Annotated in this window: 93 protein-coding genes, 1 tRNA gene and 1 other RNA gene (2 of these 95 cut by a window edge); 52 read left to right on the plus strand and 43 right to left on the minus strand. The window is 55.0% G+C overall.

What is annotated here, in order from left to right; translation table 11 throughout:
• Positions 1 to 244: the 3' portion of a TerC family protein gene (locus EU557_RS00870; RefSeq protein WP_135528537.1), read on the plus strand. Its footprint begins 548 nt before the window's first position; the window shows 244 of its 792 coding nt (coding positions 549–792); its start codon lies off the left edge, out of view; the stop codon is at positions 242 to 244.
• Between the two features lie 99 nt (positions 245 to 343).
• On the opposite strand, the gene EU557_RS00875 is transcribed toward EU557_RS00870, so the two are convergent.
• Positions 344 to 1,570 (minus strand): S8 family serine peptidase, encoded by a 1,227-nt coding sequence (locus EU557_RS00875; protein ID WP_135528538.1) that lies wholly within the window; start codon positions 1,568 to 1,570, stop codon positions 344 to 346.
• 431 nt (positions 1,571 to 2,001) lie between these two features.
• On the opposite strand from EU557_RS00875, the gene rnpB reads away from it, so the two are divergent.
• The 3 genes from rnpB to EU557_RS00890 all read left to right on the plus strand — a co-directional run bounded on the left by rnpB (position 2,002) and on the right by EU557_RS00890 (position 6,489).
• An RNA gene (gene rnpB / locus EU557_RS00880) (RNase P RNA component class A) lies at positions 2,002 to 2,454 on the plus strand.
• 82 nt (positions 2,455 to 2,536) lie between these two features.
• A complete protein-coding gene (locus tag EU557_RS00885) occupies positions 2,537 to 5,191 on the plus strand; it encodes a cellulase family glycosylhydrolase (RefSeq protein ID WP_135528539.1) in 2,655 nt (884 codons plus the stop codon).
• 140 nt (positions 5,192 to 5,331) lie between these two features.
• On the plus strand, positions 5,332 to 6,489 hold the full coding sequence (locus tag EU557_RS00890; protein WP_135528540.1) for a sigma-54-dependent transcriptional regulator: 1,158 nt from the start codon (positions 5,332 to 5,334) through the stop codon (positions 6,487 to 6,489).
• Positions 6,490 to 8,208: 1,719 nt separating this feature from the next.
• On the opposite strand, the gene EU557_RS00900 is transcribed toward EU557_RS00890, so the two are convergent.
• Entirely contained in the window at positions 8,209 to 9,210 is a 1,002-nt protein-coding gene (locus EU557_RS00900) for a long-chain-fatty-acid--protein ligase (protein ID WP_135528542.1), read from the minus strand.
• 117 nt (positions 9,211 to 9,327) lie between these two features.
• On the opposite strand from EU557_RS00900, the gene EU557_RS00905 reads away from it, so the two are divergent.
• Positions 9,328 to 9,876: a hypothetical protein gene (locus EU557_RS00905; protein WP_135528543.1), complete on the plus strand. Its 549-nt coding sequence runs from the start codon at positions 9,328 to 9,330 to the stop codon at positions 9,874 to 9,876.
• A gap of 68 nt (positions 9,877 to 9,944) precedes the next feature.
• On the opposite strand, the gene EU557_RS00910 is transcribed toward EU557_RS00905, so the two are convergent.
• Positions 9,945 to 12,365 carry an alpha-ketoacid dehydrogenase subunit alpha/beta gene (locus EU557_RS00910; protein ID WP_135528544.1) on the minus strand — a complete coding sequence of 807 codons (2,421 nt, stop codon included), beginning with the start codon at positions 12,363 to 12,365 and terminating at the stop codon, positions 9,945 to 9,947.
• A 305-nt stretch (positions 12,366 to 12,670) separates the two neighbouring features.
• Here EU557_RS00910 and EU557_RS00915 point away from each other — a divergent pair, with 305 nt between their 5' ends.
• The 4 genes from EU557_RS00915 to EU557_RS00930 all read left to right on the plus strand — a co-directional run bounded on the left by EU557_RS00915 (position 12,671) and on the right by EU557_RS00930 (position 17,485).
• A complete protein-coding gene (locus EU557_RS00915; RefSeq protein WP_135528545.1) occupies positions 12,671 to 13,444 on the plus strand; it encodes a DUF1573 domain-containing protein in 774 nt (257 codons plus the stop codon).
• A 222-nt stretch (positions 13,445 to 13,666) separates the two neighbouring features.
• The gene (ald, locus tag EU557_RS00920; protein ID WP_135528546.1) at positions 13,667 to 14,794 is read left to right on the plus strand and encodes an alanine dehydrogenase; all 1,128 of its coding nucleotides are present in this window, start codon (positions 13,667 to 13,669) and stop codon (positions 14,792 to 14,794) included.
• A gap of 174 nt (positions 14,795 to 14,968) precedes the next feature.
• The gene (locus EU557_RS00925; protein WP_135528547.1) at positions 14,969 to 15,571 is read left to right on the plus strand and encodes an SMI1/KNR4 family protein; all 603 of its coding nucleotides are present in this window, start codon (positions 14,969 to 14,971) and stop codon (positions 15,569 to 15,571) included.
• A gap of 15 nt (positions 15,572 to 15,586) precedes the next feature.
• Positions 15,587 to 17,485, plus strand: coding sequence for an LTA synthase family protein (locus EU557_RS00930; RefSeq protein WP_135528548.1), 1,899 nt, complete (start codon positions 15,587 to 15,589; stop codon positions 17,483 to 17,485).
• A 23-nt stretch (positions 17,486 to 17,508) separates the two neighbouring features.
• On the opposite strand, the gene EU557_RS00935 is transcribed toward EU557_RS00930, so the two are convergent.
• Positions 17,509 to 17,967 carry a type I restriction enzyme HsdR N-terminal domain-containing protein gene (locus EU557_RS00935; RefSeq protein WP_135528549.1) on the minus strand — a complete coding sequence of 153 codons (459 nt, stop codon included), beginning with the start codon at positions 17,965 to 17,967 and terminating at the stop codon, positions 17,509 to 17,511.
• 180 nt (positions 17,968 to 18,147) lie between these two features.
• Between EU557_RS00935 and EU557_RS00940 the strand changes: the two genes are divergently transcribed.
• From EU557_RS00940 to EU557_RS00950, 3 genes are all read left to right on the plus strand, one after another.
• On the plus strand, positions 18,148 to 18,921 hold the full coding sequence (locus tag EU557_RS00940; protein WP_135434453.1) for an AMP nucleosidase: 774 nt from the start codon (positions 18,148 to 18,150) through the stop codon (positions 18,919 to 18,921).
• A 317-nt stretch (positions 18,922 to 19,238) separates the two neighbouring features.
• Complete coding sequence (locus EU557_RS00945) at positions 19,239 to 19,673, plus strand: hypothetical protein (protein WP_135528550.1); 435 nt, start codon at positions 19,239 to 19,241, stop codon at positions 19,671 to 19,673.
• A gap of 43 nt (positions 19,674 to 19,716) precedes the next feature.
• Positions 19,717 to 21,369, plus strand: coding sequence for an amidohydrolase (locus tag EU557_RS00950; protein WP_135528551.1), 1,653 nt, complete (start codon positions 19,717 to 19,719; stop codon positions 21,367 to 21,369).
• 72 nt (positions 21,370 to 21,441) lie between these two features.
• Here the strand turns inward: EU557_RS00950 and EU557_RS00955 are convergent, their stop codons facing one another.
• From EU557_RS00955 to EU557_RS00990, 8 genes are all read right to left on the minus strand, one after another.
• Positions 21,442 to 21,957 carry a DinB family protein gene (locus EU557_RS00955; RefSeq protein ID WP_135528552.1) on the minus strand — a complete coding sequence of 172 codons (516 nt, stop codon included), beginning with the start codon at positions 21,955 to 21,957 and terminating at the stop codon, positions 21,442 to 21,444.
• Positions 21,958 to 22,098: 141 nt separating this feature from the next.
• A complete protein-coding gene (locus EU557_RS00960; protein ID WP_135528553.1) occupies positions 22,099 to 23,550 on the minus strand; it encodes an MFS transporter in 1,452 nt (483 codons plus the stop codon).
• A gap of 141 nt (positions 23,551 to 23,691) precedes the next feature.
• Positions 23,692 to 24,303: a nucleotidyltransferase family protein gene (locus tag EU557_RS00965; RefSeq protein ID WP_135528554.1), complete on the minus strand. Its 612-nt coding sequence runs from the start codon at positions 24,301 to 24,303 to the stop codon at positions 23,692 to 23,694.
• A gap of 165 nt (positions 24,304 to 24,468) precedes the next feature.
• Positions 24,469 to 25,656 (minus strand): XdhC family protein, encoded by a 1,188-nt coding sequence (locus tag EU557_RS00970; RefSeq protein ID WP_135528555.1) that lies wholly within the window; start codon positions 25,654 to 25,656, stop codon positions 24,469 to 24,471.
• A 323-nt stretch (positions 25,657 to 25,979) separates the two neighbouring features.
• Positions 25,980 to 28,319: a xanthine dehydrogenase family protein molybdopterin-binding subunit gene (locus EU557_RS00975; protein ID WP_135528556.1), complete on the minus strand. Its 2,340-nt coding sequence runs from the start codon at positions 28,317 to 28,319 to the stop codon at positions 25,980 to 25,982.
• A 102-nt stretch (positions 28,320 to 28,421) separates the two neighbouring features.
• Positions 28,422 to 29,405: an FAD binding domain-containing protein gene (locus EU557_RS00980; RefSeq protein ID WP_135528557.1), complete on the minus strand. Its 984-nt coding sequence runs from the start codon at positions 29,403 to 29,405 to the stop codon at positions 28,422 to 28,424.
• 94 nt (positions 29,406 to 29,499) lie between these two features.
• Complete coding sequence (locus EU557_RS00985; RefSeq protein ID WP_135528558.1) at positions 29,500 to 30,138, minus strand: (2Fe-2S)-binding protein; 639 nt, start codon at positions 30,136 to 30,138, stop codon at positions 29,500 to 29,502.
• A 425-nt stretch (positions 30,139 to 30,563) separates the two neighbouring features.
• A complete protein-coding gene (locus EU557_RS00990) occupies positions 30,564 to 31,097 on the minus strand; it encodes a TetR/AcrR family transcriptional regulator (RefSeq protein ID WP_135528559.1) in 534 nt (177 codons plus the stop codon).
• 707 nt (positions 31,098 to 31,804) lie between these two features.
• Between EU557_RS00990 and EU557_RS00995 the strand changes: the two genes are divergently transcribed.
• From EU557_RS00995 to EU557_RS01060, 14 genes are all read left to right on the plus strand, one after another.
• Entirely contained in the window at positions 31,805 to 33,148 is a 1,344-nt protein-coding gene (locus tag EU557_RS00995; protein WP_135528560.1) for a phenylacetate--CoA ligase, read from the plus strand.
• Between the two features lie 98 nt (positions 33,149 to 33,246).
• On the plus strand, positions 33,247 to 33,882 hold the full coding sequence (locus EU557_RS01000) for a TetR/AcrR family transcriptional regulator (RefSeq protein WP_135528561.1): 636 nt from the start codon (positions 33,247 to 33,249) through the stop codon (positions 33,880 to 33,882).
• Positions 33,883 to 33,925: 43 nt separating this feature from the next.
• Complete coding sequence (paaE, locus tag EU557_RS01005) at positions 33,926 to 35,005, plus strand: 1,2-phenylacetyl-CoA epoxidase subunit PaaE (protein WP_135528562.1); 1,080 nt, start codon at positions 33,926 to 33,928, stop codon at positions 35,003 to 35,005.
• Positions 35,006 to 35,168: 163 nt separating this feature from the next.
• Positions 35,169 to 36,137, plus strand: a complete 969-nt coding sequence (paaA, locus tag EU557_RS01010) for a 1,2-phenylacetyl-CoA epoxidase subunit PaaA (protein WP_135528563.1) — start codon at positions 35,169 to 35,171, stop codon at positions 36,135 to 36,137.
• Positions 36,138 to 36,357: 220 nt separating this feature from the next.
• Entirely contained in the window at positions 36,358 to 36,645 is a 288-nt protein-coding gene (gene paaB, locus EU557_RS01015; RefSeq protein ID WP_135528564.1) for a 1,2-phenylacetyl-CoA epoxidase subunit PaaB, read from the plus strand.
• 11 nt (positions 36,646 to 36,656) lie between these two features.
• Positions 36,657 to 37,460 (plus strand): 1,2-phenylacetyl-CoA epoxidase subunit PaaC, encoded by an 804-nt coding sequence (paaC, locus tag EU557_RS01020; RefSeq protein WP_135528565.1) that lies wholly within the window; start codon positions 36,657 to 36,659, stop codon positions 37,458 to 37,460.
• 11 nt (positions 37,461 to 37,471) lie between these two features.
• Positions 37,472 to 37,963, plus strand: a complete 492-nt coding sequence (gene paaD, locus EU557_RS01025) for a 1,2-phenylacetyl-CoA epoxidase subunit PaaD (RefSeq protein WP_135528566.1) — start codon at positions 37,472 to 37,474, stop codon at positions 37,961 to 37,963.
• A gap of 88 nt (positions 37,964 to 38,051) precedes the next feature.
• Entirely contained in the window at positions 38,052 to 38,837 is a 786-nt protein-coding gene (locus EU557_RS01030) for an enoyl-CoA hydratase-related protein (RefSeq protein WP_135528567.1), read from the plus strand.
• Positions 38,834 to 40,015, plus strand: a complete 1,182-nt coding sequence (locus EU557_RS01035; protein ID WP_135528568.1) for a 3-hydroxyacyl-CoA dehydrogenase NAD-binding domain-containing protein — start codon at positions 38,834 to 38,836, stop codon at positions 40,013 to 40,015. The genes EU557_RS01030 and EU557_RS01035 overlap by 4 nt, the downstream gene beginning before the upstream one ends.
• Positions 39,990 to 40,424 carry a hydroxyphenylacetyl-CoA thioesterase PaaI gene (gene paaI / locus EU557_RS01040; protein WP_135528569.1) on the plus strand — a complete coding sequence of 145 codons (435 nt, stop codon included), beginning with the start codon at positions 39,990 to 39,992 and terminating at the stop codon, positions 40,422 to 40,424. Before EU557_RS01035 ends, paaI begins: the two co-directional genes overlap by 26 nt.
• Positions 40,425 to 40,604: 180 nt before the next feature.
• A complete protein-coding gene (pcaF, locus tag EU557_RS01045; RefSeq protein WP_135528570.1) occupies positions 40,605 to 41,813 on the plus strand; it encodes a 3-oxoadipyl-CoA thiolase in 1,209 nt (402 codons plus the stop codon).
• On the plus strand, positions 41,810 to 42,409 hold the full coding sequence (locus EU557_RS01050) for an acyltransferase (RefSeq protein WP_135528571.1): 600 nt from the start codon (positions 41,810 to 41,812) through the stop codon (positions 42,407 to 42,409). The genes pcaF and EU557_RS01050 overlap by 4 nt, the downstream gene beginning before the upstream one ends.
• Positions 42,410 to 42,654: 245 nt before the next feature.
• Positions 42,655 to 44,706 (plus strand): phenylacetic acid degradation bifunctional protein PaaZ, encoded by a 2,052-nt coding sequence (paaZ, locus tag EU557_RS01055; protein WP_135528572.1) that lies wholly within the window; start codon positions 42,655 to 42,657, stop codon positions 44,704 to 44,706.
• Between the two features lie 69 nt (positions 44,707 to 44,775).
• A complete protein-coding gene (locus EU557_RS01060) occupies positions 44,776 to 45,552 on the plus strand; it encodes an enoyl-CoA hydratase/isomerase family protein (protein ID WP_135528573.1) in 777 nt (258 codons plus the stop codon).
• A 65-nt stretch (positions 45,553 to 45,617) separates the two neighbouring features.
• Here EU557_RS01060 and EU557_RS25655 read toward each other — a convergent pair whose 3' ends face one another.
• From EU557_RS25655 to EU557_RS01075, 3 genes are all read right to left on the minus strand, one after another.
• Positions 45,618 to 45,938 carry a hypothetical protein gene (locus EU557_RS25655; protein WP_210115957.1) on the minus strand — a complete coding sequence of 107 codons (321 nt, stop codon included), beginning with the start codon at positions 45,936 to 45,938 and terminating at the stop codon, positions 45,618 to 45,620.
• 290 nt (positions 45,939 to 46,228) lie between these two features.
• Positions 46,229 to 46,522 (minus strand): hypothetical protein, encoded by a 294-nt coding sequence (locus EU557_RS01070; RefSeq protein WP_135528574.1) that lies wholly within the window; start codon positions 46,520 to 46,522, stop codon positions 46,229 to 46,231.
• Between the two features lie 115 nt (positions 46,523 to 46,637).
• Entirely contained in the window at positions 46,638 to 47,357 is a 720-nt protein-coding gene (locus EU557_RS01075; protein WP_135528575.1) for an SGNH/GDSL hydrolase family protein, read from the minus strand.
• Positions 47,358 to 47,985: 628 nt separating this feature from the next.
• Here EU557_RS01075 and EU557_RS01080 point away from each other — a divergent pair.
• The 10 genes from EU557_RS01080 (at position 47,986) to EU557_RS01125 (ending at position 58,488) form a co-directional block, all read left to right on the plus strand.
• A complete protein-coding gene (locus EU557_RS01080; protein ID WP_135528576.1) occupies positions 47,986 to 48,870 on the plus strand; it encodes a sugar phosphate isomerase/epimerase family protein in 885 nt (294 codons plus the stop codon).
• A gap of 52 nt (positions 48,871 to 48,922) precedes the next feature.
• Complete coding sequence (locus EU557_RS01085) at positions 48,923 to 50,599, plus strand: GMC oxidoreductase (protein ID WP_135528577.1); 1,677 nt, start codon at positions 48,923 to 48,925, stop codon at positions 50,597 to 50,599.
• Positions 50,600 to 50,616: 17 nt separating this feature from the next.
• Positions 50,617 to 51,219 (plus strand): gluconate 2-dehydrogenase subunit 3 family protein, encoded by a 603-nt coding sequence (locus EU557_RS01090; protein ID WP_135528578.1) that lies wholly within the window; start codon positions 50,617 to 50,619, stop codon positions 51,217 to 51,219.
• A gap of 122 nt (positions 51,220 to 51,341) precedes the next feature.
• Positions 51,342 to 52,493, plus strand: a complete 1,152-nt coding sequence (locus tag EU557_RS01095; protein ID WP_167855042.1) for a Gfo/Idh/MocA family protein — start codon at positions 51,342 to 51,344, stop codon at positions 52,491 to 52,493.
• Positions 52,494 to 52,499: 6 nt separating this feature from the next.
• Positions 52,500 to 53,552, plus strand: coding sequence for a sugar phosphate isomerase/epimerase family protein (locus EU557_RS01100; protein ID WP_135528579.1), 1,053 nt, complete (start codon positions 52,500 to 52,502; stop codon positions 53,550 to 53,552).
• Positions 53,553 to 53,572: 20 nt separating this feature from the next.
• Entirely contained in the window at positions 53,573 to 54,049 is a 477-nt protein-coding gene (locus EU557_RS01105) for a c-type cytochrome (RefSeq protein WP_135528580.1), read from the plus strand.
• A 207-nt stretch (positions 54,050 to 54,256) separates the two neighbouring features.
• Positions 54,257 to 55,510 (plus strand): nucleoside permease, encoded by a 1,254-nt coding sequence (locus EU557_RS01110; RefSeq protein ID WP_135528581.1) that lies wholly within the window; start codon positions 54,257 to 54,259, stop codon positions 55,508 to 55,510.
• 3 nt (positions 55,511 to 55,513) lie between these two features.
• Positions 55,514 to 56,407, plus strand: coding sequence for a hydroxypyruvate isomerase family protein (locus tag EU557_RS01115; RefSeq protein ID WP_135528582.1), 894 nt, complete (start codon positions 55,514 to 55,516; stop codon positions 56,405 to 56,407).
• A 50-nt stretch (positions 56,408 to 56,457) separates the two neighbouring features.
• Positions 56,458 to 57,231, plus strand: a complete 774-nt coding sequence (locus EU557_RS01120) for a 3-keto-disaccharide hydrolase (RefSeq protein WP_135528583.1) — start codon at positions 56,458 to 56,460, stop codon at positions 57,229 to 57,231.
• A 228-nt stretch (positions 57,232 to 57,459) separates the two neighbouring features.
• A complete protein-coding gene (locus EU557_RS01125; protein WP_167855043.1) occupies positions 57,460 to 58,488 on the plus strand; it encodes an Lnb N-terminal periplasmic domain-containing protein in 1,029 nt (342 codons plus the stop codon).
• Positions 58,489 to 58,646: 158 nt separating this feature from the next.
• Here the strand turns inward: EU557_RS01125 and EU557_RS01130 are convergent, their stop codons facing one another.
• From EU557_RS01130 to EU557_RS01150, 5 genes are all read right to left on the minus strand, one after another.
• Positions 58,647 to 61,514 (minus strand): TIM-barrel domain-containing protein, encoded by a 2,868-nt coding sequence (locus EU557_RS01130; protein ID WP_135528585.1) that lies wholly within the window; start codon positions 61,512 to 61,514, stop codon positions 58,647 to 58,649.
• A 120-nt stretch (positions 61,515 to 61,634) separates the two neighbouring features.
• Positions 61,635 to 63,914 (minus strand): glycoside hydrolase family 3 C-terminal domain-containing protein, encoded by a 2,280-nt coding sequence (locus tag EU557_RS01135; protein ID WP_210115958.1) that lies wholly within the window; start codon positions 63,912 to 63,914, stop codon positions 61,635 to 61,637.
• 142 nt (positions 63,915 to 64,056) lie between these two features.
• Positions 64,057 to 65,700, minus strand: a complete 1,644-nt coding sequence (locus EU557_RS01140; protein WP_135528586.1) for a carboxylesterase/lipase family protein — start codon at positions 65,698 to 65,700, stop codon at positions 64,057 to 64,059.
• Positions 65,701 to 65,891: 191 nt separating this feature from the next.
• Positions 65,892 to 67,376, minus strand: coding sequence for a RagB/SusD family nutrient uptake outer membrane protein (locus EU557_RS01145; RefSeq protein WP_135528587.1), 1,485 nt, complete (start codon positions 67,374 to 67,376; stop codon positions 65,892 to 65,894).
• 61 nt (positions 67,377 to 67,437) lie between these two features.
• A complete protein-coding gene (locus EU557_RS01150; protein WP_135528588.1) occupies positions 67,438 to 70,602 on the minus strand; it encodes a SusC/RagA family TonB-linked outer membrane protein in 3,165 nt (1,054 codons plus the stop codon).
• Positions 70,603 to 71,221: 619 nt separating this feature from the next.
• On the opposite strand from EU557_RS01150, the gene EU557_RS01155 reads away from it, so the two are divergent.
• The gene (locus tag EU557_RS01155; RefSeq protein ID WP_135528589.1) at positions 71,222 to 72,010 is read left to right on the plus strand and encodes an NUDIX hydrolase; all 789 of its coding nucleotides are present in this window, start codon (positions 71,222 to 71,224) and stop codon (positions 72,008 to 72,010) included.
• A gap of 49 nt (positions 72,011 to 72,059) precedes the next feature.
• On the opposite strand, the gene EU557_RS01160 is transcribed toward EU557_RS01155, so the two are convergent.
• The 3 genes from EU557_RS01160 to EU557_RS01170 form a co-directional block, all read right to left on the minus strand.
• The gene (locus EU557_RS01160; protein WP_135528590.1) at positions 72,060 to 73,388 is read right to left on the minus strand and encodes a gluconate:H+ symporter; all 1,329 of its coding nucleotides are present in this window, start codon (positions 73,386 to 73,388) and stop codon (positions 72,060 to 72,062) included.
• Positions 73,385 to 73,900, minus strand: a complete 516-nt coding sequence (locus tag EU557_RS01165; RefSeq protein WP_135528591.1) for a gluconokinase — start codon at positions 73,898 to 73,900, stop codon at positions 73,385 to 73,387. The genes EU557_RS01160 and EU557_RS01165 overlap by 4 nt, the downstream gene beginning before the upstream one ends.
• A 513-nt stretch (positions 73,901 to 74,413) precedes the next feature.
• Positions 74,414 to 75,745 carry a Gfo/Idh/MocA family protein gene (locus EU557_RS01170; protein WP_135528592.1) on the minus strand — a complete coding sequence of 444 codons (1,332 nt, stop codon included), beginning with the start codon at positions 75,743 to 75,745 and terminating at the stop codon, positions 74,414 to 74,416.
• Between the two features lie 405 nt (positions 75,746 to 76,150).
• Between EU557_RS01170 and EU557_RS01175 the strand changes: the two genes are divergently transcribed.
• Complete coding sequence (locus tag EU557_RS01175; RefSeq protein WP_135528593.1) at positions 76,151 to 77,668, plus strand: TolB family protein; 1,518 nt, start codon at positions 76,151 to 76,153, stop codon at positions 77,666 to 77,668.
• A gap of 279 nt (positions 77,669 to 77,947) precedes the next feature.
• Positions 77,948 to 78,406 (plus strand): VOC family protein, encoded by a 459-nt coding sequence (locus EU557_RS01180; RefSeq protein WP_135528594.1) that lies wholly within the window; start codon positions 77,948 to 77,950, stop codon positions 78,404 to 78,406.
• A 386-nt stretch (positions 78,407 to 78,792) separates the two neighbouring features.
• On the opposite strand, the gene EU557_RS01185 is transcribed toward EU557_RS01180, so the two are convergent.
• A complete protein-coding gene (locus tag EU557_RS01185) occupies positions 78,793 to 79,692 on the minus strand; it encodes a 3-keto-disaccharide hydrolase (RefSeq protein WP_135528595.1) in 900 nt (299 codons plus the stop codon).
• Positions 79,693 to 80,722: 1,030 nt separating this feature from the next.
• Between EU557_RS01185 and EU557_RS01190 the strand changes: the two genes are divergently transcribed.
• From EU557_RS01190 to EU557_RS01225, 8 genes are all read left to right on the plus strand, one after another.
• Positions 80,723 to 82,939 (plus strand): right-handed parallel beta-helix repeat-containing protein, encoded by a 2,217-nt coding sequence (locus EU557_RS01190; protein ID WP_135528596.1) that lies wholly within the window; start codon positions 80,723 to 80,725, stop codon positions 82,937 to 82,939.
• A gap of 333 nt (positions 82,940 to 83,272) precedes the next feature.
• The gene (gene nhaA, locus EU557_RS01195) at positions 83,273 to 84,637 is read left to right on the plus strand and encodes a Na+/H+ antiporter NhaA (protein ID WP_210115959.1); all 1,365 of its coding nucleotides are present in this window, start codon (positions 83,273 to 83,275) and stop codon (positions 84,635 to 84,637) included.
• 113 nt (positions 84,638 to 84,750) lie between these two features.
• Positions 84,751 to 85,308: a fasciclin domain-containing protein gene (locus EU557_RS01200; RefSeq protein ID WP_135528597.1), complete on the plus strand. Its 558-nt coding sequence runs from the start codon at positions 84,751 to 84,753 to the stop codon at positions 85,306 to 85,308.
• Between the two features lie 188 nt (positions 85,309 to 85,496).
• Positions 85,497 to 85,865: a spore germination protein GerW family protein gene (locus tag EU557_RS01205; protein WP_135528598.1), complete on the plus strand. Its 369-nt coding sequence runs from the start codon at positions 85,497 to 85,499 to the stop codon at positions 85,863 to 85,865.
• A gap of 380 nt (positions 85,866 to 86,245) precedes the next feature.
• On the plus strand, positions 86,246 to 88,288 hold the full coding sequence (locus EU557_RS01210) for a right-handed parallel beta-helix repeat-containing protein (RefSeq protein WP_135528599.1): 2,043 nt from the start codon (positions 86,246 to 86,248) through the stop codon (positions 88,286 to 88,288).
• A 354-nt stretch (positions 88,289 to 88,642) separates the two neighbouring features.
• Entirely contained in the window at positions 88,643 to 89,059 is a 417-nt protein-coding gene (locus EU557_RS01215; RefSeq protein ID WP_135528600.1) for a hypothetical protein, read from the plus strand.
• Positions 89,060 to 89,372: 313 nt separating this feature from the next.
• On the plus strand, positions 89,373 to 89,840 hold the full coding sequence (locus EU557_RS01220; RefSeq protein ID WP_135528601.1) for a hypothetical protein: 468 nt from the start codon (positions 89,373 to 89,375) through the stop codon (positions 89,838 to 89,840).
• Positions 89,841 to 89,908: 68 nt separating this feature from the next.
• On the plus strand, positions 89,909 to 92,104 hold the full coding sequence (locus tag EU557_RS01225; protein ID WP_167855044.1) for a tetratricopeptide repeat protein: 2,196 nt from the start codon (positions 89,909 to 89,911) through the stop codon (positions 92,102 to 92,104).
• A gap of 643 nt (positions 92,105 to 92,747) precedes the next feature.
• Here EU557_RS01225 and EU557_RS01230 read toward each other — a convergent pair.
• From EU557_RS01230 to EU557_RS01270, 9 genes are all read right to left on the minus strand, one after another.
• The gene (locus EU557_RS01230; protein WP_135528603.1) at positions 92,748 to 93,143 is read right to left on the minus strand and encodes a hypothetical protein; all 396 of its coding nucleotides are present in this window, start codon (positions 93,141 to 93,143) and stop codon (positions 92,748 to 92,750) included.
• A gap of 675 nt (positions 93,144 to 93,818) precedes the next feature.
• Positions 93,819 to 93,906: transfer RNA gene (locus EU557_RS01235), tRNA-Ser, on the minus strand.
• Positions 93,907 to 93,975: 69 nt separating this feature from the next.
• On the minus strand, positions 93,976 to 95,025 hold the full coding sequence (locus tag EU557_RS01240; RefSeq protein WP_245326137.1) for an asparaginase: 1,050 nt from the start codon (positions 95,023 to 95,025) through the stop codon (positions 93,976 to 93,978).
• 294 nt (positions 95,026 to 95,319) lie between these two features.
• A complete protein-coding gene (locus EU557_RS01245; RefSeq protein ID WP_135528604.1) occupies positions 95,320 to 96,117 on the minus strand; it encodes a TatD family hydrolase in 798 nt (265 codons plus the stop codon).
• Between the two features lie 61 nt (positions 96,118 to 96,178).
• On the minus strand, positions 96,179 to 97,396 hold the full coding sequence (locus EU557_RS01250) for a glycosyltransferase (protein ID WP_135528605.1): 1,218 nt from the start codon (positions 97,394 to 97,396) through the stop codon (positions 96,179 to 96,181).
• Between the two features lie 72 nt (positions 97,397 to 97,468).
• The gene (locus EU557_RS01255; protein WP_245326138.1) at positions 97,469 to 98,038 is read right to left on the minus strand and encodes a polysaccharide deacetylase family protein; all 570 of its coding nucleotides are present in this window, start codon (positions 98,036 to 98,038) and stop codon (positions 97,469 to 97,471) included.
• 184 nt (positions 98,039 to 98,222) lie between these two features.
• Entirely contained in the window at positions 98,223 to 99,362 is a 1,140-nt protein-coding gene (locus tag EU557_RS01260; RefSeq protein WP_135528606.1) for a glycosyltransferase family 4 protein, read from the minus strand.
• 147 nt (positions 99,363 to 99,509) lie between these two features.
• Positions 99,510 to 100,418, minus strand: coding sequence for an FkbM family methyltransferase (locus EU557_RS01265; RefSeq protein ID WP_135528607.1), 909 nt, complete (start codon positions 100,416 to 100,418; stop codon positions 99,510 to 99,512).
• 72 nt (positions 100,419 to 100,490) lie between these two features.
• Positions 100,491 to 101,924, minus strand: a complete 1,434-nt coding sequence (locus EU557_RS01270) for an oligosaccharide flippase family protein (protein ID WP_342588221.1) — start codon at positions 101,922 to 101,924, stop codon at positions 100,491 to 100,493.
• Positions 101,925 to 102,124: 200 nt separating this feature from the next.
• On the opposite strand from EU557_RS01270, the gene EU557_RS01275 reads away from it, so the two are divergent.
• Together EU557_RS01275 and EU557_RS01280 are read left to right on the plus strand one after the other, a co-directional pair.
• A complete protein-coding gene (locus EU557_RS01275; protein WP_135528609.1) occupies positions 102,125 to 103,324 on the plus strand; it encodes a GumC domain-containing protein in 1,200 nt (399 codons plus the stop codon).
• Positions 103,321 to 104,811, plus strand: coding sequence for an O-antigen ligase family protein (locus tag EU557_RS01280; protein ID WP_135528610.1), 1,491 nt, complete (start codon positions 103,321 to 103,323; stop codon positions 104,809 to 104,811). The genes EU557_RS01275 and EU557_RS01280 overlap by 4 nt, the downstream gene beginning before the upstream one ends.
• On the opposite strand, the gene EU557_RS01285 is transcribed toward EU557_RS01280, so the two are convergent.
• The 8 genes from EU557_RS01285 to EU557_RS01315 all read right to left on the minus strand — a co-directional run bounded on the left by EU557_RS01285 (position 104,808) and on the right by EU557_RS01315 (position 111,258).
• Positions 104,808 to 105,149 (minus strand): DinB family protein, encoded by a 342-nt coding sequence (locus tag EU557_RS01285; RefSeq protein ID WP_135528611.1) that lies wholly within the window; start codon positions 105,147 to 105,149, stop codon positions 104,808 to 104,810. The two genes, EU557_RS01280 and EU557_RS01285, sit on opposite strands and share 4 nt — an antisense overlap.
• A gap of 60 nt (positions 105,150 to 105,209) precedes the next feature.
• Positions 105,210 to 105,362 carry a hypothetical protein gene (locus EU557_RS25360; protein WP_167855046.1) on the minus strand — a complete coding sequence of 51 codons (153 nt, stop codon included), beginning with the start codon at positions 105,360 to 105,362 and terminating at the stop codon, positions 105,210 to 105,212.
• A 15-nt stretch (positions 105,363 to 105,377) separates the two neighbouring features.
• Positions 105,378 to 106,616 (minus strand): PP2C family protein-serine/threonine phosphatase, encoded by a 1,239-nt coding sequence (locus EU557_RS01290; RefSeq protein WP_135528612.1) that lies wholly within the window; start codon positions 106,614 to 106,616, stop codon positions 105,378 to 105,380.
• 135 nt (positions 106,617 to 106,751) lie between these two features.
• Complete coding sequence (locus EU557_RS01295; protein WP_245326139.1) at positions 106,752 to 107,954, minus strand: ABC transporter permease; 1,203 nt, start codon at positions 107,952 to 107,954, stop codon at positions 106,752 to 106,754.
• 2 nt (positions 107,955 to 107,956) lie between these two features.
• Positions 107,957 to 108,214 carry a hypothetical protein gene (locus EU557_RS01300; protein ID WP_135528613.1) on the minus strand — a complete coding sequence of 86 codons (258 nt, stop codon included), beginning with the start codon at positions 108,212 to 108,214 and terminating at the stop codon, positions 107,957 to 107,959.
• A 150-nt stretch (positions 108,215 to 108,364) separates the two neighbouring features.
• On the minus strand, positions 108,365 to 108,901 hold the full coding sequence (locus tag EU557_RS25760; protein ID WP_245326140.1) for a cytochrome c: 537 nt from the start codon (positions 108,899 to 108,901) through the stop codon (positions 108,365 to 108,367).
• A 121-nt stretch (positions 108,902 to 109,022) separates the two neighbouring features.
• On the minus strand, positions 109,023 to 110,219 hold the full coding sequence (locus EU557_RS01310) for a glycosyltransferase (RefSeq protein WP_135528614.1): 1,197 nt from the start codon (positions 110,217 to 110,219) through the stop codon (positions 109,023 to 109,025).
• The gene (locus EU557_RS01315) at positions 110,212 to 111,258 is read right to left on the minus strand and encodes a lysylphosphatidylglycerol synthase transmembrane domain-containing protein (protein WP_135528615.1); all 1,047 of its coding nucleotides are present in this window, start codon (positions 111,256 to 111,258) and stop codon (positions 110,212 to 110,214) included. The genes EU557_RS01310 and EU557_RS01315 overlap by 8 nt, the downstream gene beginning before the upstream one ends.
• A gap of 93 nt (positions 111,259 to 111,351) precedes the next feature.
• Between EU557_RS01315 and ruvC the strand changes: the two genes are divergently transcribed.
• Positions 111,352 to 111,987, plus strand: a complete 636-nt coding sequence (gene ruvC, locus EU557_RS01320) for a crossover junction endodeoxyribonuclease RuvC (RefSeq protein ID WP_135528616.1) — start codon at positions 111,352 to 111,354, stop codon at positions 111,985 to 111,987.
• 89 nt (positions 111,988 to 112,076) lie between these two features.
• Here ruvC and EU557_RS25365 read toward each other — a convergent pair whose 3' ends face one another.
• Both EU557_RS25365 and EU557_RS01330 read right to left on the minus strand, forming a co-directional pair.
• Positions 112,077 to 112,661 carry a hypothetical protein gene (locus EU557_RS25365; RefSeq protein WP_167855047.1) on the minus strand — a complete coding sequence of 195 codons (585 nt, stop codon included), beginning with the start codon at positions 112,659 to 112,661 and terminating at the stop codon, positions 112,077 to 112,079.
• Between the two features lie 949 nt (positions 112,662 to 113,610).
• Positions 113,611 to 114,411: a PhzF family phenazine biosynthesis protein gene (locus EU557_RS01330; RefSeq protein ID WP_135528618.1), complete on the minus strand. Its 801-nt coding sequence runs from the start codon at positions 114,409 to 114,411 to the stop codon at positions 113,611 to 113,613.
• A 92-nt stretch (positions 114,412 to 114,503) separates the two neighbouring features.
• Here EU557_RS01330 and EU557_RS01335 point away from each other — a divergent pair, with 92 nt between their 5' ends.
• Together EU557_RS01335 and EU557_RS01340 are read left to right on the plus strand one after the other, a co-directional pair.
• Positions 114,504 to 115,136: a hypothetical protein gene (locus EU557_RS01335; RefSeq protein ID WP_135528619.1), complete on the plus strand. Its 633-nt coding sequence runs from the start codon at positions 114,504 to 114,506 to the stop codon at positions 115,134 to 115,136.
• Positions 115,137 to 115,248: 112 nt separating this feature from the next.
• Positions 115,249 to 115,343 carry the 5' end (the start) of an RNA polymerase sigma factor gene (locus EU557_RS01340; RefSeq protein ID WP_135528620.1) on the plus strand. It continues 460 nt past the right edge of the window, so only the first 95 of its 555 coding nucleotides appear in the window; its start codon is at positions 115,249 to 115,251; the stop codon falls past the right edge of the window.

A 115,343-nucleotide genomic window follows, 5' to 3' on the forward strand; every position in this document is an offset into this window, starting at 1 on the left:
GTTTCTGGAAACGGCTGCCTTCGTTGTCATCGGCTTATTAGGGCTGAAGCTGGTGTTATCATTAGTTAGTCACTTCTTGCCGGGCCACCCGCTTAGCATCGCGCTGGAAAGTGAAGCCGCCGATGTAGCCATGACGGTGCTAACCGCCGCGGCTTTCTTAGTGCCGTGGGCTACGTCTCTGCTCTTCAATGTACCCCAGCGCCCCGGCGGCAGCCAAGTGGAAGTACTGGAAGCTGCTGAATAAAACTGCCGCGCCTCCGCTAGGCGACAGAAGCAACATAAACATAAAAAAGGCCAGCCTGTGATAGGCTGGCCTTTTTTATGTCGGCTGTAGTGACTCAGCTTACAGGTGAGCAATGGGGTCGGCGTTGCCGTCTGGGTCGTTTTTCACGGTGCCACTGGTGGTAAAGCTTTTGCCCTTCAGGAGCAGTACACCCGCCATGTGCGGAGTAGCCATAGAGGTGCCACTGATAGTATTGTAGCCTCCATTCAGCCACGTAGACTGGATGTTTACGCCGGGCATGCAGTAATCAACTGGTGGGTTGCCGAAGTTAGAGAACGAAGCCCAGCTATCGGTGCTGTTCATGGCCGAGATAGTGAAGATGTTGGCCCCATTCACGCGAGCTGGCGAGTGATTGTTGGCGTCATCTGTCTCGTTGCCGGCAGCCAGCGCGAAGAGCACACCACCCGCTGAAGCGCGCAGCACAGCATCATCCAAGGCCTGAGAAACACCGCCACCAAGGCTCATGTTGGCGACATCACCTGCTTTGCCATTGGCACCTACATAGTCAACGCCAGCAATAACGCCGGAGTTAGAGCCGCTACCACGCGCATCGAGCACACGCACGGCTACTACTGTAGCATTGGCGGCTACTCCCACAACGCCAATAGTATTGTTTTTAGCGGCGATGGTGCCCGACACGTGGGTGCCGTGGCCATTTCCATCATCAGGCGAGGCATAGTTGGCGCCGCTGGTCAGGAACGATTTGCTGCGGGTGACGTCGACGTTCAGGTCGGGGTGGTCGAGGTCAATGCCTGTGTCGATAATCCAAGCAGTTTTACCGGTGCCATCGGCAGTACCAACGCGGGCAATGCCATAAGGCGTAACCTGGGCAGGCTGGGTAGTGCCACCACCGGAAGATGGCTTACCAAGTGAAATAACACGGTCGGCTTCTACGTAGGCCACTCGAGCGTCTTCGCGCAGGGCTTTAGCTTCTTGAGCACTCAGCCGCGCCGAGAACCCCTTCAGTGCGTGGCCATAGGCAAATCCGAGCGCATCGGCGCTGGCACCGCGTGCTTTCAAGATTCCTTGCCCTACCTCTTTAACTTTTTTGACTTTCTCATTATACGGCTCGCTGCCGCTCAACTCCACTGCACCATCTTTAAGCACTACAATGTACTGACCGGAAATTACATCGGCAGCATCAGCTTTTGCATCGCTGCTTTGAGCCACACCAGCGGTGGAGGGCTGAACTGCGTCTTCAGAGCAAGCAGTAAATGTGGCGCTGGCTGCAACTGCGGAGGCACTCAAGAGCCAAGCGAGACGGGCATTGCGTTGTTTCTTATGCATTCTACGAGGGTGAAAGGGTGGAAAGAAAGGGCAGTTTTGGTAACCACTATTTCGGAGAAAGCAAGGCTCTTTCCCTTGACAAATCCTAGTCTGGTTGAGCTACCAATTTTTACTGATGATGAGCCCAAAGTAGAAATTCCTCCAAATAAAAAGCTCACAAGCCTATAACCCCCTCTAATCAAAGACCACTTTTACAACGAATATTGCATCAAATACACCGTTTTATTAACACAAACCCTTGTTTTAACTTATTTAAATAAAATTATGTTAATAATGTTAAATCTATATAGCAAAGGACTAACGGGTGTTAGATTAAGAATACTCGTTATCAATATAGTTATATAAGTAATTAAGCATTTGAATTCTGAATTAGCCTCTCATCATCTATCATTCTTTAGTCTCCCCGAGAATTAGCACTTACCTTTGCCCAAGTGATGAGTCGCCCCACCGCGGCGCCGAAAGGTGACGAGGAAAGTCCGGGCAACACAGAGCACCCTGCTTCCTAACGGGAAGGACTGGTGCGCGTAAAGCAATCCAGGACAGCCAGTGCCACAGAAAACTACCGCCAGGCGGTGAGTGTGTGATGGATGGATGAGCGAGTTACATCACTCATTCATTATTTCGCTCAGTCACTTCTGGTAAGGGTGAAAAGGTGCGGTAAGAGCGCACCAGCGGCTGGGCAACCATGCCGGCTGGGTAAACCTCAGGGGTTGAAAGACCAAATAAGCTGGCACGCGGGTCTTTTGGGGCCCGCACCGGGCGGCTCGTTCGGCGTCAGCGGGTAGGTTGATGGAGCCTTTCCGTGAGGACTGGCCTAGATAAATGGTGGGGCCGTTTCTGCTTGCAGAAGCGGACAAAACCCGGCTTATAGACTCATCACCTGACAGCACCGGCTGTTCTGGTTTCGGCCAGAACAGCCGTTTTTGTTGCTGTACTAGTTTACTCGCGGCTTACTTTTTCGTGCTTATGCGTCACCTGTTGCTTCAATCGCACCCCTTCTCTTCCTTTCTCGTTCGGCTGAGTGGCCTAGGCCAGCAGCGGTTTAGCTTAGCCTTGAGCCTATTATCGTTTCTGCTGGTAGGCCAGCTACAGGCTCAGGAAGTACCTCCCACTGGCAAAAACGTCTATGCAGACGCTGCAGGAGTGTTGCGCTGGGAAGGCAGCCGCCAAGAAGTAGCGCTGTTTGGCGTGAATTACACTGCGCCGTTTGCCTATTCCTATAGAGCCCATCAAAAACTCGGAGTAAAGCTGGAGCAAGCCATTGACCAAGATGTGTACCACTTAGCTCGCTTGGGGGTAAATGCATTTCGGGTGCACGTGTGGGATGTGGAGATTACCGATACCCTGGGCAACCTGCTGGAGAATGAGCATCTGCGCCTACTCGACTACCTAATTCAGCGGCTCAAAGAGCGGCAAATCAAAATTGTACTGACGCCAATTGCCTACTGGGGCAACGGCTACCCTGAGCCAGACACGGCCATGACGGGGTTTTCCTCAATCTACCCCAAAGGCAAGGCTTATAATACCCCACGCGCGGTTGCAGCTCAGGAAAACTACCTGAAGCAGTTTCTGAACCACCGCAATAAATACACAGGGCAGCTGAACCGCGAAGACCCCGATATCATTGCCTATGAAGTCTGCAACGAGCCACACTACCGCCAGCCAGAGTCGGAAGTAACCACTTTTGTGCAGCGCATGGTGCAGGCTATGCGGGCTACCGGCTACCGCAAGCCCATTTTCTACAACATTGCGGAAAGCCCAGTCGTGTCGAATGCTATTCTTAGCAGCCCCGTAGATGGCTTCACCTTTCAATGGTATCCATCGGGGCTGGTGAACGGCCATACCCTACGGGGCAACCCACTACCGTTTGTAGATCAATACCCCATCCCGTACCAGCAAGACCCGCGCTTCACGAAGAAGCCGCGGCTGGTGTACGAGTTCGAATCGGGTGACATTTTGCAGCCGGTGATGTACCCAGCTATGGCCCGTAGCTTCCGGGCAGCGGGGTTCCAGTGGGCCACCCAGTTTGCGTATGACCCTATGGCCCTGGCCTACGCCAATACTGAATACCAGACGCATTATCTCAACCTGGCCTACACACCGGCCAAAGCCATCAGCTTACTGATTGCGGGCAAAGTGTTCCGTCAGGTAAAGCGTGGCCAACAGTTTCCGGCTTACCCGGCTGACACCGTATTTGCTGACTTCCGCGTGAGCTACCGCAATGGCTTAAGCGAGCTTAACTCGCCAGAGGAGTTTTACTACACAAACACCACAGCCACTAAGCCGCGTAAGGCAGCCGCATTGCGCCATGTGGCAGGTACGGGTTCTTCATCAGTGGCTACCTATGAGGGCACTGGGGCCTATTTTATCGACCGTGTAGCACCGGGCGTTTGGCGTCTCGAAGTAATGCCCGATGCCAACTCCGTGCGCGACCCATTTGCTACCACCTCACTCCGCCAGCCCGTTACCCGCATCGACTGGAACACTCAGCCGTTGCGCCTCAACCTACCTGGCCTAGGCCTCGATTATACCGCACGGGGCATCAACCACAACAATACTTTCCAGGCAGTAGCTACCAATGGGCTGGTTCGGGTGCAACCCGGAGTGTACTTACTAGCGGCGCGGGGTAAAGCTACGAGTGCGTATGCTGCTCAGACAGCCTTTGGCTCCATAAAACTGGGCGAGTTTGTGGCTCCCGCGGCATCGGAGCAACCACTCCAGGTAGTACATACGCCTCAGGTGCAAGTAGCAGCAGGCCGCCCGGCTTCTATTCGAGCTACGGTATTGGGAGCTAGCCCCACCGACTCGGTGCTGCTCATTGCCCAACACTTTTATGGCCAGACCCGCAAGCTGCCCATGCGCCGTCCGACGCTGACTACCGCCGAGGCCACAGTGCCAACTGAGCTACTCTACTCAGGCCTTTTACGCTACTGGATTGTGGTGCAGCACAACGGGCGGAATACGACCTTCCCTGGCAGCTTTGCGGGTAGCCCCCGCGACTGGGACTACGCTCCCAAGGAGCACTGGGAAACGCCCATTGTAGCGGCAAGTGCGCCCCTGCCCTTGTTTCGTGCTAGCCAGGATCAGCAGCAGGTAGAAGCCGGCGGCATTAGTGGCGGCGGGTGGGCCGACTACGTAACCACGGGGGCTGGCCAATTGGCGTTGCGCTTATTGCAGGCGCCTCCTACCGGTGCTACAACACCTGCCAGCCCGGCGGCGCCCATAGCCTTCCTTCGAGCGTATTTCGGTGACCGACTTGCTACCCGTGCTTCAGATACTAACAACTTCAAGGAGCTAGTAATTCGGGGGCGCCGTAGTGCCGGAGCAGGTTCAGTGCAGTTGGTTATCACTACTACAGACGCCACTGCTTATGTAGCGGCGGTTGAGTTAGGGCCAGAAGTGCAGGAAATACGGGTACCGCTTGCAGCATTCAAGCTGGGTGCGCAAGTGCTACTACCGCGAGCCTATCCAGGATTTTTGCCGCTCTCGTTCCGGGCTCCGGGCCCCGTTGCGTTGCCCATAGCGCAGGCCGAAGTGTTACAAGTACTGCTGTCTTCGGGCGCGGCGCAGGATGGGCAAGAGCGGCCTCACCTAGACATAGAATCTATTTCACTCCAATAAAAACCAGGCAATAAAAAGTCAGACAGTACTCCTCCGGAAGGTTCTGTTAACAACATCAGCACCTTCCGGAATCTAGTTCGTACTACATCAACCGGAAGTGCGTTTTCGTTACTTTCGCTGCCCAACCCCCTTTCCTCTTTATGCCTCGCATCTTAATTATTGACGACGAAAAGGCCATTCGGCACACGCTGAAGGAAATTCTCGAATACGAAAGCTACCAGGTAGATCAGGCCGAGGATGGTCCGACTGGCCTAGACATGCTCATCCGCGACAAATATGACGTGGTGCTCTGCGACATCAAGATGCCCAAGATGGATGGCATTGAAGTACTGGAGCGGGCACGCATTGTGGCTCCCGATGCCGCCTTTATTATGGTTTCGGCCCACGGCAACGTAGAAATGGCCGTGGATGCCACCAAAAAAGGGGCCTACGACTTCCTACAGAAGCCACCAGACTTGAACCGCTTGCTCGTGACGGTGCGTAACGCCCTTGACCGCACCAAGCTGGTAACGGAAACGAAGACGCTGAAGAAGAAGATTGCCAAAAGCTCCGAGATGGTTGGCGACTCGCCCGCGCTAGGTGCTGTGCGCAAGGCCATTGAGAAGGTAGCCCCTACCGATGCGCGAGTACTCATTACTGGTCCTAACGGAGCGGGGAAAGAGATGGTAGCCCGGCAGCTACATGAGCAGAGCAACCGTGCCAGTGGCCCCATGATTGAGGTTAACTGCGCTGCTATTCCCTCTGAGCTAATAGAATCAGAGTTGTTTGGTCACGAGAAGGGGTCATTTACCTCAGCCGTGAAGCAACGAATTGGCAAGTTTGAGCAGGCTGATGGTGGCACCCTGTTTCTGGACGAAATTGGCGATATGAGCCTTTCGGCCCAGGCTAAGGTGCTGCGGGCCTTGCAGGAAAATAAGATTACCCGGGTGGGTGGCGAAAAGGAAATCTCGGTGAACGTGCGCGTCTTGGCCGCTACCAATAAGGACCTGCTCCAGGAAATTGCCGACAAGAACTTCCGCGAGGACCTTTACCACCGCCTCTCTGTGATTCTGATTCAGGTACCAGCTCTGAATGACCGCCGGGAGGACATTCCGGCTCTTATTGAGAAGTTCTTGCAGGATATTGCCAACGATTACGGCAACAAGCCCAAGAGAATAGATGCCGACGCCCTCAAATACTTACAAGGCCTCGACTGGCGTGGCAACATCCGGGAGCTGCGCAATGTGGTAGAACGCCTCGTAATCATGAGCGACGCTACCATCTCAGAAGCTGATGCCCGCGCCTTTGCCGGCAAGTAAACCAATCCCCTGGCCTAGACACAAGCCGCTGTTCACAAGAACAGCGGCTTTTTCCTGCGCGTAAGGTTATTTCAATCAATGATGAAATATTCCTAATGTGGGGAGGCCATGCACACGGAGATCATACACTTTGTGCCCTATCGTATCACTAGGCAGTAGCCCAAAGCGGGCATAATTAGTGAAGACATACGTACCCGACGGGTAAGGAGGGCGTACCAAGAGTATCCGCTGACGCTGTGCAGCTGGTAGTATTAGGGTGTTATTATACAACAAATCGATACGCGGCGAGCCAACGGGAATATGAGCTGTTGAATCAGTAGCCAGTAACCACTCTAGGCCACTGCGGTAAGAAAGTCCCCAATAGTCGCGGTCAAAGTGCTGACTAATGACGGCCGTTGGTACTACACTGAAATAGACTTGCTGGTAAGGGTGCTCCTTTACCATACGGTAAGCAGTCTGTATTACCCCTGTCATCATTACTCCTACTATACCATGCCAAACTAAGTGCCCTCTAAGATGGTGTGTTGCCCAATGCCTGATTCGATGAATGCCACTCACACCTAGCAGTAACAGCGCTGGATAAATAAAATATAAATGGCGCCACCCATTATACACAGCCGAGTGCAGAAGAATGATGCTCAGTAATGGCACTATAAACCAAGCGACAACCACAGTATCAAATTGCCAGACCCATACGTGGGCTTGGTGCAAAGAGCGCTTAATCCCGAGCATCCATACAACTAAGCCACTTAATGCTGCTACCAAGTAAGGCCAAGGTGTAGTGATGCTTATCCATACTGGCACGTAATGCCAGGGCGTCTGACTACCCTGCCGAAGCTCACCTAAGTACAAGTTACGCCCCAGCCAGGGAAAGCGGCTCATCTGCTGAAAAGCCTCCACGAGGTGGCCTACGGGATCTTCCCATAAGAATGGCCAGCATACTACCATTACGATAGCTGTAGTGACTAGATAGAGTCCTAAGCACTGTAGAAGATGGCGTTGTGCATATCTGTGCTCACTGGAAAGAAGTATTAACCAGCCTATCCAACTCACGGTGAATGCAACCAGTAGAACCCCAACGATACGTATATCTAGGGCAAAAGCACAGCATACGCCATGGACTACTGCTCGACTTATAGTTGGTTGTTGCGTAAGTCGAACCAGGGTTAGCATACTCACAGCAAAACAGGACATCAATACTATATCCTGTCCATTATAAAACGCTTCAGCAAAAAGGCGGGGCGACAGCACTAATGCTCCGGCGGCTACTAATCCCCAGCGCCAATCCTGAAAGCGCAGGCATGCAAGCCGATATAGAGCCCACACCCCTACCACAAAAGTCAGGTAGATCAGTATATGCCGCAGTCGATAATAAATGGCAGAATCGCCGTGGGCCACGAACATACCCAGTAAGCTAGCTGGAATCTCGAAAAGTACTCCATGCCCATTATCAGGGTAGCCGCTAAGGGTTGGAATATGTTTATAGTTTGTATGCTGGCGGGCTAGGTCAGGCACTAGCAAGTCGGCTACATACTTCACATTTACTGCACCATGCTGATAGTGAGCCGGCTCGTCGGTTGACACACCATAGTCATCATGTAGTAGCCAGCCTAGTAGCATCAGGCTACCAAAAAATACTCTTACTATCCCTTGAGACCAATACTTACTTGATATATTTATAAACATAGGCAGGCAATATACGCACTGCCATCAAACAGCTTACACCATCTGGTTGCAACCTCGGATATCTGAGTTGTCTAAGCGCCCTAAAACTTCGAAGGATCCATCGGGGTGCATGCGGGCGAGGTCTTTGGTTTCAACGAAGGCGCAGCTATCTATGTTCGCCAAGTCGATGATGTTGATAGCTCCGGCTTCTAATGATTCAGAAACGGAAAACGGATCGGAGGGGTCGCGCAGAAGGATGCGTAGTTGAGGCGGCGCGTGAAAGCGGCCATCACCGAAGCTATAGGCCTGGCCTAGCAATTCTGTCATACCATATTCTGAATGGATGCCAACGGGGCCAAAGCCTTTCTGTAGCTCCTGATGCAATTCCTCCCGAATCATTTCGCGGCGGCGGCCTTTCATACCGCCCGTTTCCAGCACCGTTAGGCCGTGCAGTGCCGGATCACCGGCGTAGGCTTCTACCAAATCGAGCAAGGCATAGCTCACGCCTATTAACAATACTTTGCGCGAGGAATCGTGCTGGGCTTCGCGCAGCGCCTGCAACAGCGCCTCGTGGTTATGCAGGAAAAAAGCCTGCTGCGTCTGTCCCGATTCCTTGGCAAAGTAGTCTACCATTGCCACCAGCGAAGATTGCCCTTGCTCTAAATAAGAGGGTAACAACGCCAGAATGGTCCAGCCGGTTAGGGGACCGTAATACTGCTCGAAGATTCGCGCTGCGTGCCGACGATATAGCAATGGCTCACGCACAAAGTGGTGACTACGCTGCTGCTGCGTGGTACCACTACTAAGGAAGGTTTCCTGCGGTATCCAATCGGTAGCGTCGGTGCGTACATCATGGGTTTTGAAGAATTCAATGGGCAGAAAGGGAATATCTTCCAGATGCGTAACGGCCAGCGGGTTGCGGCCAAGCACACGCAGGTATTCTTGATAAGGTGCGCAGTGTTCAGCCTGGTAGCGGAACAGGCCTAGCGCCGCAGCTGGCACGTCAGCAGTAGACAAGGAAGGCAGAGCAGACAAAAACTCGTCGCGGAAACTCATTCAGATGCAGTAGGGTTAGCGAATCAGTAGAACAATGTGGGCGCTACTTCGTTCGTTAGGAAGTTGTACCTTCCTGCCGCGGCAGCGCCGTTTCCTTCATCCATTTCACTACTTGTTATGGCTATATCTCGTACTCTTTGTTTTGGGACACTACTACTAGCAGGCGCAGGCATTACGTCTTGCCTGAGCGCCCCAGACTATCCCGATACGCCAGAAATTGGGTTCAAGAACATTCAGCAGCGGCGAGTGGATACGCTAACGGGTGTGTTTGACAGGGTTATCGTGACTGTGTCCTTCAAGGATGGCGATGGAGACCTAGGCCTTAATAATGAGGATATTGACCCACCTTTTAATGAATTAGATCCGATTACCAAACAGCCTAACCGTTATTATAATAACTACTTCTTTCAGCCACAGCTGCGTAGTAGTACCGGTCAGTTTGAAGATTACAACTTGGCCTTCTCTTACAATGGCCGTTATCCACGCCTGTCGCCTTCTGACCAGGGCGGAAGGAAGGAGCCACTAAAAGGAGACCTTAATTTTAAAGTTGACTTCTTCCAAGGCACTTTTCCGGCTAAGTCAGTCGTACGCTTCAAGGTGAAAATTGCGGACCGCGCACTGCACGAAAGCAACGAAGTAATTACCGACCCAATTACGCTGAACTAGCGTCACATAAGTAAACAAAAAGCCCTCGTTAATTGGCCTAGGCCAGTTAACGAGGGCTTTTTAATGACCTAGTAGATAGCTGGAAAACGCTTGGGGTCGGTTTCCTGCATCATTTCATACACCGTATCAAACACATCCTCGGCGTTGGGCTTGGAGAAATAGTCGCCGTCGGAGCCGTAGGGCGGGCGGTGAGCCTGCGCTGAGAGGCAGCGCGGAGCTGAGTCGAGGAGTTGATAGGCTCCTTGCTCGTCAATTACCTGCTGCATCATGTAGGCAGTAGCCCCACCGGGTACATCTTCGTCAGCGAACAACACACGATTGGTCTTGCGGATGCTATCTGAAATAGCCTGCTCAATGTCGAAAGGTAATAAGGTCTGCACGTCAATAATCTCGACGGAGATTCCTACTTCCTCTAGCTGCTTAGCGGCATCCTGCACAATCCGGCACATAGAGCCGTAGGTTACAATGGTTAGGTCCTTACCCTCCCGAATCACTTCCGGTACGCCCAAGGGCACTGTGAACTCACCTATGTTTTGCGGAATACGCTCCTTGAGGCGGTAGCCGTTGAGGCACTCAATCACGATGGCTGGCTCATCGGCCCGCAGGAGCGTGTTATAGAAGCCGGCGGCCTGGGTCATGTCGCGCGGCACGCACAGGTGAATACCGCGTATGCTGCCCAGAATCATCTGAATTGGTGAGCCGCTATGCCAAATGCCTTCCAGGCGGTGGCCCCGCGTCCGGACGATAAGGGGAGCCTTCTGCCCACCTTTAGTTCGGTACTGCAGGCTAGCTACATCGTCACTAAGAATCTGGATGGCGTAGAGCAAGTAATCGAGATACTGAATCTCCGTGATGGGGCGTAGGCCACGCAGCGCGGCACCAATACCCTGGCCTACAATGGTGCATTCCCGGATGCCGGTATCAGTTACGCGCAGCTCACCAAACTTCTCCTGCAAACCAGCAAAGGCCTGGTTTACGTCACCGATGCGTCCTACGTCCTCACCAATGGCGAAAATGCGGGGGTCGCGGCGGAAGTTGGCTTCGAAGCAGGCCTGTAGTACCTCGCGGCCGTCTACCTGGGGAGTATTTGGCGCAAACTCTGCCTTAATTTCTTCGATATTAAGCGCTGCTTCTTCGCTCTGGCTGAAGAGGTAGGAGTTGTAGCGGTCAGAGTTTTCGGCCAGGGCTTGCTCCAACCAGTTCTGTAGGTCGCGGCGGGCAGCACTGCGGGCGCCCCGAACGCGGCGCAGCACGCGGCGCACCGTGCGCACCAGATCGGCACGAATGGGGGCTGGGTTTTGGGCCAGGGGCTCCACCAGCTCATGCAGTTGGTGCTCGGTGCCCGTTTCAGCTACCAGCTTGTTGAGCAGGCTTACCACCTCACTCCGTTCTTGCTTGATGGGGTTGAAGAAAGACTCCCATGCAGCTACGCGGGCCTGCTTAACGGTTTCTTTAGCTTCGTTTTCAATTTGATCCAGCTCCTCTTCCGCAACCTGCCCTTCGGCTAGCAGCCACTCGCGCATTTTGCGCAGACAGTCGTGCTCTTCTTCCCAGCTTAGGCGGTCTTTGCTCTTGTAGCGCTCATGCGAGCCCGAAGTGCTGTGGCCCTGAGGCTGCGTTACTTCGGTTACGTGGATGAGCACGGGCACGTGCTGGGTGCGGCACACTTCGGCGGCGCGCTGGTAGGTGTCAATCAACGCCGCATAATCCCAGCCTTTCACTACAAAAATCTCAAAGCCCTCTTGGCCTTCGCCTTCGCGCTGCAAACCTTTCAGGATTTCTGAGATATTCTGTTTGGTGGTCTGGTATTCAGCGGGCACTGAAATGCCGTAGTGGTCATCCCACACACTTACCAACATGGGAATCTGTAGTACGCCAGCGGCATTCAGGGCCTCGAAGAACATGCCTTCTGAGGTGCTGGCGTTACCAATAGTACCAAAAGCCACTTCGTTGCCATTAACCGAGAACTGCGTCATGGTGTGCAGCTCAGGGTTTTGGCGGTATAGCTTGGAAGCGTAGGCCAGGCCTACGAGGCGGGGCATCTGGCCGCCCGTGGGCGAGATATCGGCTGAGGAGTTTTTGCTTTCCGCGAGGTTTTTAAACTGACCGTCTTCGTCGAGCAGGCGCGTGCCGAAGTGGCCGTTCATAGCACGGCCGGCTGTGGACGGCTCCGCTTCCACATCGGGATGGGCGTAGAGCTGGGCAAAGTATTGCTGCAGAGTAAGCTCGCCGATAGCCAGCATGAAGGTTTGGTCGCGGTAGTAGCCAGAGCGCCAGTCGCCGGCCCGGAAAGCACGGGCCATGGCCAACTGCGGCACCTCCTTGCCATCACCGAAGATGCCAAACTTGGCCTTGCCCATAAATACTTCTTTGCGCCCCGCCAGCGAGGCCTGCCGGCTTTCCCACCCCAGGCGGTAATCACGAAGCAGCTCTTCTTTGCTTAAGGTGGCGGCAGTAACCATTAAATCGGCAGTTTCAGCGGTGGACATAGAAAGCAGAACGGATAAAGGTGGGGGCGGGTGTAGAGTGGGTGAGAACCCGCTTCCGGGGAAACAGGCCCTCAAAAGTACGGATTTGCCACTGATCCGGCCGCGTGCCGGAGTAAGGCTACTTTAGCGGCAGAAAGCAGGGTTTATTAACTATCTTTGATAAAGGGAGCTGACTGATTGCCGTTAGAAGTTGGAAGAAGTGCGGAACAGAAGAATGAAACGTTTGTTCTCGCTAGGAACTTCCAGCTGCCATGCGCCAAGTAAGCCCCTCACCTACTGATTTCTAACGCTAAGCTTCCTATAAGATGAAACACTTGTTCTCGCTGTTAGTAGCCCTGCTTGTGGCCGCAGCTTCGCACGCTCAAGGGGTGCTGCAGTTTGAAAAGGAACTCCACGACTTCGGTAATGTGCCCGAAGGCACCATGGCTACCCATGAGTTCAAGTTTAAGAATACCGGCAATCAGCCCGTTATCATTGCCAACGTACAGGCATCCTGCGGCTGTACTACCCCCGATTGGACTAAAACGCCCGTGATGCCCGGCAAAACCGGCATTGTGAAAGCCGTGTACAGCAGCTCCGGCCGCCCCGGTATCTTCAACAAAACCGTGACGGTAACCAGCAATGCGGCCACACCCAGCACTGTGCTCACCATCAAGGGTAACGTGCTGAACAAAGACCAGATTAAGGCTACCCTTACGCCCGCTCAGCTGGCCCAAGGCCCCAAGCTGGAGCTAGACCGCGCTGGCCACGACTTCGGCAAGATGGAGGCCGGCCAGACGCCCTCAGCCCGCTTCACGGTGAAGAACACTGGTAAGCAGGACCTGGTGCTGAGCGCAGTGCAGTCGCAGTGCTACTGCGTGGGCTACAAGGCAGTGCCAGCGCCTATTAAGCCGGGCCAGAGCGCAACCATTGAGCTAGTGTACAACCAGCGCAAGCTAGGCCCTCAGCAGGAGGCCGTAACCATCACCAGCAATGACATGCATGGCGACGCCAAGCTTACGCTGAAAGCCAACGTGGTGCAGGACTTGAACGCTGGCAGCATGGTGAAAGAAAGTGGCTCTACCGTGCCATTCAAATAGGCCTACAGCTCTATTCAGATCAGCCTTCTTCTAGCAATAGCTGAGGCCCTTCTCGCGCAGCCAAAGCAGACGTAACCACGTCGGCTCCAGCAGCGGGAAGGGCCTTTTTGTTTATCCGAACGTCATTCTACTTTACCGTGTTACCTCAGCGAATTCCGCCTTATCTTTGCCCCCGCTTTCAGAGCGCTATCATCCACCCACCTTCACCCTTCGCTTCAAGCCATGCTAATCGGCGTACCAAAAGAAATTAAGAACAACGAAAACCGGGTAGGCCTCACGCCTGCCGGCGTAGCTGAATTCCGTAAGCACGGTCACGATGTGTACGTGCAGGCTACGGCTGGCTTGGGCAGCGGCTTCCAGGATGCCGAGTACGAGCAGGCTGGCGCTACCATCCTTCCCACTATTGAGGATGTGTATGCCAAGGCTGAAATGATTGTGAAGGTGAAGGAGCCGATTGCTTCGGAATACCCCCTCATCAAGGAAAATCAACTGCTGTTTACCTACTTCCACTTTGCCTCGGGCGAGGAGCTGACTCACGCCATGATTGAGCGCAAAGCGGTTTGCCTGGCCTACGAAACGGTAGAGCTACCCTCGCGCGCCCTGCCCCTGCTCATCCCGATGAGCGAAGTGGCTGGCCGCATGGCACCCCAGGAAGGTGCTAAGTACCTGGAGAAGCCCCTGAAAGGCCGTGGCATTTTGCTGGGTGGCGTACCCGGTGTGAAGCCCGCCGAAGTACTGGTGTTGGGTGCTGGCATCGTGGGCACGCAAGCGGCTAAAATTGCTGCTGGCCTGGGTGCTCAGGTAACCATCATGGACATCAGCCTGAACCGTCTGCGCGAGCTGGACGACTTCATGCCCAAGAACGTGGTAACGCAGTACTCCAACGAGTACAACATCCGCGAAGCCATCAAAACCGCTGACCTCATCATTGGCGCAGTGCTGATTCCGGGTGCTAAGGCTCCCCACCTCATCACCCGCGACATGCTTAAGACCATGAAGGCCGGCACTGTGCTGGTTGACGTGGCCGTGGATCAGGGTGGTTGCATCGAGACTTGCAAGCCTACCACCCACGAGAACCCCACCTTCATCATCGACGACATCGTGCACTATTGCGTAGCTAACATGCCCGGTGCTGTGCCGTACACTTCTACCTTGGCTCTGACCAACGCTACGCTGCCCTACGCCGTGAAGCTGGCTAACCTGGGCTGGCAGGAAGCCTGCCGTCGCGACGAGGCTCTGCGCCTCGGCCTGAACGTGGTGCACGGCAAAGTTGTGTACAAAGGTGTAGCCGAAGCCTGGGGCCTGCCCCTGGAGACGGTTGACTCCGTAATGGAAGGCGCTGTTGCGTAAGCAACTTCAGTAGCCTCTAAGTAGAAAAGCCTTCCCGGCCTGATGGTCGGGGAGGCTTTTTCTGTAGCGCGAAGCTCCAGCTTGGCGTTTCTTGGTTAATATTCTGGTAGAACAGCCGCCATTGGCAGCTGTTCTACGCAACGCGACGAAGCTGGAGCTTCGCGCTCCTCCCTTATGAAAGGCATCCTATTTACCGGTGGCGAACTAACGGACCTCGTAAGCTTTGCCCGCCTTCCCTCCTACCTGCAAGCCTTCCTGCGCGAGCAGAACGGCGTGGTGGCCTACTTCGGTGGCCTACACATCCGCGGCTGCGTGTCGGAGCCCTCCTGGCATTCCCTTGCTGAAGTATGGCAAGGCGAAAACGCTTTCTGGCGCACCTACGATACGGTGGTAGAAACCGACATCCCGTTTGCGCAAGACTGCGTGGGCAACCAATTCCTGCTCCGCGGCGATGCTGTGCTCTTTCTGGACACTGAAACCGGGGAGCTGGCCGACCTAGAGGTAGACTTCAAACACTTCCTGTTCGGGGCTGAGAAATTCCCACTGGATGCGCTGGGCATGGAGCCGCTGCGGGCATTCCAGCAACGTGGCGGTGTGTTGCAACCCGGCCAACTGCTAAGCCTGTTTCCGCCGTTGTGCATTGAAACGGCCCAGCAAAAGCCCCGAGTGCAGCCGCAAAGCGTGGCCGCTCGCCTGGCCTGGCTGGCCGACTTATACCGCCAAATCAAGAACCTGCCCGACGGTCAACATCTGCAACTCAAGCCTCTTCAGGAATAACCGTTACTTGCGCTGATGCTCTCTCCCGTTCTGCGCCTGCTGCTTCGTCGGTTCCTGCTACTGCTGGGGGTCTACCTGCTACTGCGGTTGGCCTTCTACCTGGCAAACCAAACGGTTTTCCAGGAGGCCACTATCAGTCAGGTTCTGCTGGCTTTCTGGCATGGCTTCCGCTTTGATATTTCGGCGCTGCTGCTGCTGAATATTCCGTTTCTGGCGCTGTCCCTGGTGCCCAACTTTGGGCGCACCTGGCAGCGCACTTTACGGGGCGTGTACCTGACGCTGAACGCCACAGGCATGGCACTCAACCTGATTGACACCCAATATTTCAAGTTTATCGGGCGGCGCACCAGCGACGAGTTGTTCACTATTACTGGCGACATTGAGCGACAGGCGGGGCAGCTCGTAGGCCACTATTGGTTTCTGCTGATTCCGTTTGCGGCTCTGTTTGGGTTGCTCTGGTACCTGTACCCTATGCCCAGCCCAACGGAGGCAGCGTATTATCAACAGCCTCGTACCTCGCGGAGTATCCTGCGGACTGGCCTAGAGCTTATTGTGGTGGCGGGTCTGGCGGTATTGGGTATCCGGGGTGGCCTACAGCTTAAGCCCCTGCGTACCGGCCATGCTTTTATGCAGACGCCCCCAGTGCTAGGCCACTTGGCTCTGAACAGTACCTTCACCTTTCTAAAAAGTCTGGGCTACGAGCCCGTTGAGCGTTTAGACTACTTCTCTTCCCCGCAGAAGTTGCAGGCCGCTCTGGCTGCCCGAGTACCAGCCCCTCGCCCTAAAGCCCCACGTGATAACGTGGTGATACTGCTGGTCGAGAGCTTCGCCTCCGAGTATAATGGTATTGAAAACGGCGGCCGCGGCTACACGCCATTTTTCGATTCGCTGGCCACGCAGGGCCTTTTCTTTCGGGAGCACTACGCTAATGGCCGCCGCTCCATTGAGGCGCTGCCGGCGGTGCTGGCGGGTTTACCCTCGCTCATGGAGAGCCCATTCATCACCTCCAACTTCCAGACCGATGAGCTCCATGGCCTGGGTGAGCTGCTGGGCAAGCAGGGTTATGCTACCTCAGTCTACCACGGAGCCCAAAACGGCACCATGGGCTTTAATACCTTTTCGGGTATTACGGGCATTCAGAAATACTATGGCCTGACGGAATACCCCGGCGGTGCCAAAAGCCCCGATTTCGACGGGCACTGGGGCATTTTTGACGAGCCGTACCTGCAATACTTTGCGCAGCAGCTCACCAAACAGCCCGAGCCCTTCTTCTCCACGGTATTTACCCTGACTTCGCATGAGCCTTTCCCGGTGCCTGCCAAGTACAAAGGCAAGTTCAGCCGGGGCAAGCTACCCATTCACGCCTCCATCGGCTACACCGACTTTGCGTTGCGGCAGTTTTTCAAAATGGCCTCGCGGCAGCCCTGGTACCAGCATACGTTGTTCATCCTACTCGCCGACCATACTTCGCAAACTTTACGGCGTGACTATCAGAACCTGCTCGGCAGCTACAAAACGCCCCTACTGCTCTTTCACCCCGGCGGTACTCTACCGGCCGCTGATGTCCACCGTATCACTCAGCAAGCCGATGTGCCAGCCACGGTGCTGGATTACTTGGGCATAGCTGCTCCGCACCAACTGCTGCCCTTTGGTTATTCCGTTTTCGACTCGGGCACCGGCGGCCGCGCCTTGTTTCTAAGCGGTGGCTCACACTACCTCGTGCACCACGACTATGTAACCGAGTTGACGCCTGACAGCCAAGTCCGGCTCTACCCGTACCGTACGCACTCCATGCCCGCCAGCCCCCTAGCCCACCCCGACCCTGAAAAGCTGCGCTCCTATGGCAACGAGCTGAAGGCCTGCACGCAGTTCTTCACGAATGGCTTAGTAGATAACAAATTATACAAGCAGTAAGGTGGCTAGGCCACTTTACTCAATTACTCAAGCAATAAATCACCGTAAGCTGGCACTTCTAGGAGGCGCTCGTTGGTGCGCTGCTCAAAATTCACGCGCCAGCAGAAATGCTGCAGGCCATTAGTTAGTAGTAGCAGCGAGGCACCGATGGTTTGATTATAGGTGGCAGCCTGCATGGCTACGGCAGCAGTTATGGCCACGGACGGTGCTTTGCACTCCACTAGCAGCAGGGGCTGGCCATCAGGGCCGAGGGCACAGAGGTCGGTGCGCTTTTGGCGCTGGTTGTAGCGGTGCCCGCGCTCCAGGGAAAGCAAGCCTTTGGGGTAGCCGCGGTGGTTGATGAGGTAATGGACCACATGCTGCCGAACCCATTCTTCGGGGGTTAGTACTACTTGTTTGCGGCGTAATACATCCCAGATCAGCAAATTTTCGCTGGATTTCGTAACTTTGTATTCGAAAGGCGGCAGGTTCAACTCTTGCATCACCTCCAAAGGTACGGCCCAGGACTTCAGTTCCCGCTTTTCGCCCCGTACCGTCGTACCCTCCCGGGTTCCGACGGTTTTTTTGTATCCAATGGAAAAAGATAGTCGGAAGTGAATACTGTTTTTACGTATCTACTGCTTTCCCTGTCTCTCCCTAACCTTTACACATTTTAATTGCCTATGAAGACTAAATCCGACATTGTCGAGAACTGGCTGCCCCGCTACACCGGCGTACCACTCAAGGAATTTGGCCAGTACATTCTGCTGACCAACTTCCTCAACTACGTGAATATGTTTGCCGAGCAGTTCGGCGTAGAAGTGCGGGGCCTCGATAAGCCCATGCAAACTGCCACCGCCAACGGCATCACCATCATTAACTTTGGCATGGGCTCGCCCATGGCCGCTACCGTGATGGACCTGCTTTCGGCCGTGAAACCTAAGGCAGCTCTCTTTCTGGGCAAATGCGGTGGTCTGAAAAACAAGACCAAACTCGGCGACCTGATTTTGCCTATCGCGGCTATTCGTGGCGAGGGTACTTCCGATGACTACCTGCCCGCTGAGATTCCGGCATTGCCGTCGTTCCGCTTGCAGCGCGCCGTGTCTTCGATGATTAAGAAGCACGAGAAAGATTACTGGACCGGCACGGTGTACACCACCAACCGCCGCGTGTGGGAGCACGACGAGAACTTCAAGGAGTACCTGCGTCAGATCCGGGCCATGGCCGTGGATATGGAAACGGCTACCATCTTCACGGTTGGCTTCGTGAATGAGATTCCGCACGGTGCGCTGCTGCTCGTGAGCGACAACCCCATGACGCCCGAAGGCGTGAAAACGTCTGAGAGCGACAAAAAGGTAACCTCCGACTTTGTGAATTCTCACCTGCAGATCGGGATTGAGTCGCTGATGGAGCTAAAGAACTCCGGCGAGTCAGTTAAGCACATGCGCTTTGAGTAGAAGCTAGCTTGCTGTTCTAGAAAAAAGCCCGAGCGCCTGCGCCCGGGCTTTTTTGTGCCCCATGGTCACCGGTGGTCTACCTCGTGCTTGCCTCTTCTGCAACGCAACGTTATAGTACTAACCGCCAGAAGTACCCTGTGCTCTTACTGATCTGCTGGGTTGATTATTATTGTTTTAAGGCTCATGCAAAATTTTACAACTCTCCTATTAACTCCTACCTTGAAGCCTGAGCTGAATACCCTACATTACAAGCTCATCAGTTGCGTTGCCAAGACGGAGGAGGTAGTACTGGCTCTTGGTTTCAATCGTCTTTCCCAATGGGCCTTTTTGACTCGAATTATCTTACCGTATCATCTACCTCAGAACAAAATCTGCTCACGGCGCGCTGGCTGCGGTCGGTGATGCCATTTGAGCTGCACCGAGGTTATCAAGCTATGCTGGATATCGCCGCCGAACGTCAGTGCCGCTACTGGCTGGTTGACATCCGGCGCCGCTCCAGCATTGACTCCCTGGATGTTCACTGGATGCTGGAAGAGTTTTATCCACAGCTCTATCCTCGCTTGGGCCGCACTACCTTCATTGCCTTCCTGATGGCGCCAAACCAACTGGCAGGCGTCCTGGCTGATTCTTCTATCCCGCCGCTAGCCCCGCCAGAGGAGGGCCGGCCGTATATTCTGCAGCGCTTTACGGAAGAGAAACCGGCGCTGGAGTGGCTGCAGCATTATCAGCAGCTAGAGTCGGTGGCTCGCTAAATCTGGTGATTGCGCAGGCAAGCGCGTTGCGTACCTTCGCCGCATGACTCGTTTTCGACTCCTCACCCTGCTCCCGTTGCTCGGGAGTGTTGCCGGCTGCCAGACCACCAGCCGCCAAGCCGCCGACCTTATCGTGTACAATGCCACGGTGTACACCGTAGACTCCACCTTCAGTAAGGCGCAGGCTTTTGCGGTGAAGGACGGTAAGTTTGTGGGCGTGGGCTCCGCCGATGATATCCGCGGGAAGTTTCAGGCGGAAAAGGAAGTAGATGCCCAGGGGCAGTTTGTGTATCCTGGCTTTTATGACGCCCACTGCCACTTCTACCGTTACGCCCTGGGCCTACGCGACGCTGATCTGGTGGGCACGGAGTCGTGGGGAGCGGTGGTGCAGAAGCTGCAGGCGCAACGCCAGCAGTACCCGCAAGCCGCCTGGATTACCGGCCGGGGCTGGGACCAGAACGACTGGCCTAGCAAGCAATTCCCGACGAAAGACACGCTTGATGCTCTCTTCCCGAACACGCCCGTGTTCATTGTGCGGGTAGACGGGCACGCCGCCCTAGTCAACCAGAAAGCGCTGGACCTGGCGGGCGTGACAAAGAACACGCCCATTAGCGGCGGCACCATTACCCGCGATGCGCGGGGCAACCTGACTGGCCTACTCGTGGATAACGCGGTGCGGCTGGTATCGGGCAAGATTCCGGAGCCCACGGCGGCCGAAGCGGATGCCGCCCTGCTGCAAGCCCAGAAGAACTGCGTGGCCGTAGGCCTCACCAGCCTCGCCGATGCGGGCCTCGACAAAGGTAACGTAGACCGGATAGATGCCCTGCAGCAGCAAGGCAAGCTGAAGGTGCGTCTCTACACCATGCTGGCGCCGACCAAGGAGAACCTCGATTTCTACCTTAAGAACGGACCGGTATTCAAGGACCGGCTGACCGTGTGCTCATTCAAGGTATACGCCGACGGGGCGCTTGGCTCCCGCGGGGCCTGCCTGCTCCACCCCTACTCCGACAAGCCAAAGGAAACTGGCTTCCTGCTCTCCTCTATTGCTGATTACCGCAAGCTGGCCCAGCAACTGGCCGCTAGCAAGTTTCAGATGAACACCCACGCTATCGGCGACTCCAGCAACCGGCTGCTGCTGGATATTTACGGCGAGGCGCTGAAGGGCCAGAAAGACCGGCGCTGGCGCATTGAGCACGCCCAGGTAGTGAGCAAGGCTGATGTGCCAAAGTTTGGGCAATATGGTATTGTGCCCTCGGTGCAGCCCACCCACGCCACTTCTGATATGTACTGGGCCGGGGAGCGGCTAGGCCAAGAGCGCCTGAAAACTGCGTATGCCTTCAACGACCTGCGCAAGCAATACGGGCAAGTAGCCCTGGGCTCCGACTTCCCGGTGGAAGACATCAACCCCCTCTATGGCTTCCACTCGGCCGTGGCCCGGCAGGATGCCAAGAACTACCCGGCCGGCGGCTTCCAGATGGAAAATGCCCTGAGCCGCCCCGATGCCCTGCGCGGCATGACCACCTGGGCCGCCCACGCCGCCTTCGAGGATAAGCAGAAAGGCAGCATTAAACCCGGCATGGCGGCCGACTTCGTCCTGCTGGGCATTGACTTGCTGGAGGCTCCCAAAGAGCAACTTCGCAATGCCAAAGTGCAGCAGACCTGGATTGCTGGCGAGCAAGTGTTTCAGGCGAAGTAAACTGGCCTACAGCACAACGGCCCGCCATCCTTTGTAAGGATGGCGGGCCGTTGTGCTTAATAAGGTTTTGCGTTAGCGCTGGGGTGCTTCGTCGGCAGAGCCGCCGTAGATGGCGGGCACTGGGATGTCAAGCAAGCGCAAGTACACCGAGAGCTGGCCGCGATGGTGGATGAGGTGGTTGAGAACCATCGTGCGGGCTACAGCGGCGCGCGGCAGCTTCATGAGTACTTGCTCGCCACGACGCATGGTCCAGAAGTCGTAGAAAGTCACGTCATCAACCTGGCCTAGAGCCTTGTGGATGTTCTCCCCGTTCACATCGAAGCGGCGTAGTACCTCATCGGTAGTAGTGGGTGATTCAGGAAACTTGAATGTGGTAACGTCCGTTTCGGGACCTTGCAACGACATTTCCAGGAAACCCACCAAGTTGGCCATGTGAGAAGCCAGCGTACCGATTTTCATGGATTTGGGGTGCGGTTGCCAGCCGAATTGCTCCGTGGGTACCCGCTCAAGCAAGCGGCGCGTGAGCTGCAATTCGTGTTTCAGTTCTTGACTGAGGGCGGTCTGGAGAGAGGTGGTCTGAGCTTCCATAGAGCAGAGTAAAGGGTGGAGTATTGCTAAGGGTAACTGTTAGCTAAAGTTTAGGTTTGGCTGGGCAAGAGAAAGCCCGCTCCTAACGGAAGCGGGCTTTTGCACTTATATGCTGCCTCAGACTGGTCGTTGTTGATAGGCCTAGCCTTTCGTGGCAGGCATCCCCACGTTGGGTGTAGCCGGTGGCGGACCAACGGCAGCTACTTCTGGGGTCTGCTCATCGCGCAGCTTTTTGCCGCGCAAGGTCAGCAGGAACAACAGGCCTAGAATGAAGAACACAATCAGAGACAGGATGCTATTGCGCATAGAGCCCGTAATCTGGGCGATGATGCCAAAGACGGCCGTGCCAATTACAATGCTGAGCTTTTCCGTAACATCGAAGAAGCTGAAGAAGGCAGCGGTATTGGGAGTATTTTCGGGGATAATTTTGGAATACGTACTGCGCGAGAGACTCTGAATGGCGCCCATGGTAAGGCCAATTACGGAAGCCAGCGCGTAAAAGCTCCAGCCCGCCTGCACGAAGTAGCCGGCCACGCAGATGCACATCCAGATGAACACCGACCAGCTTAAGGCCCGTGTATTACCGATGCGCTCAGACAGCTTGGCAAACAAGTAGGCTCCTAAAATGCCTACCACTTGCAGCAGCAGGATAGTAATGATGAGCGCGGTGCTTTCGAGGTGCAGCTCTTTGTCGCCGAAAATGGTGGCCACGTACATCACCGTTTGCACTCCCATATTGTAGGTGAAGTAGGCTAGCAGAAAACGCTTCAGGTTGGGAAGCTGCTTGAGCTGGTCCCACACTTTGCCTAGCTCCCGGAAACCGTTCAGCAGCCAACCCGAATCGTCAGCACCGGCAGTTGCATTCGCACTACGGCCAGGGTCGGCGGGCAGGGTGAAGAACGGAATCTGCGCAAAACCAGCCCACCAGATACCCGTCAGTAGAAACGAGATACGAGCTGGTAACCGGGCCCCTTCCGGCGTAGAGGCATCAATGCCCACCAGGTTGGGGAATTGGTTGATGACCAAGCATATTATCAGCAATACTACGGAGCCGATATAGCCCATGGAAAAGCCCCGGGCAGAAAGAGAATCGTACTGCTCTTCCGATGAAATAAGGGGCAAATAGCTGTTGTAGAATACAATAGACCCCGAAAACCCGAAGGTAGCCGAGATGAATATGAACGTACTGAGCGTGAGCGTATCAGGAGTAAACAAGAACAACGCTGCGCAGGAGGCGGCCCCGATGTAGCAGAAGATCTGCATGAACAGCTTCTTGCGCCCTGAAAAGTCAGCCAGCGAGGTAAGGAAGGGGCTCACTAGGGCTACCAGCAGGAAGGCCGCAGAAATAGCGTACGTCAGCAATGAAGACCCCGGCACTTCAAACCCCAGGAAGTTGACAACGTCGGTTTTGGGGCTCAGCGTTTTGGTGATGGCGCCCCAATAGATCGGGAAGATGGAGCTGGTGATTACCAGCGGATACACGGAGTTGGCCCAGTCGTAGAACGTCCAGCCGCGGGTGATGCGCTTGTCGTCCTTGGGGATGGCGTCAAAAGAGGCATCCGGCGTAGCAGCCGAAGCCGAGGCAGTAGTCATAGAAGCAACAGTTGAGGTGTGAGCACCGGGCAAGATAACGGGATTCCGCGGTTGCGGTTGCTGAGTTATTTTAGGATACTATTATCTCTGTAGCTTAACAGGCCGTTTGTGCTTGGTTTCAGTTGGTGGCCCTGCTAATTGTTAGGCCAGATGCTCACTCTGGGCGGCATTAGTCAACAGGGCAGCGTATTGCTCTTCGGTATCCACATCTATTGCCCCCTCCGGGAAAGCAACCGTAGCTACAAGCTCCGGGTGTTGCTTCAGCAACTGGCCCGCTCCTGCGCCTGATGGCAACTGCCGAAGCAGCGGCACCGCTTCTAAGCTGAAGAATACGGGTACTCCCCGAACACCCCCATACTCTGAAGCGATAATAGGTTGGCCGGAAGCAGCGTAGGTATCTTCCAGCTGGCACAGAAGCGCGGGCGTTACGTAGGGCTGGTCGCAGAGGAGGATAAGGAGGCTTTTCCAAGCGGCACATATGCTTTCCAGCACTGCTAGGCCATACTTTATGGAGGCGCCCATTCCCTGTGCCCAGTTGGCGCAATGCACCGCAACCACCGGTAAGTTGGCTAGTTCTGGCAATAGCTCTTCGTGCAAAGCGCCCGTCACTACAAGCACGGGTGCTCCGGCCGCGGCAGCCACAGCCGTTTCCGCGGCCCGGCGCAACAACGTTTTCCCCTGATATGCCAGCAGCTGTTTAGGCCGCCCCAACCGGGAAGAGGAACCAGCAGCTAACAGAATAATGGCAGGCATGGGTGCGAGCGGGTAAAGAGATACTTATCCTACAAGCCTGGGTTGGCTTTACGTATAGGCAGGTCGTTGCTAGGCCAGTTTTGCGTATGCGTTAACCCGTAATACTGCATGCTAGTCAACTCACGGTAGCCATGAATAAGCTTTTCTTGCCTACAGACCAGCGGGTTAGAGTTCACATACTGCATCAACGCGGCCGTCGGCGATGAGCGGGCCATCAGCGTGCAATGAGGGGTGAATGGGGTGCGGGGAGTCGCGTAAGAAACTAGCCGGGCGGTTAGTGAGCACGGCCTGAATCTCTGCAATGATAGACAGTGCAATTTCCTCCGGCGTCTCGGCGCCCAGGTTCAAGCCGATGGGGCTGTACAACCGCCCCTGCAGGCGCTGCGCGGCATCGGGCAAGTCTTTTTGCAAGTCAGTCAGTAGCCGGTCGTATTTCTTGCGAGGACCCAACAGGCCTACGTAGCGCGTGGGAGCGTCAAGCAAGTGGCGCAGCACGGCTAAATCGTAGTAATAGTTGTGGGTCATGAGCAGGGCAAAGCTGCCATCATGGGGCTCCTCTCCTACCTGAGCTAGCGGCACCACCCGTACGGCCTCCGCTTCGGGGAAACGGTTGGCCTGGGCTTGCGCTGGGCGGCCATCGAGCACCTGCACCCGCCAGCCTAGGCCACTCGCCAGCCGTACTACAGGCTGCACATCGTTGCCGGCACCATACACTGTTAGGCGTACGGGGGGCCGCAGAATTTCCAGGCACACCCGCACCGTAACCGCACCCGCCGGGTAATGGCGCGTGGCTGGCTGGCCGGCTGCCAGAGCGGCCTGGGCATCGGCCAGAATAGCTTGGTAGAGTGCTGAGTCAGTTGCTAGGCCACCTTGCACGGCACCGTCGGAGGTTAGCAGTAGCCGCTCGCCCATTTGCGCCGGGGCGTCACTGCCTGCTAAGCTGAAGACGGTAGCAACCACGGCGGGTGCTTCTACGCCTTCGGCCCAGCGCCGCAGCAACTCCAGGGGGTTATCTGGGTTCTGAAAGTCAAGCGGCTCCAGTAGAATCTGTACTACGCCTTGGCACCCCAATGCAGCCCCAAACTGCAGGTCGTCATCGGGGTCAGTGGAGTCGTAGGTTACAATGGTGGGCTTGCCGCGCTGAATGGTTTGGCGGGCCCGGCGGCGGGCATCTCCTTCCAGGCAGCCCCCGCTAATGGCCCCCGTCAGTTGGCCATCTTCGGTTACCAGCATGCGGGCACCTGGCCTACGATAAGCCGAGCCCGCCACATCTACCACCGATGCCAAGGCACAGGCGCGGTTAGCGGCGCGGTGCTCGTCGTAGGCCAGTAAGAGCCGTTGTAATTCTGTCATATGCAATAGCTAACGCTGGCAGAGGGCAAGCAGTAGCGTAGGTTCTTAGAAAAGCAGAACTGTAAATAGGCTACTTGTTTCACCTGAACAGCTATCCGCAGTACGTAGTTTACACCCCACAAGTTGAATCTGCAATTACTCAGCAAGGTGGCCATATAGCCTGATTTCTGCTGGCCATGCATGCTTCCGCAGATGCCCCAGACAGACCAAGCTGTATGTGTTGTTAAACAGATTTTCGCTAGGCCACTATCTTCAGCCATCCACGCTTAAAAAGCCCCGCTACTTATCAGAGAGCGGGGCTTTTATTACGCTTAGCATCGTCTTTATACTTGCATTGCTTTTGCCTGCAGCACTTTATCCGGCGTAATGGGTAAGCTGCGGATACGTTTGCCAGTGGCGTGGTACACCGCGTTGGCTACCGCCGCTGCTACACCTACCATCGAGATTTCACCAATGCCCTTCACCCCCATGGCGTTGATATAGGGGTCATGCTCTTCGATGAATTCCACGGTCATGTCCGGGATGTCGGCATTTACCGGAATATGGTAGTCGGCGAGGCTGGCGTTGGTGTAGCGGGCGAACTGGTCGTCGCGCACGGTTCGCTCCATCAGCGCGGAGCCAATGCCAAAGATGCTGCCGCCGATAATCTGGCTGCGGGCCGTTTTGGCGTTGAGAATGCGGCCGGCCGCGTGCACGCTCACCCATCGGGTTACGCGCACGGTACCCAACTCAGGGTCAACTTTCACTTCGCAGAAATGTGCTCCGAAGGAATGCATGGAGTGGCCCGCCATATCATCTTGGTGGCCCGAATCAGCGGGGCCGGCGGCCAATCCCGACTCGTAGCCGGCCCCATACTTGCCGTTGCCGGTTCCCTCGATGTCAGCAGTTTCGTTGCGCTTCATCAAGGTCGCGTAATCTTCACCTTTGGCCTTGTTAGCTTTCAATACCATCCGGCCGTTTTCGACCATCACATCGGCAACTTTTGCCCGGTACAGCGGCGACTTCTTGTCCTGAGTAGCCAGCTTAATGAGCTTCTGCCACACGTCTTGGGCGGCCATATAGATGGACGAGGATACGGTGCCCGCCGCCACCGAGCCGCCAGAGTTAGGAGCAGTAGGCAGCTTGGTGTCGCCGAGTTCAAAGCGCACTTTGTCCGGCGCAAGCCACAGCGCATCGGCCGCTACCTGCGTCATAACGGTATAGGTGCCGGTGCCCAGGTCGGTGGCGCCAGTTTGCACCAGGGCGTGGCCGTCGGCATAGAGGCGTACCCGGGCCGTGCCTTGGTTGTTATGCACGGGGTAGCTGGCCGTAGCCATACCCATGCCCACCAGCAGGCGTCCGTCGCGAGTCTCGCCGGCTTTGGGGTTGCGCTTGCTCCAGCCAAACAGTTCGGCCCCACGGGCGTAGCATTGCTTTAGGCTTTTACTGCTCCACGGCTTGTTGGTGCTATAGTCTTTGTCAGCGTAGTTCAGCAGCCGGATTTGCAAGGGGTCTAGGCCTACCTGGTAGGCCAGATCATCCATGGAGCACTCAATGGCAAAAGAGCCGGGCGCTTCACCAGGGGCCCGCGTAAACGTGGAGGTCATCACGTCGGCACGCGCTAGCTGGTAGGTTGACTCAAACGCCGGGCATTTATACAGCAGGTTGATGATGCGGCTATTTGGCTCGGCGTAGTTGTCCCAGGGTGAGGTTGTGGAGGTTTTCTCGTGAATCAGCGCCAGCAGCTTCCCCTCTTTGGTTGCCCCAACTTTCAGCGTTTGGGTCTGGTCTTCCCGGTGGCCCATGCTGGTAAACATCTGCGGGCGCGTAAGCGAAAGTTTCACCGGCCGCCCTACTGCCCTAGCCGCTTGTACCGTGAGCACCGTGTGGGGCCAGGTAGAACCTTTGCAGCCGAAACCGCCACCCAGGTATTTGGTCACCACGCGCACCTGCTCGGCCGCTAGGCCGAGCATGGTGCTCAGGGCCTTCTGGGTCCGCGTTACGCCCTGCGTCGATTCGTATACCGTTAGGCGGTCGGGCGCTTCCCAGTGAGCAGTGGTGGCACCGGGCTCCATGGGGTTATGGTGGTTGATGGCGTGCGTGTAGGTGTGCGTGAGTTGCACCGGGGCCGCGGCAAAGGCCGCTTTGGGGTTGCCCCGTACGGTATGCCCGTCGGTTTTGCCATCCTGCACCTTCTGCGGATCAAACAGCTCTGCTCTAGGGTCCACGTAAGAAGCCAAGGGCTTTTCGGCCGCAATCTGTACCCGCACGAGGGCTGCCGCATGCTGGGCGCGCTCCAAGGTATCGGCCACAATAATGGCTACCGGCTGCCCGGCGTAATGCACCTGGTCGGAGGTCAGGGGCAGGAAGCCCATAGGCGCCCCAATGGCCTTCTTGCCTTCCGGATCGTTGGGCGTTTTAGCGAGCTTGGGCACGTTTTGGTGCGTCAGGATAGCTAGTACGCCCGGCTCCTTTTGCGCCGCGCTGGTATCAATGCTCTGAATCCGTCCCTTCGCAACATCGCTGGTCTTCAGTACCGCGTGCACTAAGCCAGGTAAGTTGTTAAACTCGGCGGAGTACTTTGCCTGGCCGGTTACTTTAGCCCGGCCATCTACCCGGTCTAGCGGCTGGCCCACCGAGCCGGCTTTCGGGTTGGTTTCAAAGAATGCTGGTTCGATATCCATAAGGAGGTTACGTCTTAGTAGGTGTGGCTTTGCAGAGCAGAGGAAGCTGTACCAGCTATTTCTTGCCTTGCTTAACCTTTCTGGCGGGCACAGTTTGAGTTGCTAGCCGGCTACTTTCTGCAGCGCCTGCACCAGCGTGTTCTGGGCCAACTCCACTTTAAAGCGGTTGTGCTCTCGGGGTTGAGCCCCACGCAAAGCAGCGGCCGCCGCCGCCCGGAATGTAGCCTCCGTGGCTGGCGCGCCGGTAAGCACTTGCTCCGCCTCGCGGGAGCGCCAGGGCTGGGCCCCCACCCCACCCAGCGCCACGCGGGCTGCCCGGATAGAACCACCCTGCACATCTAGGCCTACCGCGGCCGAGGCCAAGGCATAGGCATAGCTAGACCGCTCGCGTACTTTCAGGTAAGTAGACCGCTGGGTGTAAGCCGCCGCAGGCACTGTAATAGATACAATCAGCTCACCGGGTTCGAGCACGGTTTCCTTCTGCGGGGTATTGCCGGGCAACAGATAAAACTCTGTGATGGGTACCCGGCGCTGCTTGCCTTTCGCGTTTTCCAGGGTCAATACCGCGTCGAAGGCAGCTAACGCCACCGATAAGTCGCCGGGGTAGGAGTTGGCAATGCAGGCGTCGCTCACGCCCAGAATAGCCAGGTTGTGGTTGTCGCCCTGCAGGGCGGGGCAGCCGGAGCCGGGCACGCGCTTATTGCACGGAAAGGCTGGGTCGCGGAAGTAACCACAGCGCGTACGCTGCAGAATGTTGCCGCCCATGCTGGCCATGTTGCGCAGCTGCGGCGAAGCGGCCAGCAGCAGTGATTCTGAAATGGCCGGAAACTGCTGCTGTACAATGGGGTTTTCGCCCACGTCGCTCATGCGCTCCATGGCCCCTATGCGCAAACCGTCGTTGGTTTTCTCAATGCCTTTGAAGGGTAGCAGGTTGATGTCAACCAGTTGGGAGTGCTGCTCCAGGTTGGCCTTCATCAGGTCTAGCAGCGTAGTGCCACCGGCAATGTAGGCCGCTTGTTTATCGTCGCGCACAATAGCGGTGGCGTCTTTGGCTTTTGAAGCCTGCTGGTAAGCAAAATTGTTCATCGAATAGAGCTGAGAACTGAGATTTTAAACTTGAAACTGGCTTGAGCATAGCGCTGAGTTTGTAGTCTCAGGTCTACCCTCCAGCATCCAAGCCCTACGCTTTGCCTGCCACTTCACGCACAGCCGCCACAATATTTGGGTAGGCCCCACACCGGCATAAGTTGCCGCTCATCCACTCCCGCGTTTGCGCGTCGGTGGTGGCATGGCCTTCATTCACGCAGGCCACGCCCGACATGATTTGCCCGGAGGTGCAGTAGCCACACTGGAACCCATCGTGCTTGATGAAGGCGGCCTGCATCGGGTGCAGCTCCTCTCCTTTCGCCAGCCCCTCAATAGTCGTTATTTCCTTGCCCTGACTCATCACCGCCAGCGTGAGGCAGGAGTTAACCCGGCGGCCATCTACCAGCACCGTGCAGGCGCCACACTGGCCGTGGTCGCAGCCCTTCTTGGTGCCCGTAAGGTCCATGTATTCGCATAGAGCATCCAGCAGAGTCACGCGTGGCTCCAGCTGCAGAGTGCGAACGGCCCCGTTTACCTTCAGGCGCATCTGCGAAACCCCTTCCACCTTACCCGATAGCGCGGTGAGGCGTTCTGCCTGGCTTATCAAAGGCGGCGCCAGCGCTAGGCCTAGAATACCACCGGCCTGCTTCATAAAGCTCCGCCGCGACTTATCATCAGGGAGTGGCTCCTGGGGCCTAGCGCCCGCCGGATCGTTGGGGAAATACTCAGACATAAGAAACGTTGATAAAAGCAAAATTCACAAACAGTCACCCACTTCCCCAGATAAACCAGACGGTTAGCAGCCGCCAATTCAACAGCACATTTACGTCTCGCTTAGTCCTGCGCTGTGAGCCTGCTTGCAGTATTACAGACCGCATACAGCTCAGCTCACTGTGCATGGGCGGGCAACTCAACCATGTACGCATCCCAAACGGTTGAGTTCTGCCACTTACTCAATAAGAAGTGCAGTATTCTAGCTATTTGAAAATCAATGATTCTCTTCCAGTGGTGACCTAGCCCTCTCGGTAGCAATGTATGCGCAAGCAGTTAACTTACCCTTGCGCTTTAGGCCCTAGATAAAAGCCAACAAAAAAGCCTCCTGCATCAGCAGGAGGCTTTTTTGTTGGTGGGTAGACAAAGCATTTTTCTTGAGCTAGCTTACTTCTGAGGCTGGTACTTAGACTTAATGAAATCCAGCATTTCCCGGACTTGATCATCGTCTTTATTTACCTCTATTTTCCAGAGAGCTTCTACTAGCAGCATCAGCAAGCTGGTTTCCTTGGCGGGGTCTTTATACCCTAGCTTTTCGAAGGCGTTGTGCAGCAGGGCGGGTACCGGCTGCAGGAAACGCTCGTGCTGCTTTTGAGCGGTAGCGCTATCAGTGAGCCGCGACTGAAGTTTCCAGAAGTGGGGCTCTTCACGTACTAGTTTGTAGGGCAGCTCTACTACGCTGTGTACAAACTCAAGGGGGGCGCGGCCTTCATACCAGCCCCGGTTTTGCTCGATAATACGCTTGTAGCCCTTCTTGATGATGAAATCGAGCAACTGCTCCTTTGAGCCAAAATGCTTGAAAATAAGGGCTTCAGACACTCCCGCTTCCTTGGCAATTAATTGCGTGGGGGTATGTTCAAAGCCCTTTTCCCCAAAAAGCTGTAGGGCAGTTTGAGCAATGTGCTGCTTGCGGTTGGTCATGGACGGAGTTCAGTTTGTGCTATTGGGGCTCAATATAGCACCCTAAAATACCTCTATTGCGTAAATACGGCATTTTACTGTCCAGTATCTAGCAAAATTTACGCTTTCAATAGTCAGTCTGCTAACAGCCCCTGCCGCCCTTTCCACCCTCCACTTGGCACCACGTAGTCGAAAACTAACCGCGGCCGCCCTACAGTAGTAAGAGCAAGGAGTAGCCCCAAAGCTACCCGTAGGCCCTATATACCATAAGCCGGCCGAACTGGAGGGGGTCCAATTCGGCCGGCTGCGAGGAGGTAGAAATTTGGCGTCTGGGCTGGGGAGCCACACGACTTTCTACAAATTTCGCCAGATGGGTGGGATCAGCATCTGGGTAAACGGGGCGGTGGGAATTTTGGGTCCAGGTGGGGTGGGAGACACCTGGGTAAGCGGGCGTGGGAATTATCAGTCAGTTGCCTTGGTGGGATAAGCCAGCTGATTGATGGGACAATATTAAGCAAAGATTTTTAAATGCAAGTAAGTATTCACTTTTTTAGTGAGTGTACACTTACTAATACATCAATACTAACGCTTGTTATTGCCATTACAGCCTCCTACGGGCCATTTATGGATATTGTTGCGTTTAATAAAAAACTAACGAATGTTTGTTTCAGCGGGAGTGTTCACTTACTTTTATCAGCGTTCTTGCGTCATCCTCCCGCCTAACACCAATGGTTTTCAACCCTGAGATAGAACAACTACCGCTGCTGAAGCTGCGGGAATTGCAGAACGCTCGGCTGAAGCAACAGGTAGCTTACGTGTACGCTAGGGTCCCCTTTTACAAGCAGAAGCTAGATGCTTTGGGGGTTCACCCCTCTTCCTTTAAAGGCTTAGAAGACTTACCCAAACTAGGCTTCACCAAAAAGACTGATTTCCGCGACAATTACCCTTTCGGCCTCTTTGCCGTGCCAGAAAGCGAGATAGCCCGCCTGCACTGCTCCAGCGGCACCACGGGCAAAGCTACCGTGGTAGGCTACACTGCCGCAGACCTAGGAGTATTTGCCGAAGTAGTAGCCCGTTCCTTAGCCGCCGCTGGCTGCCGACCCGGCATGAAGCTACAGAATGCCTATGGTTACGGGCTATTTACAGGTGGCCTAGGTATCCATTACGGCGCCGAAAAGCTTGGGCTCACGGTAATCCCCGTATCGGGGGGCGGCACCGACCGCCAGCTGCAGCTCCTGCAAGACTTTCAGCCGGAAATCCTTTGTGCCACTCCCTCCTACGCCCAGGTACTAGCCGAGGAAATGCAGCGCCGCGGTATTTCGCGGGAAGCCATCAATCTCCAATATGCCGCGCTGGGTGCCGAGCCCTGGACGGAAACCATTCGTCAGCAAGTGGAGACTGGCCTAGGCGTGCAGGCTACTAACATCTATGGCCTAAGCGAGATTATGGGCCCCGGCGTATCGCAGGAAGATGTGAACGAGCGGGGCACCGGCAGCTACATTTGGGAAGACCACTTCTACCCCGAAGTAGTAGACAAAGACACGGGTGAGCCCGTAGCTGAAGGGGAGTTAGGCGTATTGGTGTTTACTACGCTCACCAAAAAGGCCATGCCCATTCTGCGGTACTGGACCAACGATATTACCAACATCTACTACGACAAGTCGGGGAGCCGCACCCACGTCAAGATGGGCCCCATCCGGGGGCGGTCCGACGATATGCTCATCATTCGGGGCGTAAACTTCTTCCATACCCAGGTAGAGGACATTCTGAGTGGCCTAGAGCACGTGAGCCCTTACTACCAGGTTATTGCCTCCCGCCGGGGCAGCATGGATGAGGTAGAAGTAAACGTAGAGGTTAGCCAAACGTTAATGCGTGAGCTAGGTCTTAACACCGTAACGGATGAGGCCATGGCGCAGCACGAATGCTTGCAGGCGCTACAGGGCTCTTTCGCCAAGAAAATCAAAGACAACATTGGGTTGAGCATGAAGGTCACGCTCCTAGGTTTTGGCGAGCTACCCCGCAGCGAAGGCGGCAAGCTGAACCGAGTTAAAGACCTACGCAACCTGGCCTAGGCCACTTCAGTAGCAACTTCTAATGGCCCAAGAAACTTACCCGTCCAGCATTCTTCGCCTCATATAGTATACCGTCCTCCTGCCCTCTCCACCCAACAATGGCTAAGAAAACAAAGACCAATAAACGGCAAACCATCATTGAGGAAGCTGCTAAGCTGTTCAAAGACCGAGGTTTCGGGGGTACGTCCATGCGCGACTTGGGCGCACAGGTTGGCATGGAAGCCGCCAGTATGTACAACCACATCAATTCCAAGGATGAGATTCTAGAGCACATCTGCTTTCACGTTTCCAATACCTATATCTCGCAGCTAGCTCAAATTGAGCAGACCGAGGCGTCCTACGTGGATAAAATCAAAGCGCTGGTTCGGCTGCACATTCATTTGATGATAGAAGACGGCGCAGCTGTTTCCGTAGCCAACAACGACTGGAAATATCTGACGGGTGACAAGCTGACTCAGTTTAAGGATGCCCGCAAGCGCTATGAGCGGGGCTTCGCAGCCCTGATTGAACAAGGCATTGCCGCGGGCGAATTGCAGCCTGTGAACGTTTCGGTGGCGCTGTTCACCATTCTCTCGGCGGTGCGCTGGGTGGAGCTATGGTACCGGCCCGGTCGTGGTATTTCTGGCGAAGAGTTGGAGCAAAACATCATGACCATCCTGCTCAATGGCTTGGCGAAGGGCCAGCAGCAGCCCATTGAAGTACGTGAGCTAGTGCTTCCTTCTGACCACTCCTGATCAGCCACCCTCCCTAGCCATTCTTACTCTGGTAACTCACCTCATGAGTCGATTTCATAAAGTAAAAATTAAGCGCATTAATAAGGAAACGCCCGACTGCGTGACGCTGTCGTTGGACGTGCCGGCAGAGCTGCGTGATACGTTTAAGTTCACCCAGGGCCAGTACCTCACGTTCAGGAGGGAGCATAACGGCGAGGAGCTACGTCGCTCCTACTCCATCTGCAGCACCCCCCTGGATGGCGAGTGGCAGGTAGCTATCAAGAAGGTGCCGGAAGGCCGCTTTTCTTCCTTAGCTGTGGAGAACCTGCGCGTAGGTGAAGAGCTGGATGTAATGCCTCCCGCAGGCCACTTCTATACCGAGCTGCACCCCGAGCAAGCGAAGCACTACGTAGCCTTTGCAGCCGGTAGCGGCATCACGCCGGTGTTTTCCATCGTGAAAACCATCCTGCTTACAGAGCCCAAGAGCCAGGTTACACTGATTTACGGCAACCGGGGCCGTAACTCTATCATCTTCAAAGAGGCTATTGAGGCCTTGAAAAATAAGTTCTTGCGTCGCCTGAGCGTCTATCACATCCTAAGCCGCGAGCAAGGAGACACCGATCTGCTCTTCGGGCGGATTAATGAGGCCAAGACCAAGCAGTTCCTGGATAAAATTCTGCCGGCTCAGCAGATTGATGAAGCCTTCATTTGCGGCCCCGAGGAAATGATTAACGGTGTGCGCGCGGCTCTAAGTGGCGCCGGTGTAGCTCCCGAGAAGATTCACTTCGAGATGTTTACCTCAGCGGGCGGTGCCAAGAAAGCCGCTAGCCCCGCCAAGCTGCACCCGGTGGGCGAAGACGATAAGAAAAGCCAGGTAACGGTGCAGCTAGATGGCAGCACCCGTGTACTGGAGATGTCGTACTACGGTAATACCATTCTGGACGAGCTGCTGGATATGGGCGTGGATGCACCGTATTCCTGCAAAAACGGCATGTGCAGCACCTGCCGCTGCCGCGTAACGTCTGGCACGGTAGAGATGGACGTAAACTACTCGCTTTCTGACACCGAAGTGGCGAAAGGCTACGTCCTTTCCTGCCAGGCTCGGCCCACCTCGGAGAAAGTACTCGTAGACTTTGACCAGTAGTGGCCTAGTGTCATTCTGAGAGAAGCAGGAATCTGAGTTACTGACCTAGAAGCTAATCCAGATCCCTCGTCCTTGGCTTGACTCGCCACATGCTCGGAATAACAACCGCAATATTTTCCTTACTTTTAACTAACGATTGTTAGTTAACCTTTGTTAAAGAGGCATGGAAACGCTAGAACTCACCCAAGAAGAACAGTTTCAGGCCCGCATTGACGCGGATGTGCGCATTGAGCCGAAGGATTGGATGCCCGATGCGTACCGCAAAACGCTGATCCGGCAGATTTCCCAGCACGCTCACTCTGAGCTCGTAGGGATGCTGCCAGAAGGCAACTGGATTACGCGCGCCCCTTCGCTGAAGCGCAAGTCTATTCTGCTTTCAAAGGTACAGGATGAAGCCGGTCACGGTCTCTACCTCTATAGCGCCGCCGAAACCCTGGGTGCCTCTCGCGACCAAATGCTGGCCGATCTGCACTCCGGTAAAGCTAAGTATTCTAGCATCTTCAATTACCCCACCCTTAGCTGGGCCGATATGGGCACGGTGGGCTGGCTGGTAGATGGTGCCGCCATTCTGAACCAGGTGCCGCTGTGCCGTACTTCCTACGGCCCTTATGCCCGTGCCATGGTGCGGGTGTGCAAGGAGGAAAGCTTCCACCAGCGCCAGGGGTTTGAGATTATGCAAACCCTTTGCGAAGGTGCCCCCGAGCAGAAAGCCATGGCCCAGGAAGCCCTAAACCGTTGGTGGTGGCCTACGCTGATGATGTTCGGCCCCAAAGATGCCGACTCGCCCAACACGGCGCAGAGCATGAACTGGCGCATCAAGCGCTTCACCAACGACGAGCTGCGCCAGAAGTTTGTGGACATGATGGTACCCCAGGCCGAGTTCCTGGGCCTGACCGTGCCCGACCCGAACCTGAAGTGGAACGAGGCCAAAAGCGGCTACGACTTCGGCGAGGTAGACTGGGAAGAATTCTGGAACGTGGTGAAGGGCAATGGCATGTGCAATAAAGACCGCCTCGGTGCCCGCGTGAAAGCGCACGAAGAAGGCGCCTGGGTACGGGAAGCCGCCCTCGCCCACGCCGCCAAACGCAAGCAGCGCACCGAGCAAGCCGAAGCTGTTCAGCAAGTGGCCTAGGCCAGTTCGCTCATCGGCGCATCAAGTATAACTAAGAACGTCATGTCGAGCTTGTCGAGACATCTCGCGTGCTGACGCTAGGATTACCACTGCAACGTCAGCACGCAAGATGTCTCGACAAGTTCGACATGACGGCTAGCCTAGCATTATACTTACGCTAGGCCACTCCCCTACTCCAACGTGAAACTCACCATTTCACAACTTCACCATTTCACCACACATGACTCAGCACGAATGGCCTCTGTGGGAGGTATTTATCCGCAGCAAGCAGGGCCTCGATCATAAGCACGTGGGCAGCCTGCACGCCGCCGACGCGGCCATGGCCATCCAGAACGCCCGCGACGTGTACACGCGTCGGATGGAAGGTATTAGCATCTGGGTGGTAGAATCGAAGCACGTGCACGCCTCCAACCCCGACGATGCTGCCGCCTTCTTCGACCCCGCCAACGATAAAGTATACCGGCACCCTACCTTCTACGAGGTTCCAGATGCTATTAAGCACATGTAATTCCTGAGGATATGCAAGCCACCCCATCCGAAACGCTTTCGTTGGCTACTTACCCGCCGGAGGTACGGCAGCAGTTGTTCCGCTACGTGCTGCAGCTTGCCGATACGAGCCTGATTCTAGGCCACCGACTCTCGGAGTGGTGTGGGCACGGCCCCATTCTGGAGCAGGATCTGGCCATGGCCAACATTGCGCTGGACTTGCTAGGTGAAACCCGCAGCCTCTACCAATATGCCGCCGAGCTGGAAGGCCAGGGCCGAACGGAGGACGACTTAGCCTTTTTGCGCCTCGCCACTGAGTACCAGAACCCACTATTAGTTGAGCAGCCCAACGGCGACTTTGCCGATACCGTAGTGCGGCAGTTCCTGTTCGACAACTTCCACTACCACTTCCTGCAGCAGCTCCAAACTAGCCCCGACGAGCGGCTGGCGGCTATTGCGGAAAAAGCCTGGAAGGAAGCCGCCTACCACCTCAAATGGAGTTCCGAGTGGATAATCCGACTGGGTGATGGTACCGAGGAAAGCCGCCAGCGCGTGGAGAAAGCCCTCAGCAACCTGTGGCGCTACTCTGGCGAGTTGACCAACCCCACCGCCACTGAGCAAGCTTTGCAGAGCCTCGGGCTAATACCCAATTACGCCACGCTCATTCCGGCCATGCAGGCGCACGTGGCGAAGGTATTTGAGGAAGCTACCCTTCCCCTACCCACCGAAACCTACATGCAGAAAGGTGGCAAGGAAGGGCGCCACACCGAGCACCTCGGCTATATCCTGGCCGAATTGCAGTACATGCAACGCACCTATCCTGGTATGAAATGGTAGCCGAAACACCTATGCCCACCGAAGAGCGCATCTGGCAATTGCTGGAGGAGGTATTCGACCCTGAAGTGCCCGTTTTGAGCATTCTGGATTTGGGCATTGTGCGCGGCGTGCAGGTAGCGGGCGAACAGGTGACTATCAACATCACCCCTACCTACTCCGGCTGCCCAGCCATGAATACCATTGCCACTGATATTCGGTTGCGCCTGCTAGCGGAGGGCATCACGCAGGTAACAATCAACAACCAACTTCGCCCGGCCTGGACGACTGATTGGATGACTGCCGCCGGCCGTGAAAAGCTAGAGGCCTACGGTATTGCCGCGCCCGTTAATGGCACCTCTACCGGCCATGTGCTCAACCTCTTCGGCCAGGATACTGCCGTGCGCTGCCCACTCTGCAAATCTGAGCATACGCACTTGGTCAGCCAGTTCGGATCCACCGCCTGCAAAGCCTCCTACCAGTGCGACGACTGCCTGGAACCTTTTGATTACTTCAAGTGCCACTAGAGCTAAAAACTAGTTCCCCTCCTCATATGAAGAGGGGAACTAGTTTTTAGCTCTAGCTCCATACTAATTACAAATCCACCCTTTCCCAATGCCTGAAACCAGCTTTCTGAACTTCTCCATCGAGGCGGGCGTCGCCACGATTACGCTTAACCGGCCCGACGTATTCAATAGTGTGAACAAGCCACTGGCACTGGCGCTGCAGCAATACCTGCGCGACTGCCAGCAAAACCCGGAGGTGCGGGCGGTGCTGCTCACGGGTACGGGCAAGGCCTTTTGCGCCGGTCAGGACTTGGCGGAAATCACGGGACCCGACAGCCCTGAAGTGGCCGAAATCGTGGAGAAGCACTACAACCCCATTGTGCAACTGATTCGGGAGTTGGATAAGCCGGTAGTAGCGGCCGTGAACGGCGTAGCGGCCGGGGCGGGTGCCAACCTGGCGCTGGCTTGTGATATTGTGGTGGCGAAGGAATCGGCTTCCTTTATTCAGGCATTCAGCAAGATTGGGTTGATTCCTGACAGCGGCGGGACCTACTTCTTGCCCCGCCTGATTGGGTTGCAGCGCGCCTCGGCTCTGATGTTCACGGGTGATAAGGTAAGCGCTCAGGAAGCCGTGCAAATGGGCATGATTTACAAGGCTTTCTCTGATGAGAGCTTTGATGCAGAAGTAACCGCGTTGGTCAGCAAACTAGCCGCGATGCCCACCAAAGGACTGGCCTACACCAAGCAGCTGCTCAACAGCACCTTCGGCAACGACCTAACTCAGCAGCTCCGTGCTGAAGCAGATTATCAGCTTCGCGCCGGCCACACCACCGACTACAAAGAAGGAGTTTCGGCCTTCCTTGAGAAACGCAAACCAACCTTCACCGGCGCATGATTATCGGAATAATCGGGAGCGGTGCCATGGGGGCCGGTATTGCCCAAGTGGTGGCTACGGCTGGCCATACCGTGCGCCTGCTCGACCAGAATGCGGCTGCTTTGCAGCGGGCGGGCCAGTCAATTCGCACGAACCTGGATAAGTTGGCAGAGAAGGGAAAAATTACTTCGGAAGCCGTTGACTCTATCTTCGCTAAGCTGCAGCTAACGGCAGAACTGCATGCCTTCACGGATTGTGAGCTGGTAATCGAAGCCATTGTTGAGGATTTATCGGTGAAGCAGCAACTCTTCCGGGAAGTGGAGCTGGTTGTGTCGCCAGACTGCATCCTAGCCACCAATACATCCTCGCTTTCTATAGCTTCTATTGCAGCCGCTTGCCAGCAGCCCGAGCGCTTCATCGGTATTCACTTCTTCAACCCGGCACCCATTATGCAGTTGGTGGAAGTGATTCCGGCGGTGCAAACCCGACCTGGCCTAGCCGAGGAAATCCGGGACTTAGTGCAGAGCTGGAGCAAGCTGCCCGTGCTAACCAAAGACACGCCGGGCTTCATCGTGAACCGCGTGGCACGCCCTTTTTACGGCGAGGCTATCCGGATTCTGGAGGAAGGCATTGCCGATATGGCTACCATTGACTGGGCCCTGACCGAGCTAGGCGGGTTCCGGATGGGCCCATTTACGCTTATGGATTTCATTGGGCATGATGTGAACTACCGCGTGACGGAATCGGTGTTCACCGCCTTTTTCTACGACCCGCGGTTTAAGCCTTCCTTCACGCAAAAGCGCCTATTTGAGGCCGGCTACTACGGCCGCAAGTCGGGCCGCGGCTTTTATAGCTATGCCCCTGGTGCCGTGCCACCCGAACCCACCCGCGACGAGGCCCTAGGCCAGGTAGTGTTGCACCGCATCCTGGCCATGCTCATCAATGAAGCTGTGGATGCGCTGGCCCTGAATGTGGCTTCTAAAGAAGATTTGGAACTAGCTATGACCAAGGGCGTTAACTACCCCAAAGGTCTGCTAGCCTGGGCTGACGAGCTAGGCCTGTCCACCGTACTCACCACCCTCGACGACCTCTACGCTGAGTACCACGAGGACCGCTACCGCGCTAGCCCGTTGCTGCGCCGCATGGTGCGGGCTAATCAGACCTTGTTCCAGCATGAGTCAGCCAGCAGCCACCGATAAGAGTCGGGCCGAAGCCGTGAAGGAGCTTATGCTCCAAAACGATGCATTCAGCAAACTGCTAGGCCTGCAAGTGGATGAGGTTGGCCCTGGCTATTGCCGCCTGCACTTCGTGGTGCGCCCAGATATGGTCAACGGTTTTGGGGCCTTGCACGGCGGCGTCACGTTCTCGGCGGCCGACTCGGCTTTTGCTTTTGCCTGCAACAGCCACGGCCGCCAGAGTGTGGGCCTCACCGTTACCATCGACTACCTGGAGGCCGGCAAAGCTGGCGACACCGTGACGATAGAGGCACGTGAAGAAAGTCTCAAGCACAAAATTGGGGTCTACCAGGTGCGCGCTACCAATCAAGATGGCGTAGTACTGGCGCTGTTCAAAGGCACTGCCTACCGTACCAGCAACGAGATTTTGTAACTCAGTCGGTGACCTAGATGATAGAAAAACTGACCGTCACGCTGAGCGCAGTCGAAGCATCTCTACCTCTGGCTAACTAGTAACCTAGCAACGAAGCGGTAGAGATGCTTCGACTGCGCTCAGCATGACAGACTGATTAAGTCCTATCTATCAACCGGCCCCTAACACTTAACTATTGAAATGAATCAAGCATATATAATTGACGGTATCCGGACGCCTATCGGCAACTTCGGCGGCACGCTTTCCGCGGTGCGGCCCGATGACATGGCTGCGCACGTCATTCAGGAACTACTGAAGCGTAATGCTTCCGTCGACCCTGCTGCCATTGCCGATGTGATTCTGGGGTGCGCTAATCAGGCCGGTGAGGACAACCGCAACGTGGCACGCATGGCGCTGCTGCTGGCGGGGCTGCCTACATCGGTGCCCGGCGAGACGGTGAACCGCTTGTGTGCCTCGGGCCTTTCGGCTAGCATTGGGGCGGCGCGGGCCCTCCAGAGCGGCGACGGCGACCTATTTATTTCCGGCGGTGTGGAGAGCATGACCCGTGCCCCCTACGTGATGTCAAAGCCCAGCAAAGCCTTCGGCACCGACTCGCAGATGTACGACTCTAGCTTTGGCTGGCGCTTCATTAATGCGCGCCTGGAAGAGGCCTACGGCACCGATGCCATGGGTGAAACCGCCGAAAACTTGGTGGACCGCTACGGAATCAGCCGCGAAGACCAGGACCAGTTTGCTTACGAATCGCACCAGCGTGCCGGCCGGGCCCGCGACTCCGGCCGCTTTGCCGAGGAAATTGTGCCTGTCTCGATTCCGCAGCGTAAAGGCGAGTTATTGCTGTTCGCCGAGGACGAGTTCATCAAGTCAAACACCACGCTGGAAGGCTTAGCGAAACTACGGCCCGCTTTCCGCAAGAACGGCGGCTCCGTAACGGCTGGCAACTCCTCGGGGCTGAATGATGGCGCGGCGGCACTGTTGCTAGCCTCGGAGGAAGGCATCAAACAGCATGGCCTCACGCCTCGGGCCCGTATCGTGTCGATGGGTGTGGCCGGCGTAGAGCCGCGCTATATGGGCATTGGGCCGGTGCCGGCATCGCAGCAAGCCCTTAAAAAGGCGGGGCTGACACTGGATCAGATTGGTCTGATTGAGTTTAACGAAGCGTTTGCGGCTCAGACGCTGGCCTGTGCTCGTGGCCTAGGCTTGGAAGGCAACGACCCGCGCATTAACCCGAACGGCGGTGCCATTGCCCTAGGCCACCCCCTGGGCATGAGTGGGGCACGCATTCTGAACACTGCCGCGCTGGAGCTTCACAAGCAGAACAAGCGCTATGCCCTCATCACCATGTGCGTGGGCGTAGGCCAGGGGTATGCGGCCATTATCGAGAAAGTATGATTTACGCATTCAATGGCCTAGTGCCGGTCGTGCATGAGTCGGCGTTTGTGCACCCGCAGGCTACCGTGACGGGCAACGTCATCATCGGCCGCAACGTGTACATCGGGCCCGGCGCGGCCATTCGCGGCGACTGGGGCCAGATCATCATCGAGGACAACTGCAACGTGCAAGAGAACTGCACTGTGCACATGTTCCCCGGTACCACCGTGCGGCTCAAGGAAATGGCTCACATCGGCCACGGCGCCATCATTCACGGGGCTACCATTGGCCGCAACGTGCTAGTAGGTATGAATGCCGTGATTATGGACCGCGTAGACATCGGCGACGAATGCGTGATTGGGGCCCTCAGCTTTATCAAAGCCGATGAAGTCATACCGCCCCGCAGCTTGGTAGTGGGAAATCCGCATAAAATCATCCGGCAGGTGAGCGACGAGATGGTAGCCTGGAAAACCGAAGGCACCCAAATCTACATGCAACTCCCCGCCGACTGCTACGCCACCCTCACGCCCTGCGAGCCTCTGCGCGAAGTCCCCGCCGACCGCCAGGTGCAGCAAGTGGCCTACCAAACCTGGAACGAACGGAAAGAAGGTGAATAACGCTTCCTCTTGAACGTCATTGCGAGCATGTGGCGCATTAAGCCAGGAACCGAGGAACCTCGCATGTTGACGTTACAATGGTAATTGTCCTGCTGAGCGCAGTCGAAGCATCTCTATAGCTTCATTACTGCTCTAGGCCAGTTAGCTCTGGTAAAGATACTTCGGCAAGCTCAGCATGACGTTCAGGTTTAAATTTACCCCACTCCCACTCACTCCATCAATAACTAAAACTCCCTCCCACTTATATGACTCCCACCCTTCAGAACTATGCGCTAGGCCACTGGATTGCCGGTAAGGGCCACGAGCAGGAACTACTGGACGCCAGCACTGGCGAGGTCATTGCCCTCGCTAGCAGCGAAGGCCTCGACTATGCCGCCATGATGGACTACGCGCGTCGGACCGGCAACAAAGCTCTGCGCAAAATGACGTTCCATGAGCGCGGCCGCATGATTAAGGCGCTGGCCCTGCATCTCGACAGCAAGAAAGAAGACTTCTACACTCTCAGCTACCGCAGCGGCGCCACCCGCGCCGACTCCTGGATAGATATTGAAGGCGGCATCGGCAACCTGTTCGCCAACGCTTCGCTACGCCGCAAATTCCCCGACAAGCCGTTCTACGTGGAGTCGGACCCCATTGCGCTGTCGAAGGCGGGCAACTTCATGGGCCACCATATTCTGGTGCCGAAGGAAGGCGTGGCCGTGCATATCAACGCCTACAACTTCCCCATCTGGGGTATGCTGGAGAAAATTGCCGTAAACCTGCTGGCGGGTATGCCGGCCATCGTGAAGCCAGCCGTGCCATCCGCTTACCTCACGGAGGCCGTGGTACGTGAGATTATTGCCTCCAAGATTCTGCCGGAAGGCGCACTGCAGCTGGTGTGCGGCACCGGCGAGGGCATTCTCGACCACGTGACCTACCAGGACGTGGTGACCTTTACGGGCTCGGCGGAAACCGGCCGCAAGCTGAAGGCCCATCCCCGCATCATCGCGGAGGCGGTGCCGTTCACCATGGAGGCTGACTCGCTGAATGCTGCCGTGCTAGGCCAGGATGCCGTGCCGGGCACCGTAGAGTTCGACCTCTTTATTAAGGAGATTCGCAAGGAAATGACAGCGAAAGCCGGGCAGAAATGCACAGCTATCCGCCGCGCCATCGTGCCCGAAAACTTGCTGGAAGACGTGCAGATTGCCCTAGGTAAAGCCCTAGCGCAAACCACCATCGGCCACCCGCAGGCCGAAGGCGTACGCATGGGCGCCCTAGTGAGCCTGACCCAAGTGAATCGAGTGCGCGAACAAGTGCGCCAGCTCGCTAAAAACACGCCCATCGTGTACGGTGACCTCGACAACGTGCAAGTCATTGGAGGCAACAACAAAACCGGTGCGTTCATGTCGCCGATTGTGATGCTGAACTCGGAGCCATTTAAGTTCACCGACAGCCACGAGGTGGAAGCCTTTGGGCCGGTGAGCACGCTCATGCCATACAAGACGCTGGATGAGGCCATTGAGTTGTCAAACATGGGCAAAGGCTCCTTGGTGTGCTCAGTGGCTACCAACGACCCACGCACTGCCCAGGAGTTTGTGCTAGGCGCCGCCACTCACCACGGCCGTATTCTGGTGATTAACGAGGAAGTAGCCAAGGAAAGCACCGGCCACGGCTCGCCTCTGCCCCTGCTCATCCATGGTGGCCCCGGCCGCGCGGGTGGCGGGCAGGAAATGGGTGGCATCCGAGGCGTGGAGCACTTCATGCAACGAGTAGCCATTCAGGGCTCGCCGAGCATGATTACGGCCATCACCGAGGTGTACCAGCCCAAGGCTAAGCAGATTGAGAAGGACAAGCACCCCTTCCAGCACTACTTTGAGGAGCTGGAAATCGGGCAGACGTATACTACGCACCGCCACACGGTTACGGAGTCGGACATCACCAACTTCGCGCAGGTATCCGGCGACAACTTCTACGCCCACGTGGATGCTACTTCCCTGGAAGGCACGCTCTTCACGGGCCGCGTAGCACACGGCTACTACATCCTAAGCAAAGCCGCCGGTATGTTCGTGGATCCACGCAAGGGGCCCGTGCTGCTCAACTATGGCCTAGATGAGTGCCGCTTCACCAAGCCTGTATACCCTGGCATGACCATTGGGGTGAAGCTGACCGTGAAGGAAAAAATCGGCCAGGAGAAGCGCGACGCTGAGGACGTAGCCAAAGGCATTGTGCGCTGGTTGGTGGACGTATCAGACGAAACCGGCGAAACTGTCGCCGTTGCCACCATTCTTACCATGGTGAAGAAAAAGAATCAAGAATAGACTTTCTCAAGTAGGAGCGCGGATGTTAGTATTCGCGCTCCTTGGTAGAAACCAATTACCTGCTTTCGTATGTCAACAACTTCACTAACCGCTGGCCGCGTAACCACTTCCACTAGTCCAGAGGGTATTGCTACCATCTCCTTCTTCCATCCCAGCCACAACTCTCTGCCCAGCGCCCTGCTGACGCAACTGGCTAACACCATTACCGCCGTAGGCCAGTCGGCAGACACAAAAGTTATTATCCTCAAGAGCGAAGGCGAAAAGACGTTTTGCGCGGGTGCCAGCTTCGACGAGCTAATGGCCATTGAGAATGAAGCGCAGGGTCTGGAGTTTTTCTCGGGCTTCGCGAAGGTGATTAACGCCTGCCGCACCTGTCCTAAAATTATTATCGGTCGGGTACAGGGCAAAGCCATTGGCGGCGGCGTAGGTGTAGCCGCTTCTACCGACTACTGCTTTGCTACAACGCAGGCAGCGGTTAAACTGAGTGAGCTGGTAGTAGGTATTGGCCCATTTGTAGTTGGTCCGGCTGTAGAACGCAAGATTGGTGTTTCTGCCTATTCTCAACTTGCTCTGGATGCTGCAGAATTTCGCTCTGCCGAATGGGCAAAAGAGCGGGGCCTATATGCTGAGGTTTTAAATACTGCTGAGGAGCTAGATGCCGCAGTTCAGGCCTTTGCTAACAAACTGGCAGCCTATAACCCAGAGGCTTTGACCGAGCTAAAGCAAGTGTGCTGGCAAGGCACCGACAAGTGGGACACCTTATTAGTGGAACGTGCGGCCATCAGTGGCCGGTTAGTCTTATCCGATTTCACGCGTACTTCTATTCGGCGGTTTAAGAGTAAGTAAGACCGATACACAAACAGAAAGGCCTGCTATTCCAAGAATAGCAGGCCTTTCTGTTTGTGTGTTATTTAGCGGGTAGTTGTGCCGCTTGTTGTGCCACTAGTAGTACCAGAGGTAGTGCTGCCAGAGGTGGTACCGGTGGTAGTAGTACCGGAAGTTGTGCCAGAGGTAGTTCCTGTAGTGGTGCCCGTAGTAGAACCGTACGTGGTAGAGCCACTGGTCGAGCCCGAAGTAGTTGTTGAGCCCGAAGTGCTACCCGAGGTAGTGCTGGGGTCCATGGTAGATGAGGGCGTGCTGCTCGTAGTAGAGCAAGATGACAATGCTACACCGGCACCAAACAATACTGTCAGGATGCGCGCTGACCAAAGGGCCTTTTGCGAGGTTTTCATAAGCGGTTGGTTATGGAGGTTAAGGGAGTATTCAACTATTCAGCTATGCAAAAAGTGTAAGTAACAGCAAACTGCAGCCTTGTCCTTTTACTTAGCTATACAGGCTCTTGCTGAGCAGAGACAGCCTGAAAAAGGCACGTCATGTCTGGACACTAACAAGATTCAATTGCCTTCTTCAAAGCCTATACGGTTTACTACTTCCTTTTGTTCAGATCGTTACGATATAGCTGTAATACAGGCGCCGTTTTTCTTCCTCTCATAATACCGTGTGTAGCACGTTTCATTGCGCTCTATACCTCTACAGTTTCCTCAATAGCTGTAGAGATTTCAATCTCCTCTAGGGGAGGTACCGGGGCAAAGCGCGATTCATGAAAGTTAGCTTCTGGAAAGCCAGGAGCCACTTCAGCGTTATTAATTTCGTGTAAAGTAATGCCATAGCCGCGGTGGGTATCATACAGGCCGCGCACCGTGTAAATGGGCCCACGCTTGGGCGTTTGAATGTTGGGGTTCTGCACGAGCAGCAAAGTGAAGTCGTCATTGGTGCAAACGACTTCCTGTCCGATATGGAAAAGAGGAGGGTTCATGAATGATACGTAACAAACTGGCATAAACAGATGCTTCTGCATCTGCTAAGTCATTGGGCAAGGGCTCTAACTAGTCCTACTCCGGCAAAGTTCGAGCGGGTGGTGTACTCTAATACTATTTGCGTATGAGAGCATCCGCAACGGCCTGTTGCAACAAGGGCTCCATTACTCGATAGCCCGCTAGGTTTGGGTGCACCCCATCTTCACCGTAAGCCAACTTCAAGCCCATCCGTTCATCAGCCATGGCACTGTGGTAATCAAGGTATACCAACTTCTTCTCACGAGCGTAGGCCTTGATCATTGCATTTAGAGCCACAATTTTTGGAGCTGGATTAAGGCCTTTGCGCCACCAAAAATCATACGCTGGCAATATGGAACAAAGCACCACCCGTATCCCATTTGCCTGCGCTAACTCCACCATCGACATGATGTTGTTCATTGTGGCGTGTGGGGTATACGGCCCCGTATTTTCGGCAACATCATTGGTCCCGGCCAAAATTGCTACCACTTTGGGCTTAAGCTCAAGCACATCTTGTCGGAACCGCACCAGCATTTGGGGTGACGTCTGGCCACTGATTCCTCGCCCAATAAATTCATAGGGCTTACCAGCGAAAAACTGTGGATCAGCGCTAGGCCAGGAGTCCGTAATGGAGTTACCCAGAAGCACTACGCGTGGGGCATTTGCAGTTGGAGCAGGTAGGCCTTTATTAGCCGCAGCATAACGAGCGAGCTTAGCCCAATCAGTTAAAAGCGGGTCTGGCGTTGGCGCCGTTTGCGCCATAACAGCCCCACTGCACATGCATAGCCAAAGTGTGAGTAAAAGGAGTGTTTTCATTTAGCTCAGGAAAAGGATAGAAAACGGTTAAGCAAATAAAGTAAAGATAGGCTGGGTGTACAGCATTATTGCTCACCCCCTGAGTAGCTAGCCGTCGCGGATGAGTACTTACTCACACATGTTAGGAGAGTACTACTATCAGACTATGATTATGCATAGTTCCGGTCGTTTTTTATGTTCTCAAAAAATCTATTGCGTAAAAAGGTAACAAAGCTCGAAAAAAGTTGAGTGAATACGGGTTGTTAACGCGTGTTTTTTAAGTGACCAAAATCACCATAACAAGCCTCTACATGCCGCTTTCCAGTGGTTTATGCCCCATGCAGAGTGTGATCTAAGTGTATAAACAGCTTAGGAAAACTCAGCAAAAGTCCTCACCTTGAGCTTACTGCCCTTGCATTCTCCAAATAAGGAACAATAAATTAGGGCGAACTAATCTCAGCAGCAGCTACTATTTCAGCTGCCACTCTAGAGCATACCGGTTGCTGAAACATGTACTGCTCTACACATAAACGGGGGCTTTCTTTCCTCCGAGGCATTAGCCTGACTTGCTCCGCTCCTCCTTCCAACACATACGCTGTGTGGAATTATCTAAGCCCTTGCGGGCCTACTTCCCACCCTTCCTTTCTATATGAACTCTAGACGTTCCTTCGTGAAGTCCGCGGCCTTGCTCTCGGCCGGTGCACTATTTAGCCCCAGCTTGTTGGCGGCTCCCAAGTCCTACATCGGGCTGCAGCTGTATACTGTACGTGAAGCAATGCAGCAAGACCCAGCTGGTACCTTAGCCCGTATTGCCAAGCTAGGGTATAATTCAGTGGAAGGTGCTACGTACACAGGCAGCCAGAAGTTCTACGGAATGGACCCGGCGGCATTTGCTAAGCTCCTCAAACAGAATGGCATGATCATGCCCAGCAGCCACTACCGGCTAGGGGAAGAACAGGACAAGGGCCAACCAGTTCAGGGCACCATGCTACACGGGTGGGATAAGGCCGTTGATGATGCTGCCCAAGCCGGAGTGAAGTATATGGTGTGTGCTTACTTATCCGAAGCTGAGCGCGGCAATCTCGACCACTACAAGTATGTAGCGGAACAACTCAATAAAGCCGGTGAGCGAAGCAAAAAAGCAGGTATTCAGCTCTGCTACCACAACCACGACTTCGAGTTCATGGCCCAGAATGGCCAGATGCCCTTTGACCTGCTCCTCAACAACACCAGCAAAGACTTGGTGAAGATGGAGCTTGATCTGTACTGGGCTACTAAAGCGGGCCAAGACCCCGTGGCGCTGTTTAAGAAGCACCCCGGCCGCTTCCCGCTGTGGCATGTGAAGGATATGGATAAAACCCCCAAGAAGGATTTCACGGAGGTTGGTAACGGCGTTATTGACTTCAAGCGGATTTTTGCCCAAGCCAATACGGCTGGCATGAAGTACTTCTTCGTGGAGCAGGACCAAACGCCTGGTTCTCCCTTCGACAGCATTCAGAAGAGTATTGCGCACATCAAGCGCACCCTAGTGTAGCCTTTGCTAGTCGCAAAGCCAACTTGCTACTGCCCTATCTCATCCCACCTTTATGGAAAAGTACACGTACGATGCCATCGTCATCGGTTCCGGTATTTCTGGCGGCATGGCTGCTAAGGAATTGACGGAAAAAGGCTTAAAAACTATTATGCTCGAGCGTGGCCGCAACGTTGAGCATGTCAAAGATTATGTAAACGCCAACAAGGCGCCGTGGGAGCTCCCCCACCGGGGGGGCAAAACCCAGCAGATGATTGAGGACCACCCCGTTCTCAAGCGCGATTATACTCTCAACGAGAGCAACCTAAACTTTTGGGTAGATGAGCGGGAAAGCCCCTACGTGGAAGTTAAACCTTTCGACTGGTTTAGGGGCTATCAGGTGGGTGGTCGCTCCCTGATGTGGGGACGCCAGTCGTACCGCTGGAGCGACTATGATTTTGAGGCCAACGATAAAGACGGCATAGCCGTGGACTGGCCTATTCGCTATAAGGATTTAGCTCCGTGGTACAGCCGCGTAGAGAAATTTGCCGGCATCAGCGGCAACCGAGATGGACTGCCCCAGCTGCCCGACGGCGACTTTATGCCGCCCATGGAAATGAACTGCGTGGAGAAAGACGTGGCGGCCCGCATTAAGAAGCATTACAAAGACCGGCACATGGTGATTGGGCGCACCGCCAACATCACGAAGCCGCATAACAACCGCGTTAATTGCCAGTACCGTAACAAGTGCTGGCTGGGCTGCCCATTTGGCGCCTATTTCAGCACACAGTCGGCCAGCTTACCGGCCGCTATGGCCACGGGCAACCTCACGCTGCGGCCATTCTCCATCGTCACGCGCATCCTGTACGATAAGGATACCAAGCGGGCCAAGGGGGTAGAAGTGCTTGATGCGGAAACCAACAAAACCTACGAGTACTACGCGAAAATCGTCTTCCTGAATGCTTCTACGCTGAACTCGGCGTGGGTGCTGATGAATTCGGCCACCGATGTGTGGCCCGAAGGGCTGGGCAGCAGCAGCGGAGAGCTAGGCCACAACCTGATGGACCACCACTTCCGGGCGGGGGCTCACGGCGAGATGCCGGGCTACGAGGACAAGTACGTGTACGGCCGCCGGGCCAACGGCATTTACGTGCCGCGCTTCCGTAACCTGTTCGGTGATAAGCGCGACTACATCCGGGGCTTTGGTTACCAGGGCAGCGCGGGGCGCGAGGGCTGGGGTCGGGAAATTGCGGAGATGAGCATTGGCGGCGACCTGAAAGACGCCCTCACCGAACCCGGCCAGTGGACCATGGGCCTGGGAGCCTTCGGCGAAACGCTCCCCTACCACGATAACCGCGCCTACCTCGATAAAACTAAGAAAGACAAGTGGGGCCTGCCAGTGCTGGCCATTGACGCATCTATCCGCGAGAATGAGCAGAAAATGCGCATTGATATGATGCAGGACGCGCAGGAGATGCTGGAAAAAGCCGGTCTGAAAAACGTGAAGACCTACAACAATGGCTACTCCATGGGTGGCGGTATCCACGAAATGGGCACTGCTCGTATGGGCCGCGACCCCAAAACCTCGGTGCTCAACCAGCACAACCAAGTGTGGGACGCCCCGAACGTATACGTGACGGATGGCGCCTGCATGACGTCGGCGGCGTGTCAGAACCCCTCGCTGACCTACATGGCCTTGACGGCCCGCGCCGTAGACCATGCAGTGGGCGAGTTGAAAAAGCAAAACGTCTAACCTCTACCGGCACAGTCATGAACAGAAGAGACGCATTAGCCCGGGTAGCCATCTTGATGGGCGGCGCCGTTATTGGGGGCGACTATTTTCTTACCAGCTGCTCCTCCCCTTCGGAGAAAGAAAAGAAGGGCACTGCGAAGGAAACGAAACAGGAAAAGTCCTTCCTCAGCCAAGACCAAGTGGCCTACCTGAACGAGGTGGGCGAAACTATTCTGCCTACTACTGCCACTCCTGGTGCCAAAGCCGCCGATGTGGGCAGCTTTATGGCCGTAATGGTGCGCGATTGCTACAAGCCCGAGGATCAGCAGATATTTCTGAAGGGCCTAAACGAGCTGGAGCAGGCTAGCAAGAAGAAAAACGGCAAGGGTTTTCTGGAATCCGATGCCGCACAGCGCACGGCTCTGCTAACGGCCCTCGATGCCGAGCAGAAGAACTACGCCAAAACCAAAACGCTGGAAGCGCCCAATCACTACTTCCGCATGATTAAGGAACTCACCATGCTGGGCTACTTCACTTCGGAAATAGGCAGCACCAAAGCCCTCCGCTACCTGCCTGTACCCGGCAAGTATGAAGGCTGCGTGCCCTACAAAAAGGGCGACCGGGCTTGGGCTACTACCTGATTGCGTAAGTTGCTGATGGTTGATTGGTGTGGTTGCTGACTGTAGGCCTTCCTGCTTTCGGCATTTACCCCACACATACCCAATCAACCATCAGCAGCTACCAGTTATCAACCAGTTACTAAATGAAATTACGATTAGGGATGATTGGCGGTGGAAAGGGCGCCTTTATTGGCGCCGTTCATCGTCATGCCGCGGCCTTAGATGGACTGTATGAATTGGTTGCTGGAGCTTTCAGCAGCAACCCCGAAACCTCCCGAGCTAGTGGGCAACTGCTAGGCCTGTCGGCCGACCGGGTATATGGTTCTTACCAAGAGTTGATTGAGCGGGAGCAGCAGCTTCCGGAAAACGAGCGAGTGCAAGTGCTGTCCATCGTGACGCCCAATCACCTGCACTTCGCTCCCACAAAGCTGGCGCTGGAAAATGGCTTCCATGTGATTCTGGACAAGCCGATGACGTTTTCCTTGGCCGAAGCCAAGGAGCTGCAAGCCGTGCTAGCTGCCAGCAACGCCCGCTTCTGCCTGACCCACACCTATACAGGCTACCCTATGGTGAAGGAGGCGCGGCAGCTGGTAGCTTCTGGCGCACTCGGGGCCGTGCGCAAAGTGTACGTAGAATACCCCCAGGGCTGGCTGAGCACCTTTGAGGAAGGCTCTGACAACAAGCAAGCCTCGTGGCGCACCGACCCCAGCCGCAGCGGTATCGCCGGCGCCATGGGCGACATCGGAACCCACGCCTTTAACCTGCTGGAGTACGTGAGTGGCCTAGCCGTTACGCAGCTCTGCGCCGACATTAACACGGTGGTAGCCGGGCGCCAGCTCGACGATGATGGTGCCGTGCTGCTGCGCCTTTCCAGCGGGGCCAGCGGTGTACTGGTGGCTACCCAAGTGGCCGCCGGCGAGGAAAACAACATTCGGGTGCGGGTGTACGGTGAGAAAGGTGGCCTAGAGTGGCAACAAGTTGATGCCAATACCCTGCAGGTGAAGTGGCTGGATAAGCCTACCGAAATCAGACGGACGGGCACTGGCTACGTGAGCTCATTTGCTCAGCACAATACCCGCACGCCATCGGGCCACCCAGAGGGGTACCTGGAGGCCTTCGCGAACCTTTACCGCAACTTTGCCCTGACGCTGCAGGCGGAACAAGCTGGCCAGAAGCCTGTGCCAGAAGCGCTGGATTTCCCGGGTATTGAGGAAGGTGTGCGCGGCATGGCTTTTATTGAGAACGTTATTGCCTCGGGCCGCTCTACCCAGAAGTGGACCGAGTTCATAGTATAGCCCCGTATGAAAACAATAAAAGGTCCGGCCGTTTTTCTGGCGCAGTTTATCGGCGACGAAGCCCCGTTCAACTCTCTGGAGTCAATCTGTGCGTGGGCCAGTGGCCTAGGCTTTAAAGGAGTACAGATTCCGACCACCGATAGCCGCTTCATAGACCTGCAGCTGGCCGCCGAAAGCCAGACCTATGCCGACGAAATAAAGGGTAAGGTGCAAGCCGCCGGCCTCGAAATCACGGAGCTCTCTACGCACTTGCAGGGCCAGCTGTTGGCCGTAAACCCTGTGTACGATCAACTGTTCGATGGCTTCGCGCCTGCCGCGGTGCAGAACAACCCCAAGGCTCGCCAAGAGTGGGCTGTGCAGCAGCTGAAGTATGCGGCCAAGGCTTCCCAAAACCTGGGCCTCACTGCTCACGCCACCTTCAGCGGGGCGCTGCTGTGGCCCATGGTGTACCCCTGGCCCCAGCGCCCAGCTGGCTTAGTGGATACGGGCTTCACAGAACTCGCCCGGCGCTGGCTGCCCATCCTGCAAACGTTTGACGAGTGCGGGGTGGACCTGTGCTATGAAGTTCATGCGGGCGAAGACCTGCACGATGGCATTAGCTACGAGATGTTCCTGGATAAGGTGCAGCAGCACCCGCGGGCCTGCCTGCTCTACGACCCCTCCCACTTTGTGCTGCAGTGCCTCGATTATTTGGAGTACATTGATATCTACCACGAACGCATCCGCATGTTTCACGTGAAGGATGCCGAGTTCAACCCCACCGGGCGGCAGGGCGTGTATGGTGGTTACCAGAGCTGGCTCGACCGTGCCGGCCGTTTTCGCTCCCTCGGTGATGGGCAGGTGGATTTCAAGGCCATATTTAGCAAAATGGCGGCCTATGATTTTCCTGGCTGGGCCGTGCTAGAGTGGGAGTGCGCCCTGAAACACCCCGAAGACGGCGCCCGCGAAGGTGCTGCCTTCATCAAAGACCACATCATCCGGGTAACCGACAAAGCCTTCGACGATTTTGCCGCGACGGGTACCGACGAAAATTTCAACAAAACCGTGCTAGGCCTCTAACCTGGCCTAGCTTCCCTACTATGAAAAAAGCTTTTCTGCTCCTGGGCGTTTGCGCCTCTTTGGCCTCCTGCGGCTCCGGTTCTGATGAACAAGCCTCCGCCAAGAAAGAAGAATACACACTGGCCGAATCTGATCCATTAGAAAAAGACAGCACTACGGCGGCTAACGCAACGGCCGTGGCACATCAGCCCCAGATTGACACTAGCACCAATAAAATCGGCACGGCTCCCACGGGCGGCGCCGTCGCCACAGGCGCTAAGCTGATGGAAGGTGCCGACTGCGCCAGTTGCCACCGTGTTGATGAAAAGCTCCTGGGTCCTGCCTACAAAGCCGTAGCCGCGAAATATCCCGCTACCGATGCCAACATCACTATGCTGGCCAACAAGGTTATTACGGGCGGCAAAGGCAACTGGGGCGACATTGCCATGACGCCCCACCCCGGCCTGTCCGTAGCCGACGCTAAAGAAATGACCCGCTACATCCTCAGCCTTAAGTAGCCGGTGGCCTAGCGCCTAGACACTAAGCTAAGACCAAGCATCTCTACTTTTCTACATACTGGCCTAGCGCCTCAGTGAAGCGGTAGGGATGCTTGCTAACAGCCTTGGTTCGACTTCTTTCTGCCTAACGACTATTTACTACACCTTCTGCGCACTCCCCCAGCTTTCCTTCCTTCTCAGCCCTACATATCCTAACCCTACCCGCCCATGACCTCTGCTATCCGGATTAAGCTGTCCATCATGATGTTTCTGGAGTTTTTTATCTGGGGCGCATGGTTTGTGACGTTAGGCACCTATTTGCTGCGTAACCTGAGCGCCACCGGCACGCAAGTGGGCGTAGCCTTCCTGACGCAGTCGATTGGAGCCATTGTAGCCCCCTTCATTATTGGCCTGATTGCCGACCGTTTCTTCTCGGCTCAGAAAATTTTGGGTGTGCTGCACCTGGCTGGGGCGTTTCTTTTGTGGCGGGCCTCCACCTCCCCCGATTTTGGCAGCTTCTACCCCAACATCCTGACGTACATGATTCTGTATATGCCTACGCTGGCTTTGGTTAACTCCATTGCCTTCCGGCAGATGCAGAACCCACAGAAGGAGTTTGCCCCCATTCGGGTGCTGGGTACGCTGGGCTGGATTATTGCCGGCCTCACTATTGGCTGGCTAAACTGGGAGCAAAGCGGCAGCCTGCAGGCTACTTTCTTGATGGCGGCCGGGGCATCGGCTCTGCTAGGCCTGTTTAGCTTCACGCTGCCAGCCACGCCGCCGGTTAAAAGCGGTCAGCAAACTTCACTGGGCGACATGCTGGGCCTGGATGCCATTGGCCTGCTGAAGAACCCTTCGTATCTGATTTTCTTCCTGGCTTCCATTGCCATCTGTATCCCACTGGCCTTCTACTACGGCTTTACCAACCCCTTCCTCAACGAGGTGGGCATGAAGAAAGCAGCTGGTGTGCAAAGCCTAGGCCAGGTGTCGGAGCTACTGTTTATGCTCCTGATTCCGGTGTTCTTTAGCCGCTTGGGTGTCAAGAAGATGCTGGCTATTGGTATGCTGGCTTGGGTACTGCGTTACGTGTGCTTCGCGTATGGCAATGCTGAAAGCAACTACTGGATGCTTATTGCGGGCATTGTGCTCCACGGCATCTGCTACGACTTCTTCTTTGTAACAGGCCAGATCTATACTGATAACCTCGCGGGTGAGCGGTTTAAAAGCTCCGCGCAAGGCTTCATTACGCTGGCCACGTACGGGGTGGGCATGCTGATTGGCACCCTCCTTTCGGGCCGCATTTTCGACGCCTACCAAACTTCCGCCACAGCCCACGACTGGCGCATGATCTGGCTGATTCCGGCTGGTATTGCGGTAGTGGTGTTGCTGCTGTTCCTGTTGCTGTTCAAGGACCGCACCCAACCCCAGGCCGAGGCAACGGCCTCCTACGATCAGGCTCCTTCCTTAGCCGAAGCTAACTAGCTTATGGCCTCTACCTGGAACCGTCGTGCCGCTCTGAAAGGACTTCTTACCAGCACTGCGGCCGTGGGCACCCTGGGCATAGCCGGCGCGTGCACCACCGATACGCAGCCGAACGAAACTGGCCTAGCGGCACTTAAAAACAACATCCGCCAGTCGGTGTGCCGCTGGTGCTTCCAGGACATGCCGCTGGAGAAGCTGTGCGCCTCCGCCAAGGAGATAGGCATTCAGGGCATTGACTTAGTGGGGCCTAAAGACTGGCCTACGCTAAAGAAGTACGGCCTCGACTCGCCCATGTGCAACGGCGCAGAAATAAACCTGACCGATGGGTTCAACGACCCACGCTTTCATGCTCAGCTGCAGAAGCAGTATTCGGAAATGATACCGCAGGTAGCTAAAGCCGGCTACACCAACCTGATTTGCTTTAGCGGCAGCCGCCGGGGCATGTCGGATGAGGAAGGCTGGGCCAACAGCGTGCGGGGCCTGCAGCCCTTGATGGCGCTGGCCGAAAAGCACAAGGTGGTGCTGGTGATGGAGCTACTCAACAGCAAGATTGACCACAAAGACTACCAGTGTGACCGCACTACCTGGGGTGTAGAACTGGCTAAAAAGCTTGGTTCTGAGCGCTTCAAACTGCTCTATGATATTTATCACATGCAGATTAATGAGGGCGACGTTATCCGTACGCTCTCGGATCATCACGCGTATATTGCCCACTACCACACCGCTGGGGTGCCAGGCCGCCACGAAATCAATGATTCGCAGGAGCTGAACTACCCAGCTATCATGCGGGCCATTATAGCCACCGGCTTTAAGGGGTTTGTGGCCCAGGAGTTTATGCCTCAGCAGCCTGATAAATTGGCCTCCTTACGACAAGCCGTACAAATCTGCGACGTGTAGGCCAGTTACTGGCTGTATCTTTTCCTTCTGCTTTCTACCCACCGCCTTTCATGAAGCTAGCCGCCCTCACTTCCGTCGCCTTCCTAGGCATTTCACTTATGGCTCACGCTCAGCAAACCGCCAAACCCGAAGACACCGAAGTGTGGGAGCCCGTGCCCAAAACGATTATCGCCACGCCCAGCTTCCCGGCCCCTCCGTCTGATGCTATTGTGCTCTTCAACGGCAAAGACCTGAGCCAGTGGGTATCGGCAGATGACCGCACGGCGCCGGCCAAGTGGACGGTAAAGGATGGCCTTCTGACCGTTAACAAGTCTACGGGCAACATTGAAACCAAGCAGAGCTTCACCAACTACCAGCTGCACCTGGAGTGGCGCATTCCGGCTAATATCAGCGGTACGGCGCAGGCCCGCGGCAACAGCGGCGTGTTTCTGGCTTCCATCGGGAAAGGCGACCTGGGGTACGAGCTGCAGATTCTGGATTCGTACAACAACAAAACGTACGTCAATGGCATGGCCGGCAGCATTTATAAACAGCACATTCCGCTGGCTAACCCCGCCCGCAAGCCCGGCGAGTGGCAGGCCTACGACGTGCTCTGGACTGCTCCTACCTTCAAACCCGATGGCTCTCTACTCACCCCCGCCCGCGTTACGGTGCTGTTCAATGGCGTAGTAGTGCAGCAGAATACCACGCTGGCGGGTCCTACCCAGTACATTGGCAAGGCTCAGTATCAGCAGGCGCATGGCGCTTCCCCCATTAAGCTGCAGTCTCACGGCGACAAGAGTGAACCCATCAGCTACCGAAACATCTGGATTCGGGAGCTATAAGCGTCTACGCAACCACATAACATCGGCCAGATGCTGCTATTACCAGCACATCTGGCCGATGTTGTTTCATCCCAGCAAGTCGCACACCTGCAGGTCATGTGTAGCTTGCAAAGAACTACTCATGATTTACATGAGATGCTAGGCCTGTTGTTCAGACGCAAGTAGACCCTTCTCATGCTCAAGATGCCATGCTGCCGGATTTGGCTGCTACCTTTTGTGCTGATTTGTATGACCTGGATGCCTAGCGTAGCCAGTCCTGTTCGCTTATCCCCTGCCGCTCAAATCAGCCTACTGACGTGCGCACCCGGCGCGGAGACGTACGCCCTGTTTGGTCATTCGGCTCTGCGCGTATCAGATCCAGCTCTGGGCCTGGATCAGGTATACAACTATGGTACGTTCGACTTCCAGACGCCGCATTTTTACTGGCGGTTTTTGCGGGGTGATTTGCGCTACTTCCTGTCGGCAGTGCCATTCACAACGTTCTGCCGCGGGTATGCGCAGGAAGGCCGCGCTGTATCAGAGCAAGTACTTGCCTTGCAGCCCGAGGAAGTGCAACGGCTCTACACCCAGCTAGAAACCACCCTGCATTCTCCAGCCAAATACTACCGTTACCAGTTCTTCGCCGATAACTGCTCCACCCGTCTTTTTGCGCTCCTAACTAGCAGTGTAAACGAGCCGCTGCAACTAGACTCAACGCAACAGGCATCTCCCCCTACCTATCGACAACTGCTGGCGCCGTATCTGGCACCGGCTCCGTGGGTACAACTAGGCATGAACATAGGGCTAGGCCTGCCTACCGATAGGCCTACCACGTTTCGGCAGCGGCTCTTTCTACCAGTAGAACTGCAACAAGCATTGGCACACGCTACGCGCCAAGCGCAGCCCCTGGTAGCACAGCAGCGCCAGATAGTAGTACCCGCAAACAGCTCTGCCTCCCCTACAGGGCTCACCCCAATGGGCTTATTACTTGGCTGGGTAGTCTTAAGTATTCTCATCTGGCAGTGGCTTAGCAGCCCTGCGTGGCTGCTGCGTATGAATGCGCGTGTGCTATTCACGGTAACTGGGCTGTTGGGCTGCCTGCTCACGGGCCTGAGCCTGGGCTCTCTCCACACGCCTGTGCAAGCCAACTACCAGATCCTGTGGTTACTGCCAAGCCATTTATTAGTAGGCTTGGTGCGCAGCCGTGCTTGGTGGCGCTACTATGCAGTTGTTGCAATAGTGTGCTCGTCGTCGGTAGCCTGTTTGCCGCACAATTAGGGTATGTACAGTTGCTCCCGGAAGTTGGGCTATTACTCTTGTTGCTGCTAGGCCACCTGCTTCTGCTGATCCAATCAAATAAAGCAGCCTTACGTGCGGCATGGTAGTGCCACGCGTGAGGCTGCTTTATCCCTTGCGTTTATGGGTAGCGCTTTACTCTATTCCATCTTCACAGAAACGGCATTGCCATCGTAGGCCACTGTTTTGGCGGGAGCGGCTTCGAGGTTGAAGGTGGTCGGCCTATCCTTGCTCACCCACACTACATTGAACTTGCGTTGCGCAGCCATGCCGGGGAAAGAGCCTTTTCGGGCGCCGATGGTGAGCGTGCGTGACTTCTCGTTGTAGGTGAACGGGATGGTAGCCGAAGCACCTTTTTCGTAGTTGTAGTTTACGTTTTCGTCTTCGTAGAGCGAGAACTCCCCATCCTTGCCGGTGTAGACATACAGGGTAATGGGATCAGGCAGCTTCTCGGCGGCGTACTGAATTTCGGGGCCGAATGGAATGATGGAGCCCTCCTTCACGTACAGCGGCATCTGTTCCAGGGGCGCTTCCACCGTGAGCGTCTGGCCGCCGGCTTGGTACCGGCCGGAGTAGAAGTCGAACCAGCCTGTGGTGGCGGGTAGATAAACCTGCCGGCTGCGGGCCTTGTACTCGGTGATGGGCGCCACCAGCAGATTAGGGCCGAACAGGAACTCATCGGCTACGTTGCGGACGGCGGCATCAGCCCCGAAATCCATCACTAAGCCCCGCATGATAGTGGAGTTCTGGTGGTGGGTCTGGCCGGCCAAGGAGTAGATGTAGGGCATCAGCCGGTAGCGCAGCTTGTTATAGTACAGCATGCTCTGGTAGGCGGGGTGGCCGGCCGGCGCAATGTTGTAAATCTCGCGGAACGGAAACTGCCCGTGCACCCGGAACAACGGGCAAAATGCGCCGTACTGGTACCAGCGTGTGTTCAGCTCGCGCCACTCTTCCAAGTCAGTAGCGTTGGGCTTCTCGTAGCGGCGCTCCACCGCAAAACCGCCGATGTCACTAGTCCAGTACGGAATGCCCGACATGGAGAAGTTGAGCCCGGCTGGAATCTGGTTCTTGAAGTCTTCCCACCGCGAGGCAATATCGCCGCTCCAGATGGCAGCCGCGTAGCGCTGCGAGCCCGCGTAGCCGGAGCGAGTGAGCAGGAACACCCGCTGGTTAGGCGCCGTCTGGCGCTGGCCCTCGTAAATGCCCTTGGCGTTTTGCAGCGGGAAGGCGTTGAAGTACTGCGTGGAAGAGCCCAGGAAGGTGGGGTTCATCAGCTCCTTACGGGTCTGCACGTTGGTGTTTGAGTAGATATCGGGCTCCGAGGCGTCCATCCACCAAGCGTCCACGCCCTTGGTGAAGAGCTTGGTGTTCATCAGGTTCCAGAAGGCCTGCCGCGCCTGGGGGTTGAAGGCGTCGTAGAACGTGGAGGTATAGCCGGGCGCAATCCAGTCTTTGGTGCGGTTGGCAATGTTGCGCGGGTACAAGTAGCCCTTGGCCTTGAAGTCGTTATATACCGGAATACCCTCGTAGATCTTGGCCCACACCGAAATCATGAAGTGCAGGTTGTCGCGCTCGTGCAGCGTCTTGATCAGGGCGTCGGGGTTAGGGAAGCGCGTGGGGTCGAACTCCTGGCTGCCCCACTCGGCCGGCTTCCAGTACGACCAGTCGAGCACGATGTTGTCAATCGGAATCTGACGCTTGCGAAACTCGGCGCCCACGTCCAGCATCTCCTGCTGGGTTTTGTACCGTTCCCGGCTCTGCCAGAACCCCAGGGCCCACTTAGGCATGATGGGTGCGGGCCCGGTCAGCTGCCGGTAGCCGCTGATTACTTCGTCGGGAGTATTGCCCTGCACGAAATAGTAGTTCAGGTCGTGCCCTGCTTCTGACCGAAAGCCGTACTCGTTCTGGCTCTGGCCGGTCAGGGGGCTCAACCACCTCAGCCCCAGGTATGATTCGCCGCCATCGGGGTTCCACTCTAGTTTGATGGGGTACTTCTGCCCTTTCACCATCTCGAAGGCAACCACCGAGGTACCGGGGTTCCAGGCCTGCCGCCACTTATCTACCACCAGCTTGCCCCCGATGTAGAGCTTCACGTAGCCGGCGTTCTTGAGCAGGAAGTGGTGCAGGCCAGTGGTACCCGACTCAATGCTGCCCTCCCAGCTGGCCAACACGTCGCCGAGCTTTACCTCAGTTGGGAAGTTTTTCTGATCCTCCAGGTACTCATAGTTCAACACCGACTCGGGGCGCTGCACTACCACTTGGCTGGGCTTGTTGCGGTTCACGTAGGTAGCCGTGAGCCAGCCCGGGGTGCCATCCTTGGAATAGAGCTTTAGGGTGGAAAGGGGCTCGTAGTCGCGCGTGTCGCCGACTTTGGTGATGGAGTAGTTGTCCCAGAGGATGCCGTAGTTTTTGCTCGATAGCAGGAAGGGCACCGCTACGTCGGTGTTGTTCTGGGCTAGCTCCACCTGTTGGCCTTTGTAGTTCATGGTGCCGTTTTGGTGCTGGCCTAGGCCATACAAGCCCTCATCGGCGGGCGACTCAAACACCTGTTGCACTTGGTAAAACTGCTGACCATCGGCCACGGTGGGCGTAAAGGTTTTGCCGCCGTTTTTGCGCTCCTGCAGGATAGGCCTACCCTTGGCATCGGCAAACTGAACTTCGCCGGTAGTCAGCGAGATGGTAGCAGTCAGGGCATTGGTGCTGAGGATACCTTGCCCCTTTTTCTCCTTGTACTGCCACTTTACGGGCTGCCGCCCCTGCTCTACCACCATCAGGCTTTTGCCCGGCGACAGGGTATCCAGGGGGCTGGCCTGTACGTGCACAATTTTATCGGAGACTACCTGCAGTCGAATGGTGCGCGTGGCCTGCTCATTAGCTGGCGTGAGGTGGATGAGTATCCCATCGGCCTGCTTTTCAACCTTTGTTTTTGGCGCAGGCCCGGCCCACGCCTGGGAAAGAAATACAATACTTAGCAGCGAAACGTGATAAAGGCGTTGAGATGATAGCATACGGGAAGGAAGAAATACGGAGTAGGTGGCCTAGCAAGCTCACAGCCAAAGTACTGTAAGCGAGCGAGGCCAGGTGACAGAAGTAAAAAAAAGGGGTGGCCTAGGCCACCCCTTTTCAGGTTAGAGCGTTACGTTGCCAGTCAGCCGGATGTCGCGCGAAGAGCTTCCCACAAGCACATCGAACTTACCGGGTTCCAGCACCCACTGCTTCTTACCTTCATCGTAGTACTGAAAGGCGTTCTGGTCCAGGGTCAGCGTTACCACCTTCGATTCGCCGGGCTTCAAGAATACTTTCTCGAAGCCTTTCAGCTCCTTCTCGGGGCGCTTTACGCTGGCTTTTTCGTCTTTCACGTACACCTGCACCACTTCGGCGCCGGCTGTTTTTCCATCATTGGTCACCGTTAGCTTCACAGTGGCACTTTTACTGCCAGGCGTTACGCTTAGGCCACTGTATTTAAACGTGGTATAGCTCAGGCCGTGCCCAAAGGCAAACTGGGGTGCTACGTTATAGGTATCGTAGTAGCGGTAGCCCACGAAAATATCGTCTTTGTAGGTCTGTTTCAGCGGGTTGCCGGGAGTGCTGGGATATTCGCCCAGCTTGTGGGCCGGGGAGTCTTCCAGCTTCACAGGGAAGGTGAAGGGCAGCTTACCCGAAGGGTTCACATCGCCGAACAGCACGTGGGCAATGGCGTTGCCGCCTTCCATGCCGGGGTACCAAGCTTCCACAATGCCCTTGGTTTGTCCGGCCCACGCCGATACGTCAATCGGGCCTCCACCCATCAGTACCACCACCGTATTGGGGTTGGCTTTGAGCACGGCCTGAATCAGCTCATCTTGCCCGAAAGGCATTTTCATATCGGGCTTATCGAAGCCTTCTGCATCATAGGCATTGTCGCTCCACTTAGTGTAGTCGTAACCGTGGGTAGAACCGCCTACATATACCACCACATCGGCAGCTTTGGCGGCCGCTACGGCCTCAGCAATCATCTGCGGATCGGCCTTTTGGTCGCGGGCAATTTTGTAGCCCTGGGCGTACGTGATGTTCACCTTGTCGCCCAATTCATTCTTAAGGCCCTGCAGCGGGGTAATCTCGTACTTGGCCTTTACCTGTGCACTGCCCCCACCCAAGGAGTTTTCGCGAGTGGCGTTGTGACCGATAACGGCAATGCTTTTTACCGTCTTCTTCAGGGGCAGCATGTTGCCCTCGTTTTTCAGCAGCACAATGCCTTCTTCGGCTACTTTTAAAGCTGTGGCCTGGTGCTCCTTGGTGTTGTAAGCGCCGGGCTGACGCTTAGCACCATCCATCATGTTGGTGGCGTACATCACGCGCAGAATGCGCCGCACTTTGTCGTCGAGGAGGGGCTCAAGAGTCTTGTCTTTCTTGATGGCTTCCAATGCCGCATCGGCGAGGTAAAACTGGTCGTAGATAGTGCGCGAAGCCGAAGGCCCCCCGGTGGCGGCACTCTGGTCTACGCTCTTGTACATCAAGGCCAGGTCGGTGCCCATCTCCAGGTCGGTACCGTTGCGCAGGGCATCCTGAGTGTTGTGCACCGAGCCCCAGTCGCTGATTACCAACCCCTGGAAGCCCCACTCCCCTTTCAGAATGGTGTTCATGAGGTAGGCATTCTCGGTGGCGTATTGCCCCCGAAACTTATTGTAGGAGCCCATGAGCGTGTGGGCACCGCCCTGCTGCACCGCCGCCTTGAAGCCCGGCAGGTAAATTTCACGCAGGGCCCGCTCGCTCATCTCCACGTCAATATCGTTGCGGTGCTCTTCCTGGTTGTTGGCCGCGTAGTGCTTCACGCTAGCCGATACGCCCTGGTCTTGTACGCCCCTGATGTAGCCCACCACCATCTTGGAAATCAGGTAGGGGTCCTCGCTCATGTATTCAAAGTTTCGCCCATTCAGGGGAGCCCGCACAATGTTGATACCGGGCCCCAGAATGATGTCTTTGCCCCGGAATCTGGCCTCACTGCCCAGCACTGTGCCATAAGCGTAGCCCAGCGTGGGGTTCCAGGTAGAGGCCAGCGTGTTATTAGTGGGCATGTAAGAACCCGCATCGTTAGCCCCTTTTACCCCCTTCCAGTCGCGGCCCTGTTCCGGGCGCACCCCGTGCGGACCATCAGAGGTCATGATTTCGGGAATACCTAGGCGCTTGATGCCGCCGGCCGCAAAAGCTGAGTTAGCATGCAGCATGGCCACCTTTTCTTCCAGCGTCATCTTCTTGATGAGCGCATTGATTTTAGCATCGTTGACCGTTAAAGCGGCTTGCCGGTTCTGACCTGCTGGGGAAGTCTTAGCGGAAGTCGATGGCTTGGTTTGGGCCGTGCTCAAGCTGGTCATAGCGCAGAAAAGAGTGGTGCCCAGAAGAGCCGTTATTCGTGAGGATGGGTAGGACATGCAGAGGAAATGATGAGTTGAAAGGCGCAGCTAGGCCAGGTGCGCCAGGAAAATCTTCCCTGGCTACCAGCAAAAGCCGCAGTATTGGTAAGTGCTCGTGGAGGTGGCCTAGTGGCAGCTCTTACCCCGTTGAGCGCGCCGGCTACTTCGTGGCCAGCTTATCGAGGTACTCATAGCGCGCCCGATGCGGGTCGGGCTCTACGCGGGTGTTTACATCAATGTGCATCACGGGCACCTGCGCGCCAGTAGCAACGGGCCAAGTAGGTAGGCCACTGCCATTGGGGTTGCCGGTCTTGATGAAGTTGGTGAAGTAGCGCTGCATCGTATCCGACACTTTGTAGTCGTCGGGTGTCCAGGCGTACACTTTGTTGGTAGCCAGGTTGCCGAGGGCGTACTCAATTTCGGCGGAGTGCACCGCACCACGAGCGGGCGGCGCTTTTGGGGCCGACTCCGGCTGCTTCACCACGCCGCCGGCGAGGCCCGCCGTAGCATTGCCCATTTCGGGGGTCATGGCTGGGCGAGGCCGCGAATACAGGTAACGGTACACGGGCTGCCCGCCAGTCTGGCTGTGCGCATCGGCCCACTTCCAGGTGCTGTAGGCAATAAACCGGTCGCCGGCTAGGTCGGTGGCGGCTTGCTCGGCCTCCTGGGCCGTGGTGGCTGGGTAGAGCTTCAGCACCTCCTCGGCCTTATCGCCATACAGCTTGGTTACGGCCTTGCGAAAGTTTTCCGGCGTGGGCGCATCCTGGCCTAGCAGGGCCTGGTAGCCCATTTCTTGGGAGTTCCAGCCCACCAGCAAGGGCACGTGGGCCTGTTGCCCCGCGGCAACCGTTGCCGTAGGCGTTTGCGTGAAGAAATACCCATCAACAGTGGGTGCAAAACGTGGTACACCTGGCTTGCTGGAAGCCTCCAGCAGCTGCTGAGCCGGAATAGCCCGCAGTGCGGCCAGAGAAGTAGCGCCTTGGGTAGTGGCAAATGCCACACCGTTCTTCTCACCCTCAGCCAGTGGCAAAGGACCAAAGCCGGTGTTGAGCATGGAGCCGCTTTCCCCAATAGCGCCCGCAAATAAGTTCTTCGACAAGGGCGACACCATTTGCGCGCTTACCGACATGGAGCCCGCCGACTCACCCGCAATGGTTACCCGCTTGGGGTCGCCGCCGAAGGCAGCAATATTCTGCTGCACCCAGCGCAGAGCCGCGCTCTGGTCCAGAAAACCGTAGTTCCCGGAGGCCTTGTTCGGCGACTCTTTCGTGAGCTCGGGATGGGCCAGGAACCCAAACACTCCCAGGCGGTAGTTTACCGTTACGGCCACAATACCGCGCTTGGCCATGCTCTCGCCGTCGTAGCGCGGCTCAGAGCCATCACCCGCCACAAAGCCGCCGCCGTAGAAATACACCAGTACCGGCAGCTTCTCCTGCCCCGACTTGGCGGGCGTCCAGACGTTGAGGTAGAGGCAATCTTCGCTCACCCCATTCGAGCGGAAATTCATGTCGCCAAACAACGCAAGTTGCATTGCCCGGGGGCCGAACTGTTTGGCCTGCCGCACGCCAGTCCACTTTTGTACGGGCTGGGGGGCGCGCCACCGGAGTGGCCCTACCGGCGGTGCCGCGAAGGGCACGCCCTTAAACTCGTGTATCCCGCTGGGCGCCGTGGCACCTTCTAATTGGCCAGTGGCTACCTGCACCCGGTTAGTTGCTAGGCCACTGGCGGAAGCATTTTTGGTTTGGGCTCCCGCCAGTGGCACCAGCTGCACGGTTAGCAGCAACAGAATCAAGGATGTTTTCATGCTCAAAAAGATATGTGGTTAAGTACATTGAAGCTGCGCTGGTGGCCGTGCGGCTCAGTCGCCGGAACCAGTCAAGCTCATGCATCAAGGTAATAACCCAGGGTCATACTTTAGGGAGAAGCAGCGTCCGGCAGCTAGACCCCACTCCTCCCTATCGTATCTGTTAGGCTGTTGCAGCAGCCTACCCCATTTTAGTAGCCAGGGTTTTGCGTCAGGTTCGGATTAACGTTGATTTCAGCCTGTGGAATAGGCAGCAGCACGTTAAAGTCCTGGATGGCCTTACCCTGGGCGCGCATCGTGGAGATAAGCTTACCCGTCCGCTTCAGGTCATACCACCGGTCGTTTTCGAAGGCCAGCTCATTGCGGCGCTCCTGCAGAATGGCATCCTTAAAGTTAGGCGTGGCGGCCGTCAGGTCGCGGGCCGAAGGGGTGTTGATGGGCAGGCCAAATGCCCGGCGGCGCACTTTATTTACGGCCTCCAGTCCTTCGGCATTCGGCCCCACGGCCTCGGCCAGAATCAGGTACATCTCAGCCAGACGTAATACTGGCACGTTCAGCGGCGAGTCCCAGATGGTGGTATTCACCTTGCCTACGAAGAACTTCTTCACGTTGTAGCCGTTGGGCGAGCCCACCAGTGTAGCGGGTTGCACGGTACCGTCGGCGTACACGAAGCCGGGACGGATGATGGTAGCATCCAGGCGCGTATCACCGTTCTCATACCCGCGCACCAGGTCGGGCTCCGGAACGTTGAAGCCATAGCCTCCGGCTGGCACTACATAAATAAAGCGAGGACCCCAGAAGTCGTTGCCAATGAAGCCGGGGCCATCGGTAGAGTATGTATTGAGGCCTGACTTAAACTGCACCTCAAACAGCGACTCGCGGCCATTCTCGTTTTCAACTTTAAAGTTGTCGGCGAAATTGGGCCACAGGCTCTTGCCCGAACCCGAAATAACTGCGCGGGCCTGGATGGCCGCGTTCGGCATATCGCCTTGGGTTAGGTACACCTTGGCCAGCAGGGCCGTGGCCGACCATTTGTTGGCACGCCCTACGTCGTTGCCGGTGTAGTCGGTAGCAGGTAGCTTGGCAATGGCATCGGTCAGGTCTTTGATGATCTGGGCGTATACCTGTGCGGCGGGCGTGCGGGTAACGTTAGCTACCTCGCCGGGGCTCTGAGCCGGCGTAAGCACCAGCGGCACGTCGCCGTAGCCGCGCACCAGGTAGAAGTAGTACAGCGCCCGCAGGAAGGCGGCCTCACCGAGGCAGCGCTGCTTCAAGGCCTCGTTCATCTGAATATCTGGCACCCGCAGCAGCACTTGGTTGGCCTGCCCGATGGCGAGATACGCCCGCTGCCAGTGCCCGGTAGTGAGCGGGTTGGTAGTTGGGATGGTGAAGTTATCGAGCTGCTGAAACTCAATACCGTCGGCAGCTCCCCCGCCCCCGGTGTTAGAGTTATCCGACATGATGTCGCCGATGCCCCACAGTGCCTGGTTAAACATGCCGCTCTGGTTGAGCTGCGAGTACACGGCGTTGGTAGCCTGAATGGCGTCGGTTTCGGTTTTGTAGAACGTTTCAGTAGTAACCGCGTCGCGCGGCTGCAGGTCCAGGTAATCTTCGGTGCAGCCTGCCAACAGGCCTAGGGTCAGCAGAGCTGCGCACGCGCTTTTTGTATGTATCATGGGTAGTGTGTCGAAAACGGAAAGTGGGAATTAGGCTTGCGTGGTAAGACAGCCGCAGCTCTTAGAAGCCAATGTTGATACCAGCCAAGAAGGTGCGGGCCTGCGGGTAGATACCGCGGTCGACGCCGAAGCTGCCGCCCTGGTTACCCAGCTCTGGGTCGAAGCCTTTGTATTTGGTGAAGGTGAAGAGGTTCTGGGCGGTACCGTATACCCGGATGCGCTCAACCCCAAACTGGCCTAGCAGCGTTTTAGGCAAGGTGTAGCCCAGCGTCACGAGCTTCACACGCATGTAAGAGCCATTTTCGAGGTAGTGGCTAGACACGCGCAGGTTGCGGTTGGGGTCGTTGTAAATAGCCCGCGGAATGTTGTTGCTGGTGCCGGGTCCGGTCCAGCGCTCCAGGGTAAGGGTGCTGGAGTTGGCTGCTCCGTATAGGCCACCTTCGGTGTAGTAACGGTTCAGGTTGTACACGTCGTTGCCCTGTGAGCCCTGCAGGAACACATTCAGGTCAAATCCACCGTAAGTGAACGTGTTGTTCAGGCCGTAGGTGAACTTGGGGTTGGGGTTGCCGAAGTAGGCCTGGTCGGCACTGGTAATCTGTCCGTCGCCATTTATATCCTTGAACTTAATGTCGCCGGGAGCGGTACCCGACTCCTGGTAGAAGCCAGTTTTGGAACCTGCGTTCAACGTCCGGAGCTCTTCCTGCGTCTGAATCAGCCCATCGGCGATGTAGCCATAGAAGGAGCCGAATGGCACCCCAGCAGCGTAACGCACCAGCGTTTCACCACCCCGGATAGTCTGGCCAAAATACGGCCTGCCGCTTCCCAGTGAAGTAATCTCGTTGCGGTAAGCTGAGAAGTTGAGCGTAGTAGACCACGTGAAGCCGCTGTTGTCGCTCACGAAATTGTTGGTAGTAACGGCTATGTCAATACCCTTGTTTTTAGCCGACGCAGCATTGGTGTTTACCGCTTCCGTGGTGCCCGTTACGGCCGACACTGGCACGCCGGCAATCAGGTTAGGCGAGCGGCGCGTGTACAGGTCCAAGGCAGCCGTTACACGGTTCTGGAACAGGCCTAGATCAACACCTACGTTAGTCTGCTCGTTGATTTCCCAGCTCAGATCGGGGTTTTGCAAACGCGTGGGAGCGGCACCGGTTACGGTAGTCTGCGCCCCCGTGCCAAATACATACTGCGTGCCCGTGCTAGAGTTGATGGTGGAGAGGTAGCCGAAGGTGCCAGCGTTAAGCGGGTTACCCACGCGGCCGTAGCCCACCCGCAGCTTCAGGTTGCTGATAGTGCTGTTGTCCTTCAGGAAGCCTTCCTCCGAAATGCGCCAACCAGCCGATACACCGGGGAAGAAACCAAACTTCTTGCCCCGCTCAAACGCCGACGTACCATCGTAGCGCGCAATGGCCGAGAACAGATACTTGCCCGCAAACTCATAGTTCAGGCGGCCAAAGTAGCTGGCCAGACGGCTGCGGCTGTTGCCGCCGTAGTTACCTAGCTGAGAGTTCAGTGGGCCCCGGTCGAGCACCTGCAGGTCGTTGCGGCTGTAGCCGGTGCGGCTGGCTCCCAGGTAGTTGTTATCAAATTGCTGCGACGACTGGCCTAGCAGCAAGGTCACTTGGTGCTTGCCCGCAAAAAGCTTGTCGTAGGTAGCCGTGTTTTCAATCAGATAGCTCGGGTTGTAGTTCGAGCTGCTCTGCAGGCTGGCATTGCCGGTAGTGTACTTGGCAGATCCCTGAATAGAGGGGTAAAAGCGGTTTTGCTGGTCAAACACCAAGTCGGCGCCCACGTTGGTGCGGAAGCGTAGGCCACTCACGGGCTCTAGTTCCGCGTAGAACGTGGTCAGCACGCGGTTGCGGAAGTGCTTGATGTTAGGGCGAAGCGCGGCCGTTATGGGGTTTTCCTCGCCGTAGTTATCGGCGGCCGTGTACTCATAGAAGCTGCCGTCGGGGTTGCGGGCGGGTGCCGTGGGGGGCGCTTGCAGGGCTAGCTGGATAATGCCGCTGAACTCGTTGTTAGGGGAGTTTTCTAGGCGCTCATTATAGTGCGTGAGGGCCAAAGTGTTACCCACCTTCAGCTTTTTATTCAGCTGCACCTCACCGTTAGCGCGCAGCGTAAAACGCTCGAAGTTCGTCCCGATGATGGTACCATCTTGCTGGAAATATGTGCCGCTTAGCGCGTAGCGGGCCTTCTCACCGCCACCAGTAGCCGAAATGGCGTAGTTCTGGATTTTAGCGTTCCGGAAGATTTCATCCATCCAGTTGGTGCCCTCTCCCAGGGAGGTGGGGTTTGCATACTTGGGGATGATTTTCTCGCCCGCTGCCGTGCGCGACTCATTGTTGAGGGTAGCAAATTCCTGGGCATTCAGCAGGTCCAGCTTGCGCCATACTTGCTGGGTGCCCACGTAGGCATCCAGGCTGATGTTAGAAGTACCGGCCTTACCCCGTTTGGTAGTGATAATTACTACCCCGTTGGCTGCCCGCAGGCCGTAAATAGCCGTGGCAGAGGCATCCTTCAGCACGTCAATCGTCTCAATATCATTAGGGCTGATATTGTTGAGGGCTGTATCATCACCAGGAGGCAGTGGAAAGCCATCTACCACATACAAGGGGCTGTTATTACCCGCCGACGTGATACCACGCACCCGAATAGAAGTACCACCCGAGCCACCTGGTGCGCCAGAGTTAGACACTACTTGCACGCCCGCTGCGCGGCCCTGAATGGCCTGGGCAGCATCTGGTACGGGCTGAGAGGCAATTTCCCGCCCCGATACCGAGGCTACGGCTCCCGTTACGCTCTGGCGCTCTTGGGTGCCATACCCCACTACTACTACTTCTTTCAGCGCTTGCGTGTCTTCGCTGAGTGAAACGTTTAGGGCGGTGTTTGCGCCCGTCACGGGTACTTCCCGGCGGTTATAGCCTAGGTAAGTGAATACCAGCGTGCTACCTTCCGGCACATTCAGGCTGTAGTTACCGGTGGCATCGGTGGTGGTGCCTTGGGTAGAGCCTTTCACTACTACCGTCACGCCAGGTAGCCCTTCGCCATTCGCTTGGGTTACGCGGCCCGATACTGGCACATCGGCCAGTACCCGCGAACCTGCTGCCTCAGGCATGGCATCTGGCCGCGCCATGGCGGCGGCTGGTTGTACAAACGATTGCAGACTGCCCGCGGTAACTAGCGCAGCGCTTCGCAACAGCAGCTTTTTGTAAGGAACTGTACTCATAGAGGTGGGATTAGAGGTGACTTACTGTGGGAATACTTAATGCTAGCGCACTAGCAGAGAAGCCAGATGAATACTCTAATTGGGCCAATGACCATGGGCTAGATTTCTCTAAAGAATCATGCATAGGTATGGCTGCACAGCTCCTACTGTTTTACAAATACTTGATAGCCAAATACTTACAAGAACAAAAAAGCAGTGAAATCCTAGCGAGCTACCTGGGGAGTAGCCGAGTTGCAACTAGGCAAGGCTGACGGGTTAGGTCAGGCAGGGAAATAAAATGGGGTACTCAGTGCGGGTGTGCGGACGCGGGCGAGAGTAGTGCAAGATTGCAGCCCGATAAAAAAGCGGAGGTTACTGCAATCGATATAGGTAATGAAAAGCGTATTTATGACAGAGGGCTCATACTAAGCGCAAGCCGTACTGTTACTACTGAGAAATACTTCTCCATACTTGTATGATAATGTGGTGGGAAGGAAAGGTGGATAGAGCGGGTACTATGTTTTTTAATACAGAAATTGCAGCCTTTCAGGGAACAAGAATGTCATTCTGTATTATCGACGGAATAAATGTAAACACTTTTCGGTAATACGTACATTCTACACAATAAAAATTTCCACCCATGAACACCCGCCAAGAAGTTCTGGACTTTGTTCATCACGGCCACGAGCGTTATTTACCGCATCTCTCCATCGATTGCGTCATATTTGGGTACCATGCGCATCAGCTAAAAATTTTGCTAATTCGGCACCACGGCCACGACAACTGGAGCTTACCCGGCGGGTATATTGCCCGTGATGAAGGTGTTACTCAGGCGGCTTACCGTATTCTGGCCGAGAAAACGCAACTCACCAACCTGTTCTTGCAGCAGTTCTACGTGTTCGGCGACAGTGCCACCCGCATGAACAAGATCAAGACCCAGGAAACCCACAACCCTACTTACTCCAAGGTAGGCGTAGCCATCGACGACAACCATTGGCTCTCGGAGCGTACCCTATCCATTGGATACTATGCCTTAGTGGACTACCTGAATGTAGTGGTGAACCCAGAGCTATTGGTGGATGAGTTCTGCTGGCAGGAGGTGACGGAAATCCCACCCCTAGACTACGACCACAACGAAATTGTGCAGAAGGCACTCATGACGCTCCGGGCGCAGATTTATCAGCAGCCCATTGGGTACAACTTGCTGGCCGATAAATTCACCCTCCCCGAAATTCATGCCCTCTATGAATCCATTTTGGGTCGGCAGTTCGACCGCCGGAATTTCCGCAAGAAGCTGCTTACGCTGGGGCTGATTCGGCAGCTGGACGAGCAGCGCAAAATTGGTCCGCACCGCTCGCCCTACCTGTATGAATTTGACCACGACAACTACCAGAAGGCGCTAGAAGAAGGAGCCGTTCTTGCACTCTAACCCGCTGCCAGTGGCCTAGCTTTACTCATCGCACCTATTACCCCCTCTCTTACTGGCCTAGCAATGGCAGGGCCCAGTTCAGGAGCAACACCCCCAACAGTCCTACCACCGACACGATGGTTTCCATCATCGTCCAGGAGCGTAGCGTGTCTTTGGCGGAGAGGTTGAAATACTCTTTGAAGAGCCAGAAGCCAGCGTCGTTGAAGTGCGACAGTAACAGGCTGCCCGCGCCAATGGAAAGCACCATCAGGTTGGGGTTGGCGTGCGACTGGGCCATGGTGGGTAGCATTACGCCGGCTGCCGTGAGACCCGCAATGGTAGCAGAGCCCAGGCACACCCGAATGGCCGCCGCAATCAGCCAGCCCAGCAGCAGAGGCGGCAACCCCGTGCTCTGCAAGCCTTGGGCAATTTCACTGCTCACGCCACTGGCTACCAGCACTTGCTTCAGGGCACCGGCCCCGCCAATAATGAGCAGAATAAGCGCCACATCCTTCACTGAGGCAGAGTACGCATCCATCACGGCTCCCATAGGCTTGCCTAGGCCAGTACCCAGCGTGAAGGTGGCTACCAGCACCGACACAAGCATTACCACCGAGGGCTCAGCCAGGAAGGTTAATGCTGGCGCCAGCGGCCCCCCGGGCGGCAACACTGCCTGCAGGCCTAGCACCAGCACCAGCAGTAGCACCGGCAGCAGCGACGACAGGAAGCTATTTAAGCGCCCAGGCAGGGCACCTTCGGGCAAGGTTTCCGACACAAAGCTGGCTAGCGGTACCGATACGATGCCCCGAAGGGTGAGACCGTACACCGGTCCGGCCAGCACAATAGCCGGAATGGCTATCAGCAAGCCGTACACGAAGGTCAGGCCCATATTGGCGTGAAATTGCGCTACCAGGGCTGTGGGCGACGGGTGCGGCGGTAGGAACCCGTGCATAACCGAGAGAGCAGCCAGCATAGGCAGGCCTACGTACACGGCGGGCAACCGATACTTGTATACCACGGAAAAGATCAGCGGGATCATCAGCACAAAGCCCACGTTATAGAACAGCGGGATACCGATGATAAAGCCCGTCACCATCATCGTCCATTGAATGTAGCGGGTACCGAAGGCTTGGATTAGGACGGCGGCAATTTGCTGAGCGGCGCCACTTTCGGCCACTATTTTGCCCAGCATGGCTCCCAGTATAATCACAATCAGCACCGAGCCCAGCGTGTCACCCAGCCCTTTGTATACGGCCGCCATTAACTCATGCGGCGGCAGGCCTAGGGCAAAGCCCGTCCCGAGAGTGACTAGCAAAAACGCTAAAAATGCATTGACCTTTCCCCAGCTGATGAGCCCAATCAGCGCCAGTACTGCCAGCAGAACGATGAGTAGTATCATGCTGGCTGCTTCGCTGAACTAGCCGCTACTATTTGATTTACTAGGTCTTGGGGCGTGAGATCCTGCGCAAGTTGCAGCCGCAAACCATACATGGGTGGCTCTAGGGTATTCAGCTGCGAAGCCAGCATTTGCTGGGTCATGTAGTGCCCGGTGCGGGCGCGCAGCCGCTCACTCAGTAGAACTTCCGAGCCATCTAAAAACACCCACTGAATGGGATGGGTAGCTGCCTGGTTGAATTGCTGCCGGTACTTCTCTTTGAGCGCGGAGCAGGCTAGCACTGCTCCATCAGCCTTACTCCACTCTCGCACGCTGGCTGCTAATTCATCCAACCAGCCCTTGCGGTCTTCATCGGTGAGGGGTGTGCCACCGCGCATCTTAGCAATATTGGCCGCCGAATGGAAATCATCGGCGTCATGAAACGGGAGGCCTAGCCGTTCAGCCAATAATTGGCCAACGGTGGTTTTCCCGCTGCCCGATACGCCCATTACTACATATACCGTGTTGTCTTGCATGCTTTATTGGGTGGGAGTGTAAATCAGTTCGAGAAGCCAGCTGGCAGACTGCGCGGAAGAATGAGCTACGAAGCCCTATTGCGTAGTTTAGACGGGTTAATGTAGTAAACTCTTCAGCTAAAACGTATTTCGTTTGCTATAAGCACGTCTCCACCTCATAGGATACTCGTCCTATATACTATACTTTTCCCCTAAACAGACGAGCCAGACCTAGTATTTGCTGCTGCCGCTCTAGGCCTCTTTCCGAGGTTGGCACGCCCCTGACTTGGCTACGCCATGTGCATATCAGCTGTGTAAAGCAGTCGTAATCATGTACACCTTCGTGCAGGGTGTCACCAAAGCTGACTTGCTTTCAACGTACTATTCTCACACCAGCACATGCCCACAAAAAAGTCTGCCCAGATCACTCCGGGCAGACGTTGGTTAAGGCATTCACGCTCTTCTGTCGGCTATACGTTAAGTCAGCTATTCATTCGTTTCAAATTAACTCCACTTACGTTACTGGCCTAGTGCCTACACTCGCTGGGGCTGAGGCTTCAAGGAAGTGAGGTCGGCTATTTTAATGGGCTTGCCGGTATCAATGCTTTTGCGCGCGGCAATACCGATCAGGATAGCCAATGCTCCATCACGGCTTTTAGCCGCCTGGTGATATGGGTCGTGGCCATCGGGGGCGAAGATCTGCTTACGCAGGCGCACATCTCCCCCACCGTGGCCTTCCTCAGTATTTGATAGTTGGATTAGCTCCCGCTTGCCAAAGTTGGTAGTCACCTGAATCTCGTCGAAGGGCTCGGCTTCCCAAGGCTGCTTTTCCTTGATCCAGGCATCAATCTTCCCCTTGGTCCCATTAAAGGAAATGCGGTAGCCTTCGTAGGGTGAGTACGCGGTAAGCGAGTAGCTCACCTGCACGTTGTTGGCGTACTTAATCTGCACGGCCATCTTATCAAATATGTCAATATCCTCGCGCCACACGCAGCCGTCGCGGTGGTAGCCGTCGTACTTCTCGTTCTCGACGTAGAGCTTGGTTAAGCGCTCATCCTTGGTGATATCCCAGTAAAACTGGCACTTGTCTTTATGCGGGCACGGGCGGCAGTGGGTGTAGCGGAAGGAGTTGTTCTTGCCATAGAAGTTTAGCTGCCCATTGCCGTATACCTCCTCCGGGTCCGACTCCAGCCACCAGTTCAGCAAATCGAAGTGGTGGGAAGCTTTGTGCACCAGTAGTGAGCCGCTGTTTTGCCGCAGCCGGTGCCAGCGGCGGAAGTAGTCGGCGCCGTGGTGTACATCAAGGTACCAGTGAAAATCGGCAGAGGTAACATCCCCGATTACGCCGCTGCGCAGCAGCTCATAGATCTTCTGGCGGTGCGGAGAGTACCGGTAGTTGAACGTCACCTTCACGTTTTTGCCCGTACGCTGCTCTGCCGCCAGAATAGCCTCACACTGCTGCTCGTCGGTGGTCATGGGCTTCTCCGTAATGATATTCGCCCCATACTCCATGCCCTTGATGATGAACTCACTGTGGGTGGCATCCACGGTAGTCACGATAAGCAAATCGGGCTTGGTTTGCTTCATCATCTGATCGAAGTCGGTGAAGGTGGGGCACTTCACGCCCAGCATCTTCTTGCCCGTGGCCAGGCGGCCAGGGTTCTTGTCGCAGAGGCCTACAAATTCTACTTGGCCGCTAAACTCCTTGAGCACGGGCGTGCCCCACATGCCCAGGCCTCGGTGGCCTGTGCCCACCATAGCCACGCGGGTTTTCGTGCCCGCAATTGCCGAAGCCAATACGTTGTCGGCGAGCAGGGTACTAGCTAAGGCTGCCCCCGTTTGTTGAATAAATTTTCTTCGATGCATGGGAATTTTAGAAAGGAAGAGAGCAAGAATATAGGGTGAGCTAGGCCAGATACACTTTCCTGACACCCCATGGCGCCTTAGCTACTGGCCTACGCAACCCCATTTATCTTCATTAAACTGAAACTATTATGGCTTACATGCAGGTGGGCCGGCCGTTTTATTTATGCAATCGTTCCCGGCAACGTTGTCAGCTTGTTAGCTATATTACCGGCCCAAGCTACCGGTAGGCTCGTTTTCTAGAGTTGGCCTTCAACTGCAGCGCCGAGGGCGGCCTTTGGATCCAGTAAAATCAATTGCGCTCAATTGCAGCCAGTGGCGTTACTTACAAGAGCTTAAAGGTTTAACTCCCACTCCTGCCGCAAGCTCTCCCTGTATTTACTATCCCCATAATGCGTCGAAGTACTTATGAGAATTTCTAGCGGCACCCTCGTACTTACCTGCTTTGCCATGCTGTTTTCTGTGGCAGCAAATGGGCAGCAGCAACTTGGTGTGTTTGCGGAGCAGCAAAGCATTGGCAACGCGGCTAAACCAAGTCCTGCCTCTTTCACCCCAACTTCCCAGATCTATTCGGTTTCCACCACCGGCCCGCGCAGTAAGGCCGATGCGCCTGCTGTTCAATACGCCTACAAGAAGCTAACCGGCGACTTCCTGCTCTACGCCCGCGTCAGTTTCACTGGCTCCGGCAAAGCCGACGCACATCAGCGCCTTGGCTGGCTGGTTCGTAAGAGTCTCGACCCAACGGCGGCTCAAGTGGCCCTTGCCACGCAGGGCAACGGCGAAACCACACTGCGCTACCGATCCACTGCTGGCGCTGCCTTCCAGCAAATCCGCTCCGCCGTGCCGCAGGCCACGGTGCTGCAACTCGAACGCAAAGGCACCACGTTTACGATGCGCGTGGCTCAGTTTGGGCAGCCCTTTGTAGTGGCGCAAACCACTAGCCTTGACTTGGGCGAGGAGGTATACGTAGGCCTGTTTGCTGAGTCTGATCAGCCGGGCACTACTGCTACTGGCACCTTCCGGGATGTTCGGGTGGTGGTGCCGGCCCCCGATAATCTGGTGCAGTACCGCCAATATTTAGGCAGCCACCTAGAATTGCTGGATGTGGCAACGGGCAACCGCGAAATCATCTACACTTCTCCTAAGTCGCTGCAGGCCCCTAACTGGACGCGCGACGGTCAGCACCTGATTTACAATAGCGAGGGACTGATGTACAATTTCACGCTGGCCTCGCGGCAGGTGCAGCAGATTCCTACCGGAGAAGTCCGCAATAACAACAACGACCACGTGCTTTCCTTTGATGGCACCATGCTGGGCCTCAGCAGCGGCGTAGATCAACTGGGCGGTTCCATTGTGTACACGGTGCCAGTGGCTGGCGGCACACCCACGCAAATCACGCCCCGCGGACCTTCTTACCTACATAGCTGGACGCCCGACGGCCAACACCTCCTTTTCACCGGGCAGCGCAACAACGACTTCGACATCTACCGCGTGCCGGCGGCCGGTGGGCCAGAGGTCCGGCTTACCACCGCTCCTGGCCTAGATGACGGCGCCGAATATACGCCCGATGGCCAGTTCATCTACTTCAACTCTAACCGCACGGGCACCATGCAGATCTGGCGTATGAAAGCCGATGGCAGCCAGCAGCAGGCCGTTACTAACGGTGACTTCCAGGACTGGTTTCCGCACATTTCGCCCGACGGCAAGTGGATTGCCTTTCTGTCCTTCTTGAAAGACGAAGTACCTGCCGGCGACCATCCTTTCTATAAGCACGTGTACCTGCGCCTCATGCCCATTAGCGGGGGCACGCCCAAAGTCATTGCCTACGTGTATGGCGGACAAGGCACCATGAACACGCCCTCCTGGTCGCCAGACGGCAAGCGGCTCGCCTTCATTAGCAACAGCCTTGATGCCGCCAGTCGCTAAATAGGCCTAGCGTACCTCGCAGATGCGTTAATCAAAGCTGAACATGCAGGGGTCTTTCATCCTACAAAACGCCATGATGTTCCGAGACGAAGTATCTCTACTGCTGCTACGTACTGGCCTAGCACCACACCGGAATAGTAGATGTCTGCTTAGGGCAGCCTTTGGTTTAACTCTGCTGTGATACCCACGCTATTTGTTTCCATCACACGTTGATTCAGGCTCGCAACAGGAGCTTCCATATTATTCAAACTGTAACTTCTAGGCCACTCCCCTTACTTGATGAAAAAGTCTCTCTCCCTCCTCACTCTGATTTTGCTCCTTTCCTTGGCCCTGACCACCAGTGCCCGAGCCCAAGGTCCTGTTGCTATCAACCACATTGCGCTCTATGTCTTCGACCTGAAAAAGAGCACCGATTTTTACAAGAATGTGCTGAAGCTGCAGGAAATTCCTGAGCCCTTTCACGACGGTAAGCACGTGTGGTTCCGCATTGGGCCGCATAGCCAGTTGCACGTTATTCAGGGGGCAGCCAGCGTAACGGAGCAGGACAAAAACAGTCACCTGGCTTTTAGTGTGAAGAACCTGCCTGATTTCCTCAAACATCTCGACAGCCAGGGCGTGCGCTACAGCAGCTGGCAGGGTCAAGACAAACAGACTACCCCGCGTCCTGATGGTGTGCAGCAAGTGTATCTGCAGGACCCCGATAACTATTGGCTAGAAGTAAACAACGATAAGTTCTAGGCCTACTGATGAGCACTGGAACCTGTTCTGAATACTTGACGTGCTCAAGCTTGAAAGCAAACTCCAGCACGTTTCATCCAGAGCAAAAAAACATCATGCTGAGCTGGTCGAAGCATCTCTACCACTTTGTCTGCACGCTTGAGTGTGCCAGAGAAAGAGAGATGCTTCAACCAGCTCAGCATGATGTTTTAGAAGTAGGGCTTTTAGTGCCCTTTTCACACCGTCTAGGCTGATAGTCACTTTAAATCCTTACTTCGTCAGACGACGTGTTCGAGGATTCAGCACGGCGGAAACTACTTTGCTCAGCTTCTTGGCCCTTGACAGCTAGGCCACTTGTACTAGCCCCGCCTCTCCTAGGTGGCAGCGCCCAGGGCTAGCACAGTGTTTTACTTATTCTGTTTGAAATACGAAGCGTACTGCGCAGGCATAGCCTCCAAAGGCTTAATCATGATGCCTTTGTAGTACACCTCCGCCGCCTCACTTTGGAGCTGTATTTTGCCATGCGTAAGGGGTTGGTGCTGCCCATTCACTACGGAGCTGGAGTTGTCCACCGCCATCACTACGTGGCCATTCACTATGTGCACACTCTTGCCATTCACGTTGATCAATTCCAGCTCAGTCCATTGTCCGGTCGGTGACTCATAGTTCGCAGCAGCCTGACAAAAGCCCGAGCGGCCGTTACCCATCGTTACGGGTGCCGCCGTTGGGTTAAACCTCAAGGTGTCTTTGGTAGCGTTGTAAGCCGCTTTAATATCAGCGGTAGAGTTGGCAATGCACCAGAAGTCGCCCATGGCGTTGCCCCGCTCGTACTCCGACACCTGAAACTCTTGGCTCAGCATCCAGCTATGCCAGTAGTCTACACCACACTCACCCTGGCTGTTATACAAGATGCCACTGTCGCGGGGCTCGTCAAGGCGCGGCACCCATTTCTTGCTACCCCACTTCACTTTCAGCTTCAGATCGTAGTTGGTGAAATCCTGCTTTGTAAACACACAGCCATAGATTTCGCCGCTGATACGCAGCACAGGCTCACCTTCCTGCATCACCACCGAGAACACATTCGCTTCGTTTTTATCGTAGCCTATGGGTTTTATAGCGTTGCCTTGTGCATCGGTGGGCTGCTTGCCCCGGTAGCCCAATTGATGTCGGTAGCTTTCATACGTGCGCCACTTGCTCAGGCTTTTATCAAGCAACGGCTCCCAGCCTTTGGGAGCCGCTGGGGGAGTGTAGGAGGCCGAGGCTAATAATAAGGTGGCACCCAGTGCCATTACGGTAATTCTCTTCATGAATACGAGTGGGTTAAGGAGGTAGCAGTGAAATCAAATCTAGTGAATTTGCTAAATCGCTTTTCCTAAGGGCCACTCTGAATTTTTGTTAGAGCATAATTGGGCCAAGAATTCGGAAGCACAATACCGTCACTAAGAGGGTGCTTTCTCCAGCCTGTGTTTCCCCTTCTGCCTTATGAAAACCTGCTGGATTTAATTGACTGCTGACATGGCGCCATTAGTTAACAGTGGATTCTGCCTGCTCCATTGCGGCGCCAGCCAGGTACTCCTAACCTATTGGCGACTTCGGCCACACGGAGCTGAAGTTTAGAAAACAGCTTTCTAGTTATGAGTAGGGCTCTGGTACTAGTTGCTACCTAGCGCCTTACACCAACGGCATTACGAAACGCGTTGCAGGGACTCTTCGCCACACTTGCGGAGGCTGGATTGCTGGTTGAGCATTATCCTTGGCTGAAGATGGTGCAGTAGGCCGCATCTAACTTTATTGGATAAGCACTTTGTGAATCATCACTAGATGCGTCATGCCTGCAGTTTATACTCCAACGAATTATTGCCCTGCCTAAGCGTTGGGTAAAGAGGAGCTTTCACACACGCCGATTCAGCTAGGGCTGCTGTATGCATAATGCCTTGCTTAATCAAGTACACAGACCATTAGCAAATTGTAATAATCAGTCACATAGATAGTTCATAGTATAAAGAAATCTATATATAAATCTCGTTTAAGTTTAATCCTACACTCCGTTATTCGTTTCTCATCGGCCTGGGCATAATTTGTTTACATCGGCTATAGCATGAGAATATTTTAAAGCACAGTTCATCGACCTCCATACACAAAGTATGGCCCCTTTGCTGCTTCTAGCGCAGTAATAAGCGGCAAATAGCAGTGTTACAAATGGTTCAGCTTCAGTAGGACAAAAGCACGCTGGGGTTTTCTGTCGTATTGAGTTGATAAGATTATATAATTATATGATTTATATAAAAACTATAACCTAGCTTTGATCGTTATTCAATTTATTCTAAAAACAGTACTATGAAAAAACCTCTCCTATGTCTGTTGCTACTTGTTAGCTGCTACTTAGCTATTGGCCGCTCGGCTATGGCTACCACTTACTATGTAAGCGCGAAAGGCAACGACTCAGGTGCAGGTACTACTCTGGCCACTGCTTGGCAGAGTATTGACCGGGTAAACCAGGAAGGCCTTAAGCCAGGCGATAAGATTAAGTTTGAGGGAGGGAAAACTTTTGTAGGAACCCTTGACGCTAGAAATAGCGGGACTGCCGCACAACCTATTATCTACACTTCCTATGGTAAAGAGGCGGCCATCATCAGCAGTGGTGTTGAGCGTGGCTTTGTAGCGTATAATACCGACGCTCTTGAACTGCGTCGCCTAACGTTCGTCGGGGCTGGTCGTGATGCGAATCAGACGGGAGGGGTGATATTTTATCGCGACAATACCGATAACTCAGCTACACAGCTGCAGCACATTATCATTGATAGCTTAGATGTAAGTGGCTACAAGTCTTACGGCATTACCATTGGCAGTTATGCCCCCTCTGTTGATTATTGGGGGGCTCCTTTTGGGTATAATGATGTGCGAATCAGTAACACAGCTACCCACGACAACGGTGATACAGGCCTGTTTTCTTACGGTGCTACCCTGCATGCTCACCATAACTGGTATGTTGGCAATTGCCAATCGTATAACAACTCAGGGCAAGCATCCGTCACTGACCGCAACACTGGCAGCGGTATCATCTTGGCTAATGTGGATGAGGCCATGATTGAACAGTGCGAGGCTTATAACAATGGCTGGCTTAGTAACCATGCGTATACGGGGCCAGCCGGTATCTGGGCGTATGCTTGCAACGAAGTAATCATTCAGAAGTGTGAATCACACAACAACCGTTCGGGTACCATTGATGGTGGTGGCTTCGATTTAGATGGTGGTTGTACCAACTCTACCCTGCAGTACAATTACTCCCACGATAATGAAGGCCCCGGCCTGATGCTCGCGCAGTATAATGGGGCTCCTGTGGCTATTGAGAACATCACAGTACGTTACAACATCAGTGAGAATGATGCCCGTCGGTATGGAGCCGGTATCTTATTATGGTCCTCAGGAGCAAGCGGTGGCATTCAAAAGGTAGACATCTACAACAATACTGTATACATCACTCCTAGTAGCAGCGGCTATGTTCCGCAAGCTGTGCATGTGGCTAGTCCAAGCATTGAGGCAACTGCCCTCCGCAACAACATTTTCCAGACTACAGGTGGAGTGCCCATGCTGCTAGATCAAGGTGGCCGAGTGGTATTTCAGGGCAACTGCTATTGGAGCAGTGGGTCACCGGTGTCGTGGCGGCAGTGGTCTTCTACCTATTCCAGTTTAGAAGAATGGCGCGCAAGCACTGGAGCGGAGCGGCTTAAAGATGCTAACACCGGGATGTTCGTTGATCCTAAGTTAACCAGTCCGGGTGCAGGGGGTACTAACCCACGGGTGCCTGGGCAGCCCATGAGCGCCTGGAAGCCCTACCAGCTGTTAGCTGGCTCACCATTGATTGGTGCCGGCCTAGACCTGTATGCTCTGTTTGGCATCACCCCAGGCCCGCACGATATGTATGGCTACTTGCTCCCCTCGGCTGGCTCGCCGGCTAATATTGGGGCCCAAGGGGGAGGTAGTGGCGGCAGCCCTCTTCCCGTGGAGCTGATTAGCTTTCAGGCAAAACTTACGCTCAACAAAGTTTCACTGCAGTGGGCTACCGCCACGGAGCTTAACAGTGCTTCCTTTGAAATTCAGCGCTCCATAGATGGAACCGTATTCACGCGCGTAGGCCAGGTAGCTGCGGCAGGTCACAGCACTACTAAGCGCACCTACACCTGGGATGATACCCGCGCCCCCACGCAGACCACCTATTATCGCCTGCGCCAGCTTGATTTAGATGGCTCTTCCCATTTCAGTTCAATAGCGGTAGTAGCTCCAGCAGGGGCTGGTCGGCATGAGTTGAGTGTATTTCCTAACCCAGTTGAGCACGGAGAGCAGCTATTTCTAAATGTAGCTCCCTTGGCCGGGCAGCCAATTCGAATAACCATTACCAGCCTGACGGGGCAGGTAGCCTTTCAGCAGCAGTTGGTGGCAGATGGCACCTCACCCAGTGCGGTGCGTTTGCCTGCTCAACTTGCATCTGGCACTTACATGGTTTCCATTAGCAGCAGTCAACATGAAGTACGCACACGCTTGGTGGTAGAGTAACGCAGGCTATATCTCTAGTAAGCCGGCGGCAGAATGAAGCATAGTTTTGTGCTCTGCGTTTCGCGAGTGGCCTAGAGTAGCTTCTTATTAAAACGCGTGATTTGGTTGCGCTTGGTTAGTGCCAAGGGCTACTGAATCACGCATTTTTGCTGCAGCTGTAGGCGCCCTTGCAAGAATAATCTCTTACTTGAGCGCGGCGTTTCAAGCACTCAGCTCGTAAATGCCAGTATAAGCTTTCCAGCGCATTAGCCAGGTGGCCTAGCTCTTTAAGATGTGCTTACTACTCAGCATGGCATGCTGCGGCTTGGTATTGTTGTCTCCTAACCAGGAAAAATGGCAGTTGCTATTAGTAATTTAATGCGGCCGTTAGTGCGGCCTTTCACGGAGTTTTTTCGGCGAGAAGCTGCGGGTGGCATCGTTCTGCTGCTAAGCAGTGTGCTAGCCTTGGTGCTAGCAAATTTCAACTGGGGTGTAGCCCGTTATTTCCCGGCCATCTGGGAAGAGCACCTGCGCATTGGCATTAATAATTTTGCCCTGAATAAAAGCCTGCTGCACTGGATCAATGATGGCTTGATGACCATCTTTTTCCTGATTGTTGGCCTCGAAATCAAGCGGGAAGTATTGGAGGGCGAGTTAGCCTCCCTGCGAAAAGCGGCCCTCCCAATTGCTGGCGCACTGGGGGGCATGGCTGTACCGGCATTACTATTTACGCTCATCAACCAAGGGCAACCCACTGCCAGTGGCTGGGGCATCCCGATGGCTACTGATATTGCCTTTGCGCTGGCCGTGCTGCAGTTGCTCGGCCCCCGCGTGCCACTGCCACTGAAGATATTTCTCACTGCTCTAGCCATTGTTGATGACTTGGGAGCTGTGCTGGTTATTGCTGGCTTCTATACCCAGGATCTTCATTTCACCTATCTGTTTATGGCTTTTGGCACGTGGGCCATACTATGGATCATTAACTTATTGGGCGTACGCAGCCTGTGGCTTTATTTACCCTTGGGTGTATTGCTCTGGTATTTCACCTTACAATCAGGGGTGCATGCTACCCTGGCGGGCGTCTTGCTGGCAGTCACTATTCCCTTCCGGATTGGGCACACTCGTCCTGAGCTACTGCACCTGGTTGAGCATCGACTGGCTTTTCTGCAAGAAGAAGCTCATTTCGATGATACTGACCCTCGCACCATCAGCGAGGAACTGGAGGCGCTGGCCGAGTCCATCAGCTCCCCGGCTCAGCGCCTGGAACAGCGTCTGCATGGCTTCGTAGCATTTGGCATCATCCCGTTGTTTGCCTTTGCTAATACCAGCCTGGTTATTGAGCCAGCTGTATTTGGGCAGTTGCTCTCCCCTCTAGGCCTAGGAGTGCTGGCAGGCCTGGTAATTGGCAAACCCCTGGGCATCGGGTTATTGGCCTGGGTTACTATCAAGCTGGGGTGGGCTACCCTACCCTTAGGCGTAACGTGGCGTCACTTGTGGGGCGCGGGCGTACTGGCCGGCATTGGCTTTACTATGTCCATCTTTATTACGCTCCTAGCGTTAGGAGAAAGATCCGAAGGAGAGGCCGTAGCAAAAACTGCCATTTTAGTGGCCTCCCTGCTAGCCGGGGGCATGGGCTACATCCTGTTGCGTACAACTCCGTCAGGGGCAGAGCCAACTGCTTTACAACCCGCCGATTCTGCTAGCCACCCAACTGTCTGATTCCCCCACCTCTGCCTCTTATAAAAGCGGAGGTGAGGTGATTGATAGTAGCATAAACCCCTGTTTGCTGCTTGGCGTATCCCTTTATTTTCCGTTCACTTACCCATACAGGCATGATGCAGACAAAAGCCATTCTTTCCGTATTGTTTTGGGGATGTATGATGCTGGTAGCGGGTGTTGCGCCTGCTGTGGCGCAAACCGGCGACCCGGTTACGGCTGAAGCCCGGGGCAACCTGCTCGGCATGTCGCGGCTTTCTCCTAATCACACTACCCTCATGAAAGCAGTAAAAACTGCCGGACTTGAGGGGGCGGCCACCGGAACGACCAAGTATACCGTATTTGCTCCCACTAATGCTGCGTTTGAGAAGCTGCCTGCCGGTAAGCTTGATGAGCTGCTGAAACCAGCCAACAAGGCTCAGCTCACGGCTCTAATTGCTTACCACGTAGTACCCGGCAGCTACCTAGCCGCCAACCTCAAAGATGGCCTGCAGCTGCAAACGGTACAGGGTGAAACTCTAACCGTTGGGCGCCAGGGTAGCACCATCGTGCTCAGAGACTCAAAAGGCACAACCACTACGGTTGTAAACGATGATATTGTTGCCGAAAATGGGGTAATTCACTCCATTGATGCGGTGCTAATGCCTACTAGCCTCACTACCCCTAAGAAGTAGCGTTTCTTTGCCGTCCTGCCCGCTGCCCCACCGTCCGGCCACAATAGGCCCTAGGCCAGTATCAGCCTATGTCAGCACTACCAGGGCAGCCCTCGGTTGGGCACGCTAGGCCAGTCGGGCGGCCGGTGCCTGGTTGCCTGACTGGCCTAGCGCTCATCTGGCTTTCTTTGTGTTATTCCGTACTTTCTATGCAAACTCCTTCCGCGCTTACGCCCTCCTCTACCCTAGTCGAGCGCCTGGCCCAGCAGCTAGGCCTCTCCGCTACGGCCCAAACTATTTACGGCACCCCCGTCGAGCGCGACGGTATTACGGTAATTCCGGTGGCCCGGTCCATCTATGGCTTCGGCGGGGGCGGCGGCTCCAAAAACAATGAGGGCGAAGGCTCCGGCGGCGGAGCAGGCGTGGCTCTGACCCCCATCGGCTACATTGAAATTGCCAATGGCAAGTCGCGCTTCCGTCCCATCAGGGGCTCGGTGGTGCCGCTGGTGGCCGTGAGTGGCCTAGTGGCACTTCTGCTCCTGCGCAACGTGCCCAAACTGCTGCGCCGGAACCGGTAAGATGGCCAATGATTCTTGGGAGGTATCTCACTGGTTTTGGAACCCCATTGCTGAATCTCCTAAGGATTTGCCTTACAGCTATCCTATTTATACGTTAATCAACGTGCCAGATAAGTACCCATCTCTTTACTGACTTATCAGGATAGTACTGCAAAGGGTAAAGCACCTTCTGAGATTTTTCTTGATACTGCTACGCTTCTGCCATAGTGTAGCTTCTGCTTCTTTATGCTGGTATAATATGCCTACTCAGCACTAAACAGGTATAGTAATCCGAGTGGTTTTCTACTGTTTGTTTGGTGTGTACCAATGCACAATACATTATAAGCTTTTTTATACAAAATATAACCATTTGCTTTGTTGTTACATTCTAGACTGAATTCATGATTAGGCACCAGATTCTGGCCTTTGTCTCCATTTTAAGTTGCTTTTTAAGCCTGTCTTTAACAGCTAACGCCACTACTTATTTTATCAGCCCAAGTGGCAACGACGCCAATTCTGGAACAGCTGTTTCCTCTGCTTGGCGAACTATCGACAAGGTAAATCTTACTCTTCTTCAGCCTGGCGATAAAGTATTATTTGAGGCGGAACAGACCTTTTATGGTGCCCTAGATTCAAGAAGCAGTGGCAAGGCAGATCAGCCTATTGTTTTCAGCACGTACGGCAAAGGTTACGCCACTATAAACAGCGGCGATGATTGTGGCTTTGTGGCGTATAATACTGATGCTATTGAAATCCGGCGGCTGAAATTTGTCGGGGATGCTCGCAACATCAATCGAAAGGCAGGTATAATATTTTACAGAGATGCCAGTACCTCTACAGCCACTCAACTACAGCATATTATACTAGATAGCTTAGAAGTCAGTGGCTACCAGGCATGTGGTATAACAATAGGGAGCTATAACACAGATGTAGATTTTTGGGGTACTCCTTACGGATATGATAATGTGCGGATCACCAATACTCTCGTCCATGACAATGGCGATACTGGTATCTTCTCCTATGGCGCTACATTACACGCTCATCGTAACTGGTACATAGCGAATTGCAAATCATATAATAATTCAGGGCTGTCTTATGTCACTGATCGGAACACAGGTAGCGGTATTGTACTAGCTAACATCGATGAAGCTGTAGTTGAGCACTGCAAAACCTATAACAATGGCTGGCGCAGCTCTCATAAATTTACTGGCCCCGCCGGCATTTGGGCATACAGCTGCAACAACCTAACCATTCAGTTCTCAGAATCTTACCACAACCAATCAGCCACGCTTGATGGCGGCGGTTTTGACTTAGACGGTGGGTGTACCAATGCATTGCTGCAATACAATTACTCACATGACAATGACGGCCCTGGCCTGATGCTCGCCCAATTTGAAGGCGCGCCCGTTACCTTACGTGATGTGGTTATACGCTATAACATAAGTCAAAACGACTCCCGGCGCTATGCTGGGGCAATTACGCTGTGGTCTTCTGGAGCAAATGGTGGCATACAGCGAGCTAACGTGTATAATAACACGGTGTACCTCTCCCCCACTGCTAGCGGCTACATACCACAAGCCGTTTATATATCTAGCGCCTATATGGAGACCACGGCCGTGCGGAATAATATTTTCCAAACCACAGCGGGCATACCTTTCTTGTTAGACTTAGGCCCTGGAGAAGTTATCTTTCAAGGCAACTGCTACTGGAGCAGCGGAGCCAAGCCTTCTTGGAAACAAGGTGGCATAACGCATACCAGCCTTGAAAGCTGGCGCAAAGCCACCGGTGCCGAAAGGCTACATGGCACTAACAGTGGCCTAGAAGTAAATCCCCGGCTAGTATCGCCCGAAAAAATAGCAACTGTTCCTGTTGCTCTCAACGAGCGTGACGGTGCCTTGACAGCTCTTCAGTTGCAGGATGACTCTCCACTTCGGGACGCCGGGCTAGACTTGCAAAGCTTATTTGGTATCCCCCCAGGCCCATATGATTTCTTTGGTTTTCCTACTCCACAACCAGGCACTTCGGGTAGTGTGGGGGCGAATGAAAGGGGAACTAGCCCACGCCTACCAATAGAGCTGACTAACTTTCAGGCGAAAAGCCAAGCTAACATTGTTTCACTACGCTGGGCAACGGCCGAAGAAATACATATTGCTTACTTTGAAATTCAGCGCTCAGTAGATGGGCAAAGCTTTGCGAATGTAAAAAGAGTCACTGCGGCAGGTAAAAGCTCTCGCCCACGCTCCTACCAATGGACTGATCCGCAGCGCACCACGCAAGCTACCTACTACCGGCTGCGCCAAGTTAACCAAGATGGTACTTCGCGGAATAGTCATGTAGTGATAGTAGTACCCAGTCCTGCAAAAGTGCCGCTTGTAAGTCAAGCTCCTTCCAACCTTAACCACAAGAATGCTCGCTTTTTGCAGCTATCTGACCTGGCTGGATAATCGCTTGGTAAGGATAAACTACATCGCGTGCAGGCTACTTTATTTGGGCAGGAGCTGAAGTAAAGTAGCCTGCATCATTATAGCCACTGCCACCACAATCCCTATGCACTCTTCCTGAGTGCATTGCATGGCTGTGCACAATAGGCAGATGTGCTGGCCAATGCGCTTGAATTTTAGTCTACCATGGTATCCTCTTTGCAATCGACAGCTTAACAATTCTGTGTTAAGCGCTGAATGTTCTTCAGCCTGGAGATACCCATGAAGTCAGCCAATCATATACCAACATGAATATTTTTATTATTTATTATACTTATTTTATACATTGGTTTGATTATTTTCTAAACTAACTCACGTATGGAAAACGCATCCGATGTTATTGAAAGCACCGTTTCTTCTGCCGAATGGGAGGAAATGTTGCAGATCAACACCCAACTTTATGGCCAGCCACGGGAACGAACCAGTTCGGAAGTAGTCTTCTTGGCGTCAGACGCTGGCTTTGAGCTTCGCATGATGAGAGCCGCCGAAGAAAATTTAGTAGATAGCGGAGAACCACAATACGACATTGTAAAAGGGCCAAATGGGCACGCAAATGCCCGAGCTAGATATAATCACCTGCTCAGAATCCTTCCAAACTCTTCTGCCCTTCAGACTCCATTTAAAATAGGTCCAGCTGGTCGTGAAGACACTACTATAGGCTTTATTGAGTACACTTCCCGTCAAAGCCTTAAAGCAAGCCAACTCCTCTGCGTAATTCATAATCCAAACTGGTAGAAAAAGACCTAGGCGCTTTTCCCAACAGCAACGGCCCCTTTACCCAAACACAACGCACTTGTGTTTGGGTAAAGGGGCCGTTGTTAAAGACTAGTTCATTATTGCGCGTTAACTAGAGAGGGGTTATGATTTAAAAGCCGCAAACAGATCATACTACCTCTAATACAAGCTTGCTACAACAACTACATGGCAGTGTAGACAGGAGTAGCGGATTACATCTTTCGACTAAAAAATATAGAAATAATTATCTTATATATATATTAAGTTACATTATATTAGATCTAAATCTTTCAATAGCAGCCACATACTACTTATGCAGCCAACTGCCACCTCTTCCGAACCAACCACAATCAGAGATAACGCACTTTACCTCTACGTACCTACCGCCGCGTGGCCGAGCGTGGTTGAATACTACAGCGTGGCGTTAAACCAGGAGCCCAAGCCAGCTGGGCCACCTGAAGCGGTTCTGCAGCTGCCCAATGGTGGTGAGCTGCACATCATAGCCACCGACGACAGCCAGCTACTTACTCAGCGTACTGATGATTTGTTTCTCAACCTGCCCGACGTGAACATGGTTGAAAACGCGTACCGGATTGCCATAGGCTTAGGGGCGGAACCTAAAATTCCGCTCCAGACGATAGACATTTACCCAGTTCCCGATTCCGAAACCGGTCAAACGTCTCATGTGAATTTAACCTTGGCTAGCGTAACGTTCCCCAACGAAGCCGCCGCCCAAGGCACCGACACCACCCTCGGCGTAATCCATAATCCGAACTGGTAGCGCCTCCCACTTTTCCCAGTGGCATGCTAAGGCCCGTACGTTCTGCACATCTGAAACACATTCTCCGTGTGCTGTTTCTGAGCCTGCTGCTCCCGCTATGTGCCGGAGCTCAGTCCCCCGCGGCCGATAGTTTGCGCCACCTGCTGCGTGCTGCCCCGCAGCCCAATACACTTAGGGTGCAACGTTTATTGGCGTTAGGGCAAGAGTTAAAAAATTCAGATGCCCCCCAGGCCACGCAGGTGAACCAGGAAGCGCTTCTGCTGGCGCGACAACTGGCTTATGCCCCAGGCGAAGGGCAGGCCCTGCTGGCGCTCAGCAACCTACACCGCCGCCAAAACGACTTTGAAACAGCTCACCGTGATGCTGAGCAGGCCCAGCGCTTGTATGTACGCCTTGCTGAGGCCCATGGCCAGGGCCGTGCCTGGTTGCAACTGTGTACGATTTATATGATCCAGGAGAACCCTGCTGCCGCGCTGGCCGCTGCCCTCAAAGGCCTGCCCTTAGCAGAGCGGGCCGGCGACCAGGAAACTACTGAGCGTCTGCGCTATATTATGGGCAGCGTGTACCACACTATGGGCAACTACACCGAAGCCCTGCCTCTGTTACGGGCGGCTCTGAAAACCGGGCAGCAGAGCGGTGATGATCAGTTGGTGCTGTCAACGCTGGGCGACATTGGAAACTCCTACAAGAAGCTTAAACGGTGGCCCCAGGCCCTGCTGTATTACCAGCGGGCCTTGCGCCTGAGCCAGCAGACAGGCGACCAGCAAGGGGAGGCTGGGTTTGAGACGAACCTGGCCGAACTGTATGGTCTGCAGGGTGATCAAGCCGAAGCACTAACCCATGGCATCCGAGCCCGCCAGTTGCTACGCAGCAATCAAGACGGGTATATTCTGCCGCTAGTTAAGTTGGCGCTAGCCCGCGCCTACCTGCTCTCCAACCAAACCGACAGTGTGCTGGCGCTGGCGCATCATGCCCTGCAGCTAAGCGAGAAAACCCGCACCAACGGCAACATCCGCACCGCCACCGACCTGTTGGCCCAAGCGTATGCGCAGCAGCAAAACTTTGAGCAGGCCTACCACTTCCGCAATCTGCAAATGGCCTACGACGACACCCTTTCAGGGGAAGATACTCAGCGCCGCACCAGCACCCTGCGCTACGGCTACGAGCTAGACCGCAAGCAGAACCAGATTGCCCTGCTCAACAAAACGCGGCAGCTTCAGGCCCAAACCGCCCAGCGCCAGCGCCAGCAGCTCTACGCCCTGCTGGCCGGGTTGGCTGGCGCGGTGCTACTGGCGGGCCTGCTGCTGCGCAACATCTGGCTGAAGCAACGCATCAACCGCCACCTCAGCGAGACGAATCATCAGATTGCCGCCCACCGCGACGACTTGGACCAGGCCCTAAGTGAGCTGCGTGCCACTCAGGCCCAACTAGTGCAGCACGAGAAACTGGCCTCCCTAGGCCAACTGACGGCAGGCGTAGCGCATGAAATCCAGAACCCACTCAACTTCATCACCAACTTCTCCGACCTAGGTATAGAGCTTACCACGGAGCTGCAGGAAGAACTGGCCAGGGAGCCACTTTCGGCCGCGGGACGGGCCACTGTGGAAGAGCTCCTGCACGACCTGGCCCAGAACCAGCACAGCATCCATCAGCACGGCCGCCGCGCCGACCGCATTGTAAAAAGTATGCTGGAGCACTCCCGCGCCAGCAGCGGCCAGCCTCAACTCACCGACCTCAATGCCCTGGCCGACGAGTGCCTGCGCTTGGCCTACTACAGCTGGCAGGCTACCAATAAAGACTTTAAGGCAACGCTCAACACCCAGTTTGCCTCGCCCCTACCCAGCCTGCGGGTAGTGCCTCAGGACCTCACGCGGGTACTGGTGAACCTGCTGACCAACGCCTTCTATGCCGTGAGCGAGAAAAGGCGGCAGCTGGGCGCCGGCTACGAGCCGCAAGTCAGCGTTAGGACGGAGCATACCGAGAAAGAAGTCCAGATCAGGGTGCGAGACAATGGCAACGGTATTCCGGCGGAAGTTCGACAGCGCATTTTCGAGCCCTTTTTCACTACCAAACCCACTGGCGAAGGTACCGGCCTAGGCCTCTCACTCAGCTACGACATAATCACGAAGGGGCACCGCGGCACGCTCGACCTTGAAACCAAGGAGGGTGAATTCACTGAGTTCATTATCTGCCTGCCCATTGCGCCCACTCCTTTTCGGAGTACTAGCCCAGCCCCAATGGAAATGAGGGAGACTCCCGTCTAAGTAGTTTTAATCACTACTATCCAATTCGTAAGGTACTAGGTCTCGCACCTACGCATGGCTCCCAACATAGCTAAGAAGGAGTCTTGCTAGTGCCGAAACATCTATCGAGAGATGAATCTTCGTGTTTACTGCAAAACATCAAAAAGCAAAGCATTCCCTTTAACTGCGCAATGCAACGTGGCTAGAATAGCAAGTGCAACGCGGACAGAAGTGCGCTAGCACGCGGGCATCTTGCAGCTTGTTTTTCAACTCACTTTGAAAGGCTAAGCGGCTTGGCGCTCTCGCTCCACTGGTACCGCTGTGAATGGTAGCAAAGTGCCTGCCCAAGCTTCGGCAGAGAGTTCTGTAGGTACAGCGCCAGTGGCCGTTTGACTATGGTTTTCCAGCAAGAGCAAGGCCACTAGCGTCAGCAAAGGTTGCTGAGAGGTGGAGATACAGGAGGTGTGCACGAGGGTAGTAGCTAGAGCGCGATAAGAATACCTAAAGGTATTCAGGGCCAATGCCACCTGTCTAGAACAGTTACCCTCAAATTGTGACTAGCACCCAACTAAGATAAACTGTAATTTAAACTCATCCACCCGTCTAAACAGCCTAAACACGACGGTTTGCGGAGCTAAAAATGTGTAAAAAGCAGGATGTGTATTTAGCTTAGTTCACTATCAGCGCGTTGCTGATTCAACCAAATAATAGCCTGCTCCCGGGAGTCAGCTACACAATAGCGCACCTCGCGCTGGCGTAGTTGCGAGAGAAAATCGGCAAACCCTAGGTGAGCAAATAAGTCGCGAGGAGGCAAAATTGCAAAACACCACGCCCCCGCCGCCTGCGCCCGTGGCAGCCAGTTGTATAGGAGCCACGTATGATACCCCAACGGAAAAGCCGGGAAGGGAGGCTGTTTTATTAGCACCTTGCCCCACCCCGTGCGGCGTAGACATACTAACAGTTGCTCCATAACCGTCTGTGCGGCCGATAAATGCCAAGCAGCCCGTTTCCACACCACCCGCAGGTACTGCCCTTGCTTCTCTTCAGCAATTACTGCCAAAGGGTTTTCAAAGCAAATGGAAGAGCCAGTAGACAGCGGACACATAAAGAAGCACTACGTATAGGACGAAAAATACGGGATATGACCGAGTATACCATGCTTCCTCACGCATATAATACACTGAAAATCATAACATTTATTATATAAGATAATCTATGTAATAGCATTTATCCCATGCTCGAATAATCTTCTGTTAGGAGGGCCACATGTCCTTAAACACAGCCTCAGCTCTCTTGTGATAATCGTAAAATCAGATTGGCTACAGGCATTAAGATTCTACCCTATTGCCTTACACAACTGCAATACTGCCAGCAATGGCAACCATAATTCGGATACTTAGTGAAGTGGTATCTACTCCTTCCCCTGTGAATCCCTGACGTGAATTGAAGGCTACTTGATTGTTTCTGCTAGCTGACTTTAGTTCTAAGATGCCTTCAGCGAAAAAGAGGCTACAAATACGGCAATAACAGGTTCTTATGCTGTCGTCCGTTTCATGACTGCACTAGCTTTACTCGAAATAACAAGCATAGGCATTTCACTTACCGCACTTTAGCCAACTGCCAACTGAGAAAACTCATAGTGCATATCACAAGCCACCTTTTAATCTGCCATCAGGGTTACTAGGCCACTGATAAAAAAGCCCCCATTTCTAAATCAGAAATGGGGGCTTTAGTGCAGAGAGGAAGGGATTCGAACCCTCGATGAGCTTGAGACCCATACACACTTTCCAGGCGTGCTCCTTCGACCACTCGGACACCTCTCTAGGATGCGGGGAAGTGGCGCAAAATAACACCCGATTTTCCGGATACGCAAGCGCTAGGCCACTATCGTGTTAGATTAACGTGATTTCGCCGCGCAAATCCTGGGTTAACAAGCGCCGCGTAACCTCGGGCTCCTGGTTGAGGCCTAGCACAAACATCAACTTAGTAATAGCAGCTTCTACTGTAATATCATCGCCTCCGATTATGCCTAGGCCACTAAGATGTGCGCTGGTTTCATAGCGGCCCTGCAGTACGCGGCCCTCCTCGCACTGGCTTACGTTGAGCAGGTACACACCGCGGTCAGAGGCGTCGCGCAAGCAGTTGAGAAACCAAGGGGCGGTGGGAGCATTGCCGGAGCCATAGGTTTCAAGCACCGCCCCGCGTAGGCCATCTACCTCTAGCTGGGCGCGCACCATGCGCTCGGTGAGGCCTGGGAACAAGCGCAGAATGGTTACCCGGTCGTCGAGGTAGGTGTGGGCGCACAGAGGCGCAGCAGGCAGTTGCCGAATCTGTTTGTCGTTGAACTCCAACTCAATCCCGGCCCGGCCTAATGGCGGGTAGTTTTCGCTACGGAACGCGTTGTATTGCTGGCTTTCCACTTTCTTGGCCCGGTTGCCTCGGATCAGCAGTTCATTAAAGAACAAGCATACTTCCGGGACGCGCACTGTACCGCCCATGGGGTGGCGAGCGGCCGCCATTTCCAGGGCCGTTACTAGGTTGCGACGGGCATCGGTCCGGATACGGCCAACGGGCACTTGGGCCCCAGTAAATACCACGGTTTTACCCAGGTTTTCGAGCAGAAAGCTCAAGGCTGCCGCCGAGTACGCCATGGTATCGGTACCGTGCAGCACCACAAAGCCATCGTAGCGGGCGTAATTGTCGCGGATGAGAGCTGCCAGGGCTAGCCAGTCGGCCACCGTGATATTAGACGAATCAATGGGCGGCCCCAGGTTTAAGACATCCACCTGCATGTTGAGCTGATGTAGCTCCGGCATTTTTTTACGAATCTGCTCGAAGTTCATCGGCACTAGCTCGCCGGATTTATTGTAGGCCATACCAACCGTACCGCCGGTATAGATAACCAGAATAGCCTTTTCAGGGGAGGCAAGTGGAGCAGACAAATGTGAGCAGGTTGGGTGGGTAATTGCGGATTGAGCGGTCAAGGTATAAAGAGAATGACATCTGGTTAGCCTATCGTGCTGCCCGACCCAAACACGACGGTTACTGTCCGCCCAAGCATTTCTGCTATTTCGTAAGTGTACTCGTCAATTTTATTCGCCAGGCTGAGCTCACTGAAGCATAGTTGCCCCTAGCTAAGTATCTGGCCTAGGCCTATCCAACAAAACTGTAGAGATGCATTGGCAAGCTCAGCATGACGTTCAAGGGTAAAGTGATCTAACTAATACCCACTCAACTTAGGCTAACTGCGGACCCTGTTGTGTTGGCAGTTCTCCGAACAGCTCACGTGTGTTATAGGTAGTAGCCTCAGCGACTTCTTCTATGTCTTTCCCAAGCAGCTCAGCCACCCGACGGGCCACCAGTGGCAGATAGCTCGGTTCATTGCGCTTGCCGCGGTGCGGGACGGGCGCTAGATACGGGCAGTCGGTTTCGAGGAGCAAGTGCTCTAGACCAATGCCGGGCAGCACCTTATCTAGGCCACCATTTTTGAAGGTGGCTACGCCGCCAATACCCAGCTTGAATCCCAGCTTAATGACTTCCTCTGCTTCCTCCTTCGAACCGGAGAAGCAATGAAACACCCCACGTAGGGAGCCATCTTGAGCGGCAGAAATAATGTCGGCGGTTTCGCGGAAGGCGTCGCGGGTGTGCAGCACTAAGGGCAAATTGTGCTTTCTAGCTAGGTCTACTTGAATGCGGAGGGCCTCCTGTTGTTCAGCTAGATAAGTTTTATCCCAGTATAAATCAATGCCGCACTCTCCCACTGCCGCAAAGGGACGACGGCCGAGCCAGGTTTCAACTTCATAGAGCTCCTTCTCAAAATTGCGCGTTACATGGCAGGGATGCAGCCCCATCTGGGCAAAGCAGTTAGTGGGGTACTTGGCTTCCACTTCCAGCATAGCGTCGATGCTGGTGTGGTCAATGTTAGGCATGAAGATGGTGAGCACGCCGGCGTCGAAGGCGCGGCGGAGCATATCGTCTTGGTCGGGCTTAAACTGCTCGGAATAAACGTGCGCGTGCGAATCAGAAAGTTGCATGGCTGCAAAGGTGGTGAAATAGTGCGTTTGGGCGTTGTTGCCAGAGGGAAACAGATACCGCTTATCGGTACTGCCTTCCTTTCCAGTTGAAGCGGAGCGGTAACACTCGAAATGCGGTTAGCATTCCCGTCAGGACGATGCTATACACTTCGTATAACGGAATTAAGGCTAACGGGGCGCGGTGGCCTACTCGCCGAAAGCATAGCGCCGCTAGGCCACCTTGCAACAACATTTTCACTCCCCACACTACCAAGGCCACACCTGGGCCCGCTACCCAAGCCAGCACGAGCAGCACTAGGTAAAAGGAGCCGTAGAGTAGTAGGCATCCTTTCAGCCACCCGGGCAGCCCTTCTACCCCACGCATCCATCGCCGCCGCTGGTGCAGCAGCCCACTCCAGGTGTACATGGGCAGAGACTCGGCTAGCACCTCCGCCCGAAACAGGTTCCGGGAGCTGTAACCCTCCCGGAGCACGGCCTTAAACAACTCAAAGTCTTCCGTTACGGAAAAAGGCAGCTGCTCATAACCGCCAGTGGCCTCGTACGCAGCGCGCGTAATGAGCATGTTGTTGCCCATGGCCGTTACGGGGCGGCCTAGGTCCGTGACCACCTGCACCAGCCCCAATGACATAAGCCAGTCGAGGCCCTGAATACGATGGAAAAGGCGCGGCCCCTGCACCATGGTCAGCCCCGTGACGATACCCACCCCTGCCTGCACATGGGCCAGCAGCCCCTGCAGCCAAGAGGTCGGCACGGCAATATCTGCATCAGTGATAAAGAAGTAGCTGGATGAAGCTGCGCGGGTTAGGTGGGCCAGCACGTTGGCTTTTCCGCGGGCCGTGCCCAACTCTTCTCGTATGAGTAGCACCCGAAAGGTGCCCACATAACCTGCCATAGCGGCCTGGGCCACAGCAGCGGTGGCGTCAGTAGAGCCATCGTCACCGAGTAACACTTCCACCAGTTCCGGCGGATACTGCAGTGCCCGGACTGCCCGCAAACACCGGCCTATGGCGGCGGCTTCGTTACGGGCGGCAATTAGGATGCTCACGCGCGGCAGGGGCTGGAGCAAGGGCGCTGGCTGGCTCCCACGCCGCCAAGCAAAAAGCACCGTCGAGGTTAGGAGCAGCCCAAACCAGCCTACGAAGTAAAGCGTGAGAAACAGCATCAGGCACAAAGGTTGCTCTGGGAAGTCAGAATTAGTAGCGTCGTTGCGGTAGGCCTGCAAGAGAACAACATAGCCTTGGTGCTGCCATGCTAGGTCAATGAAGTACGTGTGGCACATCGATATGCCGATCTACAATGCTCAGCATACCATGGCTGCTTTCTTGCTACCATACAAGCGCTTCCGCTGCTTTTATAGCGTAGCAAACTGGTAACCTTGCTCCGCGAAATGGGCCAGATAGCGTGGCAGCACGTAGCGCATATTACGGCTGGCTTTGAGGCTATCGTGAAAGACGGTGATGGAGCCGGACCGGGTGTTTTGAATGGCATGCCGCAGGCACTTCTCCGCCGCAAAGCCTCGGTCGTAGTCGTAAGTCAGTACGTCCCACATCACTACCTGGTGGCTAGCTTCCAGCGCGCGGGCCAACGGCAGCGTAATACGGCCATAAGGGGGGCGCAGCAGTGGCCTAGCCTGGGGCTGTAGCTCATCCAGCAAGGCCTGGCACTCGGCCACATCCTGCAAATAGTGGGCATTCGAGTGGCTCCAGCCGCTGATATGGTAAAAGGTATGGTTGGCCAACCGGTGCCCCTGTTCCACAATTTGCCGGGCTACGCTGGGGTGACGACGAACATTATCGCCCACGCAAAAGAACGTGGCTTGCGCGTTGAATCGGGCTAAGGTATCCAGTACAAACGGGGTTTCTTCCGGAATCGGGCCGTCGTCGAAGGTCAGGTAAAGGGTGGGGGGATGACTGGCGGGCATCTGCCAGAGGCACCCTGGAAACAAGCGTCGAACTAACGCTGGCATTCGAAACAAACGCACAGAAGCAGAAGGGTTAATTGCCAAGAGTAATATTCAACTAGTGGCCTAGGCCCCTAGTTAGATGACGCAAAGTACGCAACCCTGCGGCTAGCGTCAGGCTAGCCCTCTACCCTGCCCTAGCTCCTTATGCCCGGCTCCGGGTTCCTACGCTCTCTAGTATCTGCCATAGCGCTTGGGCACTTTGCTCCCAGGAAAAACGCTGCACATTCCGAAAACCGCGGGCTATAAATTCTTGGCGCCGGTCTTCCTGCTCATATAACACACGCAAGCCAGCCGCAATTGACTCTACCCGCAATGGGTCAACAAGCTGCGCCGCTCCACCCGCCACTTCGGGCATAGAGCTGCAATTGGAGGTAACAACCGGTGAACCGCACGCTTGGGCTTCAATAATGGGGATACCAAATCCCTCAAAATATGGCACATAAGCCGTAGCATGAGCAGCGGCATATAATTGCACTAACTCTTCATCCGTTACGCGGCCCGTCAAATGCACATCGTGGCGGAACTGCATCTCCCGATACACGTCGAAGATAGGGCCAGCTTTCCAGGCGGTGCGACCAACCACCAGTAGCTTGGTAGGAGCCTGTGTTTGCTGCTTGAATAGGTCAAAAGCCCGCAGCAGATTTAGTAGATTTTTACGCGGCTGCAGGGCTCCTACAAACAGGAAATACGGTTTGCCCGCGCTATATCGGTCGCGGGTGGCTTGCTGCTCAGTATCGTTCTGCGGCTGAAACTGCTGGTCGGCGGCGTTGTAAACGATGCTAATTTTTTCGGCCGGCACCCCATACGTGCGCACAATATCCTGGCGGGTGGCGTCGGAAACGGCAATTAGCCGCTCAGAAGCCTGCGCAAAGCGAGGCGTGAAGAACTGGTAGTAACGCAGCGTGAGCCGGTCAACGTCTTGCGGAAAATGCTCGAAAGCTAAGTCGTGGAGTACGGTCACGCGGGGTACGCGGGTGCGCAGGGTGGTATACCCATCGGGGCTCAGGAATACAGCCGGGCGGTAGCGGCGCAGCCAGCGCGCCACGGCTCCCTCAAACCACGCTACCCACAGCACCGGGTGCCGGGCCGGCGGACTCAGCACATGCGGCACCACATTCGAGCCGAAGATATAGCGCAAATCGTAGGCCCGGTCGAAGAGGAAATGAAAAGTGTGCTCCGGGTGCTGCTGCACGAGGTGGCGAAGCGTTTCATAAGTGAAGCGCCCAATGCCCTCCAGCTTATCGCCAGGCAGTAGGAAGCGGACATTAACGGCTATTTCCAAACAGCTAGATAGTCGGCAGGTGAAGGATGATACGGCGCCGGTTTCCGACACAATAGTACTACGTCATTTCCTACACCCGAGCCTATGTTCTCCCCCTTCTAGCCCCAGCCCACAAATCTTGCAGCTTAGGACGCACCAGCCCCAATACTACTTCTTGATAAACACGAAGTTATCAGAGTCGTAATTATGCTCTATTAAAAATGCATTCAGGTCCTCGCATGGTACGGGGTGGCCTAGGACATCTAAGGAGTGAGCAGCGTAGCCCAGTTCGCGCAGCAGTTCCACGGCCTTTTGGTGCTCGGTGTTGTGGCGCTTAGGCTCCAGGTACTCCATAACCACGTAGGGGCTTAATCGACGCAGGCTTTCCGCAGCGCCGCCAATCACCTTAAGCTCTGCTCCTTCCACATCGATTTTAATAACAGCCGGTTGGCTGTTTGTAGTGGCTAGGATGTCATCGATGCGGGTAGCGGGAATGTCAATGCGCGTGGGTTTGAAGTCAGCAAACCATTTCTCGTCGGCAAATTGCGCTACATCCATAGAGTTAAACTCGTTGTAGAGCACCGGAAACTCGTAGAAAGAAATAGTCTCCTCCTTATCAGAAACGGCTTGGTTGATGGCCCGAATGTTGGCTTGGCCCTTTACATTTTCAGCCAGCACGGCGTAAGTGCTCCGCGAAGCTTCGTAGGCCAGTACTTGCCCGGTGGGGCCTACTAAGCGTGAGGCCAACAGCGCGAAATACCCGAAGTGCCCCCCTACATCTAGGAACGTCTCGCCGGGTTGTAAGGTATTTATCAGAAAGCGAGCCAGCCGAATTTCGGAACTGTGCGACTTGCCGCCGGTCAGATAGATGTCGGTGCCGGCAGGCAAAACCACTTGCATAGGCATACCAAAAAAGGTGCTTACCTCTTTCACAAGTCCCTTTTTGGTGCGAGCATACACAAGCTGTCGAAACCCTATGGCGTACAGATATTTCCCCGGAGCATGTAGCAAGCGCCGCCATTTAGTAGCGTTGGCGAGGGCTTCGACTTCATCAAGCTGCTTTAGAAGGGAATTCATGTACTAAGTATAGGGACGCAAATGAGCCTGCTGACGGGCTAGGCCAAGAGGCAGGTGGACAAATATCGGCTTTTACGCTTCTGTTTTGCGCTGGCGCAACTGTTTAAGTTCGGCAGGCCGTACTATTCGCAGCCCCCAAATCAGGCCTACGAACAACGCTCCGGCCACGAAAGCCTCTAGTAGCCAAGGGAGTTGCAAGTAGGTTTGCATAGCGTACCATGCAGCGCATAGCAGACCGAATATAGCTCCTAACTGTCCTAGCATTTTCCACGGCACTGCCACTCCAGCGCGGCGGTGCACCAACCACACGTAGCTGCCAGACACAAATATGGCGCAGAAAAGTGTGTTCCAGGCGGCAGCAATGGCGCCATACTGCGGCAGAAAAACAAGGTTCAACCCAATATTCAGGGCCACGCTTGCGGCCACCAGCCAGCTCACTAAGTTCACGAAGCGGGTACTGTTGAGCAGGGAAGCATATAGTGCAAAGAAGGAATGCACCAGCACATTCACGAATAGAATTTTGAGACACCACGTCATACGAGCTACCTCCGCGCTCGTACTGTGCTTGAACTGCCAGAAGAGCACCTCTCCCCGAAACAGTACAAAGGCGCACACTAGCAGCATAGGTAAGGTTACTACGCGCTGTCCGAACCACAGCAGGTTGCGCTGCTCATCCCGGCTGTTTACGGCACTAGCAAACTTGGCAAAGAATAGAGGTAAAATAGTCCAGATGTACATCATCACGGCATCGACCCAACGGTAGGCCCCGGCATAGTACCCTGCCTCGGTGGGTGAAGCTAAGCGCTCCAGCATCACCATATCGACCCGCTCATTTACGCCGTATAGTAGCGTTATCACGGCAAAGGGCACCGTCTCGCGCAGCACCATACGAGCTTGTCCCCACTGCCAGCGGTAGCGCACTCGTCCAAACAGGCGCGTCATGAGGCCATACAGCAGAACGGTGGTAAACACCGCCGCTAGTACTCGCACACCTACGTAGCGTTCCAGTGTTAGCCCCAGCGGTAGTAGTACCAGTACCAGGCCCAGGAGCAAGAACTTTTCAAATACTGATAGCACTGCATCAGTATTGAAGTGCTGGTGGGCTTGTAAGGTACCCCGCAAAAACTGCCCATACTGCGCTAGCAGCAGGCTACTTCCAATAGCACCCAGCAGCAGCAACGGATAGCCACGGTAGCCTATAACCCACCCTACGCCTAGCATGGCACCTAAGGCTGCTACATTCAGCCAGCCACGTAGGGGTAAAATAGTGGGAAAGTATTCCGTAAGAAAGGCGGGGTCGGCGGCTACGCGCTTCACGCTGTAGTGCGTCAGGCCCAAGTCCGATACAGTAGCCAGCACTAATGTTAGGGCTGAAAGGGCCGTGAACAGACCAAACTCCGCGTGGCCTAGGCGGTCCTGCACAATGTTTTCGAGGACGACCCAACCCGGCTTTACGAGCAGATTGAGTAGTACTACCAGACTGATATTTCTAAAAAAACGTTTGATGCCGTCCGCGCTTAACTGAGTAAATCCGCGTCAGCTCTACGGGTTGCGCAAGAGCAACAGACTGACGAGGGCACAAAACTACGCAAAAAGCGGCCGGGCTTGATGGGCGGTTTCCGCTCGGCAGAGGGCATTTTTCCTCTATCTTTGCGCGCCGCTGGTATCTAACCTTTCCACTTGTGGGTCAGTGGCTATACTTGATTATGTCTGAGCGCCCCTATTCTCTTCTAGGCCTGTGGCCTATTATTAATCGTTGGAAAAACCTGGTGATGGCCGCGCTCGTGTTAGCTTTAGTGCTAAGCACCATAGTGGCTTTTTTGTTACCCAACATCTACCAATCCAAAGCAGTATTCTTCCCTACCAACCCCCAAAACTCTGACCCTGACCGCATTGTCGAAGGACAAAAGCTAGAGTTAGGAGGCCGTACTGAAGACCTAGACCGTGTAATTACGGTAGGCGAATCTCAACCCGTGGCAGAGCTAATGCTCAAGCGCTTCAACCTATACCAGCACTATGGCGTGGGCACACCCGGCGATGATAAAGCCGATACAGAAGCGCTGCGTGAGTTCAGCGACAACCTTGATATTGTGCGCAACGAGCGCGACGTTATTGAACTCACCTTTCAGGACCAAGACAAGCAGTTGGCTGCCCGTATTACCAATACGATGGTGTCGGTGATTGACTCTATTAACCAGCAACTGACGCTGGAAAACCGGCGCAATGTGCTAGGCCTGTACAAGCAGCGCTACGAGTTCCTGAACAAAGAATACGAACGCTCCCGCCAGCAGGTAGTGCAGGCTCGGCACCGATACGGCATCTTTGGTCCTGAGCAACAATCGCGGTATTTGTCGCGGGAGATTGTGCGCCTAGAGCGCGAGCTGAACCAAACCGGACAGTTCTTGAAGACAGACGGTCTGCGCCAAGCTCTAAAGCGCATTAAGCAAGATGAGCAGGAGAATGCCAATAACACTGAAAGCTACTTGTCGCGGGAAATTGTGGAAACGCAAAGCGCGCTGGCTGAGCAAGGCGGCGGCCCGAAGTCAACGAGCCTGCGCCGGGCATTGCGTGGCCTTACTCAAAGCAACAGTGGCAACCTAATCAACGCGGAAAGCTATATCAATGGCATCGACTCACTAAACTTACTTACGGCCCGCGTAACCGATTTGCAGGACCGTTTAGTAAAAGCCCAGGGTGAATACGAAACGGCGGAGCTTTCCCTTAATGCTCGCATTTCTTCCTTATACGTGGTGCAGAAGGCCTACCCAGCTACCCGCAAGAGCAAGCCTGTGCGGTGGCTTATTGTCGTAGGCTCGGTATTCCTCACCTTCGCTTTGTCGGTGGTTGTTATCACGCTGCTGGAACTCTACCGTCGGACCCAGCGCCCATTAGTCGCGTCAAGGTGAGCGCACTACTAAACCGGCTTTTTCCTACCGACCCCAGTCAGCGCTTATTTGTGGGGATTATGCTCCTGCTCATGCTGGGCGGAGCAACGGCGGCACTACTTCAGACGCCCCTGACCCTGTTGCCTGTAGTACTGGCGCTAGGCCTGTTAGTAGTATTTACCGACTGGACGTTACTTTTCTATTTGCTTTTCCTGACGTTGGCCTTCTCCCGCGAGGTTCCAATACCAGGCGGCTTGAGTTTGGATGTACCGTCGGAGCCGTTAATGATGACCCTTACGGGTTGCATCATTGCTACTCTGTTTATGCGGCGAGTGCGGCTGCCAACCCGCGAGCTTTTGCACCCAGTGATAATTCTGTTGGTGTTGCTGCTACTGTGGTCGGTTACCTCTTCCTTTTTCTCAGTCGATTCTACCAAGTCTATCAAGTATATACTAGCTAAGATTTGGTATCTGGTGCCTTTTATCCTAGGCACTTTTCTGCTAGTACGACAACCCGCAAAGGCTTGGCAGGTAGCACGGCTCTACGTAATAGGCACCTGTATTACGGTCTTGATCATTATTGTGCGGCACGGAGCCCATGGCTTCACATTTGACACCATTAACCCCGCCGTAGCCCCCCTTTACCGCAACCACGTAACCTATGCGACGGTACTAGCGCTGCTGTTGCCGTTTTCGTGGTATGGTGCTCGTAACACAACTGGGCTTCCGCGCTTACTTTGGCGCATTGCTACCGGCCTACTCCTGTTTGGCTTGCTGACGGCTTATACCCGCGCCTCAATCTTAGCCATTCCGGTAGCTGGAATCTTTTATCTCGTGATCCGCTGGCGGCAAACCCGCCTGTTCTTACTAGCTACAGTTGTGGCCACTTTAGCAGGTACTGGCTACTTTCTAAGCGAGAACAATTACATGCTCTACGCGCCTGATTTTGAAAAAACAGTCTTCAACGCAAAAGACTTTGGCAAGCACTTGGAAGCCACATACAAGCTGCAGGATATGTCGGGGATGGAGCGGGTGTACCGGTGGGTAGCGGCCGCCCGAATGACTGCTGATAAACCACTTGTAGGCAGTGGCCCTAGTACCTTTTACCCTGAGTATAAACGCTACACCGTACGAAGCTTCCGCACTTACGTCAGCGACAACCCTGAGCGTTCCACTACCCATAATTACTTTCTGCTGCTCCTGGCTGAACAAGGCTTTCCGGGCATGCTGCTCTTTGCGGTACTACTGGGCATCAGCCTGTTGATGATTGAACACTTGTACCATCGCACGGCACCACACTCAGAGTTACGCAATGTGGTGCTTGCTTGCGGTCTTAGCTTTATCATCATTGTGTTTCACCTGCTGCTGAATGAGCTGGTGGAAGTAGACAAGATTGGCTCCTTCTTCTTCTTTAATCTGGCCGTGTTGATCCGGATGGGTACGTGGCTGAACCAGCAGCGAGAGGGTGGCCAAGTAGGCCTAGTAGAACCCGTAGTAGCTGTTGACTAGGCCAGTTTGTATTCTGTGGCGTTGCGTTCCATTTGCATAACGTGGCGCTTGGCGTGTTTTGCCAGGAAATAGAGGTATTCGTACACGTCGATCTTGCCGAGCCCGTTCACTGACATAGTTGTTCGGTACAGCACGCCTTCACCATTTGGCAGCTGCGCCAGGGTGCGCAGGCATTGTTGCAGCTGCTCCTGCAGCTGAACTTGGACTTCTGCGGGTGACTTATGATCCGGCCGCATCCAGACGAACGAGCGGCTAATGCCCACTTCGTCCAGCAATTGCTGCTTGAACTGATAGTGGCCTAGCTCCTGATCCAACATAAGGCCGACACTGTTGCGCAAAGCTTTGGCAGTTCCCTTTTCAATCAGGATCAGTAGGAAGTGGTTGGTAAGGGCAGTGTGCTACAGAATCTGGTCTACCGTCCAGCCTCCATCGGCGGGCCGATAGTGGCGCAAAGCCGCCGGAACAGCGAACCACGAGTTCAGTTGCGCGAAGGCTTGCTCCAACTCAGTCTGAATGTGGGCTAATAAGCTTGAGATAGAAGTATCCAGCATTTGCTAGGCCACTAGCTACTTAAACCGGCAGCTCAGAATAGTTACGTCGTCGGCGAAGCGGTTACCGTTAGTATTGTAGGCCTCTATCTCGCGTAGTAATTCCCGGTGCACTACCGCAAGTGGTGCGTAGCGGTTTTGCCGCAGCACGCGTAGCACTCCTTCTTCCCCAAACTCCTCCTGATTAGCATCAAATACTTCTGTCAGGCCATCGGTATAGGTGAGCAGCAGAGTACGCGGGGGCACTACTACCTCCCCCACCTGCAGCATGGGTAGCTCTTCCATCACGCCCAGCATAATGGTACCCGACTTCAGCAACAAGACCGGGCCATGGTCCGGGATGAGGAGCGGATCGTTGTGGCCGGCATTTACATACTGCAATGCGCGGGTGCTGCGGTCGTAAAGGCCGAAGAATACCGTGATGAATTTGTCGCCGCCGGCATTGCGGAAAATCAAGTTGTTCAGTTCGTTGACTACCGTAGCCAAGTCGGCCTTCTGGCGCAGCAGCGTGCGTAGTCCCGCCTGGAAGTTCGACATGAGTAGTGAAGCTGCTACGCCCTTACCCGATACATCGGCCACGCAAAACAGGAAGCGGTTGTCGTCGAGGCTCACTACGTCGTAGTAGTCGCCGCCCACGGCGGTGTGGGGCACGTAGCTGGCGTGCACGGCCACATGGGCATCATTAGGAAGCTTGCGCGGGAAGAGCATAGTTTGCACCTCCTGAGCAATTTCTATTTCCTTCCGAATGGCGGCATCGGCGACGCGCTGCCGGGCCAGGCGGCGGCTCTCAATAGCCCCGATAAGAATGTTGCTTAGCGTTTGTAGGAACTTGGTAGCTTCCTCATCAGCATAGTCTTCGTGCACGTTGCCAATGAACACGTAGGCCTGCACATTACCGTTTTGCACCACCGGAATCACCGTTTCCAGGTGCTGCCACTCCTCCCCTAACCCAAAGTGCTTGACTGGGCAAGGCAGAGCTGTGCAGCCCTCCTGCACGGCCGCGGGTAGGCTCACCGTCCGAAAATCTGGCAGGCCGGCCCCGAATGATACCATGCACTCCCAAGCTCCTTCCTCCTTCACGTACAGTACCAGCCGCCGGATATTCAACTGGCCTAGCAGGGTAAACTGAAAGATTTTGTACAGCGCCCCTTCCGTCGGATCGAGGTTGATGGCTTGGGTAATTTCCAGCAAGGCTCCCAATTCACGCTCCTTCAGTAACAGGCGTTTCTCAGGGCTTATTGGGCGAGAAGTAGACATGAAGCGGAAAAAAATCAAGTTGTAAAGGAAGTGAACGAGTGAAGTTATAAAGTCGAGGTTCTTTTAGTTTAACCTGCACCCTTTGCGCAGCTCAAACCAACCAAGTCTTTGTTCGCCTTCAGCACTCACTTTTGGCTAGCCCACGGGAGTTTTAGGATCGTAGGCGTCGCGCAGACCATTGCCAAGCAGGTTAAAGCTCAGCACCAGCAGGCTAATGGCCAAGCCTGGCAGTAGCGTAAGCCACAAGCCAGCCTCGGTACCTAGCAGCTGAAAGCCCTCGTTGACCATCAGCCCCCAAGAAGGAGCCGGTGGCTGCACACCCAAACCCAAAAAGCTTAGGCCAGCTTCCAGCAAGATAGCTGCTGCAAAGTTACTCGTTGCAAGCACAATTAAGGGCCCCGTCATGTTGGGCAATAAGTGCCGCCAGATCAGGCGACTCTGAGGCAGGCCCAATACCCGGCCAGCTTCAACGAAGGTTTTTTCGCGCAGACTCAGCATCTGCCCGCGCACTACCCGGGCCACATCTACCCACATGGTAAGGCCCACGGCCACGAACGACGTCCAGACGCCCTTGCTATCGAGAGCCAGGGAAATGGCAATAACCAGCATGATGCCCGGGATGCTCCATACTACTGTCATCAGGCCCAGCAACAGGCTATCAACCCAGCCGCCTACGTAGCCCGCCACGGCCCCAATGGCCATGCCCAGCACCACTGAAATCAGCACTGCCACCAGCCCAATCCCGAGGGAGATGCGCGTACCCAGCAACAGCCGGCTCAGCTCGTCGCGGCCAGCTTTGTCGGTGCCCAGCAGGTAGGTGCGCGAGCTAATAGCTTGCTCGGCAATGTTCTGAGGAGAGCTACTTACCGCCTTGTCTTTGGCAAGACTAGTCAGTACAAAGCCCTGTTCGGCCACCGGTGCGGAGCTAGATGAGTGATATGACTGAAACGGCCGCACAAACAAAGAATCGGCAGTAGTTCGGTATTTTGGTTCAATAGGCACCTCACGGTACGCCAAGGGTTGCCCGCCCCACCACAGGCCTAGAAGACCCACGCGGGCCGCGCTACGCGCTGAATCAGGCAGTGGAATCCGCAGAATATTTCTCCGTAGGCCTGGCGGCTGCTTTTGCAGAGCTACCAGGCTGTTATTGGCATTAGGGGAGTTATCGGGCAGTACCCAATAGCCAAGCAGGGCTACCAGCGTACATAGCATAATAAACCCCAGCCCGAGCATAGCGGGCAGGTTACCTACTAGCCGCCGACGCACGTAGTAACTAGGCGGTCGGGCCGGCGCAAGTGTGCCGACGGGGGCTTGAATGGGGGCAGCAGCTCCAGCCACAATTAGCGGGTATTATGCTGCAACAAGCCCTCCTTGGAGGCCAGGAAGTAGCTATCACGCACAATGGCGCCGAAAGAGCTTTCCTCGTAGGCCAGTTCCGTATCGGGGTCGGGCCAGAAGCTGCGGATGAGGTCCTGCTCCAGCAAACTGCGCAGGTTACGCTCCACCTCAGCCGGAGCTAAGCGGGTTTTGGCAACCAGATCGGAGAAAGAGCTGACAAAATATAGCTCGTCGAGGATATCGAATTCGGTGTCGGTCACGGGCAGAAGAAGGCGTAGGGGGATAAACAAAGGTAAAACGCCCCGCTCAATTTCATCAGGTGACGCTGAAAAGGCTATTTGATGATACAGAAAGTGCCTTAGCGTCCTTGTTAGAAGGAAACCACGCGCTTTAGGCTATTCTACGCTCTGCTAGTTCACCACAGCCACAGCTGAGTTCATGGCCGCAGTTGATCCTTCCTGTGAACTAACGTAGGCCAGTATTTGCCGGATTTCTTGGTCGGAGAGTTGGAAGCTAGGCATCTGCTGCTTACCGTATTGGTTGAACAATTTTACAGCATACTCATCTCCGCTGGCTACTACTTTGCTGGAATTTCGCACCCAATTGAACAGCCATTTTTCAGGACGGCGCTTCTCAATCCCAGCCAGAGCCGGCCCCACTACTACGTCGTTTGCGGCGTGGCACTGGGCACAATTGCTCTTGAATAGGGCATCACCAGCAGCCACCGCTTCAGCTTGCTCTGGCGCCATAGCCACAGTTTGGCTGGCAGAGTCGAGCCCGGCAGTGCTAGCCTGAGCAAGTGAGTCGGGTGGCGTGCTACTTTGGGCCGTTTCCTCGATAGGGAAAGGTTCTAGCAGGCCAGTTGCGGTGAAGAATACTCCACCAATTAAAAACACCAACAACACAACCAACAACGGGAATAGGGCTTTTAAGCTGAAATGGGACATGGTATGTAGGCTAAAGGATACGGTTAACTTTTCGCCAAAAAGTAGTACCCAAATGCTACCTACCCAACCTTTTCCCCCTATTTATTTGCTGATCTCTATATAAAGAATGTAGCGGGTACAATCAGGTCTGGCGTCCCTTCCAGACGTAGCCGCCGCGCAACCCAAGCAGCCCCGTAGCTAAGGCATAGGGCGCGTAGGCCACCTGCAGCACCGGTACCCACCACAACCACTGCGGTCGTCCCAAAAATGCTAGTACGGGCCGCAGAAACAACACATCTGCGGCCAGCTTGAGCCCCCACGCTACAAGTGCTAACCACCCCGCTGAGACACCAGCTACCCATAGCCCTAAGCCTATTGGGAACGCGAGGTTCGCTAGCAGCACCAACACTGCCAGCCGCTGGGGTGCTGCGGCTTGGTAATGACGCCATTTGCTAGCCCAACGCACCCGCTGCCACAGTAGCTGCCGCAACGTAGGCTGAGCTGCCGTGCGCACAATAGCTTGCTGATCCTGCAGAAACCGTACGCCGCCGGGAAAAGCTACGTGTATCTTATGCAGGAGGAATTCATCGTCGCCGCTGGGCACGGCCTCATTGCCTCGGAAACCATCTACGGCGGCAAAAGCTGTACGGCGGTAGGCCAGGTTGGCACCGTTGCACATGGTGGGCTGCTGCCTTGCAATAGAAGCCCCTCCTACCCCTACCAGGGCCGCCAGTTCCAGCCCTTGCAAGGTGGCCAGCCAGCCAGTTCCAGTCAGGAGCACGGGACCACTGATGAATTGCACGGCAGGGTCAGCGGCCAATACCGCGTAGGCCAGTACCCAGCCGGCGGGTACGCGGCAGTCAGCATCAGTCAGCAGCAGCCAGGGCGCTTGTGCTGCCTGCACGGCAGCTTCTACAGCGGCTTTCTTGCCAGTGCGTGCACCGGGTAGCGCCGCTAGCTGCAGCACCCGTATTGGGAAAGGCATGTTGCTAGCCGCGGCCCGCACTATAGCGGCAGTATCATCAGTAGAATGATCATCTACCACTATTACCTCAAACCCACCGGTAACCGGAAGTTGCTCCTGTAAATCAGCTAGTAGCAACGGTAGGTTCTCGGCCTCGTTGCGGGCAGCAATCAGAATGGAAAAAGCAGGAGCTTCCCCCGGCCTTTTGGGAGAGAGCTGAGGCTCAATAAGTCTTCCGTTTGGTACTGCTCTCCCACATGAGAGAGTATGTAGCCTGCGCCACGCTTGCCGGTACAGCAGCATTTGCCACAAATAGATGCCCGCAATAAGCACTTGCAGCAGTAGTAGGCCACTGCCCCATCCCCAGCTACTCATGTGTGGGTGGCTTCAAGGATGTTTTGCCTCGCTTGCGAAATACTTTTAACCGCAGCACAAAGCCCAACCCTACAGCGCTTGGCAGGGCAATATTGATAACCCACAAGCTGATGCTGGCACTGAGCACCGGCAGCACCGGCTCACCTAACAGCCCAAACAGATGCGTGGCTGACAGCTCCCGTACGCCTACATCGGCTAGGGCATTGAGGGAGGGCACCAACGATTTCAATAGGAGAGTACCCGCTATAGCCGCTGCGCCTGGTACAAAGGGCGCATGGGCCCCATAGGCCACTAGCAGGAGTCCAAACTGCGCGCAAAACACTGCGTATCGCAGCCCCGAAATCAGGAGCACTGCGGTAAGGTCCCACGCTGGATATGTAGGCATTACGGCCAAAAACCGGCGGAACCGCCGTAGCGGCCGTACCGCCATTACGGCCGCCACCAGCAGGCGCGAGCGGTACAGGGGTAGCATCACAGCCAAATTGGTCAACACTACGGCTACCACTAGGCCTAGGCCAGTAGCGGGGTAGCTGTGCAGGTAAAACCGCAGCACAAAGTACAGGAGCCCTATGGTGCCGGCCAGCACCGTAACTACTAATTGGCAGTAGCGCCCCAGAAATACGGCTCCCAGCGCATCAAGCCGCCGGCTTTTCAGCTCAATGATGCGTCCGGCGTAGTCGCCCACCCGATTGGGAGTTACGAAGCCCAGCGTCAGGCCCACCAGCACAGCCCGGAAGCTACGCCGGAACGATACGGGCTCTAGATGCCGAGCCAGGCGCCACCACTTCCAGGCTTCCAGGCCCCAGTTGGCCGGCATCAGAGCCAGAGCAAGCAAAATGGGCAAGCGCCCCTCTCCGCTCAGCGTGCGGGTAACCAGGCCGCGCCAGGCCGTGGCCGTGTCGGCGTCTTGAAACACCGAGTACCAGAGCAGGCCTAGCGTAAGCAGGGTTACCAGAAGCTTGCCCGCCACCACAAACCCACGCCGACGAGCGGCACTATCCGGCTTTTGGGCGTAGTTTTGTAAAAGGTCTGGGGGCAAAACGGCGACGAAATTATTCTGTTAGCTACTTTGGTTTATCGATAGATAGTCGTGTACGTCCCTGCTTAAACGACCTACAACGTCCTCCTAACCATGATTCTGCCACTCGCTACCACCGATCTACTGCCCAAGATTATCATGGGTGTCGACCCTGGCACGCAGATTATGGGCTACGCCATCATTGAGGTACAGGGCCAGCGGGTGCGCGTGGTGCAGTACGACGTGATTAATATGAAAGCCCTGGGTTCGAATCACGCCGTAAAGCTAAAGAAGATATACGACCGGATGGTAGAGCTCATTGACGAGTTTCTGCCTGATGAGTTAGCTATTGAGGCGCCCTTTTTTGGAGTGAACGTACAGAGCATGCTCAAGCTAGGCCGGGCCCAAGGCGTGGCTATTGCTGCCTGCCTATCCCGCCAGATTCCGTACGTGGAGTATGCGCCCACCAAGGTAAAGCAGGCAGTAACCGGCTCGGGCAATGCTACCAAGGAGCAAGTAGCCCACATGCTGCGCCAGACGCTGCAGCTCCCCCCCATCGAAGAGGCCCCGAAGTTCCTTGATGCCACCGACGCCCTGGCCGTGGCGATGTGCCACCACTACCAGAAAGGCAACAACGTAAAAGCCGGCGGCAAAAGCTGGGGCAAGTTCATTGCCGATAACCCCAGCAAACTGGCTGCTCCCGTGGCGGGTAAGAAGGCTACGGCCAGCAAAAAGAAGCCAGCAGCGTAATCTACTTTGAAATTGAATTAGAAAAAGTGCCTACACTTGCTTTAGTGTATCAAGCACTACTTTTAATTCTCATCGCTATAAGTTATGAACTAACGAATTTCTTTGCCATCAATAGTCATTACCTTAAAGAATTCGCTGTTCACTGCCTGTTGCACCTTGGTGGGAGCCTGCTCAAAATAGAAGGTATAGCGAGCGGAAACTAAGCCAATAGTAGGTTGGTAGAGAAAGCCCCCATTCCCATAGTGCAAAAGCGGAGGATGGGATATCCACACTGCTGGATTTGACCAGAACTCATAGCAGTTTTTTGTTCGGTTTTGCAGTAAGTTACCGGCTGGAATGACATAGAGTTGGGTGTGTGGGTTATGCCACTTGAGGCGGGCCTCCTGTAATAACTGCTCAGTAGGAAATGGCCGACTCCTGATGTTAATAGTCGCCAAATCTTTCGCGGGAAATGCTGTGCTCGACTGGGTGTGAATCTGATAATATTCGGTGAGCACATAGGCCTGAGGCGCCCAATATGTATTACCTCGTCGCACCAGCGGGACTAAATCATCTCGGCACAGCAACGTATGCTCACCTGGGCTGCCAGCCTGCCGATAGGCAGCGATTCTAGTACCAGCTTCTCGCACGGCTTGCGTCAGATTATAGCAACGTCCAACAGGAATAGTATCCAAAGAGATAGGCTCCCATAGGATAGCGCCACTTGTATCGGGCAGTAAGGAGAACGTCAACAACAAGGTGTCACCTTTGGGAAACGCAGCAGCTATGGTCGGCGTCGTGGCGAGCGGGTGCCGTGCGGCCGGTATAAGCAGGTTAAGAAGCTCTACGCTTACTTTCGGTATGTATATTTGGCCTTCTTGCCCGCGAGCTGCGCCATATGAGGCATCTAAGAGCCCTACATAACTATAGCCACCGCTCTGGGCTTCAACGTGGTGCATTGGCCCTAGCGAATCTGAGAGTAACACGTACCTGCGGGGCTGGGTAAGAAACGCATAGAAATGTGACTTGCGCTGTTGCCCCCACCCAGTGAAGCATATTCCCAGCACTAGATAGAGGATACTACCTACTTTAAGAATTCGAATCAAATTGTAGTTAAGTATTATAGAAGAAACAAAACATATAGTAAAGTTTAAGCAATATTCTGCACCGTAAAAACCTCAGGAGTATTGTCTCCTAAGCTGTACTGCATGAATATATGTTTCGGCTGAATGGTCTATTTAACAGCTTTTCTTACCAATATCATCACCTTTATAGATATACGAAATCTCTAATTAAAAATTAACATTTAATATTAGCCATATAATTTATCAAGCCCTAAAATTCTACTGGCAACTGATCTTTTTATTATATTTTATATGACAATTACCTACTCGCTTTACTTCTCATAAAGCTGTGGGCTACGGTGCCGACATATAAATTTAGAGATAGAATAACATCCTGGTGGCCTAGTGCGCTACACTGGCTTGCCCGCGCCTATCTATAAGGCGCTGCTACAGGTGCCGGGCAAGGCTATGCTTGTGGAACAAGTTATTGAACGAAACGGAACGGCTACAGCCAGGAGCAGGTGCGTGGGTAGTACACTTCCGCTCACAGCCGTAGCCGTTTCGCTAGCTTATTCAATTTCTACTCCACTGGCACTTCAATCTCGCCGCGCAGATACGTGACGGCGTGGCCGCTCATCAGCACCCGGTCGCCGCGAAGCTCGCACCATAGGTCGCCGCCGCGGGGGGAAACCTGGCGGGCATGGAAGGTGGTTTTGTTTAGGCGCTCAGCCCAATATGGCACTAGCGTAGTGTGGGCCGAGCCGGTAACTGGATCTTCGGGTACCCCTACACGCGGGCCAAAGAAACGCGACACAAAATCAATACCATCGGAGCCGGGAGCCGTGACGATAACAGCGCGGTACTCTACTTTGGCCAGGTGGGCCATGTCGGGCTGAATGGCGCGTACTTCGGCTTCGGTGGAGAAGAGGCATACCAGATCGGGGCCGGCCAGCATCTGCAGAGGCGTGGCGCGGAGGCCATCCAGAAGACCATCAGGGTGAATGGCAAGTGGCTTGGGTGGCCTAGCGGGGAAGTCCAGAGTGAGGCGGCCTTCACCGGCTTGGCTTACGCGCAGGGGCCCACTGCGGGAATGGAAAATGATTTCAGCTTCTGAAAAGCCTAAGTGGTTGTAGAGCACATGAGCCGAGGCCAATGTGGCGTGGCCGCACAGCTCTACCTCCACGGCCGGGGTAAACCAGCGCAGCTCGTACTCGTTCCCGCCTTTAGGCACGAAGAAGGCCGTTTCGGCGAGGTTGTTTTCGGCGGCAATGGCCTGCATGGTTTCGGCGGGAAGCCAGCTTTCCAGGGGGCAGACGGCGGCGGGGTTGCCGGCAAAGGGCCGGTCGGTGAAGGCATCAACCTGATAGATAGGCAGCAGCATAGCAAGCAATATTTTAGCGCAACTAAGAGTTGCAGACGGGTGGGCGAAGCTAGATATTGTCGGGTAATTATTCGTACGGTTTATTGTAGTCGATGCTATCCGTTTTACTGGTTGTTGGCCTGGCCTTGGTGCTGGCCGCGGTGTCATCCTTAGTGCGAGGCGGTTCTAGGCCACTCACTGCAAATTCAGGAGATACTGCTGAGGCCTCGGTGCCTCTTGCCGCTCCAAATGCTACAAACTTGCTAGTGTTGGTAGCAGGGCCTTCTGCTGAGGAAGTTACGCAGGCAGCCGTCGAGTTTCGGAGGCTCTACGAATCAGAAAAAGTAGTGGCCTATCCATTTCAGGCGCACGCCATTGAACCTGACGTTACTGCCCTCACCTTTCCTCATGATCTGCCCACCGAGCTATTCTACTACCTAATTAATTATCTCAGCTACCCCAAGGCAGGCTATGCAGCTTCTGCTCATGTGCGAGGCTGGGCAACGCTGCCTATCATGACACGAGAGCGGTTGGTATCACCACCCGAGTCAGTAATGGTATGCGTGCCGCCCGACGACACGGAGTATGACGTGGTACTTTTGCTAACTCCGGCGCCAGCCGTCTATCAGGTTTCTTTCCAGAATCTATTGCCGATTTTATTACGCTATCCAGTGCCAGTGGCCTACATGGCGCCGCCTTACTCGCTGGAAGCCATACGGCAACTGCCAGCAACTATCCTATCCTAAAGTTCCCATCTGAAAATATTTCTATCCCCGCGCAACGGTGCCGGGGGCTGGCTGGTCATGGGTGCAGAACGCTAGCGAACAATCCTACTATCCTTTATTATTTGGGCTGCCTATGGCTGATTCTCTCGATGCAATTCTAGATGGCTGCCGTCGAGGCAAACCCGCTGCCCAGCGGGCCCTCTATGACCGCCTGGGCTACCAGCTAAT

The sequence above is a fragment of the Hymenobacter wooponensis genome (assembly GCF_004745865.1).
GTDB lineage: Bacteria > Bacteroidota > Bacteroidia > Cytophagales > Hymenobacteraceae > Hymenobacter > Hymenobacter wooponensis.

What these genes read in the sequence shown, in the direction of transcription:
- EU557_RS00875 (WP_135528538.1), bottom strand. Translation starts at nt 1,570, where the DNA reads ATGCATAAGAAACAACGCAATGCCCGTCTCGCTTGGCTCTTGAGTGCC.
- EU557_RS00885 (WP_135528539.1), top strand. Translation starts at nt 2,537, where the DNA reads ATGCGTCACCTGTTGCTTCAATCGCACCCCTTCTCTTCCTTTCTCGTT.
- EU557_RS00890 (WP_135528540.1), top strand. Translation starts at nt 5,332, where the DNA reads ATGCCTCGCATCTTAATTATTGACGACGAAAAGGCCATTCGGCACACG.
- EU557_RS00900 (WP_135528542.1), bottom strand. Translation starts at nt 9,210, where the DNA reads ATGAGTTTCCGCGACGAGTTTTTGTCTGCTCTGCCTTCCTTGTCTACT.
- EU557_RS00905 (WP_135528543.1), top strand. Translation starts at nt 9,328, where the DNA reads ATGGCTATATCTCGTACTCTTTGTTTTGGGACACTACTACTAGCAGGC.
- EU557_RS00910 (WP_135528544.1), bottom strand. Translation starts at nt 12,365, where the DNA reads ATGTCCACCGCTGAAACTGCCGATTTAATGGTTACTGCCGCCACCTTA.
- EU557_RS00915 (WP_135528545.1), top strand. Translation starts at nt 12,671, where the DNA reads ATGAAACACTTGTTCTCGCTGTTAGTAGCCCTGCTTGTGGCCGCAGCT.
- ald (WP_135528546.1), top strand. Translation starts at nt 13,667, where the DNA reads ATGCTAATCGGCGTACCAAAAGAAATTAAGAACAACGAAAACCGGGTA.
- EU557_RS00925 (WP_135528547.1), top strand. Translation starts at nt 14,969, where the DNA reads ATGAAAGGCATCCTATTTACCGGTGGCGAACTAACGGACCTCGTAAGC.
- EU557_RS00930 (WP_135528548.1), top strand. Translation starts at nt 15,587, where the DNA reads ATGCTCTCTCCCGTTCTGCGCCTGCTGCTTCGTCGGTTCCTGCTACTG.
- EU557_RS00935 (WP_135528549.1), bottom strand. Translation starts at nt 17,967, where the DNA reads ATGCAAGAGTTGAACCTGCCGCCTTTCGAATACAAAGTTACGAAATCC.
- EU557_RS00940 (WP_135434453.1), top strand. Translation starts at nt 18,148, where the DNA reads ATGAAGACTAAATCCGACATTGTCGAGAACTGGCTGCCCCGCTACACC.
- EU557_RS00945 (WP_135528550.1), top strand. Translation starts at nt 19,239, where the DNA reads ATGGGCCTTTTTGACTCGAATTATCTTACCGTATCATCTACCTCAGAA.
- EU557_RS00950 (WP_135528551.1), top strand. Translation starts at nt 19,717, where the DNA reads ATGACTCGTTTTCGACTCCTCACCCTGCTCCCGTTGCTCGGGAGTGTT.
- EU557_RS00955 (WP_135528552.1), bottom strand. Translation starts at nt 21,957, where the DNA reads ATGGAAGCTCAGACCACCTCTCTCCAGACCGCCCTCAGTCAAGAACTG.
- EU557_RS00960 (WP_135528553.1), bottom strand. Translation starts at nt 23,550, where the DNA reads ATGACTACTGCCTCGGCTTCGGCTGCTACGCCGGATGCCTCTTTTGAC.
- EU557_RS00965 (WP_135528554.1), bottom strand. Translation starts at nt 24,303, where the DNA reads ATGCCTGCCATTATTCTGTTAGCTGCTGGTTCCTCTTCCCGGTTGGGG.
- EU557_RS00970 (WP_135528555.1), bottom strand. Translation starts at nt 25,656, where the DNA reads ATGACAGAATTACAACGGCTCTTACTGGCCTACGACGAGCACCGCGCC.
- EU557_RS00975 (WP_135528556.1), bottom strand. Translation starts at nt 28,319, where the DNA reads ATGGATATCGAACCAGCATTCTTTGAAACCAACCCGAAAGCCGGCTCG.
- EU557_RS00980 (WP_135528557.1), bottom strand. Translation starts at nt 29,405, where the DNA reads ATGAACAATTTTGCTTACCAGCAGGCTTCAAAAGCCAAAGACGCCACC.
- EU557_RS00985 (WP_135528558.1), bottom strand. Translation starts at nt 30,138, where the DNA reads ATGTCTGAGTATTTCCCCAACGATCCGGCGGGCGCTAGGCCCCAGGAG.
- EU557_RS00990 (WP_135528559.1), bottom strand. Translation starts at nt 31,097, where the DNA reads ATGACCAACCGCAAGCAGCACATTGCTCAAACTGCCCTACAGCTTTTT.
- EU557_RS00995 (WP_135528560.1), top strand. Translation starts at nt 31,805, where the DNA reads ATGGTTTTCAACCCTGAGATAGAACAACTACCGCTGCTGAAGCTGCGG.
- EU557_RS01000 (WP_135528561.1), top strand. Translation starts at nt 33,247, where the DNA reads ATGGCTAAGAAAACAAAGACCAATAAACGGCAAACCATCATTGAGGAA.
- paaE (WP_135528562.1), top strand. Translation starts at nt 33,926, where the DNA reads ATGAGTCGATTTCATAAAGTAAAAATTAAGCGCATTAATAAGGAAACG.
- paaA (WP_135528563.1), top strand. Translation starts at nt 35,169, where the DNA reads ATGGAAACGCTAGAACTCACCCAAGAAGAACAGTTTCAGGCCCGCATT.
- paaB (WP_135528564.1), top strand. Translation starts at nt 36,358, where the DNA reads ATGACTCAGCACGAATGGCCTCTGTGGGAGGTATTTATCCGCAGCAAG.
- paaC (WP_135528565.1), top strand. Translation starts at nt 36,657, where the DNA reads ATGCAAGCCACCCCATCCGAAACGCTTTCGTTGGCTACTTACCCGCCG.
- paaD (WP_135528566.1), top strand. Translation starts at nt 37,472, where the DNA reads ATGCCCACCGAAGAGCGCATCTGGCAATTGCTGGAGGAGGTATTCGAC.
- EU557_RS01030 (WP_135528567.1), top strand. Translation starts at nt 38,052, where the DNA reads ATGCCTGAAACCAGCTTTCTGAACTTCTCCATCGAGGCGGGCGTCGCC.
- EU557_RS01035 (WP_135528568.1), top strand. Translation starts at nt 38,834, where the DNA reads ATGATTATCGGAATAATCGGGAGCGGTGCCATGGGGGCCGGTATTGCC.
- paaI (WP_135528569.1), top strand. Translation starts at nt 39,990, where the DNA reads ATGAGTCAGCCAGCAGCCACCGATAAGAGTCGGGCCGAAGCCGTGAAG.
- pcaF (WP_135528570.1), top strand. Translation starts at nt 40,605, where the DNA reads ATGAATCAAGCATATATAATTGACGGTATCCGGACGCCTATCGGCAAC.
- EU557_RS01050 (WP_135528571.1), top strand. Translation starts at nt 41,810, where the DNA reads ATGATTTACGCATTCAATGGCCTAGTGCCGGTCGTGCATGAGTCGGCG.
- paaZ (WP_135528572.1), top strand. Translation starts at nt 42,655, where the DNA reads ATGACTCCCACCCTTCAGAACTATGCGCTAGGCCACTGGATTGCCGGT.
- EU557_RS01060 (WP_135528573.1), top strand. Translation starts at nt 44,776, where the DNA reads ATGTCAACAACTTCACTAACCGCTGGCCGCGTAACCACTTCCACTAGT.
- EU557_RS25655 (WP_210115957.1), bottom strand. Translation starts at nt 45,938, where the DNA reads ATGAAAACCTCGCAAAAGGCCCTTTGGTCAGCGCGCATCCTGACAGTA.
- EU557_RS01070 (WP_135528574.1), bottom strand. Translation starts at nt 46,522, where the DNA reads ATGAACCCTCCTCTTTTCCATATCGGACAGGAAGTCGTTTGCACCAAT.
- EU557_RS01075 (WP_135528575.1), bottom strand. Translation starts at nt 47,357, where the DNA reads ATGAAAACACTCCTTTTACTCACACTTTGGCTATGCATGTGCAGTGGG.
- EU557_RS01080 (WP_135528576.1), top strand. Translation starts at nt 47,986, where the DNA reads ATGAACTCTAGACGTTCCTTCGTGAAGTCCGCGGCCTTGCTCTCGGCC.
- EU557_RS01085 (WP_135528577.1), top strand. Translation starts at nt 48,923, where the DNA reads ATGGAAAAGTACACGTACGATGCCATCGTCATCGGTTCCGGTATTTCT.
- EU557_RS01090 (WP_135528578.1), top strand. Translation starts at nt 50,617, where the DNA reads ATGAACAGAAGAGACGCATTAGCCCGGGTAGCCATCTTGATGGGCGGC.
- EU557_RS01095 (WP_167855042.1), top strand. Translation starts at nt 51,342, where the DNA reads ATGAAATTACGATTAGGGATGATTGGCGGTGGAAAGGGCGCCTTTATT.
- EU557_RS01100 (WP_135528579.1), top strand. Translation starts at nt 52,500, where the DNA reads ATGAAAACAATAAAAGGTCCGGCCGTTTTTCTGGCGCAGTTTATCGGC.
- EU557_RS01105 (WP_135528580.1), top strand. Translation starts at nt 53,573, where the DNA reads ATGAAAAAAGCTTTTCTGCTCCTGGGCGTTTGCGCCTCTTTGGCCTCC.
- EU557_RS01110 (WP_135528581.1), top strand. Translation starts at nt 54,257, where the DNA reads ATGACCTCTGCTATCCGGATTAAGCTGTCCATCATGATGTTTCTGGAG.
- EU557_RS01115 (WP_135528582.1), top strand. Translation starts at nt 55,514, where the DNA reads ATGGCCTCTACCTGGAACCGTCGTGCCGCTCTGAAAGGACTTCTTACC.
- EU557_RS01120 (WP_135528583.1), top strand. Translation starts at nt 56,458, where the DNA reads ATGAAGCTAGCCGCCCTCACTTCCGTCGCCTTCCTAGGCATTTCACTT.
- EU557_RS01125 (WP_167855043.1), top strand. Translation starts at nt 57,460, where the DNA reads ATGACCTGGATGCCTAGCGTAGCCAGTCCTGTTCGCTTATCCCCTGCC.
- EU557_RS01130 (WP_135528585.1), bottom strand. Translation starts at nt 61,514, where the DNA reads ATGCTATCATCTCAACGCCTTTATCACGTTTCGCTGCTAAGTATTGTA.
- EU557_RS01135 (WP_210115958.1), bottom strand. Translation starts at nt 63,914, where the DNA reads ATGTCCTACCCATCCTCACGAATAACGGCTCTTCTGGGCACCACTCTT.
- EU557_RS01140 (WP_135528586.1), bottom strand. Translation starts at nt 65,700, where the DNA reads ATGAAAACATCCTTGATTCTGTTGCTGCTAACCGTGCAGCTGGTGCCA.
- EU557_RS01145 (WP_135528587.1), bottom strand. Translation starts at nt 67,376, where the DNA reads ATGATACATACAAAAAGCGCGTGCGCAGCTCTGCTGACCCTAGGCCTG.
- EU557_RS01150 (WP_135528588.1), bottom strand. Translation starts at nt 70,602, where the DNA reads ATGAGTACAGTTCCTTACAAAAAGCTGCTGTTGCGAAGCGCTGCGCTA.
- EU557_RS01155 (WP_135528589.1), top strand. Translation starts at nt 71,222, where the DNA reads ATGAACACCCGCCAAGAAGTTCTGGACTTTGTTCATCACGGCCACGAG.
- EU557_RS01160 (WP_135528590.1), bottom strand. Translation starts at nt 73,388, where the DNA reads ATGATACTACTCATCGTTCTGCTGGCAGTACTGGCGCTGATTGGGCTC.
- EU557_RS01165 (WP_135528591.1), bottom strand. Translation starts at nt 73,900, where the DNA reads ATGCAAGACAACACGGTATATGTAGTAATGGGCGTATCGGGCAGCGGG.
- EU557_RS01170 (WP_135528592.1), bottom strand. Translation starts at nt 75,745, where the DNA reads ATGCATCGAAGAAAATTTATTCAACAAACGGGGGCAGCCTTAGCTAGT.
- EU557_RS01175 (WP_135528593.1), top strand. Translation starts at nt 76,151, where the DNA reads ATGAGAATTTCTAGCGGCACCCTCGTACTTACCTGCTTTGCCATGCTG.
- EU557_RS01180 (WP_135528594.1), top strand. Translation starts at nt 77,948, where the DNA reads ATGAAAAAGTCTCTCTCCCTCCTCACTCTGATTTTGCTCCTTTCCTTG.
- EU557_RS01185 (WP_135528595.1), bottom strand. Translation starts at nt 79,692, where the DNA reads ATGAAGAGAATTACCGTAATGGCACTGGGTGCCACCTTATTATTAGCC.
- EU557_RS01190 (WP_135528596.1), top strand. Translation starts at nt 80,723, where the DNA reads ATGAAAAAACCTCTCCTATGTCTGTTGCTACTTGTTAGCTGCTACTTA.
- nhaA (WP_210115959.1), top strand. Translation starts at nt 83,273, where the DNA reads ATGGCAGTTGCTATTAGTAATTTAATGCGGCCGTTAGTGCGGCCTTTC.
- EU557_RS01200 (WP_135528597.1), top strand. Translation starts at nt 84,751, where the DNA reads ATGATGCAGACAAAAGCCATTCTTTCCGTATTGTTTTGGGGATGTATG.
- EU557_RS01205 (WP_135528598.1), top strand. Translation starts at nt 85,497, where the DNA reads ATGCAAACTCCTTCCGCGCTTACGCCCTCCTCTACCCTAGTCGAGCGC.
- EU557_RS01210 (WP_135528599.1), top strand. Translation starts at nt 86,246, where the DNA reads ATGATTAGGCACCAGATTCTGGCCTTTGTCTCCATTTTAAGTTGCTTT.
- EU557_RS01215 (WP_135528600.1), top strand. Translation starts at nt 88,643, where the DNA reads ATGGAAAACGCATCCGATGTTATTGAAAGCACCGTTTCTTCTGCCGAA.
- EU557_RS01220 (WP_135528601.1), top strand. Translation starts at nt 89,373, where the DNA reads ATGCAGCCAACTGCCACCTCTTCCGAACCAACCACAATCAGAGATAAC.
- EU557_RS01245 (WP_135528604.1), bottom strand. Translation starts at nt 96,117, where the DNA reads ATGCAACTTTCTGATTCGCACGCGCACGTTTATTCCGAGCAGTTTAAG.
- EU557_RS01250 (WP_135528605.1), bottom strand. Translation starts at nt 97,396, where the DNA reads ATGTGCCACACGTACTTCATTGACCTAGCATGGCAGCACCAAGGCTAT.
- EU557_RS01255 (WP_245326138.1), bottom strand. Translation starts at nt 98,038, where the DNA reads ATGCCCGCCAGTCATCCCCCCACCCTTTACCTGACCTTCGACGACGGC.
- EU557_RS01265 (WP_135528607.1), bottom strand. Translation starts at nt 100,418, where the DNA reads ATGAATTCCCTTCTAAAGCAGCTTGATGAAGTCGAAGCCCTCGCCAAC.
- EU557_RS01275 (WP_135528609.1), top strand. Translation starts at nt 102,125, where the DNA reads ATGTCTGAGCGCCCCTATTCTCTTCTAGGCCTGTGGCCTATTATTAAT.
- EU557_RS25360 (WP_167855046.1), bottom strand. Translation starts at nt 105,362, where the DNA reads ATGCTGGATACTTCTATCTCAAGCTTATTAGCCCACATTCAGACTGAG.
- EU557_RS01290 (WP_135528612.1), bottom strand. Translation starts at nt 106,616, where the DNA reads ATGTCTACTTCTCGCCCAATAAGCCCTGAGAAACGCCTGTTACTGAAG.
- EU557_RS25760 (WP_245326140.1), bottom strand. Translation starts at nt 108,901, where the DNA reads ATGTCCCATTTCAGCTTAAAAGCCCTATTCCCGTTGTTGGTTGTGTTG.
- EU557_RS01310 (WP_135528614.1), bottom strand. Translation starts at nt 110,219, where the DNA reads ATGAGTAGCTGGGGATGGGGCAGTGGCCTACTACTGCTGCAAGTGCTT.
- ruvC (WP_135528616.1), top strand. Translation starts at nt 111,352, where the DNA reads ATGATTCTGCCACTCGCTACCACCGATCTACTGCCCAAGATTATCATG.
- EU557_RS01330 (WP_135528618.1), bottom strand. Translation starts at nt 114,411, where the DNA reads ATGCTGCTGCCTATCTATCAGGTTGATGCCTTCACCGACCGGCCCTTT.
- EU557_RS01335 (WP_135528619.1), top strand. Translation starts at nt 114,504, where the DNA reads ATGCTATCCGTTTTACTGGTTGTTGGCCTGGCCTTGGTGCTGGCCGCG.